Genomic DNA, 115,343 nt, shown 5'->3' with positions numbered 1-115,343 from the left:
GAGATTTTCGTGGTGCGCAATGTCGCCGCTCTTGTGCCGCCGTTCGAAACGACGCCCGGCCAGCACGGTGTTTCTGCCGCGCTCGAATTTGCCGTCCAGTTCCTCAAGGTCCGCGAAGTCGTCGTGATGGGTCACGGCATGTGCGGCGGCTGTCAGGCGGCGCTGACACAGAATCTGCATGGCAACCGCCTTGGCGAAGGCGGCTTCGTGGCCCACTGGATCGACATGCTGGACGACGTGCGTGAACCGATCGCGGCGGAAAAGGGTACCGTCGGACGCGACGCCGAGCGCGCGATGGAAATGGCTGCAGTCAAGGTGAGCCTTGCCAATCTGCGGACCTTCCCTTGCGTGCAGGAAAAGGAAGCGGACGGCAGCCTCAGACTGCGCGGAGCCTATTTCGCAATTTCCGATGGCGTGCTGCATCTGCTCGACGAGAAACGCGGGGAATTTCTCCCCGCCTCCTGACTTGCGCCCGGCACCGGGGGCGGCCATGTGTGCGCCATGTCAGATTCCGGCCTCAAGAACATCGCCCTGCTCATCGACGCGGACAACACCAGTCCCAAGGGTATCGATCCCGTCCTTACCGTCATGGCGGAACTCGGGCAGGTCAATATCAAGCGAGCCTATGGCAATTTTGCCAAGAACAACCTCGCCAACTGGGACAAGATTACCCACAAATACGGCATTCGCCCGCAGCAGCAGTTCGATCTGACAGCAGGCAAGAACGCCACTGATATGGCCATGACGATCGACGCGATCGACCTTCTCTATCAGGGCAAGGTCGATGGCTTCGGCATCATGAGCTCGGACAGCGACTTCACGCCGCTGGTTACCCGGCTCAGGCAGGACGGCCTGATCGTCTACGGTTTCGGCAGTACCAGCAAGACGCCCGCCGCATTCAAGAGCGCGTGCACTCGCTTCATCGACATCGATGCGTTGATCAAAAGCGCCTCGGACGAACCGGATGCGCCCAAGTCGGAGGCCGCTCCGGGCAAATCGGGGATTGACGATGAACTCGTCGAGCTTCTCGGGACCGCATGGAAAGCCGCGAAGCGCGACGAGAACGGCTTCGCGTCGCTTAGCGAGGTCGGCAATATCGCCGGCAACCGATCCAGCTTCGATGTTCGCAACTATGGGTTCAAGCGGCTATCGGACCTCTTCCAGTCCATCGACCAGTTCCAAGTCGAACGGCGCGAGAACAATCATCTCTATGTGAAACGGCTCCGCTGACGAAAAAGGGCGCGAACCGGAGTTCGCGCCCTCTCTTAATCTGCTGGATTGGAGTGTTACGCTCCGCCGCTTGCCTTCTGGCTTGCATAAGCAGCCCAAAGATCGGCGATCGGCTTGCGCGTTCCATTGACCGACTTGAAGGTCGTTTCGGCCTCGGCAAACTTGCCTTGGTCGAACTGCGCGATACCTAGGCGGGTCGAAACCATGCCCTTGTCAGCACTGGGCATGGACAGAGCCTTGGTATACATCGCTTCCGCATCGGCCGGACGCTTGAGGCCGAGCATGGTGTCGCCAGCAGCCATGACCGTCGAAAGCGTGGCACCGGATTTGTTCGCATCCGCGATCAGCTTGTCCGCATCGGCACGGTCGGCTTCTGCACGGCTAGCAGCCTGCTCGCGCGTGTCGGTGATGTACGGATCGGTCTTGTCGAGCGAGCCCTTGGCATAGCCTTCATCAATCACGGCAACCACTTCGGCAGGGAGACGACGATAGTCTGCCGCATCGACATATTCGCGGTACACATTGCCATCACGCAGGGCCCCCGCGCGCTGACCGAGGCGCAGCAGATCGAGCGTTTCCGGCTGCTGGTAGCCACCAGTGTTCAACTGGATTGCCACCGCATCGCCCCAGCTTTCGCTGCTCGGATACTGGCTGACATACCAGGTCGAATACTTGTTGGCCTCTTCCTTGAGGTTGTTGTTGTAAGCCTGTGCAAGCCCGCGCTTCAGCCACGCTTCATCGACCGGCTCACCAGCAGCAACCTTGCTTTCAATGATCTGGCTCAGATAGTTCAGACCCTGCTGGGCCTGATCTTCGGCAAAGTAGCTTTCCGCCACGAAGATCAACGGATCACGTTCCGTGTAACCTGCTTCGGCTGCCGCCTCGAAATAGGGGCGCGCCTTGGCGTAATCATTCGCCGCATAGGCGAGCTGGCCAGCCACGAAGTTGTACTGGCCAAGATTTTCAGCCGGAACGTTGCCGCTCTGCAGCATCATTTCCATGCCCTGCAGCGCGGTTGGCTGATCTTCCGCCTTCACGGCCGTTGCATAGATGAAGCTACCTGCGGCGAAGCGATCGTCGTTGTTTTCAGCCGCCGCTACCAGGCCCGGAACAGCCGCCTTGATCGATGCATAATCCACCGGTTCGGCCGATGCCATCGTTTCAAGCGGCTTGTACGCTTCGATGAATGCCTTCGAATATTTCGGCTGGCTCTTCTTTTCCTTCTGGGCAAACGCCGGCGCTTCGAATGCGCTGGCTGCGACCATGCCGCCCGCGGCGATCGAAACTGCCAGGGCCAAGGTCGAGGCCGCGTTGTTCTTGCGGGCAAGACGAGTGAAAATCATATGATAAACTCCCAAGAGTGGATAGGGGGCTGAGCGCCTCTGCGCCTGTTCAGATTTGGCTTGGCGGCACATGCCGCGTGTGGGCTCTCATTGCAAATTCTTCTACGGAAAGTGGGCTGAATGGGTATTGAATGCCTGTCTGGCTCACCGTTCATGGTTACCATCCTCGCTTGCAGTACCCATATGTGGAAAAAGCGCTCGAAACCGGGCTTTGGTTCCCGGCGCGAGTGGCGCTCCCCAACCCTTTCCCCTAGGCTCTGCACACCTAGAACATAAAGCCTTTGGCAGTACGGAAATACGTTTTGTCCGACGATATTGAAATTCTGGATACCCCCGCCCCCGGCGGTGAAGAATACGCCCGCATCGACATCGTCGATGAAATGAAGACCAGCTATCTCGATTACGCGATGAGCGTGATCGTCAGCCGCGCCTTGCCAGATGTGCGCGACGGTCTGAAACCTGTTCACCGGCGCATCCTTTTCGCCAGCAACGAGGGCGGCTTCGTTGCCGGCCGCCCCTACCGCAAGAGCGCCAAGATCGTCGGCGACGTCATGGGTAACTATCACCCTCACGGCGATGCGGCGATTTACGATGCCCTCGCCCGTATGACTCAGGACTGGTCGCTACGCGTGCCGCTGATCGATGGTCAGGGTAACTTCGGCTCGATGGACCCGGATCCGCCGGCATCCATGCGTTACACCGAAGCGCGGCTTGCACGTGTCGCCAATGCCCTGCTCGACGATCTCGACAAGGATACGGTCGACTTCACCGACAACTACGACGGGTCGCGCCGCGAACCGACCGTGCTTCCGGCCCGTTTCCCCAACCTGCTGGTCAACGGCGCAGGCGGTATCGCGGTCGGCATGGCGACCAACATTCCGCCGCACAACCTTGGCGAAGTGATCGACGGCTGCTTCGCGTTCATGGACAACCCGGCGATCACGTCGGAAGAACTGTTCGAAATCATTCCCGGTCCGGATTTCCCGACCGCACCGCTCATCCTCGGCAAATCCGGGGCACGCGCGGCCTATACGGTGGGTCGCGGCTCGATTCTCATGCGCGCGCGCCACGAGGTCGAGACGAAGGGCAATCGCCAGTCGATCGTCCTGTCTTCCATTCCCTATCAGGTCGGCAAGAGCGGGCTGGTCGAAAAGATCGCGGAAGCCGCAAAAGAAAAACGGATCGAAGGCGTCTCCGACATCCGCGATGAATCATCGCGTGAAGGTGTGCGCGTCGTCGTCGATCTCAAGCGTGATGCCTCACCGGAAGTCGTACTCAACCAGATCTGGCGTTATACGCCGGCACAGGCCAGCTTCCCGGCCAATATGCTGGCGATCCGCGGCGGCCGCCCCGAAGTGCTCACCCTGCGTGACTTCATCCAGGCCTTCATCGGTTTCCGCGAAGAAGTCATCACGCGGCGGACAAAGTTCGAACTGAACAAGGCGCGTGAGCGCGCTCATATCTTGCTCGGCCTCGTGGTCGCCGTCTCGAACCTCGACGAAGTCGTGGCGATGATCCGGGGCTCGTCCAATCCTGCTGCCGCGCGCGCAAAACTGCTCGCCAAGGAATGGGCGATTGGCGACATTGCGCAATATATCGCGCTGGTCGAAGCGATCGAACCGACCGACGAACAGACGGGCGGCACCTATCGCCTGTCCGAACGTCAGGTGAAGGCGATTCTCGAACTCCGCCTGCACCGCCTCACGGCTCTCGGGCGCGACGAAATCGGCGACGAGCTTAAAGAACTCAGCCTCGCGATCGAGGAATATCTCTCGATCCTGGCAGATCGCGTGAAGCTCTATCGCGTCATGCGCGAAGAGCTTGAGGAAATCCGCAATACCTATGCCACGCCGCGCATCAGCGAAATCGCGCCGGCCTGGGATGGTATCGAAGACGAAGACCTCATCGAACGCGAAGAGATGGTCGTTACGGTCACCCATGGCGGCTATATCAAGCGCACCCCGCTCGATGCCTTCCGCGCCCAGGCACGCGGCGGCAAGGGCCGCAGCGGCATGGCGACGAAGGATGAAGACGCAGTCGTCGAAATGTTCGTCACCTCGACGCATAATCCCGTGCTGTTCTTCACCAATACCGGCCGCGTCTATCGCATGAAGGTCTGGAAGCTGCCCGAAGGTGGCCCGCAGACCAAGGGACGCCCGATGGTCAACCTCCTTCCGCTGGGCGATGATGAGCGTGTTACCAACGTCCTGCCTCTGCCAGAGGATGAAGGCGAATGGTCCAAGCTCAACATCGTGTTCGCCACGGAACAGGGCATGGTCCGCCGCAATTCCATGGATGCCTTCACTAACGTGCCCAGCAACGGCAAATACGCCATGGGCTTTGTCGAAGGCAGTGGCGACCGTCTGATCGGCGTGCGCCTACTCAGCGAAGGGCAGGAAATTTTCCTCGCTTCGGATAGCGGCAAGGCAATCCGTTTCGCTGCCAGCGATGCCCGCGAAACGAAAAGCCGCACCGGTATCGGCGTTCGCGGCATGAAGCTTCGGGACGATCAGAAGGTCGTGTCCATGGCTGTTCTTGACGCTGGGGAGCGCGATACGGAAGTGCGCGACCAGTATCTTCGGGCCGCCGAATGGAAGAACAACGATAACGAACCGACGCTCGATGCCGAAAAGGTCGCCGAACTGGCCGAAGCGGAAGAGTTCATACTCACGCTCACAGCCAATGGGTATGGCAAGATCTCGTCGGCATACGAATATCGGACCACCGGCCGCGGCGGTCAGGGCCTCACCAATATCGGCGAACCGTCCAGCAATCCGAACCGCAACGGCCATGTCGTCGCCAGCTTCCCGGTACGGCACGGCATGCAGCTCATGCTGGTCACCGATCAGGCCAAGCTTATCCGTATGCCACTGCAGTTCCGTCATCTGATTGATGGCGGGTTCGACAGCCACACCGGCTTCTCGATCTCCGGTCGCGGATCGTCGGGCGTGCGCATCTTCAATGTCGCCAAGGGCGAACAGATCGTCAAAGCGGCAAGGATCGACGAAACCGAAGAACCCGAAAACTCCGCAGAAGAAGCTGTGGCTGACGAGATTGCCGATCGCGGTGGCCTTGATCGCACAACGCCGCACACCACCTTCCACTCGGACGACAATATCGAAGGCGAGCCCGACAGCGACTGACGCTTCGCGCCCGGATTGATTTTCCTACATGAACCGGAGGGGCTAAGGCTCCTTCGGTTCTTTCACATCGTCGCCAGCCCAAACCGATCGCACCGAAGCCCGTTCTCTCCGCTTTCAAAGATATTTGAAAGGTGACACGTCAGCGCGTCGCCTCGCCCGTGCTCGATATCATACACCGCTAATATGGTTAGACTTTTCTAACTGCCAGCCCCTCTCCAGAGAGGACGAGCAGTTTAGAAAACACCGCTGGTTTGCGTCAACCTCGCTGCGTGAAGCTCTTGCCCCGCAACGTCTGGACGACCCCGGTCGCGATCAGGAACTGCCCGCCGAAATAAAGCGGCCAGATCAGCCAGCTCGTTATCGATTCGGGCAAGACACCGGCTTCGCGGGAAAAAATAAACAGGTCGCTCACCACGAATAGCACGGCGCCCAGGCCGACCCGGTAACGCGGAAACCGGCTCAGCCATGCTGCCGCCGCCATGGCGCCGACAACTGCGGAATAAGCCGCCGCAAGCATCCAGTTATCCAACGGAAACGTCATCAGCGCTGTGATCAGCGGCGTCAGAATCAGCAGGGCAAGTGCCGCCATAAGTTGGCTCGAACTGGTCCTCTCTCGGCGATTCCGAAGGTAAAGCGCTATGGCTATCAAGTGTCCCACGGCAAACAGACTGCCGCCAACCACATAGCTGATCTCCAAGGCAACATCACCCAGTGCCCCGAACAGCATGACCGCGGCGATCAGCAGGCCATCGGTCCCTCGTCCTCGAAATGCGGCATAGATCGCAAGGAAGGCGACGCCTGCCCCTTTCCACAGCATCAGCCAGACTCCGCCGATGGGATCGTCGGCTACGAAGAAGTAGCTGACGCCTGCAATCAGGCTGGCGAGCAGCCAGGGGCGATGTTCGGAAAGGGCGCGGCGCGACATTCGGCGACGCTAGGCCTTGCCGGAAGCCACTGGCAAGCATTAGGGCGCGCTCGATGACCCATGATATCCACATAATCGGCGGCGGCCTCGCCGGAAGCGAAGCCGCCTGGCAACTTGCCAGGCGAGGCTTCAAGGTGCGCCTGTCGGAAATGCGCGGCAGCGGCGAAATGACGCCGGCCCATCAGACGGACGGCCTGGCCGAACTCGTCTGCTCGAACAGCTTCCGCTCGGATGACGACACGAAAAATGCGGTCGGGCTGCTCCATCATGAAATGCGCCGCCTCGACAGCCTGATCATGCGCGCAGGCGAAGTCGCGCGCGTGCCTGCCGGTTCAGCAATGGCAGTCGATCGCGACGTGTTTTCTGCGGAAGTTCAGCGCATCCTCGCCGAACATCCCAATGTCACCGTCATTCGCGAACGGGTCGATGCCCTTCCCACCTCCGGTGCGACCATCGTTGCCACCGGGCCACTGACGGCCCAGTCGTTGGCCGAAAGTATCGTGGGGGCGACCGGGCAGGACCGCCTCGCTTTCTTCGATGCGATTGCACCTATCGTCCATCACGACAGCATCGACATGTCCAAATGCTGGATACAGAGCCGGTGGAACAAACGCACCGAAGCATCGAACGAAGATGGCGATTATATCAACTGCCCGATGACGAAGGAGCAATATCTCGCCTTCCACCAAGGCTTGATGGACGGAGAAAAGACCGAATTTCGCGAATGGGAAGCCGACACCCCTTATTTCGACGGCTGTATGCCGATCGAGGTCATGGCTGCGCGCGGCGTCGAAACGCTTCGCTATGGTCCGATGAAGGGGGTCGGGCTCGATAATCCCTTCGATACGTCGGAAGAGTTTCCGCAGGGCCGCTGGCCGTATGCGGTCGTCCAGCTCCGTCAGGATAACAAGCTCGGTACCTTGTGGAACATGGTCGGTTTCCAGACCAAGCTCAAATATGGTGCGCAGATCGAACTCTTCCGGACGATACCCGGGCTCGAGAATGCGGAATTCGCCCGCCTCGGCGGACTGCACCGCAATACCTTCATCAACTCGCCCCTCGTTCTCGACCGCCAGCTTCGTTTGAAGGGCGGCGATCACATCCGGTTCGCAGGACAGATTACCGGCTGCGAGGGATATGTCGAAAGTTCGGCAGTGGGTTTATTGGCCGGGCTCATGACGGCCGCTCAGCTTGCCGGGCGCGAATGGGCGCCGCCGCCGCGTACTACCGCTTTCGGCGCGCTTCTGTCGCACATCACCGGCGATGCCGAAGCGTCCACCTTTCAGCCCATGAACGTCAATTTCGGGCTATTCCCGCCCCTGCACGATGTCGGAAAGAAGGTGCGGAAAGAGGCCTATACCAATCGCGCGAAGGCCGATTTCGGAGAATGGCTCGCAGGCATGGAAGCGGTTCCCGCCTAGCAGGCGCAGCGCGGTTTCTTCTTCGGTTTGGGTGCCGTGGTCGCGAACTCGGCGGGGGTCAGCTCGTTGTCGCCATTCGCATCTGCAGATTCGAATTTTTCCACCGTGGCAACCGCCCATTCTTCGAAATCGAGCAGATTGTTGCCGTCCTTGTCGAGCTTGCGAAACGCCTCCGTTCGACTGGACAGCATTTCCGTACGCGTGATGCGCCAGTCGCGATTACGGTCATAACGGAAGAAGCGGCGCTGCTCCTTGGTAAGCTCGGTCGCCTCGGGTGGCGCGGGTCCCACCATGTCGCCCGGGTCGGAAGCCGGAATTTCCGGAAGGTTGGCCGAGGCTTCTGCAGGCTGCGGTGGCGGCGCTCCGCGTTCCACTTCCGCCCTGCCCTGCCACCAGAACAGCCCCAATCCAGTGAGCGCGAGTGCGATCAAGGCCCCCAACACGATCCGGTTCATTCAATGCCCCCCTTGAACCCTGCGCGAGCCTAGCGTCCAATCAGGCTCAACCGCAAGGCAATCAAGGGGCTGGCGCGATCGCCCAGCATCGGTCGTCCACGGAAATGCAGGGACCGCCGCGCCAGTCCGGCAATCACAGCGAGCGGCCGCATGTCGCGCGAAAGCCGCAGCCCATTCGCACCCTCTGCGGCTCCCAGTTTCACCGCTCTCGACAGTTCGGCTTCGTCGCGGGCGTTGATGGCAAGGTCAGCCAGCGCCCATAGCGTTCCGGCGCGGCGTACGTCGCGCTCGTGGTCCATCGTTCCAACCAGATTCGCCAAGCCCAGCGACAGGCTTACTCTACCGGCTACGAACTCCAGAATCGCCGTTTCTGCCAGCGGTCGCGGGGAGAGCAATGCTTCCCACCCATCGATCAAATCGACTAAAGCGGCCTCGTTCCAGTTCCAGTTTGTCCCGATCAGGTCGAGCAAATGGTCGCCCCGCGGCCGATCGTAGACCGGCTTGCCAAGCTGATCGCGCCACCATGCGACCCGCATCTGCCCGAGCATCGGCTCGCTTGCGCCAAGAACCATCCGACCGACGCGGCCATCGAGGGCAAAGGCGGCCAGCCAAATGTCCCGATGTGCCCTCGCGCTCGACAGAGCGACACGCAACACTTCGGGACATTCGTCGAGCAGGTCGGCACTCTCCATGAAAGCGCCCTCCCCGTCAGTCGCGATAACAGACCTTCTTGACGGCCTCGATGATCCGCGGCGTGTCGATCAGCGCAAGCTTCTCGAGGTTCGCAGCATAGGGCAGCGGAACGTCCTCATTGCAAACGCGGGTGACCGGCGCGTCGAGATGGTCGAAGCCTTCTTCCATGCAGATCGCCACAATTTCCGAGGCAATCGAACAGGTCGGCCAGTTTTCTTCGGCGATGACCAGTCGGTTGGTCTTGGCAAGCGAGGTAAGTACCGTTTCCTTGTCGAGCGGGCGCAAGGTACGCAGATCGATGACTTCCGCTTCGATGCCTTCGTTCGAAAGCTCTTCCGCTGCCTCGAGTGCAAGCCCCACAGCGATCGAATAAGAAACGATCGTCACATCCGAACCCTCGCGCATGATCCGCGCCTTGCCGATCGGAAGCACGTAGTCATCCAGATCGGGAACCTCGAAGCTTCGCCCGTAAACAAGCTCGTTCTCGAGGAATACGACGGGATCTTCGCTGCGTATGGCGGCCTTGAGCAGGCCCTTGGCATCTGCAGCATCGTATGGTGCGATAACTACCAAACCAGGTACGCTTGCGTACCATGCTCCGTAATTCTGGCTATGCTGTGCGCCTACGCGGCTTGCTGCACCGTTGGGGCCGCGAAACACGACCGGACAGCGCATCTGACCACCGGACATGTAGTTGGTCTTTGCCGCGGAATTTACGATATGATCGATCGCCTGCATGGCAAAGTTGAAGGTCATGAATTCAACGATCGGGCGCAGACCACCCATTGCGGCGCCGGTGCCGATGCCTGCAAATCCATATTCCGTAATCGGAGTATCGATGACCCGCTTGGCCCCGAATTCATCCAGCAGGCCTTGCGTGACCTTGTACGCACCCTGATACTGGGCCACTTCCTCGCCCATGACGAAGACGCGTTCGTCCTTGCGCATTTCTTCGGCCATGGCATCGCGCAAAGCTTCGCGGACGGAAACCGATGTGAAGCTGGTGCCTTCGGGAACCTCCGGATCCTTCACGTCGATCTTGCGCGGCGTCTTCATCAGCTGCGCTTCGCTGGCATCGGTAGATTTCTCTTTGCCGCCGCTCTTGTCTGATTCCGGCGATTCCTTTTCAGCGGGCGCCTCGATATCGGAAGCATCTTCGTCCTCGCCAGCCAGCATGGCGATCACAGTCCCGACCTTCACGCCTTCGGTACCTTCGTCGATGAGGATTTTCCCGAGGGTCCCTTCATCGACTGCCTCGAATTCCATCGTAGCCTTGTCGGTTTCGATTTCGGCTATAATGTCGCCCGCAACGATCTCGTCACCTTCGGACTTCAGCCACTTGGCCAATGTGCCCTCTTCCATAGTGGGCGACAGCGCGGGCATTTTCAGTTCGATAGCCATGGCTCAATACTCCTCCACCAGTACGTCGGTGTAGAGTTCGCTCGCTTCCGGCTCTGGCGAGTTCTCGGCAAAATCCGCAGCTTCGGTGACGGTCTTGCGAATATCCTTGTCGATCGCTTTCAATTCTTCCTCGGTCGAGCCGTTTTCGAGTAGCAGCTTCTTGATCCCTTCGATCGGATCCTTGTGATCGCGAATATCCTGGACCTCTTCGCGCGTACGGTACTTTGCCGGATCGGACATCGAATGCCCGCGATAACGATAGGTATTGCATTCCATCAGGACCGGACCCTTGCCATCGCGAACATGCTTGAAAGCGATCTCGGCAGCCTGCCTGACTTCCAGAACGTCCATGCCGTTCACGTCCATTCCTGGAATACGGAAGGCTGTGCCGCGGCGGTGGAATTCTGTTTCAGCAGAGCTGCGACCGACGGCGGTTCCCATGGCGTACTGGTTGTTTTCGACCACGAAGACGATCGGCAAATTCCAGAGCGCCGCCATGTTCATCGTTTCATATACCTGGCCCTGGTTGGCGGCACCGTCGCCGAAGTAGGCAAGACAGAAACCGCCATCGTCGTTGTACTGGTGAGCCAGCGCGAGGCCCCCGCCCAATGAAACCTGGGCTCCTACGATTCCGTGACCGCCATAAAATTTATGTTCGGTCGAGAACATGTGCATCGACCCGCCCTTGCCCTTCGAGATGCCGGCTTCCCTGCCGGTCAGTTCGGCCATTATGACTTTGGGATCGATGCCGTAGGCGAGCATGTGACCATGGTCGCGGTATCCGGTGATGACGCTGTCCTTGTCACCATCGAGCGCGGACTGGAGGCCGATCGCAACAGCTTCCTGTCCGATGTAAAGGTGACAGAAACCGCCGATCAGGCCGAGACCATACAGCTGGCCCGCGCGCTCTTCGAAGCGACGGATGAGCAGCATCTGCTCGTAAAAATGGAGCATCTGCTCCTTGCTGGCATCGTAGTGGCGATTCTCTTCCAACGCCTCTTGCAGGGAGTGGAGAGCGAAGTCGGGATCTTCCGCAGGCGATTTGGTGGGCTGCTTCTTGCTCCGGGGGGCTTTGGCCAAGACTTGTGTCCTTGTTCTTCCGGGGAGGATGTCAGTTGCGCCTATAGGCACAGGCTTGCGACCCGCGCAACGGCAGAGCGCATGTGCATACGAAAACCCTTACGGCAAGCGATGGTTTCGCTCCGTTCAGTCTTCCAGTTTTATGACGACTTCGTTCGGATGCACGACATTGAGCTGACTACGCAGCAGCTCGCCGACCATATCGGGATCAGCGGCGTTGGGATCGAGTAAGGCGACCCGGTTCTCCAGCGCATGCCTTTCGGCCTGCAGCTTCGCCAGCTGGGCCTCTCGCTGATCGAGCAGCCGCAAATTCTCACTCCAGGCAAGCAGTCCGGATGGACCTGCAATCGCCAATCCGCCCATGACCAGGAGCGCAGCAAGAGCGGCGTGCTGCGAGGTCCTGACTCGGCGGATGGAAGCTAGGGAATTTGTGCGGCGCATGAGGCGACAGAATCACAGTTAACCGGTTCGCGCAAGTACAATTCATCGTCGACATCCGTTTGACGCATGAAAGGAACTGGCCACCATGCACGGCCGTTGAAAACTTGACAGCTTACGAGCGACTGTGATTAGTTACTTTTGAAACCACCTAGCAAATCCCAGAGGATTGAAATGACCGATCTCTTCGAAAATCCAATCGGACTCGACGGATTCGAGTTCGTCGAATTCTGCGCTCCCGAAAAAGGCGTCGTCGAACCGGTCTTTAAAGCGATGGGATTTACCCATGTGGGCACGCACCGATCGAAGGACGTGGATCTCTGGCGTCAGGGTCAGATCAACCTCATCCTCAACTACGAACCGCGAAGCGCCGCATGGTTTTTTGCGCGCGAGCACGGCCCCTCGGCATGCGGCATGGGTTTCAGGGTTCGCGATGCGAAGAAGGCCTATGAAGAACTTCTCGATAAAGGTGCAGAACCCGTCGCGGTGGAAACCGGCCCGATGGAGCTGCGCATCCCTGCCATCCGTGGCATCGGCGGTGCTATCGTTTATCTCATTGACCGTTATGCAGATGCAGAAGGCGACGGCCTCTCCATCTACGATATCGATTTCGAATATCTCGATGGTGTCGAAAAGTGGCCTATTGGAGCCGGCTTCAACGTGATCGATCACTTGACGCACAATGTTTATAACGGACGCATGAAATACTGGGCGGATTATTACGAGACGCTCTTCAACTTCCGCGAAATCCGCTTTTTCGACATCAAGGGTGAGTATACCGGCCTGACATCCAAAGCATTGACCGCGCCTGATGGCAAAATTCGCATTCCGCTCAACGAGGAAGGTGAAGGCGGTAAGGGCCAGATCGAAGAGTTCCTCAAGGAATTCAACGGAGAGGGTATCCAGCACATTGCCTTGATCTGCGACGATCTTGTGCAGGCCTGGGACAATCTGAAGAACCTTGGCGTTCCCTTCATGACCGCCCCGCCCGAAACCTATTACGAAATGCTGCCCGACCGCTTGCCCGATCACGGGGAGCCAGTGGATGAATTGAAAGCCCGCGGGATCCTGCTCGATGGTACGACAGAAGGCGGGCACCCGCGTCTGCTGCTGCAGATTTTTGCCGAAGCGCAGGTCGGTCCGGTGTTCTTCGAATTCATCCAGCGCAAGGGTGACGAAGGTTTCGGTGAAGGGAATTTCAAGGCGCTGTTCGAGAGCATGGAGCGCGACCAGATTAAGCGCGGCGCCCTCAGCGTTGAGGACGCCAAGACAGTCGAGACGGAGCCCGCAGAATGAGCGAAGCACCTGTTCATCCCGTGAAACTGGCTGGCGTCCACCATGCGGCCTATCGCTGCAAGGATGCCAAGGAAACGGTCGAATGGTACGGCAAAGTACTCGGCATGGATTACACGACGGCCTTTGCAGAGGATCACGTGCCATCCACGGGCGATTACGACCCTTACATGCACGTTTTCCTCGATGCGGGTAATGGCAATATCCTAGCCTTCTTCGAACTGCCAAATCAGAAAGACATGGGCCGGGACGAAAATACCCCGGCTTGGGTCCAGCATCTCGCTTTCAAAGTTGGCAGCGAAGAAGAATTGCTCGCGGCTAAGACGCATGTCGAGAGCTTGGGCATCGAGGTTCTGGGTCCAACTCACCACGGCATTTTCAAATCGATCTACTTCTTTGATCCGAATGGTCATCGGGTAGAACTAGCCACGGATATCGGCACCGATGAACAGTACGCCGAATTGAAGCGTGTTGCCCCCATGATGCTGGACGAATGGAGCCAGACTAAGAAAGCTCCGAGGCACGCCGATTGGCTGCATGAAATCGCTCGCAAGGAACACGCCGGAAGCTAGCCTTTCTAAAGGCCATAGCCAGCAATTCGGAACCCTTTGTGCAACCCTCCCGTTGCCTCGCAAAGGGAGTTTTCTGCGACGTGAATTATATCGCAACGCTGCGCACGCAGTTGCAAACCATGGGCAAAGGCTTTGTAGAGGCGCTGCCCAGCCTTGCGATTGCATTCTTCATCATCCTTATGACGTGGATCGTTGCGCGATTTGCCGTGCGCATTTCCGACGCCGTCGTTGGGCGCACCGAGATACGCAGCAGCCTGAAGAACCTTATCGATACGCTCGTCAGGCTCGGGATCTGGACCCTCGGCATCTTCATCGCGGCGGTGGTGGTCATCCCCGATCTCACGCCGGCCAGCCTGCTTGCCGGGCTCGGTATCGGAGCCGTGGCGATTGGTTTTGCCTTCCAAGACATCTTCGAGAATTTCCTGGCAGGCGTGCTCATCATGCTGCGGGAAAAAATGCGCATCGGCGACGTGATCGAATGCGAAGATATCACCGGCAAGGTCGAACACATCACATTACGCGAAACGCATGTGCGCAAACTGTCCGGCGAACTCACAGTCGTGCCGAACTCCATCCTTTTCAAGAACCCGGTTGAAATCTTTACCGATGTCGATCAGCGCCGGCATCAGGTTGTAGTCGGCGTGTCATACGACACGCAGCTCGATCATGCTGCCGCTATCATCCGCCGGGCGGTCGAAGATGTCGATGACGTACTCGCCAGCAAGGGCGTTGATATCTTTGCGCAGGAATTCAATTCCAGTTCCGTCGACTTTCTCATCCGATGGTGGGCCGGGTCGACGCCGCGTGCGGGTTGGGAAAGCAAGGACAAGGTTATCCGTGCGATCAAGGCCGCGCTGGATGACGCCGGGATCGAAATTCCTTTCCCCTATGTGACGCATACTTTCAAAGAAACGGTGCCCGTTAGTCAGTTGGGTGACACGACGCAAAAGACACCATAAAGGTCCGAACACAGGACCGGCTTTCGCGGTCAGATTCAGGGTAATATCGGTGACCCATGCACCAAGACGTTGGGCGTGAGCCAGCCTACGCGACTGACCGGCGCTCAGGAAACTTCACTGGCAATTGCTGCGGCAGTGGTCACTGCTAACGCCTACTACATCCATCCGATAATCGCCGAAGTGGCCGATTATTTCGGGGTCAGTCATTCCCGAATCGGTTTAGTCCCGGCACTCAACCAGATCGCTCTGGCCGTAGGCATTTTTCTGCTCCTTCCGCTTGGCGATCGTATTTCGAACCGCAGGCTGACGATTACCTTTGCTGCTGGTCAGACCGCTTCGATCGCGCTGATGGCCATCGCTCGAGGTTTCACGCTATTCGTCATCGGGTCCACGATGCTCGGCTTTTTCACCATAGCGCCCTATCTTTTGCCGGCCTACGCTTCGAAGCGTGTTGCGCCGGAACGACTGGGTCAGGTGACGGCGAAATTGGCTGCGGGCGTTATTCTCGGGATCCTCGTTGCACGGGTGGGTGCTGGTGTGGTTGCCGAGCATTTCGGATGGCGAATGATCTATTGGATCGCAGCGGCACTGATGTTGGCTGTCACACTCGCCTTGCCGCGACTAATGGAAGGTGGGGAGCGATCTGCACGAGACCGGCAGTCCTATCTGAATCTCTTAGTCTCAGTATTCCCATTGATAGGCAAGCATCGGGAGATACTGTTTTCGGGCGCGATCCAGGCGCTGAACTTCGGTCAGTTCATTGCCGTATGGCTCGGCCTTGCACTTTATTTGACCTCTCCCGAAATGGGGTATGGGACGGACACGGTCGGGTATCTTGCGGGCCTTGCTGCGATCTCCATTTTTTCCACGCCCCGGCTTGGGCGATGGGCCGACGAAGTCGGCGCCCGCAAGGCGCGGGCGATCTTCGCGTTCTGTCAACTCGCAGGCATCTTGCTCCTCTGGCCCCTCGGCGGCTCGCTCTGGACCCTCATAATCCCGCTCATGATCACGAATTTCGTGGGCCCGGGTGTCGATGTAACCGGTCGAATGACTTTCCTCGCACTCGATCCGGGTGTGCGAACGCGGTTGACCACGGTTTACGTTGTCATGATGTTCATCGGTGGCGGCATCGGCAGCTATGCTGGCACGGCCGTTTACGACGCGTTCGGATGGGCAGGAACCTGTGGCCTACTTGCTCTGTGCTCGCTTGCACTAGCTTCTCTCGCGACCGCAGCCAGACGGTTCGGCCGATAAATGGCCACGGTGCCTCTTGATCTCGCATCCCATCACGTACACCCGGACCCGTCCCACTCAATGAGCACCCACGTTCTGACCTGACCATACTTTTAAGTATAATGGTGCGGTTCTGCAGTAGCGCGCTCTTAACATGCTGCAGGTTAAGCTCCGACGATCTCATTTAAACTAGGAACGTCAGTGGTCGCAGAATCGATAGAAGAGAGGCGTTTGGCAGCGCCCGCTTCCAAAGAAAAGTTCGGGGCGGGATCGGAACCCGCCTATGACGCGATCACCAAATTCGCTTCGAACGTGTTTGACGTTCCCATAAGTATTCTTTCGCTTGTTTTAGAAGATGAGCATGGGTTCAAGTCTGGCCATGGCCTCGACATGTACAACGTTGAGAGGGCGCGCGCTTTGTGCGCGCATGTACTCGGTACGCTCGAGCCGTTAATAGTCCTGGACGCCCGCTTCGATCAACACGTCCCCGGCGCTCCAGCCTTTGACGGCGAGGAGGAACTACGTTTTTTTGCCGGGGTTCCGCTCCTCAATTCGAGTGGTCACCCCCTGGGTGTGTTATGCATCGGCGACACCCGCCCGCGCGAAAGCTTTGATGCCAACACATGTGAGAAGCTTAAAGATCTTGCCGCCCTAGCCACTGCCTTGGTGGAGGAAAGCCGCACCAGTCTGCCAGATCGTGCGATCAGCAGTTTTGCGAAAGTTATGGGGCTGGCGTTGATAACGTCGAACGCAGCTGGGAAAATCACTTACTGGAACCCCGCCGCAGAGGATATCTTCGGATATTCGGCATCGGAAGCTATCGGTAAACCCATCGAAATCATCATCCCAGCAAGGTTCCGTGACCATCATGTCGCGGGAATGAAGCGTGTTTCCACGACCGGTGTGTCCAATTTGTCGGGCAAAACGATTGAGCTCGTCGCTGTTCGCAAGAACGGAAGTGAGTTTCCTGTCGAAATGAGACTTGCGAGCTGGCTTGGTCCCGATGGTATCGAAATCGGCGCGCAAATCCACGACATCACCGACCGTCGGGAGCGCGAACTTCGGCTGGAACACCTTGCCCATCACGATGCGCTTACCGGTCTAGCCAATCGCAATGGCTTCTCCAAAAAGCTGGAAGCGGTGATCGCTCGCGGGCACGCTACGGTATTCGCCATCGATCTTGATCGCTTCAAGGAGGTCAATGACACGTTCGGTCATGCGGTTGGCGACACTTTGCTCCAAGGCGTCGCCGTCCGCCTCGTTGGCCTACTCGAACCTAGCGCAATAGTTGCACGTCTGGGGGGAGACGAATTCGCAATACTGCTTCCGGGGAATGGAGCACAAAGCAGTGCGACGGCAACAGCTCAGCGACTGAATGACGCCTTTAAAGAGCCCTTCGTGCTGTCCGGGCACCGCATGCAAATCGGACTGAGCATTGGAATTGGCCTCGCGCCGCTTCATGCCGAAGATGCCGAAGAACTATTGCTGAGGGCCGATCTTGCCCCTCTCGAAGCGAAGAAGACCGGCCAGGACAACATCCGCGTCTTCGACCCTCCGATTGCCAACCAATTGACCGCGCGGCGAGCGTTCAAAGACGAGCTGCGCCTAGCGACCGAGCGCGGGGAATGGGAACTCACGTATCAGCCTCAGGTCCGGCTGTCCGATCAGGAGCTTATCGGTGTGGAAGCGCTGTTGCGTTGGAAGCACCCGGAACGCGGGCTGCTTTTCCCAGCGGACTTTTTGAACACCCTCGAAACGCATCTCGTCGCTCATGAGGCGGCGAGTGGGTCATAGATGAAGCGTGCCGACAAATGGCGGTCTGGCGAATGCTGGGCCTGGATGTGCAACGCATGGCATTGAACCTGTTCGCGGCCCAATTCACTAACGGCAATTTGGGAAAGACTATTGGTCAGGCATTGGAGAAACACGCTCTCTCGCCAGCGGACATCGAAATAGAAATCACGGAAACGATCGCGCTGCGCTCGGACGATCAAATTTTGACAGCGTTAAGTGAGCTACGGGATTGCGGAATCAACATAGCTTTTGATGACTTCGGGACCGGCTTTGCATCGCTTTCCACACTGGCACGTCTCCCTGTTACAAGGCTGAAAATCGACCGTTCCTTCGTTCAGGATCTTTGCAACAGGCCTCAAGGCGCAGCGATTGTATCTGCCGTGATTTCTCTCGGGCGGAGCCTCAACTTGGAGGTAACTGCCGAAGGGATCGAAACCGACGAGCAAAGAATTCGCCTGCTGGCTCTCGGTTGCCGGGAAGGACAGGGTTATCTATTCGGTAAACCCGTTACGGCGAGCGATGATTGCTGGCTTGATCGTAAGTGGCTCCCAGCAAAAAGAGCTTCGAACGCGTAGTTTTAGTTCGAGATTGAATTGCCGGTTCACCGGTTTGCGCCTGAATCGAAAAATCCAAGAATACTGCCAGTTTTCGAAAAATGGTGCGCCCGACAGGATTCGAACCTGTGGCCCCCAGATTAGGAATCTGATGCTCTATCCTACTGAGCTACGGGCGCGCCGGTGCCTCGTATAGCGGCTCGAACCGCCGAGGCAATCAGTTGAGTTCTTCTGGTGGTGCTACCGGTACGAGAAGAGGTGCGACAGAGATTCCTTCGGCCATCATGTCCTCCGCCTCGTCTCTGGTGGCGCGACCGTGAATCGGGGCCTCATCGGCTTCGCCGTAATGCATTTCGCGAGCCTTCTCGGCGAATTTGTCGCCAACCCATGTGCTGCTCTCCAGCGCTTTCGCCTGAGCTTTCGCCAGCTTTTCCAACGCTTTTTTCACCTCGGCTGGCATTTCGCCTTTGACTACCTGAGTGGTTTCGGCGGGCGCATGCGATCGGGTATTGCTCTTGGCTGGCACTGACGGGGCCATTGGCGCCTTGCCGATTTCCTCGCTGCCGCACTGCGGGCAGACGAGCAAGCCGCCTGCTTTCTGGTCAGCATAATCATCCGACGAGCCGAACCAGCCCTCAAACCGATGGCCTTCGCTACAGGAGAGATCGAACACTATCATGTGGCGGCCTATTTCGCTATTTCTCGTCTATTGGCAAGGCTTGGCACCTGCGCGCGAACTTCAGCAATTCTGGCAAGATCGATATCGCAGTAAGCAAGCGCCGCGTCGTCGCCCTCCATTTCAAGCAAGACGTCGCCCCAGGGGTCCACAACCATGCTATGGCCATAGGTCCGACGCCCGTCGGCGTGTTCACCCACCTGCGCCGCGGCAACGACGAAAGCGCTCGCTTCAATCGCCCGGGCCCTTTGGAGAACATTCCAATGAGCCCTACCAGTCGGTACGGTGAAGGCTGCAGGAATGGAGATGCAATCGCACTGCGCCCTACCCAACTGCTCGTACAGTGCTGGAAAACGAATATCGTAGCAAACCGACAGGCCCAGTCGCCCAACCGGAGTTCCGGGGACCGTGACCACCTCTTGCCCTGGCTCGTAAGCGTTCGATTCTCGCCAGCTTTCCCCACTGTCGAGATCGACGTCGAACATATGTATCTTGTCGTAGCGGCCCGCGATGTTTCCGTTTGGATCAATCACGAAAGCGCGATTTGCCCATCTGTCATTTGGAGACTTTACGGCAAGCGATCCGAGCGAAACCCAAATGCCCGCCCGATGTGCAGCATCCCGTGCCCTGGCAAGCGCAGGCGTGTCGCTTTCCAAGACTATCGACTTCGCAGCCCGTTTTCGATCGCGATCGAGCAGGCCCGACATTTCCGGCGTGAATATCATGGCAGCGCCATTGTCCGCCGCAGAAACAATGGCGTCTTCAATGGCTGTGGCGTTTTCTTCGGGATCGATACCCGAAGTCATCTGCAAGATGGCAATGCGGGGCATTCAACCCGTCAGCATAGCGTCGAGTTTTCCATCCCGCTCGAGCGCCGAGAGGTCGTCCGATCCACCCACATGGGTATCTCCGATAAATATCTGCGGCACGGTCGTGGCCTGCGGCGCCCGAGCCAGCATTTCGTCACGCTTTGACCCGCCCATGGTGATGTCGAATTCGTTATACTCGACCCCTTTTTCATCGAGCAGGCGCTTGGCGCGAAAACAGAATCCGCAACCAAACTTGGTGTAGATATCGACTTGCGGCTGACTCATGAAATTCCTCTATCTTTCCAACGCCCGAAATAGCGTGCGCCTGGTCTACTTGAAAGCCCGATCCGTGAACCTATTTCGGAATCGTTGCCATGCCTCGCATGGCGACGACGGGGTGCCGAATGCGGGCCTCGTCTGGTTAAAATCGCTCACAAGAGGATTTGTTTCGATGAACCGTATGGACCTTACACCTTTCCGCCGCTCCACCGTAGGTTTCGATCGTGTATTCGACCTGATGGAACGACAGGCGCGCAACGCCGGCGGAGATAACTACCCCCCCTTCAATATCGAGCGCCGCGGCGATGACGATTATCGCATCACGCTGGCAGTTGCAGGATTCCGCTCGGGTGATCTCGACATCGTCGCGCAGCAAAATCTGCTGGTCGTAACCGGCAAGAAGCGTGACGAATTCAACGAAGGCGAAATGCTGCATATCGGCATTGCCAACCGCGGATTCGAACGCCGGTTCGAACTGGCGGATTACGTGCGGGTGGACAATGCGGACCTTGCTGATGGGCTGCTTGTCATCGACCTCGTTCGCGAAGTCCCCGATGCGATGAAGCCGAAGAAGATCGCTATCGGCGGACAGCAACCGCTCGAAGTGGTCAAGACTGACAAGGAAGACGGCACCAAGGCCGCCTGATCATCTGGTCAATCTGGTGAAAATGTAGGGGGCGGAACAAAAGTTCCGCCCCCGCGACGCTTTACGCCGCCCAGCCCCGAAATCGGCCGTCCGGGTCGCAGAAGACGACCGTCATCGGGGCAAGCCCCACCGCATGTTGGCGAAGCGCATCTCTCTACCCTCTGTCCTCTGATGCGGATCTGACAGGATTTTGCACCAGATGTATCAAAAGATAAAGCGTCGACGGCTGGGCGCGATGATTTTGTCGCCTCGTTACAAGCGACCGAAAATCATTGATCTGCGATTTCAGTGAGTTGCCGTATCGGCTGCTTTTTACCCCGTCAGACCAGCCTGGCCTGTTCGAGCGCAGCGCCAACAAAACCGGCGAACAGCGGGTGCGGATCGAACGGCTTGGACTTCAGTTCCGGATGGAACTGTACCCCTATGAACCATGGGTGATCCGGCCGTTCTACGATTTCGGGAAGCAACCCGTCCGGCGACATTCCCGAGAACACGAGACCCTGACTTTCCAGGGAATCGATATAGGCGCTGTTGACCTCGTACCGATGACGATGGCGTTCGGAAATCATCGTATTGCCACCGTAAATTTGCGACACGTGGCTGTTCGCGGAAAGCTTGGCATCATACGCGCCCAAGCGCATCGTTCCGCCCAGATCGCCGCCTGCCTCACGCGTTTGCAGGCCTTCTTCCGTCATCCATTCGGTAATGATGCCGACGACCGGCTCGGCCGTTTCGCCGAACTCGGTCGAGCTGGCGCTGGCATAGCCTGCGGAACGTGCCGCTTCGATGCAGGCCATTTGCATACCCAGACAAATGCCGAGAAACGGCACCTTGCGTTCGCGTGCGAAACGGACCGCGGCGATCTTGCCTTCGCTACCACGCTCGCCAAAGCCACCGGGCACCAGGATAGCGTGCATTGGCTCCAGCTTCGCGGCAATATCGGCGTCGTCGCCTTCAAATATTTCCGCATCGATCCACTTTGTGTTGACCTTCACCCGGTGCGCCATACCGCCGTGAACCAACGCTTCATTGAGCGACTTGTACGCGTCCTGCAGGCCGACATACTTTCCGACCACGCCGATCGTGACTTCGCCTTCCGGATTGGAATGGCGGTCCACTACATCGTACCAGCGCGACAGATCGGGGTCTGGCGCATCGGTAATGCCAAAGGCGCGTAGCACTTCGGCGTCCAGCCCTTCACCGTGATATTGCAACGGCACGGAATAGATCGAGGGTGCGTCCAGTGCCGGAATCACGGCCTCCTGTCGCACGTTACAGAACTGCGCGATCTTGCGCCGTTCGCTGTCGGGGATTGGGTGTTCCGCCCGGCAAAGCAGGACATCGGGCTTGATTCCGAGGCTCGCCAGTTCGCGTACTGAATGCTGGGTCGGCTTCGTCTTCAACTCACCCGCCGCAGCAATATAGGGCACGAGGGTGACATGCACGCTCAGCGTCTGCCATGGCTCCAGCTCATTTCGAAGCTGGCGGATTGCTTCCATGAACGGCAGCCCTTCGATATCGCCAACCGTGCCGCCGATCTCACACAGGATGAAATCGTGATCGTCCTGACCGGCAAGCGCGAAGGCCTTGATCTCGTCCGTGACGTGCGGAACCACCTGCACCGTCGCGCCGAGATAATCCCCCCGCCGCTCTTTGGCGATGATGTCCTGATAGATACGACCGGATGTAATGTTGTCGCCCTGATGCGCCGACACCCCGGTAAAGCGTTCGTAATGGCCCAGATCCAGGTCCGTTTCCGCCCCATCGTCCGTCACATAGACTTCGCCATGCTGATACGGGGACATCGTCCCTGGATCGACATTGAGATAGGGGTCGAACTTTCGAATACGGACCTTGTAGCCACGCGCCTGGAGGAGAGCAGCAAGCGATGCTGCCATGAGACCTTTGCCGAGCGAGGAGACCACGCCGCCGGTGATAAATATATACCGCGCCATGGGAGTCGGGCCTTAAGCTTAGTGTTTGAGTCGGGGCAAGCGCAAACAGCTGCAAATCGCGCCGAGCATGCGGCGCAATCCACAAGCCTGCGATGTTCTGAAGATTATTCGGCTGGGGTTGCTAGCGGATCGGGATTCGCGGGCGCTTCCTGTCCGGTGGCGGCAGGCTGGTTAGTGGTTGCCGGGCCGAGCGGGTCTGCGGGCGCGGCCGGAGCGACCGTACGATCAAGTGTCGATTCGATTGCATCGCCGCCAGTCGTCTCGACCGCAACTGCAGCAAGACCGATCGACAGGACCACAAAAAGAATGGCAAGCCACTTGGTGGACCGGGTCAGAAAGTCCGCGGCACCGCGGGCACTCAGCATGCCGGACGGGCTGCCGCCCACTCCGAGGCCGCCGCCTTCCGAACGTTGCATCAGGATGACGCCGACTAGCGCGGCTGCGACGATCGCCTGAACGACGGTAAGGAAGAGGAACATGCGAGTACTCTTGGAATGTGATTGGCTGGGCTCACGCGCATTTAGGCGCGCGAGCGGAAAACGGCAAGGCGGGCCTGCTTATACCTCTTCGGCTTCCGAGGCGCCCACAACGATGCCGAGGAAGTTTTCGGCCGAAAGGCTGGCACCGCCGACAAGCGCGCCACCCACTTCCGGCACCGCAAGAATCTCGCGCGCGTTATCCGGCTTCACCGAACCGCCATAAAGAATGCGAACCTTGGCAGAAACATCTTCGCCAAAGGTCTCATCCAGTAGAGCGCGTATAGCGCGGTGCATGGCGGCAATGTCTTCGGCCGTCGCGGTACGGCCCGTGCCGATGGCCCAGATCGGCTCATACGCGATCGTGAGCCGGTCTGCCGGATCCTGAAAAATCGGCAACGCTGCGCGTAGCTGACCCAGAACGAAGCTTTCCGCCTCTCCCGCATCGCGGGTTTCCAGCGATTCGCCACAGCACAGTATCACGCGAAGGCCGGCTTCGAGCGCCGATTCGATCTTCGCGTTGATCAATTCGTTGGTTTCGGCATGGTCCTGGCGCCGTTCGCTGTGTCCCAGTATGACGAACTTCGCGCCGGCGTCGGCCACCATCGATGCATTGATATCACCCGTGTGCGCGCCTTCGGCGCCGGAATGGCAATCCTGTGCACCGATCCCGATCTGTTCGGCTTCCTTATGAACCGCGTGAATCAGAGTGTAAGGTGGCGCCACGGCAACCTCGACCTTCATGTAGCGCTGGGCCGCACGATCGATGGCGCGCGCTTCCGAAAGCATGGCGCGCGTGCCGTTCATTTTCCAGTTTCCAACGATGTAGGGCCGTTCGGCCATGGGTACGTCCTGCAAATTGTCTGAGTGAGGGCCCCGCTATATGGGGCAAGAGTTGCGCTCCGCTAGACAAGGTTTCTTCCCGCGTCAAAACCCTTTGCAGCCTGTTGCTCATGGGTCGCAGGGCGGATAAAGCGCCCCAACCCGTTCCGGCCCCGCCAGAACGACAGCAGCAACCCGATGGGATCGCCCGCAGATCATGTTCCAGTTCTTCCGCAACTTCTTCAAGACCAAACTCGGCCTTGCCATTTCTCTGGCATTTCTTGGACTTATAGCCCTCGCCTTTGCCAGCGCAGACGTTTCCAGCACCGGCACATTCGGTGGAATCGCAGGCGGTGATCGCGTCGCCGTGGTCGGCGATGAAAAGATCGGCACTGCCGACCTGGTAGTGGCTGCGAATAGTGGCCTCGACCGTCTTCGGCAGGAAGATCCCACGCTTTCCATGCCGGAATTCGTCGGCAGCGGTCAGCTGGAACTGGTTCTGGAAGCTCTGATCGATCGTAACGCGATCCAGGGATACGCCAGAAAATATGGGTTTCGTGCCGGAGAGAATCTGCTGAACAGCGAAATTCGCATGATCCCCGCCTTTCGCGGCGCGGACGGCAATTTCGACGAACAGACGTATCGCCAGGCGCTGGCCATGCAACGGATCAGCGACGCTCAGGTCCGCAGCGATCTCGGTGTCGGCCTGCTTTCGCAGCAATTGCTGATTCCGGCCAGTTTCGGGGCGTCGGTGCCGAACAAGCTGGCCTACCGCTATGCACAGTTGTTCAAAGAACGCCGCCAGGGTTCAATCGCCCTTCTGCCCGCTGCAACGTACGCCCCGTCGGGCGCCGCCGATCCTGAAGTTCTACGTGCTTATTACAACGCCAACCGGGAAGCTTTCGTCCGCCCCGAGCGCCGCGTGATCCGCTACGCTACGTTCGATTCTGATGCCTTGGGCGACCGGATCGAACCGACCGAAGCCGAGATCGCAGCCCGCTACAAGCGCGACGCCGAACAATATGCCGCAAGCGAAACGCGGAACTTCACGCAATTGATCGTACCCACCGAAGCTGCGGCAAAGTCGATTCGCGACCGCGTTGCTGGCGGCGCCTCCTTCGAACAGGTCGCACGGGAAGCGGGTCTGCGCGCGTCGCCGGTGGTGGACGTCACACGCAGTGCCTTGGCCGCGCAATCCTCTCCCGCCGTTGCCGCAGCATATTTCGCCGCGGCAGATGGCGCGATGACAACGCCCGCCCGCAGTTCACTTGGCTGGCACGTCGCACGCATCGATTCGGTGGAGGCCACCCCGGCCCGCACCCTTGCCGATGTTCGCGGAGAAATCTCCGACACGCTTCGCGAAGAAAAGCGCGTTCGCGGCCTCGCCGATCTCGCTACCGAGATTGAGGAGCAGTTGCGTGACGGTGCTACGCTCGCCGAAGTTGCCGACGATCTGGATCTTCAGCTGTCGAACGTCGGACCGACGCTCGCCGACGGCCGCATGTTCGAAAATCCGGAACAGTCCGTGCCCGACGTCCTGCGCCCCGCACTTGCCACGGCTTTTCAGATGGAAGTGGAAGAGCCCGAGATCGCACCTGTCGATGGCGGACAGACTTATCTCGTTTATGAAGTCGGCGACATCACCGGCGCCGCTGTCGCCCCCTACCAGGAAATCGAACAGCTCGTCGAAGCGCGCTGGCGTGCAACGGAGGGCATGAAGGCTGCACAGGCCGCTGCCGATCGGGTGATGGCCCGGGTGCGTAAAGGCAGCACGATGCAGGCGGCCCTTGCTGCAGAAGACCGCCGCGTGCCCCCGGCTCAATCGGTTGATATGACGCGCGAGGATCTCGCTCGCCAGCGCGAGCAGCGCGTACCGCCGCCTCTCGCCCTCCTGTTCAGCATGGCGGAGGGCACCACGAAAAAGCTCGATGCCGGCGGCAACACCGGGTTCTTCGTGGTCAAGGTCAACGACATTACCATGGACGACATCGCCAAGGACGACCCGCTGATCGAACAGGCGACCCGTCAGATGGGCCCCCTGATCGGCGAAGAATATGCCGAACAGCTCCGCCTCGCCATGCGTGAAGAGCTGGGTGTATCGCGCAATCCGTCGGCTATCGATGCTGTTCGCAAGCAGCTGATCGGCAACTGAGGCGCATTTGAGCACAAGTCTCAAAGGCGTCGACCAGGCGCGTGAAGCGCTGGCTGACGGCAGGCCTGCGCTGGTCTGGCGGCAGGTGGTCGCAGATACCGAAACGCCTGTCGGGGCGGCGCTCAAGCTATTTTGCGAAGGCCGCGGCGATTTCCTGCTCGAGTCGGTGGAAGGCGGCGACGTGCGCGGCCGTTACAGTCTCATGGGTCTCGATCCGGATCTCGTGTTCAGGGCGACCGGCGATCGGGCGGAGATCAATCGCGACTGGCAGAACGATCACCATGCCTTTCACGCTTGTGAAGGTGGCACCCTAGAAAATCTTCGCGCATTGGTGGAATCCTGCCGCTGCGATGTGCCCAGTGAATTGCCGCCAGCCCTTGCCTGCCTTGTCGGCCATTTCGGCTACGAAACGATCGGGCTCGTGGAGAAGCTGCCCCGCCCTCCACATGGCGAACTCGATCTGCCGGACATGCTGTTTGTCCGGCCCACTGTCCTGCTTGTTTTCGACCGGCTGAGCGACGCGCTGTTCTGCGTCGCACCCGTCTGGGACGAATTGGCGATGGAGCTTGCTGGCGAACGGATCGACGACGTTCTGCGCAAACTTGCTCAGCAATTACCACCATCCGCGAACGCCGTGACGGACCATCCCGAACCTTCCCTGGCCCCGACCATGTCCGCCGCGGATTACGAAGCGATGGTTCTCAAGGCTCAGGACTACATTTCGGCTGGCGACATTTTTCAGGTCGTCCTCTCTCAGCGCTTCACTTCGCCTTTCACACTCCCGCCGATGGACCTCTATCGTGCGTTGCGGCGCGTGAACCCATCGCCTTTTCTTTATTTTCTCGACATGCCCGGCTTTGCCATTGTCGGCTCAAGTCCGGAAATCCTCGTGCGCGTGCGCGATGGCGAGGTCACCATTCGGCCGATTGCCGGCACACGGCCGCGCGGCGCCAATTCTGCGGCAGATCGGCTTGCCGAACAGGACCTGCTCGCCGATCCCAAGGAACGCGCCGAACACCTGATGCTGCTCGATCTCGGACGCAACGATGTCGGCCGCGTCGCCGCATCCGGGACTGTTACCGTGACGGAAAGCTTCACTGTCGAACGCTACAGCCACGTCATGCATATCGTCAGCAACGTCACCGGGCGGCTCGATCCCTCGAAAGATGCGATCGATGCGATGTTCGCCGGCTTCCCTGCGGGCACCGTCAGCGGGGCGCCCAAGGTGCGCGCCTGCGAGATCATCGCCGAACTCGAGCCGGCGACGCGCGGCCCCTACGCTGGGGGCGTCGGCTATTTCGCCCCTGACGGTTCGGTGGACAGCTGCATCGTACTGCGCACAGCCGTGGTGCAGGATGGCATGATGCATGTGCAGGCTGGCGCAGGTATAGTCGCCGACAGCGATCCCGCCTATGAACAGAAAGAATGCGAAGCGAAGGCGAGCGCCCTGCTCGCTGCGGCCAAGGAAGCCGTACGCCTCGCGAGGGAGCCCGGATTCGGTCAATGAGAATTACTATCGCCGCCCTCGCCCTCCTGGCTTTGACTGCTTGCGAAGCGCAGCCCGAAGGCGAACCCGTCGCCCGCGCGCGCATCGATGGCCAAGCGCAGGTGGATCCCACGCCCGATCCGACCCCGACCGAAACGCTCGCAAGCCAGGTCGAAAGCGCCTGCCGTTCGATCATTTTCGAAGATACGCCGGTCACGCATTGCCTTGCCGTCCCGGCGCGTCACAGCATCAGCATGGCACTTGGGCGTGACGGTAAGTTCTATCGCAGCCTGACCGACTTCGCGGCGGCCACCGATGCGCAGACCGTCGCCTTTGCCATGAATGCAGGCATGTTCGACGATGACGGCGAACCGATCGGGTATTTCGTGGAAGATTCGGAACGGCTGCATCCGCTCAATACCGCCGATGGCGAAGGCAACTTCCACATGAACCCCAACGGCGTTTTCTACGGCACCGATGGCGAATGGGCCGTGCGCGCCACGGATTGGTTTCTGGAAAATGTGACGGAGCGTCCTCAATTCGGGACGCAATCCGGCCCCATGCTGGTTGTCGATGGCAAGATTCACCCGGAAATCACGCGCGACGGACCGTCTAAATTCGTGCGCAACGCCGTGGGCGTGGACGATGAAGGTCGCGCGCATTTCGTGATCTCGAATGCGCCGATTTCCTTCGGCAAGCTCGCCCGTTTCTACAAAGACGAGCTCCACGTGAAGAACGCGCTGTATCTGGATGGGAATGTTTCCCAGCTCTGGAACCCCGCCACGGAACGGCTCGATACCGGGGCCCCGATCGGCCCCATCGTCGTGGTTAGAAAGAAAGCTTCCGAATGACCGATACGCGCTGCGCCCTCTATCCCGAGATCGAACCCTATCAAACCGGGATGCTCGATGTCGGCGAAGGCCATTCGCTCTATTGGGAACGTGTCGGCACCAAGGGGGCGAAACCGGCCGTCTTCCTTCACGGCGGTCCGGGTGGCGGGATGTCGCCTGCCCATCGCCGCCAATGGGACCCCGAACTTTACGACGTGCTTCTGTTCGACCAGCGCGGCTGCGGCAAATCGCTTCCTTTCGCTGAAATCGAAAACAACGATACCTGGCGCATAGTCGAAGATATCGAACGTCTGCGCGAAATGTGCGGGCATGAAAAATGGCAGGCTTTCGGCGGTAGCTGGGGCTCCACCCTTGCCCTCGCCTACGCCCAGAAATATCCCGAGCGGGTAAGCGAGCTCGTATTGCGCGGCGTGTTCCTCGGCCGACAAAAGGAAAAGGACTGGCTCTATTCCTACGGCGCCAGCGAAATAATGGCCGAACAGTGGGACGACTTCACCGGCCTCATTCCAGAAGCCGAACGCGGCGACCTCGTGAAGGCCTATCACAAGCGTCTGACCAGCGATGACGAAGACACGCGCCTTGCCGCGGCAAGGGAATGGTCATTGTGGGAAGGAACCGTCGCCACACTTCTTCCCGATCCCGCCCTGCTCGACAGTTTTGCCGATCCTTCCAAGGCCGTTCCCTTTGCCCGCATCTGCGCCAAGTTCTTCCTCGAGGATTTCTTCCTCGAAGAGGCGCAGTTGCTGAAGAACGTCGACAGGCTCGCCGGCATTCCCGGTATCATCGTCCAGGGCCGCCACGACATCTGCACTCCGCCTGTCTCCGCGTGGGAGTTGAAAAAGGCCTGGCCCGAAGCCGACCTTTGGATTGTTCACGATGCGGGGCACAGCGCAGGAGAAACCGGGATCGTCGACGGTTTGGTTAAGGCGACGGACAAGCTGGCAGGCAAGAAAGCCTGACGTCACGCCGACGTTTCGCATCCCGCAGCTTTCCTTGCTTGAAAGCCGCGCATCGCGCCTCCATTGACGCCACGAATGACCGACCGCCGATCAATCCTCGTAATCGACAATTACGACAGCTTTACCTTCAACCTAGTCCATTACCTGATGGAACTGGGGGCTGAGGTCGAAGTCGTGCGTAACGATGCCGTCACTGCCGATGAAGCTCTGTTGGCAGGTCACGCAGGTTATCTCATATCGCCGGGCCCCTGCACGCCCAATGAAGCCGGCGTCAGCCTTGATCTGGTGGCAGCATGTGCGGACGCCGGAAAGCCGCTGCTCGGTGTATGCCTCGGCCATCAATCCATCGGCCAGTTTTTCGGCGGACGCGTGGTCCGCGGGGGGCTGATGCACGGCAAGACGTCACCCGTCACGCACGATGCCACTGGCGTATTTGCCGGACTGCCGTCTCCGTTCAGGGCAACGCGCTATCATTCGCTCGTAGTCGAAGACATTCCCGCCTGCCTGGACGTGAATGCCACCAGCGAAACACCGGGCCTCGACGGCAGCAGCGTCATGGGGTTCCGACACCGCGATCTGCCCATACACGGGGTCCAGTTCCACCCGGAAAGCATCGCGACCGAACATGGTCACGCCCTGCTCGCCAACTTCCTCGAAATCTGCGGCATTGCCGCCAGGGTCCCGGCATGAAAACGCTTCCCGACGCAAAGCAACATCTTGGGGAAGCGGAAGCAGAAGAGGTTTTCGGCTGGATCCTCGACGGTGAAACCGATGACGATGCGATCGCACGGTTTCTGGTCGATATGTCCGCGAGGAGCGAGACATCTGACGAGATCGCCGGCGCTGCGCGCGCGCTGCGGCAAAGGCTCATTCCCGTCGACGCGCCCGACGGCACGGTTGATTGCTGCGGAACCGGGGGTGACGGACACCACACGCTCAACGTCTCGACTGCTGTCAGCCTCGTCGTCGCAGCTTGCGGCGTGCCCGTCGCCAAACACGGCAATCGGGCCGCCAGCAGCAAATCCGGCGCGGCCGATACGCTCGAGGTACTCGGCCTCGACATGGAAGCTGCAGGAAAAAGTGCCGAGAAGACGTTGGCGGAACTCGGAATCTGCTTCCTTTTTGCCAAGAACCACCACCCGGCCATGGGACGGATCCAGCCCATTCGCCAGAAGCTTGGCGTTCGTACGATCTTCAATCTGATGGGTCCGCTTTCGAATCCGGCCGGCGTGAAGCGGCAGCTTATCGGTATCGCGCGCCCGGCCTATGTCCCCATCTATGCCGCAGCCAAGGCAAAGCTAGGCACCGACCGCACTTTCATCGCCTCGGGCGACGAAGGGCTGGACGAACTAAGCCTTGCCGGCGGCAACGAACTGGCAGACGTTCAGGGCAACGATTTCGAGATGCGCCGAGTGCTCGCGGTACATGCCAATCTGCCCCACGCACCGGTCGAGGCTATTCGCGGTGGCGATCCCCGTCACAATGCCCGCGCGCTGGAAGCCCTGCTTGCGGGCACACCCGGACCTTATCGCGACGCGGTACTTTTCAACGCCGCGGCCACTCTGATCGTAGCCGACCGTACGGACGACTGGACGGAAGGCGCCGAAATCGCCGCCGAAGCACTGGATTCCGGCAAAGCCAGGACCTTGCTCGAAAGCTGGATCGCAATGGCCGCCTGATATGAACAAGCTAGAACAAATCTGCGCCACCAAACGGGAAGAAGTGGCCGCACGCAAGCGTATGCGGTCGCTGGCCGATCTCGACGCTTCCGCTCGCGAACAGACCGCCCCGCGTGGTTTCCGTTCAGCGCTCGAACGTGCGGAACGGTCCGGCTTCGGCCTCATCGCCGAAATCAAGAAGGCTTCACCGTCGAAGGGCTTGATCCGGGAAGATTTCCATCCCGCTGCCCATGCCCGCGCCTATGCTGCAGGGGGCGCTGCGTGCCTTTCGGTTCTCACCGACGCCCCGTATTTTCAGGGTCACGAAGATTATCTGGTCGAAGCGCGATCAGCTTGTGAATTGCCCGTCCTGCGCAAGGATTTCATGGTCGATCCCTGGCAAGTGGCCGAAGCGCGCGCACTCGGCGCTGATGCGATCCTGATTATAGTCGCCGCACTCGAAGATGGTGCGATGGTGGAGATCGAACGGGCCACGGTGGAATATGGCATGGACGTATTGGTAGAAGTCCATGATCGCGCAGAGATGGAACGTGCAGCACTGCTTCAGTCGCGCCTCATTGGCGTGAACAACCGGGACCTGCGGACCTTCTCGACCGATCTCGCCACGACCGAAGCCTTGGCGCCTCTGGCACCTGAGGGTTCGCTTCTGGTCGGCGAAAGCGGCATTTCTCGGTTCGAAGACTGCCAGCGCTTGTCACACGCCGGGGTGAACAGCTTCCTGGTCGGCGAAAGCCTGATGCGCCAACGCGATGTCGAAGCGGCAACTCGTACCCTGCTCGGCAACTGATCTGTCCTACACGCTGCTGACCGGCTATGGGTGTCGGCTGCAAACGAAACCTCCTGCGTTCAAGCGCGATTTCGGCCTCGGTGCGGGGGGACTTTTTATCCCCCTGGACAGTGGTCCATGTGGTCCATGTCTCCCCTGCGCGCCCAAAAAGCTTAACGACAGCGGTTTCTCAGCGCGCTGATCCGGATCGAACCATGAACGGTTGTTCCGCAAGGAACGGCTGAATTGCTTGACTTTGCAATTTTGGTTGCTTAATTGTTCCGCATTCGTTCACGCCTTTTGTGAACACGCGATACGGAGTTCGCACAATGCTGACCGCCAAGCAGCACGAATTGATCCGGTTCATCCAGCAGCGTCTGGAAGACACCGGCATTTCCCCCAGCTTCGAAGAAATGAAGGAAGCGCTCGATCTGAAGAGCAAGTCGGGCGTACACCGCCTGATCTCGGCGCTTGAAGAACGCGGCTTCATCCGGCGCCTCCCCAATCGGGCGCGCGCGCTGGAGGTGGTCAAGCTTCCTGAAAATGCCGTGATGGGGTCGCCCGCTCCGGTGGCGGCAAACGACGCCGTATCGGCTGCGATCCCGGCAAAGGCGGTGGCGCCCGAACCGGCAAACGACATCATCGATGTTCCGCTTCATGGGCGGATTGCCGCCGGCGCCCCGATCGAAGCGATCGAAGGTCAGTCCAGCATGCCTGTGCCGGCCGCGCTGCTCGGTCCGGGCGAACATTATGCCTTGGAAGTTTCCGGAGATTCCATGATCGAAGCCGGGATCTTCGATGGCGACTTCGCTCTGGTAAAACGCACGGACACGGCTCGCGATGGCGAGATCGTCGTGGCGCTGGTCGATAATGAAGAAGCGACCCTGAAATACCTTCGCAAGGATGCAGGCCGCGTCGTGCTCGATCCGGCCAATGGCGCATACGAAGCGCAAGTTTATGAACCACACCGGGTTCAGGTTCAGGGAAAACTGGCGGGCCTGCTCCGCCGCTACCACTGATTTGCTGGCGCGCGCCTACTCACGCGGCGCGCGCCACCATCCATGCTCGCCCTGATCCTGGGCAACCGTATCGATCCTTTGGTCTGCCAGATAGATCGAAGCGCCCCCTTCCCGGTCGAGAAATCTTCTGTCCGCTTTGAGCCAGCGCGGCTGACAACTGTACGGCAGATACCGGTCGGCAATGACGATGTCGGCCCGCATGCAAGCCGCGGCCAGCGCCCGCTCTTCCACGAGATCTCTATTACGGGCGACGAGGACCGACCAGGGCCGCCCACCCCGTTCTAGGGCGAAGACGCAAAACTGGTCGCTGCACCGGCTGCGCGGCCAGTCGGCAATCGCGATAGGGCTCAGATCCGTACCGGCCAGTTCAAGCAGATTGTCCTGAGCATATCCGCCTTCGCGATCGTGCAGAACCAGCAACCGCTCGGCCTCGTTGGCAATGCCTATGTCGCGCCCGTCACGCGTAATGAGGATATCGGGTATCGGGGCGGTGATCATCAGCACGGCAGAGGCGAGAATTGGCGCGAAACCCAGCAGGCGCGCCCTGCCTTGCCATAACGCCAGCCAGAGCGCCCCGCCCACGTATAATCCCATCGCTCCCATACCGATCCGCGGCGCAAGTTTGACCGACCCCGGCTGCTCAGCGAAGAAATGGGCAATGGCCAGCAGCAGGTCGAGCGACTTGCCCACCAGCCACCAAGCCGGCGCGCCCGCTCCAATCAGATCGAGCGCCAAAGCAAGCGCCACCAGCGGCATCGATATGAATGTGACCAGCGGAATGGCGATCAGATTGGCCGCCGCTCCATAAATACCGGCGCGATGGAAATGGAATAAGACGATTGGCATCAAGGCCAGCTCGATGACCAGTCCGGTCAGGAACAGCATTGCCGCCCGTCTCGACATGCGACGCAGCCAGCTCTCCTGTCGCGGTGCGAGAAAGTCCCGTACCGCACGCACATTGTGGAGCGATACGATGGCGATGACTGCCGCAAAACTCATCTGGAAACTCGGCCCGACGAGCGATTCCGGCCACAACGCGAGCACGACTCCCGCCGCGATAGCGATCATCCGCATGGACAGTGGTTCTCGTCCTACAGCCAAAGCGACGAGTACGAGCAGAGCTCCGATACAGCTACGCACGGTCGGCACTTCGGCGCCGGTAAGTAATGTATAGGCGATACCGGCGATCGCCGATGCCCCGGCGGCCACCAGCGGCAGCCGGATGCGCAGCGTCAGCCAAGGCCAGAACGCGAGCAGCTTCAGAACCAGGAAATAGGTCGCAGCTATGATCGCGCTCACGTGCAGGCCGCTGATAGACAGCAAATGGGTCAGCCCGGAATCGCGCATCGCCTCCTCGTCTGTTTCGGGAATCGCTCCGCGGTCGCCGCTCGCCAGGGTGGCTGCGATGGCACCGGACGTTCCTTCGAGATTGGCGCGAACGTGTCGCGAGAGCTGTCTCTGAGCGGATGCTATGGACAGTCGGGATGCGCCAGGCGGCTCGATGATCTCTACATCGCCGACAGCCGATCCAGTTGCGGCAAGCCCATCGAACCAGGCTCGTCTGGCGAAGTTGTACGCACCGGGAACGATCGGCGGTGACGGAGGCATGAGACGTGCCGACAGCCTGACCCTGGCACCTTCTCGCAATTCCGGGTTGTCCGCAGACAGCAGCACATTGACCCGATATGCGTGCGCTTTTCCCGTCTCGCCGTCGCGCGCGGCCAGGACCAACCTAACCCTGTCTTCAGCCGGCTGCTCTTCCCGGCTCAGGACCCGCCCATCGATCCGCTCAAAACGTGGATAGGCAATCGGTTCTGCGCCCACGATCGCCGATCGGACCCACACGACCGACACGCCTGCAGTAACCGCCAGAGACAATGAAATAACTGCGGCAAGAGTGAATGCGCGACCGGGCTGATGGCGCCAACCCGCCCACGAGAGAACAGCCATTCCCAAGAATGCTGAAATCATCGCGACCCACTGCCACGGTGCGGCAAGATAGAACCACAGTCCGATCCCGCACCCGAACGCAACGGTAAGCCAAGGCCCGCGGTCGAACTCGGCGGCCTCCAGAAACGCTTCAAACTTGTGCGCGGAACTGGACAAGACACCGTGCGTACGCCAAGTGCGCGGCACTGTCTCGTGGGCCGTATCGCCCGCATCCCCCATAGGTATTGAAGGCGTCCCCTGCCTCGCCATGCAAGTGTTTGAAAGGAAATGAGAGAAAATGGCAAGCGATAGTGACCGCAAGGATTCCCCGGTCGTCACCCGCTTCGCTCCCTCTCCTACCGGTTATTTGCATATCGGAGGTGCGCGGACGGCACTGTTCAACTGGCTCTATGCGCGCCATCACGGCGGCCGCACGCTTCTGCGGATCGAGGATACCGACCAGAAACGCAGTACCCAAGACGCTATCGACAAGATTATCGAGGGTCTAGACTGGTTGGGTCTCGACTTCGACGATGCCCCTGTATTCCAGTCCGATCGGGCCGAACGCCATGCCGAAGTTGCCCACAAGCTGCTGGAAGCCGGCCACGCCTATAAGTGCTTCGCCACTTCCGAAGAGCTGGAGCAAATGCGAGCCGAACAGCGGGCAAACAAGCAGCCCATGCGGTATGATCGCCGCTGGCGCGACCGCAGCGAAAGCGAGGCCCCGGACGGCGTGCCGTTCGTAATTCGCCTCAAGGTTCCGACCGACGGGGAAACCACGATCCACGACGCGGTTCAGGGCGAGGTTACGGTCAAGAATGGCGAAATCGACGATTATGTCCTGCTGCGTGCAGACGGGACCCCGACCTATATGCTCGCCGTTGTGGTGGATGATCACGACATGGGTGTAACCCATGTGATCCGCGGCGACGATCATCTCAATAACGCATTCCGCCAGTTGCCGATCATCCGCGCCATGGATGAAATCGAGGGCGGTTGGCCCGATCCGGTCTATGGCCATGTTCCGCTGATCCACGGGCCCGACGGTGCGAAGATGTCCAAGCGCCACGGCGCTGTCGGCGTCGAAGGCTATCGGGACGAAGAAGGTGTCCTTCCCGAAGCGCTGTTCAATTATCTCCTTCGCCTCGGCTGGGGACATGGCGACCGTGAAGAAATCACCAAGTCGGAAGCGATAGAACTCTTCGATCTCGACGGCGTGGGCAAAGGCCCGGCGCGCTTCGACATCAAGAAGCTGCAGAACCTCAACGGCCATTATATCCGTGAGGCGGACGACGCGCGTCTCGCTAAAATCGTGGCTGCGCGAATGGACAGACAGGCCGATCTCGATCTTCTGACCCAGGCCATGCCGGTCCTCAAGACGCGTGCGAAATCGATCAACGAACTGGTTGAGGGCGCGGCGTTTCTGTTTGCGGAACGGCCATTGGAAATGACCGACAAAGCCGCTGGCCTGCTGGACGATGAAGCGCGCCAGCGCCTCGCCGGATTGTCGGAAATGCTGCATGTGCAAAATGACTGGACAAGCGAGGCTCTGGAAGCCACTACGAAATCGTATGCTGAGAAGCTCGAACTGGGCCTTGGCAAGCTCGCGCAGCCCATGCGCGCAGCGCTGACGGGGACTACCACGTCCCCCGGCATTTTCGATGTGCTGGTCCTGTTGGGCAAGGAAGAGTCGCTGCTTCGCATAGACGCGCAGGCCTCGCCCACAGGCACCGAAGAGAACGACTGAGGAGACACGCGTGGCCGATAAGCAGGCAACTCTTGATCTGGGTGGACAGACCCAGGAATTTCCCGTGCTGCAGGGCAGTGTTGGCCCGGATGTGGTCGATATCCGCAAGCTTTACGGAACGACGGGCAAGTTCACTTACGATCCAGGCTACAAGTCGACGGCAAGCTGCGAAAGCGCGCTGACCTATATCGACGGCGAAGAAGGGGTCCTGCTCCATCGCGGCTATCCGATCGGTCAGCTAGCCGAAAATTCCAGCTTCATGGAAGTCAGCTACCTCCTGCTCAACGGCGAACTGCCGTCGCAGGACGAGCTCGACGATTTCACCTACACGATCACGCGCCACACCATGGTGCACGATCAGCTGCGTCAGTTTTACCAGGGTTTCCGCCGCGACGCGCACCCCATGGCCATCATGTGCGGTGTGGTCGGCGCGCTGTCGGCGTTCTACCATGACAGCACCGACATTTCGGACCCCGAACAGCGCAAGATCGCAAGCCACCGCCTCATCGCGAAAATGCCGACGATTGCGGCAATGGCCTACAAATATTCGGTCGGCCAGCCCTTCATGCAGCCGAAGAATTCGCTGAGCTACACCGGCAACTTCCTGCGCATGACCTTCGGCGTTCCGGCTGAAGAATACGAAATCCATCCTGCGATCGAGCGCGCGATGGACCGGATTTTCATCCTTCACGCCGACCACGAGCAGAACGCGTCGACATCGACCGTACGTCTTGCCGGCTCGTCGGGTGCAAATCCCTTCGCCTGTATCGCGGCCGGCATTGCCTGCCTGTGGGGCCCAGCGCATGGCGGCGCGAACGAAGCCGCGCTCAACATGCTGCAGGAAATCGGCTCGCCGGACAAGATCCCGCATTATATCGAACGCGCCAAGGACAAGAACGACCCGTTCCGTCTCATGGGCTTCGGTCACCGCGTCTACAAAAACTACGATCCGCGTGCGACGGTCATGCAGAAAACGCTTCGCGAAGTGTTCGAAGCGCTCAACGTCAGCGATCCGGTTTTCGAGACCGCGCTCCGGCTCGAAGAGCTCGCGCTCAACGACGATTACTTCAAGGAAAAGAAGCTCTTCCCCAATGTGGACTTCTATTCCGGCATCATCCTGAACTCGATCGGCTTCCCGACCACCATGTTCACGGCCCTCTTCGCCCTTGCTCGCACGGTCGGCTGGGTCGCGCAGTGGAACGAGATGATTTCGGATCCCGCACAGGTTATCGGCCGTCCGCGCCAGCTTTATACCGGTCCGACCCAACGCGACTATGTCGCCATCGGCGATCGTTAAGATGCGCTTCGTCCTCATGGTCTTCGGAGTAGCTCTCATGCTCTCCGGAGGCCTGTGGGCACTTCAGGGCCTCGGGATTGTCATGTGGCCTGCAGAAAGTTTCATGCTCGCCGAGCGGCAATGGGCCATCTACGGCAGCATCACCTTCCTGATCGGGTTGTTCTTGTTCTGGCGGGCGTCTGCCCGGCGTTGATCAGCGCGGTATTTCCCGCATTTCATCAGCCGCAGGTACCGACAGGGTAAAACGCGCACCAAGACCCGGCGCGCTTTCTACCGTCAGGTCGCCATCCATCGCGCGCGCGATCCGGCGTGAGATATACAGCCCCAGACCGGAGCCCCCATCCCCGCTGCGGCCAAGGCGTTCGAATTTCTCGAAAACCTGCTCCTTCTGCGCATCTTCAAGACCGTGCCCCTGATCGGCCACGGTGATCAGCGCGCGGTTTCCAATCCGATCGAGCCTGATCCAGACCTGACTTTCCTCCGGCGAATACCGGATCGCATTGCCGACAAGGTTCAGCAGAATCTGCAGCACGCGGCGGAATTCGGCGATCGCCAGCTGGCTTTCGCCTTCCGGAGGCGCCACCAGCGTGATCCCTTTCTCGCGCGCCCTCACCCCCAATATGCCGCAGGCTCTGCGAGCGACATCGGCCAGTTCGATCCTGTCCGGTGCCGTGGCAAAATCGTCCGATTCGACGACTTCGAGATCGGACAGGTCGTCGATCAACGCCAGCAGGTGTTGGGCCGCTGTCGCGATGTCGGCAGCGTAGGAACTGTATTCGTCGGCCAGCGGTCCCGCCAGCTTCGTCCGGATGGTCTCCGCATTGGCGATGATCCGGTTGATCGGTTGGCGCAGGACGGGTGTCAGATCTCGGCCGAAGGAGGGTCCGTCGGGACCTGTCGCCTCTTCGTTCGTCAGGCCTGCCGACAACGGGCTGTCGGCCGTCAGGTATAAAACGAAACCCGCGCTGCCCGGTTGTGGCTGCCCCAGGGGCTCGAGGTGCGCCGTCCAGCTACGGCTCGATCCCTCGACAGTGCACTTCGTACCGTCGAGCAGACGCCAATGAAGCGGCTGCTGATGGCTGTTGCCCGGTAAACTGACCAGATCCGTCCAGGGCCTGCCGACATTGGCTAGGGCCGCATCGGCAAATTCGGCGAGATCGGGGGCCTGCGTATCGATGGAGAGCAGCCGCTGGCTGGAATCGAGCCTTGCGGTACAATCGGCAAGATGGCGGTTTATTTCGACACGCCTGCGCGCAGCCTCGATGTCGTTTTCCGGCGGAAGACCCTCGCTATGCCAGCTTACCACATCGATGGTGCTGCCGGAGTCTGCATCCTCGTCACTCGACTGTGGCGCTATTTCCACCCACGCCGTGACCCGATTTTCGCCGTCCACCGCCTCGAACTGACGGGCGAGGCGCAGACCATATCTCTGGGCCTTTTCGACAAGGGCGAGAAGCTCCGGAATGGCGATCCGGGAACCGATCGTCCCGCCACAGGCTTGCTGCAGCCGCGCCAGCACCTCGTCGGCTTCGATCAACCTTCCTTCGGCGTCGGCCTTGGCAGTCGCGATATATCGGCTTTCGACAGAGGCCATGATCACACGACTCCAGCGCTTGCAGATTCGGACAGGATCTGTCGGGCGGCTTCAGGGGGCATTTCGGCGATCTCGCGAGCGGGCACCGCCTTCGGATCTATCCGGAGGACCTGCCGCTCCACTTCTGCGCTGTCGAGACCGGCGCCGCGCAGTCCCAGCGCCAGACGCGCAGTCTGCTCGTGATTTGTCGAAAGCACGGCCGCCACCCTCGATTGTCCGGTTCGCGTTGCCAATGCTGTAAGATAGAAGGCTGCCCCGCCATGATCGATATCGAGCGCCCGCCTGCCCTCGCCGCCCATGCTGGCAATCACCCGGGACATCAGTGCGATCCTTCCGGCCCCTTCATCGAAGGCGTTGCGTAACTTCGCTTCGGCCCGGATCATGGCATCGGAACGAAGCTGCCCGCTATAGGCACGCCAGTTCATCAGCAAATCGTGAAAGATGTCCCCCGGTAGTTCCGCCAGCGGTAATTCCATTCGGCGCTGCGCCTGGGCGAAACGGGCCTGCGCCGTGAGCGAAGCCATTGCCGAACTGGCCAGCCCGCTGTCTTCGGATGCGATCAGCTCCTGCACCAGCGGCGACAGTACAGGATCGATGCCGTATTGCGTCTCGAGCCGTTCCGTCAGCTGCCATTCCAGCGCCAGGGCGTGGCAATGCGCCAGCAGACCCGGAGTGGCGAGCATATGCTCCGCCAACGCCGCGCCATGTCGTTCGGCAAAAGCCTCGCGGCCTGCCTGACCTGCCGCCTCGGCTTGCGCTCGCAGGACCTGCCACGCGAGGTGGTGACACATTCCCCGGATACGGGCTATGATTTCGTCACTGAAAAGGGAGTGGTCCGGCGTCGCCATCAGGTGGGCAAGGATGGGACCGATACGCGCAAGCGTCGCATTCCCGCGAACGAGGGCATCGCGCAGGCTTTCGTGGTCGGCGGCGACCGGGGTGGATGCATCAGGCATCGGCATGGTTCGTCGGTAAAGCTAACATGGTTAAATCCGCGTTAGTCGCGCGGACCGGAAGTTAGAAAAAGTGTTACCAGAATGGCGAGGGAAAGAACCGCCACCACCGGTTGTGTCACACCCAAGATCACCGCGGGAAGCAACATCACCGTCAAAAGAACCCTGTCGGCATAACTGCGCCGCCAGCGCGGTACGCTGATCCGGTCGCCAAGATGCAGCAGTCCGAACAGTATCGCTGGCACGAAAAGCCGCAGCCAACCGGTGTCTTCAGGTGAAGCCAGAGCTATCAATATGACCAGCAACGGATCGAACAGGATCGTGATCGCCTGAATTAACGGCGGCACGCGGGGTTTGACCTGCCCTGCATTGGATACGCGTCTCACCACTTCTTCCATCGCGAAAAGCAAGGCCGCCAGGATCGCCAGGCCGAAGGCAGGCAGCAGCCAGCCCCCGATCGCCGACGACAGCGCGAGAAGCCCGGAGAGCGCGGCACTTAGCGCGAGAATTCTCGGCAAGCGCCCACCGATCGTGTCCTGCGCAAGCCGTACTCCCATGCGCTCGGCAATGGCGAGGCCGGGTGCGGTAAACGCAGCAACATCCGCATGGCCCGAAACCCAGCTCTTTTCGCGGAAGGCGAGCTCTTCGGGAGAGGGATCCCGCAACCAGATATGTTCTTCCAGAAGCCGCGTTTCCAGCGGGACGGTCCTCATTCCGCTCTGCAACGCTATCCGCAAAAGAGCCGAAGGCGCATCGATGTCGCCGGGAAGCTGTGCGAGGGTTTCAACCGCATTGCCCTTCGTCAGCAATGCACCTGCCCAGGCGAAATGCGCATCGATCCGTTCGTAGCCTCGGTTGATTGCCGGGTCTTCTGGAAAAGCGAGAATACACGGCTTAGCCAGGTGGCGCAGAATGACCTCGTCATCGGGCAGGATACCGGGCGCGATAACGAGCAACTCGTCGCTCGCAGTCACCAGCCCGGACAGTTTCCGCGGTTCGCGAATTGCTATGAACCGCGCGCCGGCGGCCTCTGCGCGGTGCTGCAGGTCCATCACCTCCCGGCCGACCACATTCACGAGGCACGCGATGCTTTCGCATCCGGCAGCCAGCGCGATGTCGAGCTGTCGTTCGACTAACCGCGCGCCTGCCAGCCTGCGGAAAGGGGCTGGCACTTTGCGCGGATCGGATTGGCCATCGAGCACAGACAGCAGGGCGATGCGCAACATTAACTCCGGACAGGTTCTGAACGACGAAAGCCGCTTCTAGGGGCGGTAATGGGTGGTCGCCAACCCAGTCATTACATTTTCTGTGAGAGCAAGCGACAGATAGTCTTGCGAGGGTAAGTGATACGTCGCGGTCACACTCCCCGGCAAAGAGGTTAATTAGAGTTTAAGGCTGTGCGGATTGGTGATAGATTTCACCTCGATGACAAAGCACCCATTGATACAGGCAGTCGATCACCCGGCTGAAGTAGATGCTCCGGAAATGGCTAATTCCCAGGGTGTTATTGATGAAACCTTAGTCGAAGACGAACCTCTCTTTGAAGAAGATTGGGCGGAAGACGAGCCCGGCCAGGCGAGACGGTGGGTTGCACCTGCCTTGGCGATTTTCGCCGTGCTTGGCTGGACTGCCTTCTTCCTCTGGGCACGTCAGGCCGAAATCATGGCCGGCACCGACCCCGCCGCCTGGACCGCGCTCGTATCGCAATGGGCCGGGCCGGTATTGCTCGTAGTTGCGCTGTGGCTTGTCGCCATGAGGAACTCGACCCGGGAAGCGCGACGGTTTTCACAAGTTGCTTATTCCCTGTCGACCCAATCGGCAGAGCTTGAAGCTCGACTGGCCGTCATCAACCGGGAATTGAGCCTCGCGCGGGAATTCCTCACGAGCCAGACGCGGGACCTCGATTACCTCGGCCGCACTGCGACGGACCGTCTTTCGGAACATGCCGATCGCCTGCAAGCTCTGATCGTCGAAAACGGCGACCGGGTGGAAACGATCGCCACTGTCAGTGCCAACGCTTTGGACAATATGGACAAGTTGCGGAACAACCTGCCCGTCATAGCGAATTCGGCAAAGGATGTGTCCAACCAGATCGGCGGCGCCGGTCGTCAGGCGAGCGGACATCTCGAGGACCTGATCGAAGGTTTCCAGCGGCTCAACGAATTCGGCGTGGCCAGCGAAAGGCAGGTCGCGTCACTGCGCAAACGTGTCGATGCGTCTCTCGAAGCATTCGCGGCGCAGGCCGATCAGCTTGCCGATATTACGGAACAGCGGTTTAGCGAACTGCGTGAAAACAGTGAGATCTTCCGCGGCGAACTGGACAGCAGGGAAGTCGACGCACTGGCGTCGATCCGCAGCCGCTTCGAAAGCCTGCGGCATGAAATGGCCGATACGGAAGCCGCATCGGCTGCCGAACGTGACGCGGCGATGGATGAACTCAACCACCGTCTGGAGAAGATTCGGCGCGAAAGCAGCGAATTTGCCGATGAAGTGCGCGATGGCGAGGCTGCTGCTCTTTCGGCTTGGGCAAGTCAAATCGAAGCCATGCAGAAGCGCCTGAGCGAAGCGGTTGCTGCCGTTGCCCGTATCGACCAGGAAGCGCTCGATTCTGCCAATTCCAAATTGCAGGAATTGTTCAGCGAAGCAGAAGCCGTCGACGGCAGGATTGCCGAGCGGAACCGGCTCTTCGCAGAAGAAACGGGTAAACGCCAAGCCGCATTCCGAGAGGCGGAAGAAGCTGCGCATGCCAGCCTGACCGACCATTTCGCCCGGCTCGACGAAGCGATCTCGGATCGTCGCGCCCAGCAGGCAGAACAGCTTTCGCTGCTGGCAGCGGAAGGCGAAGAGCTCGGCGACAGAATTGCAGCCCTCAGCACGACGTTCGAACGGGTTTCGTCGCACGGACGTGAAGCACGCGTCGAACTCTCCGAAGGGATCGAAGCGCTCAATGCGAAACTGGCCGAAAGCCGCGATGCGCTGGACGGAACGGACATGGCTGTTTCGTCGCTGACCGATGCCAGCGTGCGCCTGCTCGAACTGATCCAGGCGAGCGCCAAGCATAGCCGCGAAGACCTTCCTGTCGCCATGGAAGCCAGCGAAACGCGCTTGGCCAACATCGAACACCGCGCCGACGAGGTGCGCAACCTGCTCGATCAGGCAAAAGCCTCTGGCGAGATGTTGACGTCCAGCATGGCAGCTGCCGAAGCCCGCAGCCGCGATGCGATGAACGGTGTCGATGAATTCCAGGCTCGCTTTGGCGAAACTGCCGCCGCTCAGGTCGATGGGATCGAGCGTTTACGCGCAAGTGTTGCAGCTCTCAGCGACGAGAGTCGGGAACTCTCAGCCCATGCGCAGGGCGAACTGCGCGACGCGATCGCCTCACTGGAAAGCAGCGCGCGCAACGCGCTGACCGCGATCGAGGCCGAACAGGCTGAGCGGATCGCACGGATCGCGGAAAAGGTTGGCGAGCAGAGCGCCGAGGCCATCGACAGGTCCCTGCAGGAACACACCGAACAGGCCATCGCTTCGCTCGATGCCGCGACCGAACGGTCGGCAGAAACCGGGCGCGAGGTCATGCGTCAGCTCCGCGATCAGCTGGCCAAGGTCAACGAACTCACGGGCAATCTGGAAAGCCGCATAGCGCATGCCCGCGAACGGGCGACCGAGGATGTCGGCAACGACTTCTCGCGCCGCGTCGCGCTCATCAGCGAAAGTCTGAATTCGAACGCGATCGATATCGCCAAGGCGCTCTCCACCGAGATCACCGACACCGCCTGGGCCAGCTATCTGCGGGGCGATCGCGGGATATTCACCCGCCGGGCCGTGCGCCTCCTCGACAATGCCGAGGCACGCGAGATCGCCGATCTGTACGACAGCGACCACGACTTCCGCGAACACGTCAGTCGCTACATTCACGACTTCGAAGCCATGCTCCGCACCATGCTCTCCACCCGCGACGGCAACGCCGTCAGCGTGACGCTGCTCAGCAGCGATATGGGTAAGTTATACGTAGTTCTCGCCCAGGCGCTGGAGCGCTTGCGGTAGAGGTCAGTCCGCCCACGGCCCCCAGAACATGATGTCGTTCACGGTGATCCAACCGTAGATGTAATTCAGCACATAGGCCGTCGTCACGAATGCCGCGAGAACCGCTGCGCGCAGCAGCAGGCGTCCTCCGCGGAATTCAGCCGGCGCGCTGTCAGCCTGCCCTGGCACCATCTCGAGCCCCGCCTCGTCATGCGTCCGCACGCCGAAGGGCAGCAGGATGAACGCGCTGAACACGAAGAACAGGAAATAAATGGCGAGGACGCTCGTCCACTGCATCGCCTTGGCTCCTATAGATTGGGGACAATCACGCGGACTTGGGGCCGCTTGCCCGACCACCGTTGCGCAGCCCGCCGTGCTGCAAGCCGTGCGGCTTCGTGCACGCTCTGTTCGTTGCGTCGATCCGCACCGCGCAATTTGCCGATGGCGCTTCTGATATCTGACGTCGCTTCGGTGACGAAGTCGGCATAATCTTCGTCGAGCGGCAATCCGAGACTGTCGATTCTGGGATTGAGGTCGCCGTCAAGCGCGACGATCACGACACCTTCGCGCATGATGCGCCGCCGCATGGCAATCGCCTCTCCATCGGCCGGCACGATTATATCGCCGTCGAGGACGAGGCGGCCGGTGCGGACATCCCCGATTTTTCCGGGTGCGCCGGGAGCTAATCGAACCATATCGCCATTTTGCTGGACGACCTGATCGGGGATGCCGCTGGCCTTCCCCAACCTACCCTGCTCCTGCATGTGCCGCATTTCGCCGTGAACGGGCACGAGGATATCGGGCCGAAGCCACCCATACAGGGCTTCGAGTTCCGGACGTCCGGGATGGCCGGAAACGTGTATCATGCTCTGGCGATCGGTCACCATGGTGATGCCTCGTTCGGCCAGCTTGTTCTGCACCGCACCGATGGAAATCTCGTTGCCCGGAATCTGACGACTGGAAAATAGCACCACGTCGCCGCTGACAAGTTCGAGTGGGTGATTTTCATCGGCAATGCGGGCCAGGGCTGCGCGCGGTTCGCCCTGCCCGCCAGTGGCCAGTATCAACACTTCACCACGCGGAAGGCTCATGGCGCTGTCGAAATCGATAAGCTCAGGCAGATCTTCGAGATAGCCGTTGTCCTGCGCCACTTCGATAATTCGGTCGAGCGACCGCCCGGCAACGCATAGCTGACGGCCAGTCTCGCGCGCTACATCGCCCAGCGTCTGGAGGCGGGCGACATTGCTGGCAAACGTAGTGACCAGAACGCGCTTCCCGCTGTGGCGTTGCACCTCTTCCAGCAGACCCTTGTGCACCGCGCCTTCAGATCCGCTCGGGGAAGGATTGAAAACGTTGGTGCTATCGCAAACCAGCGCAAGAACGCCTTTGTCTCCGATTGCGGCCAGTTCTTCTTCAGTGGTCGGCTCGCCGATGATCGGATCTTCGTCGAGCTTCCAGTCGCCCGTATGGAAGACGCGGCCGTGCGGTGTGTCGATCAGCAAGGCGTTGCCTTCGGCAATAGAGTGCGCCAGCGGAATATACGTTATTTCAAAAGGGCCGACTGTGAAGCTGCCATGATCGGCGTCGATCACCCGCAGTTCCACCCTGTCCACCAATCCAGCTTCTTCAAGCTTTCGCCGCACAAGGTCAGCCGTGAACGGCGTGGCGTAGATAGGCACGTTCAGTTCGGCAGCGAAATACGGTACCGCGCCGATATGATCTTCGTGTGCATGGGTCAGGACGATCGCATCAAGCTTGTCGGCACGATCCTCGATGAATTCCAGATCTGCAAAGACCAGATCCACACCGGGGTATTGATCTCCCGAGAAGGTCATGCCCAGATCGACCATCAACCATCGGCCCTGACAACCATAGAGATTGACGTTCATTCCGATTTCGCCCGACCCGCCCAGAGCGAGGAAAAGCAGTTCGTCTTCGGGGGTGAAATCCTTCTTCAAGCCGCTCGCTCCGCTAATATGGCCAAACCTTCCAACGTAAGGTCGGCATCGACTGCATCGAACAAGTCGGTATGCTCGTCGAACAGAATGGCCAGACCGCCTGTTGCAACTACTCTTGCAGGACGACCGATTTCTTTCTTCATTCGGGCAATCAGTCCCTCGATCAAGGCGACATAACCCCAGAAGACACCGATAAGCATCTGGCTTTCGGTGTTGCGTCCAATGACGCTGTCATTGGCGGGCTTTTCGATCGCAATGCGTGGAAGCTTAGCCGTGTTGCCAACCAAGGCATCGAGCGAGAGATTGATGCCGGGTGCGATGATGCCCCCCTTGTACGCACCGTTGAAATCGATGACATCAAACGTCGTCGCAGTACCGAAATCGACGAGTATCAGGTCACCATCGTACTTCGCATGAGCAGCCAGCGTATTTAGCGCCCGATCGGCGCCCAGCGAACTGGGTTGTTCGATGTCCAGCTCAAAGCCCCATTGCGCCCCGTCCTGCCCAGCAATAAGCGGCGTTATGCCGAGATACTTCTCGGATAGGACAGTAAGATTGTGGATCGCGCGGGGGACGACCGAACCAATGATGACCTGCGTGATGTCGCTCTTGTCGAAGCCCTGAAATTCGGCGAGCTGCAACAACCACACAGCATACTCGTCACCCGTACGGCGCGGGTCGGTTGCTATACGCCAGCGCGACTTTATCTCGCGCCCTTCGATCAGCGCGAAGACAACATTCGTATTTCCGACATCGGCAGCGAGCAACATCGCTCAGTTCCCTTCATCCGCGAGCATTACGTCACCTGCGTGAATGGCACGCGTCGATCCATCCTCCAAGCGCAGTAGCAGGGTGCCCTCTGCTGTAAGACCGTCGAATGTCCCTTCGATCCGCTGCTCGCCCGGTACATTAACCGTGAGCGATGCTCCTCTTGGGTGGGCGACACTCTCCCAGCGCCGAATGAGAGGTTCGAGCCCGTAGGTCCGCCAACGGTCAAGCTCCTGATCGAACGCATAGGATAAAGAACGTGCGAAGATTTCACGGTCCGGAGGCGGCCCGAAGTTTGTCAACGCAATCGTTCTGCGATCGGGTAAATCCGGAGCGGCGACGAGATTGATCCCCATACCGACGATCACGGCATTCCGTTCCCGCTCGAGGAGGATGCCGGCGAGCTTTGCATTCCGTAGAAGAAGGTCGTTTGGCCACTTGAGCTTCAATAAGCTCGGATCGGCAAGTACGCCCGAGACAGCTTCATATGCGGCGACGCCAGCAACAAGGGCAAGCGTTGCCGGATTGGGATCACGGGGTGACAGATGCACCACGGTCGAGCCCATGAAGTTGCCGTAACCATCGAACCAGGCACGCCCCTGGCGCCCGCGGCCCGACACCTGTCGGTCGGCTACCAACCACTCGCCTTCGGGCACTGCCATGCCCGCACGCAGTTCGCTAGCAAGGTCCGTATTGGTAGAACCGGTTTCGGTGACGAAGCGGATCACATCGCCGCGACGAAAGAGGCTGCAGCCTGCGCCGTCCAGTCACCAAGCGGCAAGGTAAGGAGGTAACCGAGCGGCGAGATGATTGCGACACAGATCGCCAGCACTGCCCAATGCGACGCTGGGCTCTCCGTTTCAATCTCGCGCAGCGGCTCATCGAAGAACATGACCTTGATGAACTTCAAATAATAGAAAGCGCCGATCACGCTCGCGGCTATGCCGATTGCAGCCAGAGCGACAAGATCAGCCTGTACCGCGGCCTGGAAGACGACAAATTTGCCCCAGAAGCCGAACAGGGGCGGTATACCGGCAAGGCTGAACATCAGCGCGAGCAAGGCCCAAGCCAGGGCCGGTCGCTTGGTCGAAAGACCGGATATGTCGGTAAACGTCTCGAGATTGTTGCCGGCGGGATCGCGCAGCATCAACAGGGCAGTGAAGCTTCCGAGAACCATCGCAACGTAGATAGCCAAATAGGTAAGCGATGCAGCCACGCCTGCGGGGGTCGCAGCCGCAAGACCGATGAGAATGAAGCCAACGTTATTGATCGATGAATAGGCAAGCAGGCGCTTGAGGTTCTGCTGGCCAATTGCGCCCAGGGCACCGACCACGATCGAAGCGAGTGCTGCGAAAATGACGATCTGACGCCAACTGTCCACTTCGCCGCCAAACGGATCCATGGCCATGCGCAAAAGCATTGCCATGGCAGCTACCTTTGGCGCGGTAGCGAAGAAAGCCGTGACTGGCGTGGGCGCGCCTTCGTAGACGTCCGGCGTCCACATGTGGAACGGCACGGCGCTAACCTTGAAGGCCAGGCCGGCGAGCACGAAAACCACACCGAACAATGCGCCGGTTGAAAAACCTGCATCGAATGCGGCGCGGATACCTTCGTAATTCGTCGATCCGGTGAAGCCATAGACCAGGCTCACACCATAAAGAATAATGCCGGATGCAAGGGCACCAAGAACGAAATACTTCAGACCGGCTTCACTGGATCGGCTGTCTTCCTTGAGGAAGCTGGCGAGAACGTAACTCGACAGGCTAGACATCTCGAGACCGATATACAGGGTCATCAAATCGGTGGCGGACACCATCATGCCCATGCCGACAGCATTGAACAGCATCAGCACCGGATATTCGGCCCGGTAGCTCGCCCGTTGTGTGAAGAAACGCGGTGTAACTACAAGAATGGCCGCAGCGGCTAAATATATCAGGATCTTTGCAAAGCTGCCGAAAGCGTCAGCGCGATAGAGATCGCCATAGGCGCGGCCAGCGACTTCACCTGCCGCCCGGTCAAACAAACCCATACTGAAGATCGCAGCACCGACCAGTGCCGCAACACTGAGGATGGTCACGATCCTGGCCGATTTCGTTCCAGTCCATGCCGCTACCAGCAGCAAAGCGAGCGCCGCGAGCGACAGGCCGATTTCCGCGCCCGTGAGGTAAAAAGACGTCGCGTAAGACATCAGTGCGCCCCCTCTTCGCCATGCGCAGCAGCGACGTAGTTCGCGTTATGCTCGCGCGGGGTGCCGATCACATTATCGGCGTCGAAGTGGGGTGCGGCGCGCGCGATACGCGCTTCTAGAGCGGCAATGTCCTGACGCATGGGGGCAAGAAAGCTTTCGGGGTAAACGCCCATCCACAGCACGGCGGCCGCGATTGGGGCTAACATGGCCCATTCGCGGGCATTGAGGTCGGGCATCCGCGCGGCATCTTCGTTGACTTGTTCGCCAAAAGCCACGCGGCGGTAAAGATAGAGCATGTAGGCAGCACCGAGAATGATGCCGGTGGTGCAAACGAGCGTCACCAGTGTCGAAACCTTGTAAAGGCCTGCCAGTGCAAGGAACTCGCCAACGAAGTTGCTTGTGCCCGGCAGTCCGACGGATGCCATCGTGAACAGCATGAAGAACAGCGCATATTTAGGCATGTTGATGGCAAGCCCGCCATACCGTGCAATCTCGCGAGTATGCAGCCGATCGTAGATTACACCCACGCACAGGAAGAGCGCGCCCGATACGAGACCGTGGCCGAGCATGACCATCATCGCACCTTCAAGCCCCTGCGCATTGAAGGCGAACAGACCGGCGGTCACGATCGCCATATGGGCGACCGAGGAATAGGCGATCAGCTTCTTCATGTCGTTCTGCACGAGAGCGACGAGCGAAGTGTAAATCACGGCAATCATCGACAGGATGAAAACCAGCCAGGTAAACTGAGCGCTGGCTTCCGGGAACATCGGCAGACTGAACCGGATAAACCCGTATCCACCGAGCTTCAGCAAAACGCCCGCCAGAATCACGGAACCGGCGGTCGGTGCCTGGACGTGTGCGTCAGGCAACCACGTGTGCACCGGCCACATCGGCATTTTCACGGCGAAACTGGCGAAAAAGGCAAGCCAGAGCCAAGTTTGCGCTTGTGGATCAAAATCGTAGTTCAGTAGCGTGGGAATGTCGGTCGTGCCTGCTTCATTCACCATCCACATCATCGCGATCAGCATCAGCACCGACCCGAGAAGCGTATAGAGGAAGAATTTGTACGACGCGTAGATACGGTTATCGCCGCCCCAGACGCCGATGATAAGGTACATCGGAATGAGGCCTGCTTCGAAAAAGATGTAGAACAGGAACATGTCCTGAGCGGCAAAGACGCCGATCATCAGGACTTCCATCAGCAGGAAGGCGCTCATGTATTCGCCCACGCGCTTGGTGATCGAATCCCAGCTCGCCAGGATGCAGATCGGCATGAGGAATACACTCAGCATGATCAGCATCAGTGCGATACCATCAATGCCCAAAGCGTAGCTGAACCCGGCGAATATCTCGGCCCGTTCGACGAACTGCCACTGCGCGCCGCCAATGTCGTAGTTGAGCCACAGCACGACGCCCAGCGCGAGGTTCGCGAGCGTAGCGACCAGAGCCACCATGCGCGCACTCTGCGCACCGAGGAACAGGCAAGCAATGGCGCCGACGAGCGGAACCGCGAGCATCAGAGAGAGGATGGGAAACTCCATCAGAACAGCACCCAGGTGATCGCCGCGACAAGTCCGAGGAGCATCACTAGCGCATAACTATAAAGATAACCGGTCTGGAACCTCTTGGCACCAACGGCGCCCTTCTCGACCACCCAGGCAACGCCGTTCGGGCCGAACCGGTCGATCGTGCCGACATCGCCGAGCTTCCAGAACTGGCGGCCAAGCCAGAAGGCCGGCACAACGAAAAGGTAGTGATATAGCTCGTCGAAATACCATTTGTTGTAGAGGAAACGGTAAACCGGGCCGAGCTGTTCGGCAGCTTTCGCCGGCACCGACGTATCCTTGATGTAGGCATACCACGCGACAAGCAGTCCAAGTAGCATCACGATAAAGGCCGCATACTTCACGAGATACGGCACACCATGCATCGCATGGATCAGCGGTTCGTTATAGAAGATCGAGCTACCCCAGAACGCTGCATCGTCGAGGAATGTCGGTGCAAAAACCTGTCCGGCCAGCACTGCTCCCACCGAAAGGATGACGAGCGGGATGAGCATCGTCAGCGGGCTTTCGTGCGGATGATAGCCGGCCGTGCCTGCTTCGTAATCTTTGGAAGGCACTGGATGATGTGCATCATGCCCGGCGTCTTCCTGGGATGCAGGATTGTGTTCGTCCGATGCATCGTGGCCATGGTGGACGGCGTGCTGAATATGCTCACTCTCTGCCCAGCGCGGCTTGCCCCAGAACGTCAGGAACATGAGCCGCCAGCTGTAGAAACTGGTCAGCAGAGCTGCGAACGTACCCATCCAGAAAGCGAAGTTACCGAGCTCGGTGCCGCGCCCGTAGGCGACCTCGAGGATGGCATCCTTCGACCAGAAACCGGCAAAGCCTGCGCCGAGATGATAGATGCCAACACCGGTGATAGCGAGCGTACCTGCCATCATCGCCCAGAATGTGAGTGGGATGTGCTTACGAAGCGCTCCGTAATAGCGCATATCCTGCTCGTGGTGCATCGCGTGGATGACGGAACCGGCACCCAAGAACAGCAGCGCCTTGAAAAAAGCGTGTGTGAAAAGGTGGAACATTGCCGCGCCATAAGCGCCGACGCCCGCAGCGAAGAACATGTAGCCGAGCTGCGAACAGGTCGAGTACGCGATCACCCGCTTGATGTCCCACTGCGTCGTGCCAACGGTCGCTGCGAAAATGCAAGTAGCCGCACCGACAAAGGTGACCATGCCGAGCGCCACTGGCGCCGCTTCGAACATCGGGGACAGACGACACACCATGAATACGCCTGCCGTCACCATGGTGGCGGCGTGGATCAGTGCCGATACAGGCGTTGGGCCCTCCATCGCGTCGGGAAGCCACGTGTGCAGGCCAAGCTGCGCAGACTTGCCCATCGCGCCAATGAAAAGGAGGATGCACAGAACATCCATTGTTTGAACGGTGTATCCCAGGAAGCCGATAGTCGCTCCGCTCATGCCCGGCGCAGCGGCAAGGATTTCACTGATCGATACGGTGTCGAACACCAGGTAAGTGCCGAATATCCCGAGCATGAAGCCAAGGTCGCCCACGCGGTTGACGACGAAAGCCTTGATAGCAGCCGCGCCAGCGCTCGGTTTTCGGAACCAGAACCCGATCAGCAGATAGGACGCGAGGCCAACGCCTTCCCAACCGAAGAACATCTGAACCAGATTGTCTGCCGTCACCAACATCAGCATGGCGAAAGTAAACAGCGAGAGATAGGCGAAGAAGCGCGGCTGGTCCGGGTCTTCGTCCATATAGCCCCAGCTATATAGATGGACGAGAGCCGATACAGTGTTGATCACCACCAGCATGATCGCGGTCAGCGTGTCGACCCGAAGTGCCCAGTCGAACGTCAACGTGCCGGACTGAACCCATTTGAGCACGGGTACGACAGTAGGCTCATACGTACCACCCACGAAGCCCAGGAAAATGGGCCAGCTCAGCGCAGCACCGATGAAGAGCGCGCCAGTCGTGATCGCTTTTGCGAACACGCTCGGCGCAGACTTGTTGGTGAACCCTGCAACGATCGCCGCGATCAGTGGCAGAAAAACAATGATGAGTATCGAATGCACCGTGGCTTACCCCTTGAGCCGGTCGACATCGTCTACCGCGATGGTGCCGCGGCCACGGAAATAGATCACCAGAATGGCGAGCCCGATTGCGGCTTCAGCCGCCGCGACGGTCAGGACGAACATCGCAAATACCTGTCCGACCAGATCGCCAAGAAACGCGCTGAAGGCAACGAGTTGAATGTTAACGCTGAGCAGGATGAGTTCGATCGCCATCAGGATTACGATGATGTTCTTCCGATTGAGGAAGATGCCAAGCACGCCAAGTACGAAGAGCATCGCACTCACTACGATATAATGCTCGATACCGATCACAGCTCGACCCCCTCGCCCACGATGGGCTGCTTCATGACGGTTGCCTCGTTCGGATTGCGACGAACCTGCTTGGTAATGTTCTGCTGTCCGCGCCCACCGGGGCGCTTGCGGTGCGTCAATACGATCGCGCCGATCATGGCAATAAGTAGCACAAGCCCGGCCGCTTCAAACAGGAAGAGATAGTCGCTGAACAGGACCGCACCTATGCTGGCGGTGTTCGAAGCATCGAGGATCGGCGACGTCGCACCACTCGCAACACCGAGTTCGATCCGTCCGGCCTGGTAGGCGCCGATGCCAAAAATCAGCTCCGCCGCCAGGATAAGCGCAATGATGATGCCGAGCGGGAAGTTCTTTACGAACCCGGCGCGCAGTTCGGCGAAATCGATGTCGAGCATCATCACCACGAAGAGAAACAGCACGGCTACCGCGCCGACATAAACGATGACCAGGAGTGCGGCTATGAACTCCGCACCGACCAGAACCATCAGGCCGGCCGCGTTGAAGAACGCGAGGATCAGCCAAAGCACCGAGTGCACCGGGTTGCGCGCCATGATGACCATGACGGCACTGGCGATGACGAGCGCAGCGAAAAGATAAAAGGCGAGCGTCTGGATCACGATGTCATATCCCTTGGCGCGGGCCCCTAACGGTACGGCGCATCGGCTTCAAGGTTCGCGGCAATGGCCCGCTCCCACTTGTCCCCGTTCGCCAACAGTTTCGCCTTGTCATAAAGAAGTTCTTCACGCGTTTCGGTGGCGTATTCGAAGTTCGGCCCTTCGACGACTGCATCGACCGGGCACGCTTCCTGACAGAAACCGCAATAGATGCACTTGGTCATGTCGATGTCGTAGCGCGTGGTGCGACGGCTGCCGTCCTCACGCGGTTCACTCTCGATGGTTATTGCCTGCGCGGGGCAGACAGCTTCGCACAGTTTGCAGGCGATGCAGCGCTCTTCGCCATTGGGGTAGCGACGCAGCGCGTGCTCACCCCGGAATCGCGGACTGATCGGGTTCTTCTCGAACGGATAGTTGATCGTCACCTTGGGCTTGAAGAAGTACTTCAGCGTGAGGGCATGCGCCTTCACGAACTCCCACAAGGTAAATGCTTTGATGGTTTGCGCGATACTCATCCGAAATGTCCCGTGGCCATCAGATAGCCCGAAATGACAACAACAAAACCGAGGCTGATAGGAAGGAACACCTTCCAGCCCAGGCGCATCAGCTGGTCGTAACGATAGCGCGGAACTGTCGCCATGACCCAGCTGAACATGAAGAAGAAGAAGAAAGTCTTGAGCAGAAGCCAGACAATGCCGGGCACGTAATACAGTGGTGCCCAGTCGATCGGCGGCAGCCAGCCACCCCAGAACAGCAGGGCATTGAGAATGCACATCAACAGGATGTTGGCATATTCACCCAACCAGAAGAGCGCGAAGCTCATCGAGGAATATTCGGTCTGATAACCGGCAACGAGTTCGCTTTCGGCTTCGGTAAGATCGAAGGGAACGCGCTGCGTCTCGGCGAGCGAGCTAATGAAGAACATTACCCACATCGGAAACAGCAACGGATGAATGACATAGGCATTCACGATGCCGAGGCCAAACCCTTGCTGAGAGCGGACGATATCATTCAAATTGAATGTACCTGCGAACAGCACCACACAAACCAGGATAAACCCGATCGAGACTTCGTACGAAATCATCTGAGCCGCGGCGCGCATGGCGGAAAAGAATGGGTATTTGGAGTTACTGGCCCATCCGCTCATCACCACGCCGTACACCGACAGTGAACTGATCGCGAGAATGTACAGCAGCCCGATATTGATATCGGCGAGTACTGCCGTGGCACTGAAAGGAACGACGGCCCATGCAGCAAGCGCCACTGTAAAGGTAAGGATAGGCGCAAGCAGGAATATGCCCTTGTTCGCCGCGCTCGGAATAATGGTTTCCTGCAGGAAGACCTTCAGACCGTCGGCAAAACTTTGCAACAGGCCGAAGGGACCGACCACGTTCGGCCCGCGGCGCAGGTTGATCGCCGCCCAGACTTTGCGGTCGACATAGATGATCATCGCCACCGACAGCATCAGCGGCAGAGCAATCAACAGGATGCCGGCAATGGTGGCAACGAACCACGCCCATTCGTAGTTCATGCCGAGGGATTGGAAGAATTCGGTCATTTGTGCTTCCTGCCCTTCCCTGCTTTCTCGCGCGTGGAATAGGCTTCGTTGCGCCAGCCATTGGCGGCGCTGGATTTGTTGCTGTTATCGCTGCGGAAGCCGCGCCAGACGGCAAGGCTGCTGGCACCGATGATGGCGAGTGGGATGATCGGGAATGCCATTATTCCGCTGCCTCCGCCAGTTCACCGCCGCCAAGTAGTTCAGCCGAACATTGCTGCATTACTGCGCTTGCTCGCGCAATCGCATTGGTCAGGTAGAAGTCCTTGATCGGATAAGCCGAGATGGTGCCTTCCGCCCTAGCCTTGGCGGATGCCTTGGGCATAGCACCGAAATCGGCAAGGCCTTCTTCGCCAAGCGCGGGAACTTCGGCGATCATTGCCGCCTGAAGCTCGGCAAAACTGTTGAACACGACCGAAACGCCCAGAGCGTCGGCAAGGGCGCGGAGAATTGTCCAGTCCTCGCGAGCATCACCTGGTGCGAACACGGCCTTCTCGGCGAACTGCACGCGACCTTCCGTATTGACGTAGGTTCCATCCTTCTCGGCGTAGCTAGCGCCAGGCAGGATGATATCAGCCGCATGCGCGCCCTTGTCGCCATGATGGCCGACATAGACTTTCAGCGCATCGGCGAAGGGTTCGAAGTCCATTTCGTCTGCGCCGAGGCTGATGACTACCTTGGGCTTGGCCGTGACGATGTCCTTCATCCCGCCTTTCTGCGCAAAGCCGAGCATCAGCCCGCCCATCCGCGCAGCACTGAAATGCAGAACGTTGAAGCCGTTCCAGCCCTCGCGGACGAGATTGAACTGCTCAGCAAAAGCAAGACCAGCGCCCAACGCGCCGTGGGCCAGAGCCGCTCCCCCCATGATGATGGCGGGCCGTTCGGCCGAACTGAAAATTTCACCCACTGCTTCGGGCAGCTCGCCGAGCGACGACAACTCGTCGCCGAGGAATACCGCCGGATACGTCGTGTCCCAGAACGCCCCGATCACGAAAACCTTGGCGCCGCGCTTCACTGCCTTGCGAATGCGCACATTCACCAAGGGTGCTTCCCAGCGAATGTGGCTCCCCACGATCAGGATTGCGTCTGCAGTTTCAATACCAGCCAGCGTCGAATTGAAATTCACTGCGGCGAGGTTGGAAACGTCGTAATCCATTCCCGTCTGGCGACCTTCGAGCAGGGATGAACCACTGGCTTTCAACAGAGACTTTGCTGCGAACATCGTTTCGCAATCGACCATGTCGCCCGCAATTGCGGCAATGTCCTTGCCTGGCTTGGCCTTGGCAATCGCTTTGAAGGCCTCGTCCCAGGTCGCGGGCTTTAGGCCGCCCTTCGTGCGCATGAACACTTTGTCGAGCCGACGCCTCGACAGGCCATCGACCTGATAACGTGCCTTGTCGGAAATCCATTCTTCATTGACGTCATCGTTGATGCGCGGAAGCGCACGCATGACTTCCCGACCACGACTGTCGAGCCGAATGTTGGCACCGATCGCATCGGACACGTCGATGCTCAGCGTCTTCTTGAGCTCCCATGGACGCGCTTCGAACGCGTAAGGGCGCGACGTGAGTGCACCGACAGGACACAGATCGATCACATTGGCCGACAGCTCATGCTCAGCCGCCTGCTCGAGATAGGTGGTGATCTGCATGTCCTCGCCGCGACCGACTGCGCCGATCTCGTCGACCCCCGCGATCTCCTCGCTGAAACGCACGCAGCGGGTGCAGTGAATGCAGCGGGTCATGACCGTCTTGATCAGTGGCCCCATATACTTCTCGGTTACCGCGCGCTTGTTTTCTTCATAGCGCGAACCACCACGGCCATAAGCAACCGACTGATCCTGAAGGTCGCACTCGCCGCCCTGATCGCAAATTGGGCAATCAAGCGGGTGATTGATCAGCAGGAATTCCATCACGCCTTCACGCGCGGTCTTCACCATCGGCGTATCGGTGCGGATCTCCTGACCCTCGGTTGCTGGCAACGCGCAGCTTGCCTGCGGTTTCGGCGGTCCAGGCTTCACCTCTACCAGACACATGCGGCAGTTTCCAGCGATACTCAGCCGTTCGTGATAGCAGAAGCGCGGAATTTCCTTCCCGGCAAGCTCGCAGGCCTGCAGGACGGTCGCGCCGTCAGGAGCGTCAATTTCCTGTCCGTCTACGGTGACTTTGGGCATTATTCAGCTGCCTCGGCAAACTTGGCGTTGTGTTCTTCGATCCGGCGTTCAAGCTCGGGGCGGAAGTGGCGGATCAACCCTTGGATCGGCCACGCTGCCGCATCGCCCAATGCACAAATGGTGTGACCTTCAACCTGCTTGGTGACTTGCTGCAGCATGTCGATTTCCTCGATCGCAGCATCGCCTGTGCGCAGACGCTCCATCATGCGCCACATCCATCCCGTGCCTTCACGGCAAGGTGTACACTGACCGCAGCTTTCGTGCTTGTAGAAATAGCTGATCCGGGAAATTGCGCGGACGATATCCGTCGATTTGTCCATCACGATGATGCCCGCCGTACCGAGCCCCGACCCCAGATCCTTGAGCCCGTCGAAATCCATCGGCGCGTCCCAGATCTGATCGGCCGGAACGAGCGGAACTGATGATCCACCCGGAATCACAGCGAGCAAATTGTCCTTGCCACCGATGATGCCGCCACAATGCTTTTCGATCAATTCGCTGAACGGGATGCTTAGCGCTTCTTCGACCACGCAGGGCTTGTTTACATGCCCGCTGATCTGGAACAGCTTGGTACCCTTGTTGTTCTCGCGACCGAAAGAGCTGAACCAGCTCGCTCCTCGACGCAAAATGGTCGGCACGACCGCAATGGATTCGACATTGTTGACTGTCGTCGGACAGCCATAAAGGCCCGCACCTGCAGGGAACGGCGGCTTGAGGCGCGGTTGGCCCTTCTTGCCTTCCAAACTCTCGATCATCGCGGTTTCCTCACCGCAGATGTAGGCGCCTGCGCCGCGGTGCAGGAACACATCGAAATCGTAACCCGACTTGCTCGCGTTTTTCCCGATCAGACCAGCATCATACGCTTCGTCGATCGCAGCCTGCAGGGTTTCCGCTTCGCGGATATATTCGCCGCGGATGTAAATGTATGCCGCCCTTGCTCGCATGGCATAACCAGCGACTAGCGCGCCCTCGATCAGCTTGTGCGGATCGTGGCGGATTATCTCGCGGTCCTTGCAGGATCCGGGTTCGGATTCGTCGGCGTTGATGACGAGAAAGCTAGGACGTCCGTCTTTGCTCTCTTTTGGCATGAAAGACCATTTGAGGCCGGTCGGGAAGCCAGCACCACCACGACCACGAAGACCGGAAGCCTTCATTTCCTCGATGATATCGTCATGCCCGCGCGCGATCAGCGACTTGGTGTCATCCCAGTCGCCACGCTGCTGCGCCGCTTTCAGGCCCCAGTCCTGAAAGCCATACAAATTGGTGAAGATGCGGTCCTTATCGGCAAGCATCAGAATGCGCCCCCTTGCGAGAGGAGATAGATTGCGGCGACTGCAATAATCGCGAGTGCGCCAAATTTAACGATACCGACGAGAACCTTCCACGCGATCCACGCGAGTACCAATGCAACGAGGATGGTGACGACTTCCATTACCATTCCCCCCGGTAATCGTGGTTTGCGCCGACCATGTCCTTCAATGTGGTGGGACCACCTTCAGGTTCGCTAGTGCGCTTGCCTTCGATCTGGGTGCCGGTCTTGGGCTGATTGCCCGCGGCCAGTTCATCGAGAATGGCGTCGAGCCGTTCGGGCGTAAGATCCTCGTAATTGTCGTCGTTGATCTGGACCATGGGCGCGGTAGCGCAATTGCCCATGCATTCGACCTCGGTGAGGGTCCACAGGCCATCGTCAGATACGTGGCCCTTGCTCATGCCACGCTTCTTACAGGTTTCGAACAAGCCGTCCGAACCGCGCAGCATACACGGTGTCGTTCCGCAAACCTGCACGTGGTACTTACCGACGGGCTTCATATTATACATGAAATAGAAGCTGGCGACTTCGAGTACGCGGATGACCGGCATGTCTAGATAGTCGGCGACATATTCGATCACCGGCAATGGCAGCCAGCCCTGCGTGTTGGTCTGTTCTCCGACCTGCCGCTGGGCAAGGTCGAGCAGCGGCATCACCGCCGAGCGCTGGCGCCCCTCGGGATAGCGTGCAATCGCTTTGTCCGCGCGCTCACGGTAGCTTTCGGTAAACTCGAAAGCACCCCAGCGCTCACGCAGTTCGGGAGTGTCGGGTGCGGGGTTACGGTCGGCCATCAGCGATCACACTCCCCAAAGACGACGTCGATGGCGCCGAGAATGGCAGTGGCGTCGGGCAGCATGTGACCTTTGCTCATAAAATCCATTGCCTGGAGGTGGCTGAAAGCCGTCGGACGTATCTTGCAGCGGTAAGGTTTGTTCGAGCCATCGCTGACGAGATAGACGCCAAATTCACCCTTTGGGCTTTCTGTCGCCACGTAGACCTCACCGGCTGGCACGTGGAAGCCCTCTGTATACAGCTTGAAGTGGTGGATCAGCGCTTCCATCGACTGCTTCATTTCCGCGCGCTTGGGCGGCGAAACCTTGCGATCGTCAGAGCAGATCGGGCCGCCCGGCATTTGTGCCAGGCACTGCTTCATGATCTTGGCGCTTTCGTACACTTCCTTCACGCGGACCACGAAGCGGTCGTAACAATCCGAATTGGTGCCGACGGGAATGTCGAACTCCATACGGTCGTACACATCGTATGGCTGACTTTTACGCAGATCCCATGGAATGCCCGCTGCGCGGATCATCGGGCCGGAGAAGCCCCAAGCCACCGCATCGTCCTTGCTCACCACGGCGATATCGACGTTCCGCTGCTTGAAAATGCGATTGTCGAGAACGAGGCTCATGGCATCACCGAACAGTTCGGGCAGCCGCGTGTCGATCCAGTTGCCGATATCGACAAGCAGTTTCTCAGGTACATCCTGATGGACGCCGCCTGGGCGGAACCACGCGCTGTGCATACGCGCTCCAGAAGCCCGCTCGAAGAAATTCAGACAGTCTTCGCGCAGTTCGAAAACCCAAAGGTTGGGCGTCATGGCGCCAACGTCCATGACGTGCGCACCGATGTTGAGCATGTGATTGCAGATGCGGGTCAATTCGGCGAACAGTACGCGCAGATATTGAGCGCGCTCAGGCACCTGGACGTTGAGCAGCTTCTCAATCGCAAGAACGTAGCTGTATTCCTGCGCGAGCGGGCTGCAGTAATCGAGCCGATCAAAATAGGGCAGCGCCTGCAGATACGTCTTGTGCTCGATCAGCTTCTCGGTGCCGCGATGCAGCAGGCCGACATGCGGATCGACCCTCTCGATGATCTCACCGTCAAGTTCCATCACCATACGAAGAACTCCGTGCGCCGCAGGGTGCTGCGGTCCGAAATTGATCGTGTAGTTGGTGATCACCTCGTCGCCGGTAGTCGGCGACTCTTCTAAATGCATGGCGTGGCTCATCCGCAGATCCAATTGCCGCTGTAGCTTTGTGATTTGCCGGCTGCATCCCGTACGAGGACATTGGCAGGACGGCGCTGCTGATCACCCTCTGCCGGGGAAACAGTAACGGTAAAACCTTCACCCTCGAAGGTCGTGCCACTCTTGACCGCATCAAGACCACCGACCGATGCATCGACAGTCGTCAGGCTATCGCCGATCCTTACAACCGCTTTGCCAGGTATCGCACGGTCGTTGACGCCGCCTGCTATGATCATCTCATCCTTGCCAATCATCAACGTGCAACCGCCTTCGCGTGTACCAAGATTGACGCCGCCGATATCGCCCAGCTTCTGAAGCTGAGTAAGATCGGCACCCTGGGGCGGTTGTGCATTGGCGGTATTGGGCTTGTCCGGATTGGCCATCCCGTCAACTGCCGCCGATTCATTCTGCCCGATACGATTGGCAAAATCATCGGCACCCTCCTGCTGCGAAGGTTCTGAAGAACAGGCCGCAAGAGCCAATGGTAGCGCGACGAAAAGAAGCCTACTCATTACTTCGGATCCTTCTTGGCCGCAGCAGGCTTACGCTTCGCCGGGGCACGCTTCTTTTTCGGCTCGGTCGCTTCGGCAGTATCGCTTGTTTTACCCTTGCGTTTTGGGCGCGCGGGTTGATCCTCGGTCGGCTTGGGCGCGGGAGCCTCTTCACCACCATCTTTCTCGGCGGGTGCTCCCGCAGTGACCTTTTCAGACGCCTGCTTATCAGTCTTGGCCCCTGCACCGGTATCGGATGGCTTCTCGGTCGTCTTGGGCTCATCTACCGGAGACGTATCTGCCTTTTCATCGCCGGGAAGAACGTAATCCGCCCCTTCCCATGGACTCATGAAATCGAACTGTCGAAGATCCTGTGCAAGTTCGACAGGCTCATAGACAACGCGCTTTTCATCTTCCGAGTAGCGCAGTTCATGATAGCCCGTAAGCGGGAAGTCCTTGCGGAAGGGATGGCCTTCGAACCCATAATCGGTGAGGATGCGGCGAAGGTCCGAGTTGCCGGCGAAAAGCACCCCGTACATATCGAATACTTCGCGCTCCAACCATCCCGCATTCGGCCACAGCGTCGTGACAGTAGGAACCGGAGTATCTTCCGAAGCCGAACACTTCACCATGATCCGGCTATTCGTCGTCAAAGAAAGCAGCATGTAGACCACTTCGAACCGTTCGGCACGGCTCGGGTAATCAACACCTGCGATCTCCATCAACTGCTGATACTTGTGCTCGTCGCGCAACATGCGAAGCACGTCTTCAACACTGTCACGCTTTACGGTAAGCAACAGCTCACCATGCTCCGCATGGGCGCCGAGCAGATGATCGCCCAACGCCTCGCTGAGCGCACTCTTCAGCCCGTCGATCATGGTAAAGCGGGGCGCGGAATGTAACGTTGCCATTCGGCCTTACCTTTCGATCGTTCCCGAGCGGCGAATCTTCCGCTGCAACTGCATGACACCGTACAAAAGCGCCTCTGCTGTCGGTGGGCACCCCGGGACGTAAATGTCGACCGGTACGATCCGGTCGCACCCACGCACGACGGAATAGCTGTAATGGTAGTAGCCACCCCCATTGGCGCAGCTTCCCATCGAGATGACGTATTTCGGCTCCGACATCTGGTCATAGACCTTGCGAAGGGCAGGCGCCATCTTGTTGCACAGCGTACCGGCAACGATCATCACGTCCGACTGGCGGGGTGAGGCACGTGGGGCGACACCAAAACGCTCCATGTCATAACGCGGCATGTTCACATGAATCATCTCGACCGCACAGCAGGCAAGGCCGAACGTCATCCACCATAGCGAACCGGTGCGCGCCCACTGGAACAGATCTTCGGTGCTGGTGACGAGGAATCCCTTGTCGTTCACCTCTGTTTGAAGCGCATTGAAATAGTCCGCTTCGGGCTGACGAACCTCGCCACCCTGGGCGGCAGGAACAGCGTTGGGCGGAGTGATAATGGTTGAATTGTTCATGGCGTTATTCCCAATCCAGGGCGCCCATCTTCCACTCGTAGGCGAGGCCTACGGCGAGGATGCCGAGAAAGATCATCATACCGATCCAGCCTTCCCACCCTGTGAACTGCAGACTGACTGCCCACGGGAAGAGAAAGGACGCTTCGAGGTCGAACAGCAGGAAGCTGATCGCAACGAGATAGAATTTAACATCGAACTGGCTGCGCGAATCTTCGAATGCGGGAAATCCGCATTCATACTCGCTGTTTTTCTCAGCATTGGGCTTGTGAGCCCCAGTTAGCCGCGAAACGCCCATCGGGAGGAATACGAACAATGCCGAAAGACCAACGGCAATGAACAGGAAAATCAGGATGGGCAGGTATTGTTCGAGGTCGACCACGAATGATTCCTAGGCACGGGAGCTTGTTTTCGCGCCCGCCTCTAGGCCCCTCACCCAGATGGTGCAAGGGTGGAGAAATGCGAACTATTCGCAATAAATCCGCGACATGCGCCGCGCTCCACACCCGGCCCGCTATTTCATCATGGTTTTGACAGCTTTTTCTGTGGCCGCTCCGTATGGCGGCTTGAAGCCGCCCAGTTTGGCAACGTCGATTTTTGGCTGTGTATAGATGCTGCGAGCATGGCTGAATTCGCGAAATCCCTCGACCCCATGATAGCTGCCCATGCCAGACGGCCCCACTCCACCGAACGGTAGATCATCCATCGAAACGTGGAACAGAACATCGTTCACGGTCACGCCGCCACTGATGGTTTTGCTCAACACCTTCTCGCGCTCGCTGCTATCCTGTCCGAAATAGTACAGCCCCAGCGGACGGTCGTGCTGGTTCACGTAGTCAATAGCGTCATCGATATCGGCATAGGTCTTCACCGGCAGGACCGGTCCGAAGATTTCTTCCTGCATCGCCTTCATGTCTTCGCTGACATTCTTCAGGATCGTCAGCGGCATCTTGCGCGCATTGGTGTTGGAGAAATCCTCGTTGGCGGGATTGACCTCGATCACCTCCGCACCCTTGTCGCGCGCATCTGCTACGATCGCCTGCAGGCGATCAAAATGCCTGTCTGTAACGATGCTGGCATAATCCTCGTTGTCGAGCAGTGAGGGGTACATGTCGGCAGTCCCCTCCCATACACCGTGGATCGCCTCATCCACTTTGCTTTCGGGCACGTATAGATAATCCGGAGCAAGACATATCTGGCCTGCATTCATCATCTTGCCCAGGGCCACGCGTTCCCCAGCCTTCGCGAAATCGGCGCTTTCGCCCATGAATACGGGGGATTTTCCGCCTAATTCGAGCGTCACGGGTACGAGATTTTTGGACGCCGCCTCCATGACCTTGCGCCCTGTTGCGGTCGATCCCGTAAAAACCAGGTGATCGAATGCAAGTTCACTGAAAGCAGCGGCAACCTCCGGCCCCCCGGTGAAGACAGCACATTCGTCTGGCGTGAAATATTCCTCGATAAGTTCCTTGGTGAGCAAACTGGTCTTTTCAGTAAACTCGCTCGGCTTGATCATCGCACGATTACCGGCGGCAAATACCTGCATGAGGGGGCCGAAGCTGAGGTTCACCGGGAAATTCCAGGGTGACAATATCCCGACGACGCCCTTGGGCTCGTAGCGAACCTCTGCCTTTGCCCCGAGCAGGCCCAAGGGAAACTGGACGTGGCGCTTTTCTGCCCGCGCCCACTTGTCCATGTTCTTGAGGCAATATTTTCCGAAATTCGCCGTTCCCGCAATGTCGGTAATCATCGACTGAAGCGGCGAACGGTTTCCGAAATCGGCAGCCATCACCTTGCACAGATCATCGCCGTGCTTTTTCAACAAGGTTATAGCGCGTTCGATGCGATCCCTGCGCAGGTTCATGGGCTCTGGACGCATCTGATGGTGGGCGGAGCGCTGCTTCCTAAGCACGGCTTCCATTGCCGCTCTGCGATCTTCAACCATCCTAAACTCCCTCGGTCCATGTTGCGTCGCAGCGACGCACATCCTATCTCGGCAGCGAGATATTCCAGAACACAAGGACCAGCACAAGCATGCCCAAGTTCAGCGCATCCGATCCCGTCGTCATTCTGTCTTATGCCCGAACCCCAATGGGGGGAATGCAGGGCGCGCTTGCGGATGTTTCGGCAACCGATCTTGGCGCGACAGCGGTTAAAGCAGCGGTCGAACGGTCGGGTGTTTCCGCCGATAAGTTTGATCGCACCTACATGGGCTGCGTTCTTCCTGCAGGTCTCGGTCAGGCCCCCGCCCGGCAAGCGTCCATCAAGGCCGGCCTCCCGAAGTCGGTTCAGGCAACCACAGTCAACAAAGTCTGCGGCAGTGGCATGCAGACTGTTATCATGGGCGCAGAAGCGCTGGCGAGCGGCACCATCGATTACGTTGTGGCCGGTGGCATGGAAAGCATGACCAATGCGCCGTATCTGCTGAAAAAGCACCGTAGCGGTGCGCGCCTCGGACATGACACGGCTTACGATCACATGTTCCTCGATGGGCTAGAAGATGCGTACGAAGAAGGCCGTGCGATGGGCACTTTCGCCCAGGACACGGCAAACGATTACCAGCTCACCCGCGAAGAAATGGACGCTTATTCGATTGAATCGCTCCGACGTGCAAATGCGGCCATCGAAAACGGCGCATTCGCTGGGGAAGTTGTGCCGGTCACCTTCTCCACCCGCGCCGGCGAAGTAACTGTCGAACACGACGAGCAGCCCGGAAAGGGCAAGCCCGACAAGATTCCTACGCTACGTCCGGCTTTCGCCAAGGATGGGACGATTACGGCTGCGACTTCGTCCTCGATTTCGGACGGCGCCGCCGCCGTTGTGCTGACCCGTGAGAGTGTTGCGGAGAAAAATGGACAGACCCCCGTCGCCCGGATTGTTGCCATGGCAGCCCATGCCCAGGCACCATCCGAATTCACGGTTGCTCCGGTCGGCGCTATAAACAAGGTTCTCGAAAATGCCGGATGGTCGGCTGACGACGTCGACTTGTGGGAAGTGAACGAGGCCTTTGCCTGCGTCGCGATGTTCGCCATGCGTGACATCGGCATCCCTCACGACAAGATCAACGTGAATGGCGGTGGCACGGCGCTTGGACACCCTATCGGGGCGAGCGGTACGCGGATTATCGTCACCCTTCTCAACGCACTTAAGGAACAGGGGAAGAAGCGCGGAATCGCGTCCCTCTGCATCGGTGGCGGTGAAGCGACGGCGGTGGCGGTCGAACTCGTCTGATTTTCGGGACCCTCCCCCTTTCGCGCGCGTTGTGCCCGCGAAAGGGGAGAACCGATGAAAAAGCTTATGGTCTTCGCCGCTTGCGCTGCGCTCGCCGCATGCGGTTCGAAAGAGGAAAAAACGCCGGAATCCACCAACACCGCGGCTGCAACCGCTAGCGGGACTGCTACGGGTGACGTAACCGGCACTTACGAAATCAAATTAGCCGATGGCAGTGTAACGCTGCAAACCATCAACTCGGACGGAACATACGTCGAGACTACGCCAGACGGTGATCGAACCGGTGGCGGCAAATGGCGAACCGGTGATGACGGTGCGATGTGCTTCGATCCGGAAGGTAACGAAAGCGAAGAATGCTACACCGGCGCAGCCCCCGGAGAAGACGGCAGCTTTGCAATGCAGGATGAGGATGGCAACACGACTACGGTGCGCAAGGTCAATGGCGGCGCTACACCCACAAGTACTCCGGGCACCTAGATGGCCAGCAGATCGGGGCGTTTGCCATCGCGCTTTTCGACGGCCTTTACCCTGACGCTGGCGGGCCTGCTCGTGACGGGTTGCGGTCAAGAAACAGAAGCCCCCTACGCATACGACACCACCGAAAACGATGAAAAAGCTCCCTCGCCAGATGCCTATGTCTTGGCACCCGGAGTATACTCGATCGAGAGTAGCGACGGCAGTCTCTACTTCCAGATGGTGATAGAACAGGATGGTACCTATTCGACACGCGATCCGGATGGGGAAACAATCGTAACAGGCAGATGGCGCGACGACCGCGGAAGAGCGTGCTTCGATCCGTCCGGTGCGGGAGAAGACAAGCAAGAACGCTGCTGGATCAATTCGTCCCTCTCCGAAGATGGAACGTTCACCACAACGGGTGCGGATGGCAGCGATAGCTACACCGTTCGTCCCGTAGCGAGCTGAGGGTTACGGAGGCCCCGCCCCCCAGAGGCGGGACGCAAGAATATATCCCCGCCGTTCCCCGATGGAAAATTCACACCAGCCATCGTCGCAATCGCCAAGTACGCCCACGACGCCAGGTTCAACGCGCCATTTGATGTCCGACCCTGAAGACGCACCATCACGCAATTCGGTCGACGCGTCTCCTATCACGATGGCGCCCCGATCTGGACTCAACAGGCGGGCGACGACCCAGCCCCGCGCGCCGTCCGGATCTTCGATCAGACGCCAGCCCTCCATCAGCCTCACAACCTTCACTGGCAGGCCCGGACGATGGTAGACCCAATCAATACGATAGTCCGCGCTCGGCCCTACTCGCATGTTAAGCTCGCTAGCCCTTATGGTGGCCCAATAGGGCACGTCGCGGTCCTGAGCCTGCACTGTGCTGGCCAAACCGAGAAGAACAAGAAAGGGAAGAAAAAGTCGCATGACCATGCAGCCACGAATTGAAGAAATTTGGCGAACAGTCAACGCGATTGGCAACAGCTTCCCCGCCCAAATCCTTGACCATCGACCCGGCGCCGTCCTAGCGATGCAATACGATGGCAAGCACGAACTCTACGCACTCCAAACGTCTCGAACGTAAACCCCGGGTATTCGTCACGCGGCATCTCATGCCAAGCGTGGAAGACCGCATGGTCGACCTGTTCGATGTCGTGCTCAATGCGGACGACAACCCGCTGACACGTGATGATCTGACCGCAGCTATGAGGGATTGCGATGTGCTGGTCCCGACAGTGACGGACCGGATCGACACCGATATGATAGCCGCCGCCGGAAAGGACCTCGGTCTGATCGCCAATTTCGGCGCGGGAACGGAGCATATCGACCTTGAAGCCGCAGCGGAGCGCCATATTCTCGTCACCAATACGCCAGGCGTATTCACTGACGATACTGCTGATCTTGCCATGGCAGGGATCATTGGCGTGCCGCGCCGTATCCGCGAAGGTGTCGAGCTCATCAGGAGCGGTGAATGGTCCGGCTGGACGCCAACTGCCCTGCTTGGCGCAAAGCTCGCTGGGAAGGTTCTGGGCATCGTCGGTATGGGCCGCATAGGCCAGGCTGTCGCGCATCGTGCCCGCGCTTTCGGATTGGAAATCGCTTACCACAATCGCAAACGGCTGCCCGAAGCCGTTGAGCGTATGTTCAGCGCCCGCTGGGTGGACAGCCTCGATGGACTGATGTCGGAGGCCGACATCCTGACGCTGCATTGTCCAGCAGGTCCGGATACGCATCACATGATTGACGCACCAAGGATCGGCCTGATGAAAGATGGGGCAAGCCTAGTCAACACGGCGCGCGGCGACCTCGTCGATCAGGAAGCGCTCATCGCGGCTTTAGAGGCCGGGAAACTTGCGGGAGCAGGTCTCGATGTCTATCCGGACGAGCCGCATGTCGATGCCCGCCTGATCCGGCATCCGAATGTGATGACCCTTCCCCATATTGGAAGTGCCACCCTCGAAGGGCGCGAAGAAAGCGGCATGAAGGTTATCGCCAACATTCGTATGTGGGCAGATGGCCACCGACCGCCCGATCAGGTCCTGACCGGGCTGGCCTGAACAGTCAGAGACGTTTTTCGTAGAAGACGTTGAATTCCGTTTCGACATAATTGCCGAAGGCGCTTCGCCGAGCGAAGCCATTTCGCAGGTAGAGGCGGTTTGCCGGTTCGAAGACAGGTCCCGTTCCGGTTTCCAACACCAGGAGTTTCAAAGACCTGTCTCGGGCGGCAAACGTGATCGCGTCCAGCAATGCCTGCCCCACACCGCGGCGAAGTGCCAGTTTCTTTGTACGCATGGACTTGATCTCGCCCATTGCCGACGAAAGCTGCATGAGCGCTCCAATGCCAAGCAACTCGCCGTCCTGCCTTGCATCGAAGACTGTCACATCGGGTCGTTCGAGACCGCTGAGATCTAGGGCGAACGACGTTCCTGGCGGCGATGCATTATACATTTGCCGCTGATGCAGAGCGATTAGATCGCGAACATCGGTGTCGGCGAGGTTGGCAACGCCGACTTCCAAATCAGTCACCTGTCAGGATACGGTCGACCAGTTCCTTCACCGTCGGCGTGAAATTATTGGAATAGAACGGGTCCAGTTTGAAGCGATAGGCAGCATGCCCCGCAAAGGCGAGATTCTCGTCCGGATCGCCCCCATGGGCGATATCCTGGAGGGTCTTTTGAATACAGAAGCTTCGCGGATCGGCGAGCCGGCCGGTCGTGTGATTATCGTGATCTTTCCAGCTGCTGAACTGGCAGTGCGACAGACAGCCCATACAGGCTTGCTGGTCTTCGCGAATTTGCTCAGCGCTTTCCGGGGTCACGAAGACCACTGTATCGTCGGGAGTTTTCAGCGGCTCGGAAAATCCTTCATGCATCCACGACAGCGCTTTGCGCTGGTCGCCCGGATGAACCCAGAAATACTTGGCTTTACCGTGATCCGACAGTGGAACGGTGCCATCTTCCTCATCGCGCTTGAAAATCGGAATTTGCCGATCCGACCGATGCATCAGGTCGTAGAGGAAGGGGGTCTTTACCGCACTGGAATAAAAGCCTGTCGGGCTGAATTTGTGCAGCAGCACATCACCCGGTTCCACCGTGCGAAGCATGTCCTTCCAGATCTGCGGGATCGGGCTCTCATGCGTCAGCAACGGACGAGTTCCAAACTGGAACATGATCTTGCCGATTTCGGGATTGTCGATCCAGTCGTTCCATTCGCGCAGGAACCACACGCCGCCCGCCATGACGATGGCGGTATCTTCCGACACGCCTTCCTTGCGCATAGTCTCGCGCAGCGCAGCGACACGAGGGTATGGATCTTCAGGCTTGGTCGGATCTTCGGCGTTGGACAGGCCGTTATGTCCGCCGGCCAACCAGGGATCTTCATAGACCACGGCTGCCATGAGATCGGGAACCTTGGAGTAGCTGCGCTTCCACAATGCCCGAAAGGCACGGGCCGAGGAAACGATGGGCAGATAGTGGACGTTGTAACGCGCCGCGATTTCCGCAAGTTTATACGGCATACCTGCGCCGCAAGTCACGCCGGTGACCAATCCCGGGCAGTTTTCGAGCACACCTTCCAGAACCTGCTGCGCACCACCCATTTCCCACAGCACGTTGATATTGATGGCGCCCTTGCCACCGGAAATTTCATGGGCGCGCTTCACCTGTTCGGTCGCGCCGTCTATGGCATAACGAACCAGTTGCTCGAACCGCTCCTTACGCGTCGCCTGCGGGTAAACTTGGGGGATCGGATTGCCATCGTCGTCGTAGCTGTCAGCATTGACTGCGCTGACAGTTCCAATGCCGCCAGCGGCTGCCCATGCGCCGGAGCTCAGATGGTTGGTTGCGGAAACGCCCTTGCCACCTTCGACCAGTGGCCAGACTTCCTTGCCGCCATAGCTTATCGGCTCCAGACCCTTGAAACTCATTGAATTACGCTTTCTTTTCTTTGCGGGCGCCCTGCGCCTCGTTGCCCAGCGCGGCACGTTCGCCGCGGCATGGCTGTATCTCTCCGGGTTCCGGCCTCGTAGCGGCTGCCTTGAACTGTGCATAGTACCCGGCCAGTTCAGGCGAATCCTTGAAGGTGACAAGTTCGTACCCTGCGGCTTTGAACTCGCAGCTTAACAGCAAGGGATCGATCCCGTGCTTGTCCGTCGCACGATCGATGTCGACCACGATCACCTGTCCACCTTTTCTCAAGGCAGGCCACATGCGCCACAGGAATTCGTAAGGTTGTGCGATCTCGTGATACATGTGCACCATGAAGATGCGGTCGAAACTGTTTTCCGGCAGCTTGGGATCAGCCAGTTCGCCCTGCCGGATCGATACGTTTTCAAGCCTTTGCCGTTCAATCCGCCGGCCTAAATGGTTGAGAGCATCCCGATCGATATCCTGCGCCAACACCCGCCCATCCGCGCCAACCCGTTCCGCAAGTCGGACGGTGTAATAGCCGTTTCCAGCGCCAATATCGGCCACCGTCATTCCGTCTTCTATTTCGGCGAGATCCATCACCGTCTTCGCTTCGCCGCGACTGTCTCGCTGGTCTTCAGTCGAAAACTGGTTCGAACCCAAGTCGGACACAGCCCTGTCTGGCTCAGGAAAGCGCGGCTCGTCGTCATCGACGAGAACCTGCCCCTTGCACGCGCCAAGCATGGCAAGCGGAAGGATCAAGGCCGCAACGGGCTTCAATCCTCATCCTCCACATCGACCATCTCGCCAGTTACACGCTGCGCCAAGGCAGCCGAAATGAACTGATCAAGCGCACCATCCAACACGTCATCCGGCGTCGGAGACTGCACACCGGTGCGCAGATCTTTCACCATCTGATACGGCTGGAGAACATAGGACCGGATCTGATGCCCCCACCCAATCTCGCTCTTTTCCTGATATTCCCCCGAAGCTGCGGCCTCGCGCTCTGCCATCTCGCGTTCGAAAAGGCGCGCTTTTAGCATGTTCATGGCCGTCGCACGGTTTTTGTGCTGGCTGCGATCGTTCTGGCTCGCGACGACGATACCAGTGGGTTGGTGCGTGATTCGTACAGCTGAGTCGGTCGTGTTAACGTGCTGCCCGCCCGCTCCGGACGCGCGATAGGTATCGATCTTCAGATCCGATGGATTGATCTCGATGTCGATGTCGTCGTCGATCACGGGATATACCCATACCGAACTGAAGCTGGTGTGGCGCCGCGCGGAGCTGTCGTATGGGCTTATGCGAACGAGGCGGTGAACACCGCTCTCGGTCTTGGCATAACCATAGGCGTTCTCGCCCTTGATCAGCAGAGTCGCACTCTTGATCCCGGCCTGTTCGCCGGCCGCATATTCAACAGTTTCCACTTTAAAACCACGACGTTCGGCCCAGCGCGCATACATGCGCAGGAGCATATCCGCCCAATCCTGGCTTTCGGTACCACCCGCGCCCGCGTTGATCTGGAGATAGGTATCGTTCCCGTCAGCCTCGCCTGAAAGCAAAGCCTGCACCTTGTCGCGATCGGCACGTTCGCCCAGACTCGCCAAAGTATCGAGCCCTTCGCGCTCCACTTCGGCATCGCCTTCGGCTTCGCCCATTTCGACGAACTCCATGGCATCTGCCATCTCGGCCTCGATCTCGCGGACAGTATTGATCGCCGTTTCGAGGCGCTTCTGTTCTTGCGTGACAGCCTGTGCCTGCTTTGGATCGTCCCACAGATTGGGGTCCTGAACGCGCGCATCGAGCTCGTCGAGACGGCGCAACGCCCGCTCCCAGTCGAGCGACTGGCGGACCAGTGCCAATGCGGCTTCGATCCTTTCGATATGGGCCTGCCCTTCGGCACGCATGGAACTCTCCTGGCAAAAGATGTGCGGGCGCGCCGCCTAGCGCAGACGCGCGGCGCGGGGAAGATGCTGCAGGCGGCCTACTTGCGCGCGAGCGAACGCACCGCCGCGAGGCTGCGTGCCACATGTTCCTGTGGCTTCAGGTTGGAATAGGAAAAAGCCACCTTGCCATCGCGATCGATGACATAAGTCGTTCGGTCGCTCCATCCGGCCTTGTCTGCCCCAAGGCCCAGCGAAACGTCATAGCGCTCGATCAGGTCCTTAGACGCGGTAGCAACGGGAAACTGGCCTGCGCAATGCTTGGCAGAGAATTCGCGCAACTGATTGGTATTGCCACCGGTCATGCCGATCACGGTGGCCCCTGCCTTGCGGAAGTCATCCATTGCCTCAGCGAAAGCCTGGGCCTCCAGATTGCAGCCCGATGTGAAAGCTGCCGGAAAGAAGTAGAGGACGACCGGGCCCTTTTTGAGCGAAGTGGCCAGATCGACCCGGATCGGCTTGCCTGCCATCGCGCCCTGCGCGGTAAACCGCGGTGCCTCCGCGCCTTTATCCAAAGCCGCGAGAGCGGGCGAAGCGGAAAGGCCGAGGGCGGCCGCAACGATGACTGTGCGCAGTATCTTCATGGCACCTATAATGGACCTTCGAAGCGCCCCTGCCAAGCCGCGATCAATATATTCCGCCCTGCTCCTCGACAAAGTCGTCGGCACGGACGCCATCCTGGTTGGCCTGTGCACGCTGCGCACCCTGCCTCGCCAGACGAATGAGTTCGAGAATCTCATTACGCTTGGCTGCAATCTCGTCCGACCGTGTGGCGCGCGGTGGCTCCGTATCGGGCTTGAAAGCTTCCCAGATAATCGACGCTGTCGGCTCGTCCGAAGGCGTTCCTTCGAACACGCGCTTGCCGCTGCGACGATCAATCTTGACCATGCGGACGCCCGGCGGTGCAACGAAGTCCTCGGCCTGCCAGCGATCCTTTGTCGCCTCGATAAAGCGCTTCATGATCGTCGCAGCCGTATTGCCGCCCTGCACCCATCCCCCAAGATTGCGGGGCTGATCGAAACCGACGTACATGCCTGCGATGATATCGGGCGAGCCCCCGACGAACCATGCGTTGGTAGGTCCGTTAGTGGTGCCCGTCTTGCCGAAAAGCGGCAGGTCGAGGCTGCGCAGACGCACGGCCGTCCCGCGGGTTACGACGCCCTGCAGCATGTGAACCATCTGGAATGCAGTCCGCGGATCGAGCACCTGCCTGCCTGAAACTTCGAAACGCGGCATCGGCTGTCCATCCCATTCAGCCATGTTGCAGCCGGTGCAATTCCTACGATCGGTCCGATAGATTACCTTGCCGTCGCGATCCTGGACGTAGTCTATGACAGAACCATCATTCTGGCGCCCCCAATTGGCCAGTGCGGCATAGGCATTCACCATTCGCGCAACGGTCGTATCGCCGGCACCCAGGGCGAAGGAATAATACGGTTCGTATTTGCCGATCCCCATGCGGTCGATCGTCTTGATCACATTGTCCATGCCGGTGTCGTCCGCGATATGGACCGTCATGAGGTTGCGGCTCTGTTCGAGACCCCACCTCAAAGTGTGGACACCGCCGCCCCCGCCACCGAAGTTGCGGAAGCATTTATCGCCAAGATTGGCGCCCTGCCACACGCAAAAGGTCTGGTCCGGGACCTGCGTGGCCGGCGTCATGCCGTGATCGAGCGCGGAAGCATAGACGAACGGCTTGATGGTCGAACCGGGCTGTCGAAGCGCCTGGGTCGCGCGATTAAAGCTGCCAAGTCGGCTATCGAAGCCGCCCTGCATGGCGAGAATGCGTCCGGTTTGTGGGGCTTCTGCCAGAAATGCGCCCGATACTTCGGGCACGCCGCGGATCGCATAACCGCTACCGGATTTGACCGCAGCAACAACATCGCCGACGGCCAGCGACGAAGGCCCACCCGACAAGGCAAACTCCTCGCCATCGGAAAAGCCAATTCGCCCGGGGGCAGTCACCACGCCCACACGCCAGTCTTCGTAATTGATCGAAATGTTCGATGACGCCAACTGCGACGTCAGATCGCCATTGTCGGGATTGAGTGTCGCGATAGGCTTCGTAAAGCCGCGATTGCCATGATAGCTGATCAGCTGCTTGCGCAACGCGTCACGTGCCGCAAGCTGAAGCTCGGTATCCAGCGAAGTGCGCACCCATAGCCCACCGGCATAAACGCTGTTGCGTCCATCGTCTGCCGTCTCGCCGAACTTATCGATCAGTTGGCGGCGGACTTCTTCGAGAAAATAGCCGGCATCGGCAGAACGCTCGCTCCGCTGCTGGACGAGGCCCAGATCCTGACGTTTCGCTGCAGCCGCTTCTTGGGCCGTGACGAAATTGTTGGCGACCATCTGGTCGAGCACGAAGTTGCGGCGGGTAATAGCAAGGTCGTGATACCGGGCGCGGCCGTAACGTTCGGGTGCCTTGGGCAGGATGGCCAGAAACGCCATCTCGTTCAAATCGAGATCACCGACATCCTTGTCGAAGTAAGCGCGAGCGGCAGCCTGCACACCGAAGCTGCGTCGCCCAAGCGGGATTTCGTTCAAATACAGCTCGAGGATTTCCTGCTTGGTCAGAACGCTTTCGATACGTGTGGCGAGGACCATTTCCTTCAGCTTGCGGGTAACCGAATATTCGTCGCCCAGCAGCAGGTTTTTGGCGACCTGCTGGGTAATGGTCGAGCCACCCACCGCGCGCTGGCCGGAACCAAACTTTGTGGCATAGTCGATTACCGCGTTCGCCGTTCCGGTAATATCCACCCCGCCGTGGCTGAAAAAGGTCTTGTCCTCGGCAGAAAGGAACGCGTCGATCAGTTTCTCCGGAAAATCCACATACTGGAGCTGGACGCGCCGTTCGCGGGCATAAGTGTTGACGATTTCGCCATCGATGCCGCGCACTACTGTGGGCAGCGGCGTTTCATATTCCAGCAGCGATTCGGCGTCCGGGAGATTGCGACCGAGCGTCGCCCATGCGAGCAGGAGCATGACGATGGCGAACCCGCCAAGGTAACATGCGAAGCGCAGCCTGCGGCTATGCGCCCAATTGTCATTGAACCAATCGATCAGGCGCTTGGGATCGCGCATGATGCGATAGCGATAGTATTGAAGGGCTGACTGCTCGGACATGGTATGGGATCGGCCTCTAGCACGCCAATTCTGTAATTCGCCAGAACGAAGAGTGTTAGCCGGTCAGCTTTCTTGCTGTCGCGCGAAATAAATGCGGATAGCCCGCGCCATGACTTCGGCGAACCGTGATCTACCTTCGGGAGAAGCAAGACGCTGCGCATCCTCTTCGTTAGTTATGAAGCCGCTTTCGAAAAGGATCGATGGTACGTCTGGCGCGCGTAAAACCTTCAGTGCTGCTGATCGGCGCGCCTGCGGATGAAAATCGATGACCCCGTCAGCCTCGCGAAGGATCAGCCGAGCCAGCTCGTCCGACTTTTCCTGCGTCCTGCGTTGCGATAATTCGACCAGTATGGTGCTTACAGCGTCGCTCTCACCGCCGACATCGACACCGTTCAATCGGTCGGATGCATTCTCCCGTTCAGCGAAACGAGCAGCCGCCTGGCTGGAAGCCTGGTTAGACAGCGTATAGATGCTGGCCCCCGTTACATCGGCAGCGTCTCCGGCACTATCAGCATGGATCGATATGAACAGATCGGCACCGAGCTTGCGAGCGATATCGACCCGCTCGGCGTGAACAAGATAGCGATCCTCGTCTCGCGTCAGTGCGACGCGCACCCCACCCCCTTTTTCGAGCTCGTCGCGCAGTGCCCTCGCCAGATCGAGCACGATAGTCTTTTCTCGATAGCCTTGACCCGCTGCCCCGGGATCATGTCCGCCGTGGCCGGCATCTATCACTACCAGCGGTGCGCTGTTCGCCCCCGCCACGTCTGGAAGCGATCCTGGCGTATCCGCAACGGGAAGTTCGATATGAACGACGTAGCCCCGGCCTATCTCAGGCACGGGAACACGCACGGCTGTCATGGCGAGTACAGCCAGCACTGCGAGCGGCAGCAACGTCAGCAAAAGGATTTGCGCGCGCATCGTCATTACGGGCACGGTTACCGCCTTGTTATCCAATGACGCAATATGGTTGCCGTGCGAAACCCACGGTGCTAGCGATAGCTCATCGGTTACGAGGTGCCTCCGATCGGCGCGAATATTGCGCGACGAAGAGGGTCACCGAAAAAAGCCGTTCTTTTTCAGGCTACAACGGCTTCGGTCGTGAAGGCCCAAATTAATACAGGTTGATGCCGGACATGGCCCGTTTCTCCCCGATAACAGCAGCGCAGGCGATTGCCTTTGCCGCTATTTCGGGCCGGACAGCGCTGCAGATGCGCAAGGCAAGCACGGCACTCACAAATACCCGGCCCCATGCAATTGCTGGAACTGGCCGGTTCACAAACACCGCGAAGCCCGGATCGGGCCGCGGACTTTCCAACATAATACGCCGCGCAGATTCAGGTTCACACCTGTCCCGTCGCGGCTGGAGACATATCAATGGCAACGCGCATGCTAATCGATGCGCGCCACCAGGAAGAAACCCGGGTGGCGGTGCTCAAAGGCAACCGGATTGAGGAATTCGATTTCGAATCTGCCGATCACAAGCAGATCAAAGGAAACATCTATCTAGCTAAAGTAACCCGGGTCGAACCGTCGCTTCAGGCAGCGTTCGTAGATTTTGGCGGCAACCGTCACGGTTTCCTGGCTTTCAGCGAAATCCATCCCGATTATTACCAGATACCCAAGGAAGACCGCGAAGCCCTGCTCGCTGCGGAAGCCGAAGCTGCAGAAGAAGAGCAACGACTGCGCGATGAGGAAGAGCAACGCGGTGAAATGCCGGGCGACGAGTACGACGCGGATGATGAAAGCTCCGAAGCGCTCGCCGAAGACCTTGCCGAAGATGGCCTCGAAGAAGTCGACACGTCCGACAAAGACGATGTCGCTACGATCGAAGAAGGCCACATGGAAAATGGCGACGATGACGATGACGATTCGTCGGATGAGGATTCCGACGAAGACGGTCGATCGCGAGATCGTGACCGCAACCGCCGCGGCCGTGGACGGCGTCAGGGCAAAGGTGGCCGTAGCCGTGCCAAGGAAGTCGACGAAGCCCGCGCCAAGCGCATGGCGCTGCGCCGTCGCTACAAGATCCAGGACGTCATCCAGCGCCGCCAGGTTCTGCTCGTCCAGGTCGTCAAGGAAGAGCGCGGCAACAAGGGTGCCGCATTAACGACATATCTCAGCCTGGCTGGGCGTTACACGGTGCTCATGCCGAACAGCAGTCATGGTGGCGGTATTTCCCGCAAGATCTCGTCGGCATCTGACCGCAAGCGGCTCAAGCAGGTTGTCTCCGATCTGAGCTTGCCCAAATCGATGGGCCTTATCGTCCGGACGGCTGGGCTCAGCCGCACCAAAACGGAAATCAAGCGCGACTTCGATTACCTCGCCCGCCTTTGGGATGAAATTCGCGAACGTACCTTGTCCTCCAGCGCGCCGGCACTGATCCATTCGGACAGCGACCTTATCAAGCGTGCAATCCGCGACATCTACAATCGCGACATCGAAGAAGTCGTGGTCGAAGGTGAACCCGGTTACAAATCGGCCAAGGAATTCATGAAGCTGCTGATGCCCAGCCACGCACGGCGGGTTAAACAGTATTCTGATCCGGTGCCTCTGTTCCAGCGCTACGGTGCGGAAGACGAACTGAAGGCCATGTACGATCCGGTCGTACAACTTAAGTCGGGCGGATATCTCGTAATCAATCCGACCGAAGCGCTGGTGTCGATCGACATCAACTCCGGACGCTCGACCAAAGAGCACAATATCGAGCAGACGGCACTTCATACCAATCTCGAGGCAGCGCGCGAAATCGCTCGCCAGCTGCGTCTGCGCGATATGGCTGGCCTGGTCGTCATCGATTTCATCGATCAGGAGCATCATTCGAACACCCGCAAGGTCGAAAAGGCGATGAAAGAAGCGCTCAAGAACGACCGTGCCCGTATTCAGGTCGGTCGTATCTCCAGCTTCGGCCTGATGGAAATGAGCCGGCAGCGTCTGCGCACCGGCGTGCTCGAAGCGACCACCCGTGATTGTCCACACTGCGATGGTACCGGCCTCGTCCGCACTGCATCTTCTGCAGGCCTGTCCGCCCTTCGCCTGATCGAAGACGAAGCGGCCAAGGGCAAGGGATCGATCATCCGGCTCGCCGCCAGCACCGAAGCGGCGATCTATCTCCTCAACGAAAAGCGCGCCGACCTCATGGAGATCGAACAGCGCTATGGCGTAACGGTCGAAGTCGTGCCCGAGGGTGAGGAAGAAGGCGCGAAGATGACCGTGTCGAGCCACGGGCCGAAGCCGAAAGATGCACCGCGCTTCGAACCTATCGTTCAGGAAGACGACGACGAAGAAGAAGACCTGCCCGAGCAGGATGAGGAAACCGACGAGGACGAGAACGATGATGATCGTCCCCGCAAGAAGCGCCGCCGCCGGCGCGGTGGCCGTGGTCGCAACAAGAACCGTCAGCGCGACGATGAAGACGGCGATGATGATGACGATGGCGACGAAACTTCGCACGAGACGCGCGACGAAAGCGATGATGAAGACGGTGACGACAAGCCGAAGAAGCGCCGTCGCCGCAGTGGCCGTCGCCGTGGCGGACGTGGTCGCGGAAAGAAGTCTGACGATATGACTTCGGAAGACACCGATGAACTCGGTGAAGTTTCCGAAGCGGTCGTAGAAGACATGGCTGTTGTCGCTGGCCCCGAAGACTCACCGGAAACGGCCGAGGCTGCTGCCGATACGGAAGCCGAAGAAAAACCGAAGCCGAAAAAGCGCGCGCTCCGCAAGAAGAAGGTCGAACCCGAAGCGGCAGCGGAACCCGAAGCGGCAGCGGAACCGGAAGAGGCCGAAAAGCCCAAGCCGAAGAAGCGCGCACCGCGCAAGAAAAAGGCCGACGCCGAAGCACCTGCTGTCGAAGCTGCGCCCGAGCAGCCTGAAACAGCTATCGAAGAAGAAAAACCGAAGCGGACACGCCGGAAGGCTCCTGCCAAGAAGACGGCTGCCAAGGCCGAGGCTGAACCTGCGAGCGAAGCTTCGCAAGCGCAGCCTGAAGCCGATCTGCCGGCAGCGCCGGACGCAGCCCCTGAACAGCCGAAAGAGGCCCCCGCGCCGAAGCGCGGCTGGTGGCAGCGGACTTTCGGAGACGACTAGGCCATTAGAAGGATCGGCGGGCCGATGGCTCGTCGATCCTTACGCCTTGCGCGCTACACCCCATTCCATCCACCCCATCACCTTGGGCGCCTTTTTAAGATAGGCCTGGCCGAGGGGTTCCACAGCGAAGCCTGCCGCTCGCAGGGCAGAGCCGATCGGGCGGGTCAGATGACAGCCGCCCGCCAATGGCTTCCACACCGGTTCGATCCGCTCCTGCCAGCGCGCGACAGCTGCGTCGGGCGCACGCCCATGTTCCAGGAACAGAAGCCTTCCATTTTGGGCTAGTATCCGTCGCAATTCGGATAGCACACGCGTGGGATCATCGACCGAACACAGCGTGTAAGTGCATACTACGGTATCGAAAGATCCGTCCGGAAAAGGGATGTCCTCCCCTACACCTTGGCGAATATCGACGCTCCAACCCTTCGCGCGGGCGCGGTTACGAGCGCCGTCTAAAAGTTTTGCATGGGGGTCTATGCCCGAGAACGATGTGACCGCGTCGGCGTCGTAAAGTGCCTGATTGAGCCCGCCACCACAGCCGATCTCGAAAACCCGGCCTCGGGCGAGTGGCACGATCTGGCGCCGCCGCTTCTCGATCCTTTCTTGCCCGCATGCAGCCGTGATCACTCGCGGCATCACGTGGTCATCGTACCAGGCCTTCATCCCCACAGCGCAATATCCTCCGGTTGCGCGACAAATCGAAGGCTACGCTGTTTCTCGACGGCGACAAGTCGTTTCTTCTTGTCCGTAAAGGGTTGGCGGGCTGACGAGGGAACGGTGTGATCGCTTGCTTAGCCAGTGATATTCACCCTGCCCTCAGGCAGGAATTTCCGCTCCCTGCCAATCGAACAACTTCCCGCTGTCGCCCGGTTCGAGACTATCGATCACAGCGAGCAGGTTGGTTGCGGCTTGCGCAGGAGGGACCACCTGACCATCCGGCAAGTTGGATTGGAACGGCGCAGAAAGATCCGTATCGACAGTCCCGGGATGCAGGCCGACCACGACCGCACTCTTGTGCGTTCGTTTCATCTCGATCGCGAAATTCTTGAGGAGCATGTTGAGCGCCACCTTGCTGGCGCGGTAGCTGTGCCATCCACCCAGTCCATTGTCGGAAATGGATGCGACCCTGGCCGACAACGCGCCAAAGAACGCGTACCTATCGCGCGCCAGCAGCGGCAGCATATGTTTGGCGATAAGCGCAGGACCGATCGTGTTGATGCGAAACGCTTCCTCCATGGCCTCTGCGCGGAGCTTGCGGAACGATCGCTCGGGCCCGGTCCCGTCGGCAAGCGTCAGAACACCGGTTGCGACCAGTACCATGTCGGGCGGATTTTCGGCCATTTGCTCCGCCACAGCAGCAATCGAGTTCTCGTCAGTCAGATCGAAACGGAACCCCCGAAACCGACTGTCAACCGCCCGGCCCGAGCGACTGCCCGCCCAGACATCCGCGCCGCGATCTGCCAGAGCCGTCGCAAGTGCGTTGCCGATGCCACCACTCGCGCCAAAGATCGCGGCCCGGCGCACTGTCTTTTCTGTCGCCATGATATCTGTTCAGACCATTGCCCGGCCAAGCGGTTCCCGGCGTCTCTGTACGGCAATTGCCGGGCCAGCTTGTCGAATTGTGCATGCGCACGCCCTTGCACCGCGCGCCACAAGCGCTAATGGGTTTCACCAAGCAACAGGACCGATACTGCACATGGCGACCTTCACCCTTCCCAAGAATTCGAAGATCACCGGCAAGAGCCGCGACCACAAGGCCGAGGGCGGCGCACGCATCCGCAAGTTCAAGATCTATCGATACGATCCCGACAGCGGCGAAAACCCGCGTTACGATACGTTCGAGATCGATCTGGACGATTGCGGTCCGATGGTTCTCGACGCCCTGTTCAAGATCAAGAACGAAATCGATCCGACGCTGACCTTCCGCCGGTCCTGCCGCGAAGGTATCTGCGGATCGTGTTCGATGAACATGAACGGGAAAAACGGTCTCGCCTGCACTACCGCTATCGAAGATCTGAAAGGTGAAGTGCGGATCACGCCGCTTCCCAGCATGGACGTGATCAAGGACCTCGTTCCCGACTTCACGCATTTCTATGCCCAGTATGCCAGCATCCGCCCCTGGCTGCAGACGGTATCGACGACCCCATCGGGCAAGGAACGCCTGCAGACGCCGGAACAGCGTGAAAAGCTGGACGGGCTCTACGAATGCATCCTGTGCGCCTGCTGCTCGACCGCATGCCCGAGCTACTGGTGGAATTCCGACAAATTCCTCGGCCCGGCAATCCTTCTGCAGGCCTATCGCTGGTTGGCGGACAGCCGGGACGAGATGACCGGCGAACGTCTCGACCAGCTCGAAGACCCGTTCCGCCTGTATCGTTGCCACACGATCATGAACTGCGCGAACGTCTGTCCCAAGGGGCTAAGCCCGGCCAAGGCGATTGCCGAAACCAAGAAGATGATCGCCGAACGCGCGATCTGATCCCTTGGCACTACCCGACCACGTTTTCGAACACGGTCCAGATCCGGAAAATCCCGGCTGGCGGCATTGGAACCTGAAAGATCGGACGCTGTTCAACGGCGCGGTGATGGGCAAGCTCATCACCCGTGTGGACGATGACGGGAAAGCGCGCCTGCGCATGTTTCCTGAGCGGCGCCATGAAAACCTGCAGGGCATCGTTCATGGTGCGGTGACGCTGTCGCTGATCGACATCAGCCTGTTTACCACCATGCACACGATCGGATCCGGCAATGCCGGCCCGTCGGTGACAGTGGAACTTTCCACCCAGTTCGTCGGCGGCGGGAAACCCGATCGCCCGCTCGATGCGGTGTGCGAAATCGTTCGGGAGACCGGCAGCATGGTATTCGTGCGCGGTATCGTGGAACAGGAAAATCATACCGTTGCCAGCTTCTCCGGTATCGTAAAGAAGATGAAGCGTCGCCCTGCCTCATGACCGGTATGCTCACCCGCTACGAGCGGCTGGTCGCCGCTGGCGAATTGCGTTCCGATCCCGACCAGCGCCGCGCTGCCGAACGGCTGAACCGGCTGCAGAAGGATCTGGAGGCGGAAAGTTCAGGCGGTCTGCTTTCGCAATTGTTCCGCGCCAGAAAGGCTAACCCGCAGGGCGTCTACATGTGGGGCGGCGTCGGTCGCGGCAAATCCATGCTCATGGACCTCTTCGTCGAAACTCTGGGCATCGATGAAAAGCGACGCGTGCATTTCCACGAATTCATGCTGGAGGTCGATCGCCGCATTCGCGAGCGCCGTGAATCCGATCCAGGCGATCCGACTGGCAAGGTCGCTCGCGATATCGCGGAGGATGTACGCTGCCTCGCATTCGACGAAATGGTCGTTAACAATACGGCCGATGCCGCGATCATGGCGCGCCTCTTCACGGCTCTTATCCGCGATCAGGGTGTTACGATCGTCACCACCAGCAACCGGCCTCCCCGCGATCTTTACAAAGACGGTCTGAACCGCTCCCTCTTCCTGCCCTTCATCGACCTGATAGAGACAGATCTCGATGTCGTTTCGCTCAACGGGCCTACCGACTACCGAATGGACCGGCTGGGGGACATCGCAACCTGGCATTCCCCGCTCGGGGATGATGCCACTGCGCAGGTGCGCGAAGCCTTCTTCCGCCTGACCGATTACAAGCCGGAAGATGCCGCCAACGTGCCCAGCGCCAATCTCGATCTCGGTGGCGGGCGGACCTTGCACGTCCCCAAAAGCCTCAAGGGCGTGGGTGTTTTCAGCTTCAAGCGGTTATGCGGCGAAAATCGCGGGGCGGCAGACTATCTCGCCATCGCACATGCCTACCATACCGTGATCGTTGTCGGAATTCCCGCCATGTCGCCCGACAACCGGAACGAGGCCATCCGGTTCACCAAGCTGGTCGATGCGCTCTACGAAAACAATGTAAAGCTGTTTGCCACGGCGGCCGCCGAACCGGAAAACCTGTATACCGCTGGCGATGGTGCGTTCGAATTCGAACGCACCGTAAGTCGCTTTAAGGAAATGCAGAGCAGCGACTACATGGCTCGCGGTCACGGCGTCGCCTAAGCCGCCGGGGCAGTTACAGCGGTGTTTCTTGACGGCTCTCTCGTCGGTCCCACATCAGGCGCATACCGGCGTTAACACCCCGCCGATGTGAGACTTTGACCATGATCGATATTCGTCCTTTCGCTTCCCTTGGGCACGCCAATCACGGCTGGCTCGATGCGCGTCATCATTTCAGCTTTGCCAATTATCATGATCCCGACCGTATGGGGTGGGGCAACATCCGGGTCTGGAACGATGACACGATCCAGGGTCAATCCGGATTCCCCCCGCATCCACACCGCGACATGGAGATTGTCACTTTCGTGCGCACCGGAGCGATCACTCACCGTGACAGCCTGGGTAACGAAGGCCGCACCGCCGCCGGCGATGTTCAGGTGATGAGCGCAGGCACTGGTATCACCCATGCCGAATACAATCTGGAAAGCGAAGACACCACGCTGTTCCAGATCTGGATCATCCCTGATCGTACGGGCGAAAAGCCGGGCTGGGGTCAGCGCGAATTTCCGAAGGCAACGCGCGAAGGCGGGTTTGCCGTTCTTGCGAGCGGCACGCCCGAAACCGACGATGCCCTCCCCATTCGTACCGATGCCAAGGTTGCCGCAACGACACTCGCTGCTGGACAGACCGCCACATGGACCACGTCGGGCGAACGCCACCAGTATCTCGTCGCCCCCACGGGACGGGTAAAGGTTAACGGGATCGAGGCTAAACCGCGTGATGGCATCGCCGTGACCGGCGAGACGGAAATCGTTGTCGAAGCGCTCGAAGACGCCGAGATCGTGCTGGTCGACGCGCGCTAAGCGCTCGGCTTGAGATGACGGAGTGAGCGCTCCAGCATCAGCAATTGCCATAAGACGCGTCCATGATCGGACCGCCCCGAAATATGTTCGTCCGCAAGCCGTGCAAGCGCCTTGCGGGCGAACAGTCCGTTGCCCGTGAGCAGTTCGCTGGATGCGATCGCCCTCGCCTCGCTTGCCAGCGGTCCACGAAACCATTCCGCCAGCGGCGTGACGAAACCCTGCTTCTGCCGATACAATATATCGTCGGGCAGATAGCGCTCCATCGTGCGCTTCATGAGCCATTTACCGCTCGTACCGCGCAGACGCTCACGGTGCGGCAGACGCGCACCGAATTCGATCAGGCGATGATCCAGCAGCGGCTCGCGCGCCTCCAGTCCTACTGCCATACTCGTCCGGTCGGTCTTGGTCAGGATGTCTCCGGGCAGCCAGAACTTGAGATCGGCATATTGCGCCCGGTCGAGACCGCTTCGCGCTGGCGCATCTCGCATCAGCTTTTCCAGCGGTTGCTCCGCCCGATAATCGCCACGTTCGCGCAGGAACGCCGCATCATAAAGCAATTCGCGCTGCTCGGGCGAAAGGATCGCCAGGGCCCGTGCATAGCCAGCTTCACCGCTGCCCCCGAGAGACAGCAGGGTAGTTTTCGCGCGCAGCGGGCGCGGTGCCCAGTCCGCTTTCGGCCACAGACGTCCGAGCGTTCCGAATACCGGTTCGCGCAGCCCACTCGGTAGAACAGATCGCACCTGCTCTTCGCGTGCATGGAATGCCTGACGTCGATATCCGGCGAACGCTTCATCGGCCCCATCGCCCGACAATGCCACAGTCACATGTTCGCGCGCCAATTCGCATACCCGTAAGGTCGGCAGCGCGCTCGCATCCGCGAATGGCTCGTCGAAGATCGCCGCGATCCGGTCGATATCGCCGAACTGGTCGGAGGATACGATCCGTTCGTGGTGGTCGGTGGCGAACAGTTTGGCGACCTGTCGCGCGTAAGCCGTCTCATCGACACTTTCGACATCGAACCCGATGGAACAGCTGGTGACAGGCGCGGCGCTGCTCTCGCTCATCAGCGCGACGACGGATGAACTGTCGACGCCTCCGGACAGAAACGCGCCCAGAGGAACGTCGGAAACCATTCTGCTCGTCACGCCTTCGCGCATCAGGTGGAGAAGCTGCGCGGAGAGGTCTTCGGTTCGCCCGGTCTCACGCCTGGTAAAATCCATGTCCCACCATTGCTGGGGCGGGCCAGGCGCGCGGCCATGATCCAGTAGCAGGAAATGTCCTGCCGGAAGCTTCTCAACCCCTTTCAGGATGGCGCGATGATCGGGCACATAGCCCCACGTCATGTAATCTTCGATCGCCAGCGGATCGATCACTCGGCGCATCAGCGGATTGGCCAGAAGGCCCTTCATTTCGCTGGCGAAGGCGAGCGCGCCGCCCTCCAGTTGCGCCAGATAAAGCGGCTTCACCCCGAAACGGTCGCGGGCGAGGAAAAGCTGCCGCCGGTCGATGTCGTAGAGCGCAAATGCGAACATCCCATCGAGCCGGGACAGGCAATCCACTCCCCATTTCTGCCAGGCGGCAAGAATGGTCTCGGTATCGCCATCGGTCCGGAAATGTGCTCCGCCGCGCTCCAGTTCGCGGCGCAGTTCGCGATAATTGTATATCTCGCCGTTGAACGCGATCACGGCGCGCCCGTCCGCCGAACGCATGGGCTGTGGGGATCCGTCGAGATCGATGATCGAAAGGCGTCTGTGACCAAGTCCGACGCCCGGTGCAGTCCAGACGCCGCTACCGTCGGGACCGCGGTGCGCCAACGCGTCGGTCATCCGTTCGACCCGCTTGGGATCGACCGGTTTTACCGTCTCGTAATGGAAAATCCCGGCGATCCCGCACATATGCGAGCGGGCCTAGCCGAGCCGCGGCATTACGGCAAAGACCAAAGCGGCAGTAAGTGTCGCGCCAAGGACAAGCGCGGGACTGGCACCGTTCCTCTCCAGCCGTTGCAACATTGGCAGGGCCGAAACCTGCTGCGCGCTCCAGCCTGCCTCTTCCGGCTCGCGCTCGAACCAGCGCCACGCCACTCCCAGAACCAGGGCGATGACAATACCGAAGAAGAACCAGCCGTAGACGATATGGTCGAAACTGCCGGCGGCTTCCGCGCCGACATACTGAGCAATGAAAATCGTTGCCCATGCCCGAATGCCGTTGGCCACGATCGGCACGATCACGCAGGCCAGCAGGAACAGGATGCGGCGTTTCCAGCTCGCAAAGCAGCTGTATGCAACCAGCACCCCAAGCGCGACCATGGCAACGAGGAACTTCACGCCCGAACATTCCTCCGCCACGATAAACAGTCCGGCAGGCGTGTCGATATGGATGCCATCTGCCACCGTTTCGACACCGCTGAACCGTGTGAGTGCGGTCGCCATTTCTGCGGTGACATACTGCAAAGGCGGAATGATCTCGTCTCCGAACGGAACGAGGAAGAACATGTAGGCCAGAGGAAAGGCGAGGATGAGCCCAACTCGGAAGCCGACTATCCCGAAAGTCGCACCCTGGAATGCCACGATCACGCCCAGTTGCGCGATCAGATTGATATCAGCCGACCGACCGACGAAGCAGATGGCGAGTCCAAGCAGGCACCAAAGAAAGCCCGGCCACCAGCCCCGGGCCTCGACCAGTGCCACTTCATCCCGGCGGATCCAGACGAGCCATGCCAGTATGGGCAGGATCAGGAGGATATGGCTATAGGTGTCGATGTTCCACCATTGATGGGCCATCGCCGACCATTCCCTTAGCGTAGCTGCGAACAGCCCCGCCCAACCAAAAGCAAGCAGCGCCGCGCTGCGGCCGCGGCCCGCAATCGATTGTCCGGGAATGGCAAGGTCAGGCTGCATCGCGTCCAGTGTCGCCGCTCACGAGCAAACGCTCAAGTTCAATGTAAACGCTGTTCCAGCTCATGTTCGCCAGCACAAAATCCCGGGCCGCCCTGCCCATCCCGACGCGCTTGCCTTCATCCGCCAGCAGCGTCGCGATCCGCCGCAGCATTTCAGGCGCTTCGGGCCGTGCCACCGCAAAGTGCACATCGTCCTTAGCTTCTATTCCGGTGGCTGCACCCGGCGTCAGCACAATCGCCTTCGCCATGGCCATGGCCTCCAGAACCTTGTTCTGCACCCCGCGTGCTATCAGCAGCGGCGCCACGACGAGATCGGCAGATGTCAGGAAAGGCCGGACGTCCGGCACCTCACCCCACACGCGCACGCCGTTTTCACCATGCCGGTTCCTGAGGCTCGCCACAGGTGCCCGTCCCACGATATGAAAACGCGCATGGTCGTGCATCTTGCGCAGTTCGGGCATGACATTCTCTATCATCCATTCCGCCGCAGCCACATTGGGGGGATAATCCATCTGACCCGTAAACAGCAGCTGGGGCCCCTCGCCCTCTTCCAGATCAGGCTGCACCGGCACATGTGCCGGATCGAAGAATTCGGCATCGATCCCATTGCCCAGCGCCCGAACATTGATCTCTTCCGATCCATCTAGGCGTGACCGGAAAAGCGCGGCCTCGCTATCGGTGATCAGCAAGGTGGTATCCGCACGGTTGGCCAACCGCATCTCTTCTGTCGCAAGCAGACGCCCCTCGCGGCGATTGATCCATCTGCGCTGGCCGGCGTCGGCGTAGGCTTCGAACTTGGCGCTATCCACATCGCACAGATCGATCACGACCCTACCCGCGAAGTCGTCCGGAATGTACTGCCCCATCTGGCTCGAAAAGACGAAAATCGTGTCGATCCGGTGGTTGCCCAAAGTCTTGGCAACATAGCGGCGCATGGCAGCGTGATCGAAGGCGGCGAGGCTGACCGGCTTACCCTTCAACACCGCTTCGATACCCGCCTGCGGCAGTGGCTTGGTGCGTTCGATCAGCGCATGTGTTTTGGCAACCAACGCAAGCGCGCTCTTCTGCGCCATATCATGCGATGTTTCGCCAAAGGTGCCCACATGCACCGGCCCCAGCTTCGCCAACCCCTTGAGCAAGTGATGCGAGCGGATCTTGTCGCCGCGATCCGGCGGAAAGGGGACGCGGTGCGCAAGGAACAGGATCTCTCCCATGTCAGCCCAGCCCACGCGCAATCCAGGGACCCAGCCGGTTCGCGATCGGCAAAGGCAACCGCTTCCAAAGAGCGATCTTGGCGGAATAGCCCTCATCCGTCGGATCGACATTTCGCGCTGCTGTGCCCGGTGCCGACCAGGTGAAATAGGTCAAGGGCTGCGGTTCGAACCCCCAGTTCTTCTTGAACGCGAACGGCCCGCTTCCGACTTTCGAGCGCCCGAAATCGAAACGAACGCATCCCCTCCGGCGGGCGTGACACATCAGTTCGTAATACATCCGCTCATTGGCGCGCAGGTGGCGCGCCGCCCAGGTTCCGCCGCCCCAGAACGGCATGACCGTTTCGTCATGATAGAGAGACAATACACTTGCCACTGGAACGCCTTGCTGACGGACCGTCAGAATGTCCGCATCATCTCCGAAGATATCCAGAACAGCATCGAAAAGACTGCGCGGGAATACCGGCGTCCCGAGATTGCGCACGCTTTCGGCGTAAACGGCGTAATGGGCGGATCGCTCCTGCCCGTCACTTCCGATGCTCACCGAAAGGTCATTCGCCAACCCCTTGCGAACTTCAGCGCGTGCTTTCCGCAGAATGGCGAGCAATTGCGCATCGTCGTCTTCCGCCAGATCCGCAGCGAAGTTTGCATGCTTGCCATCGATAACCAGCCAATCGGGTGAAGCGGTTCCGCCGCGCAATTCAACTGTTGAGGCGGAACGACGCAGCGCAATTTCCTGCGCCGCACGGCACAATTTCTCCGCATCTTCGGTGCGCGTGGATAATACCCCGCCTCCTACACCGAAACCGCTCGATACCAAGGCGCGCCCGAAGAGCGCCGAATGAATCTCGGTTAGCGGCAACCAGCCTTCGAGGCCGCCGCCGCGCTCCAGCATCAGCCCTACCGCTGAATTGCCGGTGCCCCGCTCGACCGCTTGCAGCCATGTCGGACGGTGAAACACGCTGCCACAGCGGTCCGCGACATAGCTTTCGATCCGTGCCAACTCGGCCTTGTCGCCAAAGTCTGCCTGCCGAATGGTCGCGATGTGACTGATCGGCGCGTTCATGCGGCCCACTTCACGCTGCGCGATCTTTCCTTTGCCGCGAGTTCGTCCATCCTACCCCAAGCGAAATCGCCGAGCAGGTCGGACAATTTGCCAGCCATTCTGGATAGATTGGTGTAATGTCTCAATCGCGATCGCACCGAAGCGTTGGACACGCGCGGTTGGTCGGGATCGACCTCCCATGGATGGAAATAGAATACCGCGGGTCGGTGATCGGAATTGACCTGCCTGATCGCCCAGCGGGTGAAGCTATAGGGGAGCACGCGAAAGAAGCCGCCGCCGCCTGCTGCAAGGCGGCGTTTACCCAACAGCGCAGTTGTGACCGGAATTTCGACGAGATCACTGCCCGGCACCGGGTCGAATGCGAAACGCGGCGCTTCGCGCCAACCATAGTGATCGTGGACTACCGGAGCGACCGATGACGAATAGGCATAGCCATGCTCTGCCAGGACTTCATGTGCCCATGGATTGCGTGCATCGATAGAAAAGCTTGGCGCACGATACCCGGTAACGGCTTTTCCGCTGGCATCTTCCAGAATGGCGCGCGCCTTGGCGATGTCGGCAGAAAACTGGTTGCGCGTGAGAGTAAAGACCCGTGTGTGATCGTAACCGTGGCTCGCCAGTTCGTGGCCCCGGTTGACGATCGACTGCATCGCTGCACGGTTACGCTCTGCCACCCAGCCCAGTGTGAAGAAGGTCGCTTTCACCCCGGCTTCGTCGAACAGGTCGAGAATGCGTGCGACGTTGTCCCCTACACGCAGTTCCAGCCCATCCCAATCTGCACGCGAGATGGTGTTTTCGAACGCGCCGACCTGAAACCAGTCTTCCACATCGACCGAGAGGCCGTTGACGATCATATTGTCGCTCAACGCTCGCTCCTCGCCATCTCAGGCCGCTGCGCGCGAACCCTGCGTTTCGAAATAGTCGATCATCATGGTGAGGACATGGCGCAAGGACCGCTCCTGCTCGTCGAGCCTGGCCTCGATAGCGACAAGACGCTGGCCAAGATCGTCCGGCACTTCACCCGACGACTTGCTCTGTCCCAATTTCTCCACTTCGCGGCGCAAGGCCATCATATGCTTGTCACGGTGCGCGAAGGCCGCTTCGATCGCTTCGATCTGATGGTCGAGCAAGCCCTTGTTGCGGGTTTCCACATCACCCTGTGCCTCGGCGGTCGGACGCCGCGCTTCGTCCTTAACCTTGGCGATCGCGTCCGCGGCGGGAAGATCCCGGTCGGGACGCGGTTTCGCAGCTGCATCTTCGGCAGCCGCAGCGGCATCACCAGTCATCTCTTCGACGACTGCGTCGAGCATGTCCGTGTCCAGCACGGATTTCTCTTCGACGGCTCCGAGCAGAAGGAGGCGCGTCATGACCTGGTTTACCTTGCGCGGTATCCCACCCGTCGTCTTGTGCAGCCTTACCCAGATGCTGCCATCGAATTCCGGGGAACCCGTCCAGTCCACATGCTGAAGGCGATGCATCACATAAGGTTCGATTTCGCCGGGCTGCATCGGCTCGAGATGATGTGAGGCGATGACCCGCTGGCGTAGCTGCTCCAGTTCATCCGACTGGGCCAGAAGCTGTTTGAACTCTGGCTGCCCCAGCAGCAATGTCTGAAGCAACGGGTGGGAGCCCAGCTGAAAATTCGACAGCATGCGCAGCTCTTCGAGGGCGCCGATCGAGAGATTCTGGGCCTCGTCAACGATCAGCAGTACGCGGCGGCCATTACGTGCTTCTTCGTGAAGGAACAATTCGATCGCCGCCAGCGCAGCCGCCTTGTCACCGCCGGCAATGTCGAGGCCGAAACTTCGCGCTGCAACGTGGATCATTTCGTCATCGTCCAGCGCGCTGGTCACGACTTCGCCAACGGTCATCCGTTCGGCATCGAGCTTCTGCTTCAGATGCGCGACGAGCGTAGACTTGCCCGAACCCACCTCTCCGGTGATGACGACGAAACCCTCACCTTGATTGAGGCCGTAGCCAAGATAGCTCAGCGCTTTCTTGTGCGTGAGGCTCTCGAAATAGAAAGCCGGATCGGGCGTGAGCTGGAAGGGGCGCTCGCTGAAACCGTAGAACTCTTCGTACATGGCGCGCTGTCCTATCAGAAATCGTAACGCAGGCCGAGAAGGGCCGATGCAGTTGTGAAGTTATCGGGTGCAAGATCGCTGTCGAGCATCGAGATGGCGACGGCGGCACGTGCCGAAAGGTTGCGATATATCTCTTCGGTATAGCTTCCCGAGGCGCCGATGGCGCGCACGCTATCCGTTCCCAACGCACCGCTATCGAACCAGCTGGCGAAGGTGTTGATGGCAAAGGAAGCTCGCGAACCCACTGGCCCGGACACACCTGCAGTCACGTAATAGCTTTCGTCGACTACGCCATCCGCAAGCTCGAGCACGGTTCCCGGCGCACCGATAAACCTGCGGCGGTCGTATCCGGCCCCGATGCCGGCGGTCATCCGGCCGATTTGTCTGCTGTAACTTGCGACTACACCGCGTCCGCGAAAGACCGATGATCTCAGCGATCCGAACAGACCGTCAATGCAGCCGTTACCGTCGACCGTGTTAACGCAGCCGGTCAGCTCGCCCGTGATCGGATCGCGGATCACACTGAAATCGGTCGGTAAGGCTGCGATCGCGTTGTTGAGACGTCCACCGAAGCCCTGAATACCGTCATATACGGCAATCTGCAGATTGCTACGGCGGTTCGGCTGCCAGCTAAAGCTGCCGTAGAATGTTTCACTGTCGTACCGATGCCCGAAATGCGCCTCGAGCTGGGTCCTGCTGCTGGGGCTCCAGACGACGCCTACGTCCCAGATCAGCCCGCTTGCATCGTAAGCGATGACACGCGGGGCGGCGGGATCCGTGACGAAGCGTCCGTTTGTGTCGATCACCGGATTGCCATCCGCATCACGCAGGGCATCCCGGCTCGACACCTCCACATCTTCGACACCGACCCCCGCCACGAAGGCCAGCGTCGGTGTGATCGGAACGGTCACATCGCCGCGTACATAAGCGTCGCGCACCCGCTGATCGAGGTTGGAAACGTCTTCCTGATAGAAGCCGGCACCCACGCCGACGCCGACCGGAAAGGGACGGTATGGGCGCGTTCCGGCCCTCACCGTTGCACTGTGGGTGATGCTGTCGTCGAACAAATCCGCAGGCGTTCCGCCTGCCGTCACGAAATCGGGACCATCCACGCGGGTATAGCCAATGCGGTAATTCGCGTTGATATCGACATCGCCGGCGCGTGTCTGAAGGTTGGGCCCGGCATAAACCGAATAGGTCTGGGTCGACAGATTGTCGTCCACGATCGGGTTGAACACCGAGCGCCCCTGCGCATCGACGCGCGTGCTGCTTGCCAGCGCACCTGCCTCTACGGTCAGCACCCGCGGAATGATCGAGGCGTAACCCCGGGCCAGACCCGTAATCGTATCCGAATCCGCACCGTCGGACTGATGGGCGAAATTGCGCTCGTAACGCAGTGAAACGCTGCCGCCGTTGTTGCGGCCGTTAATCGTTGCATCAACGCCGGCAGCAAGCTGCGTATAGGTCACCACGTCGCTCACGGGCGAAATCTGCCAAGCGGCGATATTGTTGAATTCGATGTACGGATCGATGGCCATGCGTCCGCGGCCATTCGAGGGGGCTTCGCTCTCGTTCGCGGTCGTATCTTCGCCCGAATAAGTCTGCGCTTGCAACGGCGCCGCAACCATCATCCCAAGGAGCATCAGTCCACGTGCAAGCCAGGGCACTTTTCCGTTACACGGCATGGAGTTATTCCCCATATCCATAGTAACTTCCGAACTTTCGTCCGCTCGGGCTGAATGTCGCATCATTGAGCACCAGCTTGATGTCTGGACATGCCGACAGGAGATCGATGGCATCCTCCAGCGCAGCGCGGCTGCTCATGTCCGCGCGCGCGACGAGCAGCGCCTGGCCGACGTGCTTGGCAAGTTCGGCGGCAGGTGTGGCTGCCAACGTAGGCGGGCTGTCAAACACGATGATCCTGTTTGGGGCGCCGCGTGTCAGCCTGTTGAGGACAGACCAGGTGCGTTCGCTAGCAAGATATTCGCTATCACGGCCTGTGCGCTGGCCGGCAGGCAACACCCAGAGCCCAGGAATATCGGTGCCGACGACGAAATCTTCGATATGAGCCGCCGGATTGGCAAGAACGTCCATGAAGCCCTTGCCGGCATCCAGCCCCAGCTTGCCCATGATCGACGGCTTGCCGAAATCGGCGTCGACGAGAAGCACTTCCAGATCGCGCTCGCCCGCCAGAGCGATGGCGAGGTTGAGCGCACAAAAGGTCTTCCCCTCGTTAGGATGTGGCGAACACACGAGCACCCGGCGGGCCTGAGGGCTTCCCTCCGCTTTCGCAGCCGACAGAACCTGACGCTTAACGATACGAAATTCTTCGAGCAGCGTCGATGCGCCGCCGTCGGGATCGATCAGGCCGTTCTCCCGCAGCAGCGACCGCACCACTTCGTGTTTGGGACCGGTGAACTTTACGGCCGGAGTTTCCGGCTCTGCAGGCGCTACCACCGCCGGCGCAGCAACATCCACCGACTGCGCGGGCTCACCGATCCAGTCGGATGCGCGCCGCTTGGGCGTCTCTGCAACAGGCTTGGAGGCCGGCTCCGGCTTGCGTTTTGGTGCAAACTTCTTCGCCTGCTCCCCGTCAAGCTCGCTAGGCACGGCTGCCGGAGTGAGAGCATCCAGACCGAATGCACCACTGGCGCGTTCGAACAGCGACGCGCTTTTCTCCTTACCCGCGTCTTCCTTGGGCGGTACGATATTCGTTGGCTTGTTCACTGACACGATCCCCTCAGGCCACCGATCCGACCTGGATCATCTCGACTGCCAGCAGCAGGAAGCAGACTGCCCCCAGCCCGCCCGCGCCCGCCAGAAACTGTTTCAACCGCAATTTTTCGTGTCGCCGTGCGGCGTCGGTCATCGATCGGGAAATGGTCCCGATGACCGGCAGGTCCAGCGTGCGCTGCAATTTATCGGATGTAGTGAAGCTCGACGTGAGCTGCCCCATGACAAAGGCGACGGCCGAACCGGCTCCGATGCCGAGGATCAGGACTACGAACAAGAGCAGCGGGCGGTTGGGTGCCGCTGGCCTGCGCGGAGCTGTCGGCTGGTCGATGACTTCGAACTTGAACGCACTACGCTCGGTTTCAACCTGACCACGCAGGCGCATTTCCTCACGGTTTCTCAGCAGCTCGTCGTACTTGTCCTTGAGCACCTGATAATCGCGGCTGATGCGGTTTGCCTCGGCGGCAACGGCGGGCTCATCCGCCTGCGCCGCGATCAGCGCCGAAATATCCGATTGCAAGGCCGCCTTGCGTGCCTCCAGCGCCTGGACATTGGCTTGCCGTTCCGCGCGAATGGACTGAAGCGACGTGTAGGCCGGGTTGGGCGAACCGCCGGTTCCGGCAGGTTCGTTTGCGGCCTGCTCACGCAGCGCTTCCACCTGACGCTTTTGCGACTGAATATCGGGATGACTGTCCGTGAGGCCGCGCGCGCGCATGGTGGCAAGTTGCGACTGCGCCTGAGCCAGCGCGTTACGGGCACCGCCACTATCGGCCGTCATGATGCTGCGCGGCGTGCTGGCAAGCTGCCCATTGATGGCGGCAAGCGCGCTTTGCGCAGCAGCGATATCGGCATCCACCCCTCGCATTTCGGTGCGCATGCCCTGCAGACGCCCCGCGACCGTTGCCGTGCCGCCCACCAGATCGGGATTCTGCGCCTCGAACGTCAGCCGGCGCTGCTCCGCCGATTCCAGTTCGGCCTTGCGATCATTCAACTGCTCGTCGAGGAATGCGATCGTGCTCGCCACTTCACCGCGATTGCCGGCTACGTTCGATTCCCGAAAAATGTCGATGAGGCTCTGAACCACGTCCTTGGCGAGCGCGGCATTTTCGGCATCGCTCAGGTTCGATTTGCCAATGGTGGCGGTAATTTCGAACAGATTGTCCTGCTCGCTTTTGACGACGATGCTTTCCGTCAGGCTTTTGACCGCGGCCTGCATCTCCGCATCCGTCACCACTTTCTCGCCCAGCTTCGTGGTGCGGATCACCCGTTCCAGATTGACCCCGCTTACCAGGGTCTGGCGAACCTTGGTGATGGCCTGCTTGCCATCGCCGGATATGTCGAGCTGTTCGGACAGGACATCTTCCAGTTCGACGTAGATCCGCGCCCTGCTTTCATAGCTGTTGGGGATGAATGCGATCGCCAGCCAGCCAAGGACGCAAATGACCCAAGCCACGCCGAGCGCGACCCAGCGGCGGTTCCAAACCGTATGCAGCGCGCTGCGGATCTCGTCGAAGACTTCCTGCATGCCCCGGCTGATCCTTAGAAGGTGCTTTCGGGAATGATGATCACATCACCCGGCTGGAGGAGAACATTGGCCTTGCTGTCGCCGCGCTTCAAAAGATCGGTCAGGCGCAGCGCATATTCGCGCTGGTTTCCAACCTGCTTGTCGAAGCGGATCAGTTTCGCACGATTGCCGGCAGCGAATTCCGAAAGGCCGCCCACCGCAATCATTGCGTCGAGCACGGTCATGTTCGCCCGGTACGGCAGCGAAGCCGGTTTCTCCGTCGCGCCGACGATGCGGATCTGCTGGCTGAATGTACCGGCGAATTCATTGACGATAACCGAGACCAGCGGATCTTCGATGTACTGGCTAAGCTGCAGGCGGATATCCTCCTCCAGCATGGACGGGGTCTTGCCCACTGCCGGCATGTCTTTCACAAGCGGAATGGTAATTCGGCCGTCGGGGCGCACCTGAATTTTTTCGGCACCCAGTTCCGGATTGCGCCAGACGTGAATGGTCAACTCATCGAGCGGACCGATCACATATTCCTCGCCCGGACCTTCCTGCATGGCGACGAAGGTTGCCGGAGGAAGCTCGGTTTCAGGCCCGCTCGCGCAGCCGCCCAGAACAAGCGTAGCGGCAACGCATCCGGCTGTAAGCGAAGCAATTCGGGTTAAGCGCATTAATCATTTCCCTGGCATCGTCCTGGAAAGCATCGAACGAGTTGCGCGCCCGATACTCCCCGTTATGGAACAGCTAATGCCCGAAATAGGTGAACAGACTGTTAGCCATAGGCCGTCGAAACCGCAGATTTCACGGCGATTTTGCATTAGTCGGTTTTGATCAGACCAGCATCTCTATTGCAGGACCCTGTCCCAAAAAGGCACTGGGTGATGCACTGGCACCGTATGCGCCCGCGCAGAAGACCGCGATCAGATCTCCAACCTCGGCCCGTGGCAGGTGCGCCTTGTCCGCCAGACGGTCCAGCGGGGTGCACAGACACCCCACGACATTGGCTTCTTCCTCCGGCTGCACGTCGAACCGGCTGGCGATGGCTACCGGATAGTTTCGTCGTACCACCGTGCCGAAATTGCCGGAGGCTGCCAGCTGGTGATGAAGGCCCCCATCGGTCACGAGATAGGTTTCGCCGTAACTCACCTTGCGGTCGACAATGCGTGTGAGATAAACTCCTGCTTCGCCAACAAGATAGCGACCGAGTTCAATAAAAAGTTCAGCATCGGCGAAAGTGTCGGGCAATGCGGCAAACTGCGCCTCGAGCGCCTGCCCCACAGCGTGGATGTCGAGCGGTTCGTCACCTGGAAAATACGGAATGCCGAAACCGCCACCCATGTTGAGCTTGGGCAATGGAACGTCTGCTTCCCGCGCAAGGCGATCCGCGCAATCGAGGACTTTGGCCTGCATGTCTATTACCGCCTCGGCGGAAAGGGCCTGACTTCCGGTGAAGATATGCAGTCCGCGAAAATTGCAGCCCGTTTCTACAATCTTCTCGATCAGCGATGGAACCCGCTCCGCATCTATGCCGAACGGTTTCGCCCCGCCCCCCATCTTCATGCCCGAACCTTTAAGTTCGAAATCGGGGTTCACCCGAACCGCTAGCGATGGGGTCAAGCCCAGGCGTTCGGCGATGGCAATTGCGCGATCGGCTTCCGCCTCGCTTTCCAGATTTAATGTCACGCCGGCCGTAATAGCGGATTCCAGTTCGACATCGCGCTTGCCGGGACCGGCGAAACTCACACGAGAGAGATCGAGACCCGTCGCCCGAACCATTTCCAGTTCACCACCAGAGGCGATATCCAGTCCATCGGCCAGGTTCGACACGAATGAAAGCAACGGCGCAAAGCTATTTGCTTTTATGGCATAATTGATCTTCAATCGATCTGGCATCGCTTCGCGAAGATCGGCGAACCGCTGCTTTATTCGTGTCTGCGAATACACAAACAGCGGGGTTCTGCCGGCTTGCTCTGCCCAATGGCTCACCGGCTTTCCGCCAATGGCCAGTTCACCGTCGATCGCCTGGAAACCAGGCGGAATGGGCCCTAGCGGCTTCATGCGCCGATCTCCGCAGCCAAGGCTGTCCGGTCGATCTTACCATTCGGGTTTACCGGCATCACGTCGCGCCAGTGAATGACATGCGGTTGCATGAAGTTGGGCAGTTCCTTTTTAAGCTCTTTCACGAGCGCTTCCTCGCTGTCGAGCGCAGTCGGCGTCGGCCTAACGATCAGATGGATGGCGTGCCCTAGCCGCTCGTCCCTGACTCCCAGGGCCACGGCTTCTGCGACCAATCCGGTCGCCAGCGCAGCACTTTCCAGCTCTTGCGGACTGATACGATTTCCCGAACTCTTGATCATGGCGTCACGCCGCCCGACGAAATAGAGAAATCCGTCCTCATCCCGCCGGACACGGTCGCCAGACCATACGGCCGTTCCGCCATATCTTGAGCCCGCGGGCGCGGGTTTGAAGCGTTCCTCAGTCCGCGCCGCGTCTTGCCAATATCCTTGCGCCACCAGCGGCCCACAGTGCACCAGCTCGCCTTCCTCGTTAGCCGCGCAAATTTTGCCTTCGTCATCGACCACAAGGATTTCCGCGAAGGGTATCGCCTTGCCCATCGAGGTTGGGTGCGTGTCCACCAGTTCTGGATCGAGATAGGTCGAGCGAAAAGCCTCGGTCAGGCCGTACATTGGAAACAGGCGTGCCTCCGGGAAGAGTGCGCGTAGTTGACGTACCAATTCGCGCGTCAGGGCCCCTCCGGTATTGGTCAGCCTCCGGATGCCGGCTATTGCCTCGGCAGGCCATTCGATCTCGGTCAGTTGGACCCACAGTGGTGGGACAGCGGCAAGCGTCGTGACGCCATATTTAGCGCAGGCCTTGGCCACATCTCGAGGGAAGAGATAGTCGAGCGGAACCGCGCAAGCTCCGGCATACCATGTCGAAAGCAACTGGTTCTGGCCATAATCGAAGCTCAACGGAAGGACTGCCAGCACGACGTCATCCGCTGCAAGGTCAAGATAGTTCGCCACACTGACGGCACCCAGCCACATATTCGCGTGGCTCAGCATCACGCCCTTGGGCTTGCCGGTGGAACCGCTTGTGTAAAGGATGGCCGCCAGTTCGTCGGGATCGTGGCGCGACGGGGGCAACTCGGCACCTTCAGCCTCTGCCAACCCGAATATTTCGCTTTCATCAAGGGCCTCGCAGCCCACCGGTAGATCTTCATCTTCCAGAGACGTCAGGCGCGCCTTCGTGGCCATCAACATGATCGAGCCGCTATCGGCCAGAATGTGCGCAACCTGGGCCCGCTTGAGCAGTGGGTTGATCGGCACATGCACCAGCCCCGCCCGCGCCACCGCCAATGGCAGCAGACAAGTCAGCTCGCCTTTTGCTGCCCAGCTTGCCACTCTATCGCCCTTGGCCGCACGACTTGCCAACCATCCGGCCAGAAGCGAGACACGTTTCCTCAACTCCTCAAAGGTAAGAGTGCGATCGCGCAGCACCAGCGCAGGTGCCTGTGCACTCCCGCGCTCGGCCAGTTGATCGAGCGGATAGGGCGTGGGATCAGGCATTAACGCTCCGAGAGAAAGCCGTTGGACATCGCAGTCAGCTATCACGACACGGGTACCAAACTGCAAGGGCTTGATCTGCCGGCCAGCAGCCCTTTCGACAGGCTCGAATGGTACGCCCTGCTTGAGCAACCCCTGTTCGCTTTGGCGGAACGGAGCGACGACCGGATGGTGGTTCCGCTCCAACGGCACCCAAATGGTCTTTCGTCGCTGACGAATTGGTTTAGCTTTACGTGGCGACCTATTGGAACGTCTCAAGAATTAATTCGCAAATTAGCACGCGATCTGCGGTCGCGAACGCATCGAGTCACATTCTCCCCTCTTCCTAATGAGGACGGCACGACCGAACAATTAGAGCAAGCTTTCCGGGATGCGGGTTGGTTTGTGCTGCGTGATCAATGCGATGAAAATCACGTTCTGCCCGTAGCTGGCCGAACATTTGCCGAATATTGGGCCGGACGCCCTGGCAAAATGCGCACCACGCTCAAACGCAAGGCGAAGAAGGTCGACGTCGATATACTCACACATTTCGACGAAACGGCCTGGGCCGCTTATAAGGCGATCTATTCGGAAAGCTGGAAACCGGAAGAAGAGCGGGCCGATATTCTCGAAGCTTTCGCAGCGGCCGAAGGCGCAGCCGGTCGCATCCGGCTGGGCATCGCGCGCGCGGACGGCGAGCCCGTCGCCGCGCAGTTCTGGACGGTCGAAAACGGCACTGCCTATATTCACAAGCTCGCGCACATTGAAGCCGCGACACCTTTATCGGCCGGCACGACGCTCAGTGCCGCTCTATTCGAATATGTCATCGATACCGACGGGGTCGAACTGGTCGATTTCGGGACGGGCAGCGATGCCTACAAACGCGACTGGATGGAACAGGTGCGACCCCGCTTCAGGCTCACCTGCCTCGACTGGCGCCAACCGCGAGCCTGGCCTGCCATCGCCAAGGCGTTCTTGCGCCACCTTGCACCGCACAATCGCCCCAGCTAAGGCCTTCGCCTCGAGTGGAAGGCCAACGACAGGGAACGCCGAAGCAATGATTGCCGAAACCGCACAAGCCGAGCCTACCGGGCCGAGCCGCAGCGATATCGACCAGACGCTCCGCGCGATCCTGCGCGATGTTCTCGGGCTCGATCAGGATCAGGTAGACAGCTTCACTGGAGACACGGGCCTGTTCGGTCATCTGCCGGAGCTCGATTCTATGGCGGTGGCCGGATTGCTGACCGAAATGGAAGACCGGCTCGACATCGTTATCGAGGATGACGATGTCGACGGAGAGATGCTGGAAAACTTCGGCGGCCTCCTTGCCTTCGCCGAAGCGAAGGTGATCGAGGGCTGACCTCCGCCATGTATTCAGTCTGGCCTTGCCCATTGCCCGATGGCGGCATGGGTGAGGAAATGGTGCTTGGTTTCGACGAAGCGCGCGAAAAACGGATACTGGTTATCCCTCCCCTATTCGAAGAAGCGAACAGATTGCGCCACCAAATCGTTGAAACAATGCGAAAACTCCATTCGCGCGGCGTAGACTGCTTCCTACCGGACCTGCCGGGATGGAACGAGAGTCTGGCCGGCTTCGACAACCAATCGCTCGCCCATTGGCGGGTCGGCATTGCCGCTGCGGTGGAGACTTTCTCCACGACCGCTATTCTCGCCGTCCGGTCTGGCTGCTGGCTGGTGCCGGAGGACAGTAGAGGCTGGCTCTATGCCCCACCGAAACCTCAGCAGATCCTGCGCAACATGCTCCGGGCACGCATCCTGAGCGCGCGGGAAGCCGGGCGGGAAGAGATTACGGAAGAGCTCCGGAAAACCGGCCGGGAACGCGGTGTCACGCTTGGCGGGTGGCCGCTCGGCCCTGAATTGTTTGCAGAACTCGAAACCGAAGATTTCGCTGCTCCGCCGGGCTATTCGACCGTCGAACAAACGGTTTTGGGCGGAACGCCGCTCTGGCTGCGCGCCGAAAACGATTTCGATCTCGCACAGGCCACAGCGCTTGCCTCCATCGTCGCAACGTCGGGCCCGGGCGCATGAACCGGCTCGCGTTCTCCTTCGAGTGCCAGGACGCGCGCTGCGGCGCGACACTCGACAGCGCGCCCGGAACGACCGGGCTGCTCCTCGTCAGCGGCGGCAATGAAGTTCGTGCAGGGGCGTTCAATTCTCAAGCTCGCCTTGCCGCCGGCATCGCCCGTGCGGGTTTTCCAGTCTTCCGCTTCGACCGGCGAGGGATTGGAGACAGCGAAGGTCAAAACCGCGGATTTCGCAATTCACGCAAAGACATGGAAGCCGCTCTTCTAGCATTTCGTGCACTGGCACCGCAGGTCGAACGCGTCGTCGGTTTCGGAAATTGCGACGCGGCAAGCGCACTCATGCTAAATGCCGGCGCCGAATGCGACGCCCTCGTGCTCAGCAATCCGTGGACGATCGAGAACGACGTCGACAACATACCGCCGCCTGCTGCAGTGCGTTCGCGCTATGTCGAAAAGCTGAAAAACCCCAAGGAACTGCTGCGCCTGGCGTCTGGCCAGGTCGATCTGAAGAAACTCGCGCGCGGATTGCGCCAGGCTTCGAAGAAACAATCCGCGCCCTCTTCGCTTGCCGATCAGATGCGCGCCGCCATAGCGGGCTTCACGGGCCCCGTTCGTATCCTCCTGGCCGAGACCGATAGGACGGCCCAGTTGTTCGGTGAACGATGGGACGCTGCGGACACGCGAATCAGGCGCTGCAAAGGTGCGGACCATGCCTATTCGACGCCGCAGGCAAGCGAGTGGCTGCGCGCGCAAATCCTCGAGGTTCTGCGCCGCTAGCGCCTGAAGTAACTGGTCAGTTCGACATGAGTCGACCAGCGGAATTGCCCGACTGGCCGCAGCTTCTCGAGCCGGAAGCCCGCATCAACCAGTACTCTGGCATCGCGCGACCAACTGACAGGGTTGCAACTGATGTATGCCACGCGCGTCGCCTCGCTCGCCACAATCTGAACCACCTGCTCCCGCGCACCCGCCCGGGGTGGATCGAGAACCAATGCTCCGAACCGGCTCGCCTCATCTGCCTGCAGCGGATTGCGAAACAAGTCGCGATGAAGCGTGTGCACCGGTATCTGCCGCCCATTCGCAGCCGCCTTGCAGGCGAGATGCGCATCGCGCGCAGCCTCCACTGCCAGCACCTTCCGCGGCCCCGCCAAAGCAAAGGCGAACGTGCCGAGGCCTGAAAAAAGATCAGCCACGGTCGTTGCGCCATCGAGAAAGTCCAACGCATCGGCGACCAGTGCACGCTCGCCATCGACTGTGGGCTGGAGGAAGCTACCGTGAGGAAAGGGCACCGCAATGTCGCCCAGCCCAACGGTAAGCGGCTCGGGCTCCCAACTTGTCTCCGGACCAAACCCGCGGTCCACAGAAAGGCGAGCCAGGGAATTCTCACGCGCAAAGTCCAGCAGAGCTTCCGTCGCGGCCAGCCCATCGGCCTCGATACCCTTCAGCGTACAATCGACGCCCTGATCGACCAGCGTCAATTCCACGTCGACCGCTTGGCGGCCGCCATAACGACCGATCAGTTTTCTCAGCGGCTCGACCAGGGCGAAAAGCTCGGGCACGAGGATATGGCATTCCTGCATGTTCACAATTCGGTGCGATCCGCTTTCGCGGAAACCCAGCACGGCGCCCTGCGCGGTCTTCAGCGCATGCAAGGTGGCGCGTCGGCGCGACCGTGGCGGTGACAGCTGCGTCGCAAGCACTTCACCAACGTTGAGATCCTGCGCCCTGGCAGCACCGACGACGCGGTCTGTCACGAACTGCCGTAGCGCCTCTTCATCGACATGCTGTAACTGGCACCCACCGCAGACCGGGAAATGTCGGCACGGCGGGTCGGCGTGATGCGGGCCTGTCGTCAGTGTGCCATCTTCGCCCACGGTGTCGCCCGGAACGCCGCCGGAGATGTGCCTCCCCGACGCGGTGACGCCATCGCCGCGCGCAGCAATGCGGATGATTTCTTCGGTTTCGCTCACAGGAAGGACGCCATGGCCGGTTTTACCGCGTGAGCAAGTTCCCCTGCAGAAAATGCCGGGGATGCAAGGCGCGCCGCTTCGTGATGCAGCCATACGCTCTCTTCGGCTGCACGCCGCGGATTACTATGGGTTGCGAGCCGCGAACCCAGGATCCCCGCCAGTACATCGCCGGACCCTGCCACGGATAGCCAGCTTGAGCCTCTAGGGAAAAATGACGTCATGCCGTCATGCACAAGAACGGTGTCGGGCCCCTTGGCCAGCACCGTCAGGCCGGTGACATCCGCCAATGCGCGAGCCCGATCGAGTTTGCTTTCCGCCGTGACGCCAAACGTCTCGCAGAGTTTTGCCAGCTCTCCTTCGTGAGGCGTCACGCACAAGGTCTTGGCGTCGGTCATCGCGAGAAGTTCCGGGTCGAGAAGATGCAGCGCATCCGCATCCAGCACTGGCGGCTTTCCGCTTTCCAGTACCTTGGCCAGCCTTCCACGAGCCGCGTCGTCGCGGCCTAGTCCCGGTCCAATCAGCAAAGCCGAAATCCGCTCGTCGGAAAGCACATCGGCGAGGCTGCCCTGCTCGATCACGAGTTCGGCCGGCGCATCGGGATGAGAATGATCGCTGAACAGTTTCACATAGCCCGCCCCCGCGCGCATGGCTGCCTCCGCGGCAAGCAGTGGCGCGCCGGGCATTGCCCCTGCTACGATGGCCAGCAGCCCGCGATTGTATTTATGGGCATCGGATTTGGGCGAAGTTATCTTGGGCGCGGCGGAAACCGTCGATGAAACATCTTCGAACTCCAGCCCGATGGTAACCAGTCGCTTTTCGCCCAGCGCTGCCATAGCCGGCATGAGAAAATGGGCCTGCTTCCACGCGCCGAGAGCCAGTGTCAGGTCATATCGAGGAAGCGGGCCAAGCACGCGCGCAGCGTCACTCTGCACTGCACTCGGGACATCGATAGCTATTTTATAACAGGGTGATGCTACGAGTTTCTCCAGTATTTTCGAGAACGGCTCCTCGACCTTTCGATCCAGGCCGTACCCGAACAGACAATCGACCACCACGCCTGTGCGCAGAGCGCCATCAAGAGTGACCTTGCCCTGAAAGGCGGACCGCGCCCTGCGAGCGGTCTCGCTCTTCGGCTCTATGGGCGCAATCACGTCCACTTCGTACCCTGCCCGGCTCAACACGTCCGCGATCACGTAACCGTCACCGCCATTGTTGCCGGGTCCGCAAAGCATCGTGACCTGCCGCCCTGCAGCCATACGCATGACCCACTGCGCTGCATTGGTCCCTGCACGCTGCATCAGCTCCCACTCGCTGGTCCCGCGATCCATTGCGGTTTTCTCCGCCTCGCGCATCTCGGCGACGGTGAGCACAGGCTCAGTCACGTACGGGCTGGCCCCAGCGATAGCGATCCTCTCCGATCGCGAGCACGACCGCGTCCCCTTCGCGCCAGCTTTCCGCCTCCTGCGCGCCGTCGAACTCGGCCAGGCCGGACACCGTTTCAGCGCGTGCGAGCCTGCGGAAACCGCCATCCGGGTGCCGCATGATGAGGTAGTTCGCACTGCCATCGCCTACTTCGACGAGACGGCATTCGCCGGTGAAGTCGGTTGCCCCACCCAGAGCGCAGGAAATCGTTGACCCGCCCTCGCTCGCTATCTCGGGCGAAACCTCGCACGCTCCAAGACCGAGCGATGCAACCAGAAGAACCCAGAGGGATCGTTGCGGAAAAGTCATGCGTAGCCGCTGCCACGCACGGCGCTCGGGGGCAAGTCTCAGCGCGTTTTCAACTGGCTAACATCTCGGATTGCGCCGCGCGCCGCAGAAGTCGTCATCGCAGCATAGGCTTCGAGCGCTGGCGAGACCCGCCGGTCTCGCGGTTGGGCAGGAAGCCAGCCCTTCTTTTCCATGACGGCGCGCCGTTCCGCCAGAACTTCGTCGGACACGGCAAGATTGATCGTGCGTTCGGGAATGGAAATTTCGATCATGTCCCCCTCCTCGACCAAAGCGATGGCGCCGCCTTCCGCGGCTTCGGGCGACACGTGGCCGATCGACAGGCCTGACGTTCCTCCCGAAAACCTGCCGTCGGTCAGCAGGGCGCAGGCTGCGCCCAGCCCCTTCGATTTCAGATAGCTCGTCGGATAAAGCATTTCCTGCATGCCGGGTCCGCCTCGCGGCCCTTCGTACCGGATGACGACGACATCGCCTTCGACGACCTGCCCCGTCAGGATCGCCGTCACCGCGTCGTCCTGGCTCTCGTAAACCTTGGCTGGGCCCGAGAAGTTCAGAATGCTCTCATCGACCCCCGCGGTCTTAACGATGCAGCCATCGCGCGCGATATTGCCATAGAGCACGGCCAGCCCGCCATCCTTGCTGAACGCGTGTTCAGCGCTCCGGATAACTCCGTTTTCGCGGTCCGTATCGAGCTCTTCCCACCTGCGCGACTGGCTGAAAGCGGTCTGCGTCGGCACCCCGCCCGGCGCCGCCGCGAAAAATTCGCGGACCTTGTTGTTCTGCGTGCGGCCAATGTCCCAGTCATCCAGCGCATCGGCCATGGTCGGGCTGTGTACGGTCGGCAACGCGGTGTGAAGCAGGCCTGCCTTTTCCAGCTCGCCGAGGATCGCCATGATTCCGCCTGCCCGGTGGACATCCTCCATATGGACATCGCTTTTCGCCGGTGCGACCTTTGACAGGCAGGGGACCTGACGGCTCAACCGGTCGATATCCTTCATGGTGAAATCGACCCCCGCCTCATGCGCGGCAGCAAGCAGGTGCAGCACGGTATTCGTCGAGCCGCCCATCGCGATATCGAGGCTCATCGCGTTCTCGAACGCTTCGAAACTGGCGATGGAACGTGGCAGGACGCTCTCGTCATCTTCCTCGTAATATCGCTTCGCCAGCGTCACCACCAGCCGCCCTGCCCGTTCGAACAGACCCTTGCGGTCGGCATGCGTGGCGAGCTGCGAACCATTGCCGGGAAGCGAGAGACCGAGCGCCTCGGTCAGGCAATTCATCGAATTGGCCGTGAACATGCCGCTGCAGCTGCCGCAGGTCGGGCACGCATTCTGCTCGATGGCCGTAACTTCCTCGTCCGAATAGGCTTCGTCCGCGGCAGCGACCATGGCATCCACCAGATCGAGGGCGACCTCCTTGCCTTTCACCACAACCTTGCCTGCCTCCATCGGACCGCCGCTGACGAACACGGCGGGAATGTTCAGGCGCATCGCGGCCATCAACATGCCCGGCGTAATCTTGTCGCAGTTCGAAATGCACACCATCGCATCGGCGCAGTGGGCGTTGACCATATATTCGACGCTGTCGGCAATCAGGTCGCGGCTCGGCAACGAATAGAGCATGCCGTCGTGCCCCATGGCGATCCCGTCATCGACCGCGATGGTGTTGAATTCTTTGGCCACGCCGCCCGCGGCCTCGATTTCGCGTGCGACCAGCTGCCCCAGATCCTTGAGATGCACGTGCCCCGGCACGAACTGGGTAAAGCTGTTGACCACCGCGATGATCGGTTTGCCGAAATCACCGTCTTTCATGCCCGTCGCGCGCCACAATCCGCGCGCGCCGGCCATGTTGCGGCCGTGGGTGGTGGTGCGGGAACGATAGGCGGGCATGGCAGGTCTCTCTTGGCTTCAAGGCGAAGCCTAGCAGACAGCGAAGCCTACGCTAACGGAAGAATGCCCGTGGTCCGGCCAAGCTCGGCTTTACACCTCCAGCGCGACACGACCCATGATGTCTGCCAGCATTACCGCCCAGCGCGCCTGCCCTGCGGCCGTATCGATCTGATCCTGTCGTATCTCGACCGTGCAATAGGGAATGCCATTCGCCTCGGCATGGCGATCCATCGTGGCGTTGAGCTGTTTGCCCGAATAGGGCTGGTTGTCGCCCACTGTCAGGCCCTGTTCGCGAAACAGCCGAATGGCATGTTGCGCCGCTCTCTCATCCTGATTGTACAGCAGGGCGACTTCCCAGGGTCGCTCTTCATCGCTGGTTGCCAGGCTAGGCGTGAAGCTGTGAACTGCCACCAGCATACGCGGCCGGGCGCGTTCGATCAGCGCCGCCAAAGCGTCGTGATATGGTCGATGATAACGTGCGAGCCGCATTTCCACATCTGCGCCGATATTACCCGGGATCAGGTGCCCGTCGCTGGTCGTCGGAACAACGGCTGGTTCGTTCTCCTTGCGGTGAAAATCGCAAACGAGACGGCTCACGGTGGCGATGTGCACAGGTAGATCGTGGCGGCGGGCAAGACGATCCGCCACGCCTTCCACCCCGATATCGATCGCAATATGATCGTTCATCAGCTTGGGATCGATCCCCAGCTCGATGCCCGCTGGAACATGGTTCGATGCGTGATCGGCCACTACCAGCAATCCGCCGGGTCGAATGTCGTCCACATTCACCTGGCGATAGGGCCGACCGTCGATCATCTGAGCTTTCCTCGCATCTGCCACCAGCCGGGATGGTCGGCGGCCATGCGATCCGCCGCCTCGTCCCGCGCTGCCTTGTCATCGAACAGCGCGAAACAGGTCGCGCCCGAACCCGACATACGGGCGAGAAACGGCGAAGTTCCGCGCAAAGCGGCAAGTACCCCGCCGATCTGCGGGCACAGCGAAAGGGCGGGTGCGTCGAGATCGTTTCGCCCTTCGAGAGTGATCGTGCGGGCATCGCCATCGGGCAAGGTGCCGCGATCCTTCTCGTCCCAATGCCTGAACACCGGCCCAGTGGACAGCGGGACGCGCGGGTTTACCAGCAGAACGGGTGTGCCCGCCAGACTGTCATCTGCCGGTTCGAGTTCGGTGCCGGTGCCGCGCCCGATACAGGTACGACTTTCGACACAAGCGGGTACATCCGCGCCCAGTGCAGTTGCGCGCTCGTGCCAGTCGTCCGGCAAACCATGAAGCTCTTTCACGATGCGAAAAACGGCCCCGGCATCCGCCGAGCCCCCACCGAGCCCCGCTGCAACAGGGAGGTTTTTCTCCAGCGTGATCCTGAGCCCGTCGGCGCGCGGGACCTTGCCCAGCGCTTTTGCCACCAGATTGTCGAACGGATTGTCGAGACCGCCCGCGAACTCGCCCATGACCGTCACGGCGTCCTGCGCAGCGCTGGTTGCTGTCAGCACGTCCCCCGCATCGACGAAGGCAAACAGCGTCTCAAGCTCATGATAGCCATCATCCCGCCGCCTGCGGACATGGAGCGCGAGGTTGATCTTGGCGTAGGCGGTTTCGCGCACGATTTTCGTCCTACTCGTCCTTATCCGCTTCGCCATTCCTGATGGCAGCGACCTGTCGCATTGCGGCAAGGTAAACTCGCCAGCTCCAGATCGTGAAGAGAATGACCATCGGCACGACTACAACGACCAATTCTACAAGACCGGGCTTGTCATCCGGATGCACGATGAGCGAGAAAATGATTACCAAGGTGACTGGCACGAACGCGACCAAAGAGGACCAGCCATTCATTGAAGGCCAGCCAGTCCCTAAATCCCTATCAATCCAAGCGATATAAGCCCGCCACATTACGCGGAATCACATATTCGGATAGTTCGGCCCGCCGCCGCCTTCGGGTGTAACCCAGGTGATATTCTGGTTCGGATCCTTGATGTCGCACGTCTTGCAGTGGATGCAGTTCTGCGAATTGATCTGGAACTTGGGCTCCGCGCCTTCTTCCAGGATCCATTCGTACACGCCCGCCGGGCAGTACCGTGCAGACGGTCCTGCGAAGATCTCCAACTCGCTCTCGCGCTGCAGTTCCATGTCCGCGACCTTGAGGTGACACGGCTGATCTTCGGCATGGTTGGTGTAGCTGAAGCTGACATTGGTAAGCCGGTCGAAGCTCAGTACACCGTCGGGCTTGGGATAGGCGATCGGCTTGAAGTTGTCGGCGCGCTCCAGCATCTCGTAATCGCGGTGATGCTTCATCGTGATCGGCAGTCCGATCTTCAGGGTGCGCATCCACATGTCGATGCCCGCAATGACCGTACCCAGATCCTCGCCCCACTTGGCGACGGCGGGCTGCGCGTTCTTCACCTTCTTGAGCTCGTCTGCGATCCAGCTGTCGCGCACGGCGGCATCGTAATCCATCAGCTCGGTATGCTCGCTACCGGCGGCGATCGCCGCAGCGATGCTCTCCGCGGCCAGCATCCCGCTCTTCATCGCGGTGTGGCTGCCCTTGATGCGCGGGACGTTCACGAACCCGGCCGAGCAACCGATCAGCGCGCCGCCGGGAAAGGCGAGCTTGGGCACGGATTGCCAGCCGCCTTCGTTGATCACGCGCCCGCCATAGGACACGCGCTTGCCACCTTCGAGGATCGCGGCAATGTCCGGATGGTGCTTCCAGCGCTGGAATTCCTGATAGGGCGACACATAGGGATTGGCGTAATCGAGCGCGGTCACGAAGCCGAGCGCCACCTGACCGTTGGCCTGGTGATAGAGGAAGCCCCCGCCCCAGGTGCCGGTTTCGCTCAGCGGCCAGCCTTGCGTATGGATCACGCGGCCGGGCTCGTGCTTGGCCGGATCGATGTCCCACAATTCCTTGACGCCGAGACCGTAGACCTGCGGTTCGCAATCGGCCTCGAGGTCGAATTTCGCCTTCATCTGCTTGGTCAGATTGCCACGCGCCCCTTCAGCGAAAAGGGTGTATTTCGCATGGATTTCCATGCCCGGCTGGTAATCGGCCTTGTGGCTGCCATCCTCGGCGATGCCCATGTCCTGCGTGACGATACCGGTCACCGCACCCTTGTCGTCGAACAGCACTTCTGCGGCGGGAAAGCCGGGGAATACCATCACGCCCAGAGCTTCGGCCTGCTCGGCCAGCCAGCGACACATATTGCCCAGCGATCCGGTATAATTGCCGTGATTGCTCATGAATGGCGGCAGCAACATCTCGGGAAGGTCGGATTTTCCGCTTTCGGACAGCACCCAGTGGTGGTTCTCCGTCACGGGGGTTTCCGCCATCGGGCAGCCCTGGTCGCGCCATTCGGGCAGCAGTTCGTCCAGCGCACGCGGATCCACCACAGCGCCCGACAGGATATGCGCGCCGATTTCGCTGCCCTTTTCGAGCACCACGACTTCGAGTTCCGCGTTCACTTGCTTCAGCCGGATCGCCGCGGCGAGGCCTGCCGGGCCTCCGCCGATGATCACGACATCGCAGGGCATGGATTCGCGTTCGCTCATGTCTCTCTCTTTTCGTCGCTTTACTGTTGCGAATGCCTTGATTGGTGGCGCTTTAGAGGTCAAGACCCGCGCCCAAGTAATGATGCATGCCGATCCCCCGAATTCGCGCGATGTCACGGCGCTCGAAAGCCTGGAAGGCGCGCTCGACTGGTGGCGCGAGGCTGGCGTCGATGCCGATTTTCTGGACGAGCCGAGTGGCTGGCTGATCGAGCCGGAGGCCGACGATGCCGTAACGGCTCCTCCTCCGCCCGCACCGCCCCCGGTACAGCGCAAGACCCCGCTGCAACGCGCGCTCGAACAGGGCGAAGGTGCGGCCACACAGATCGATCGCTCCGCCCTTCCCGACACGCTCGAAAAATTTCGCGAATGGTGGATGTCGGAAGCTTCGCTGGCGGATGGCGCGCTCGATCGGCGCGTTCCCCCGCGGGGCGTGGCAGGCGCGAAGCTGATGCTGCTGCTGCCCCAGCCCTTCGATGACGATGCCGAAGGACTGCTGACGGGCGGCGCCGCCAAATTCGTCGATGCCATGCTCGCGGCAATGGGAATAGCCCAGCACGAAGCCTACATCGCCAGCGCCCTTCCGACCCCAATGGCCCTGCCCGATTGGGGTCAGCTCGCAGGTGCCGGTCTGGGCGAAATCGTCAGGGCCCATATCGCGCTCGCCGCCCCGCAGCGCGTGATCCTGTTCGGACGCGCGCAACTCGCGCTTTTCGGCAAGACGCCCGAAGATGCGCGCGACCCCCTTTCGCTGGACTGTGACGGCAAGATCTACCCCCTGCTCGCCGCCCCCGACCTGCGCAACCTTGCCCGCTCGGCCGCCCGGCGGGAAACTTTCTGGAACCGATGGCTGGACTGGACTTGATGACCCTTCGCATTTTCGCCGCCGCCGCTTTGGCCGCCACCACCTCCCTCCACGCGGCCCCGGCCCTTGCGCAGGGCAGCGTGGAATATTTCACCCGGTCGCACGCAGCTTCCCTCCCGCAGCTCCTCTCGCAGGACGACCGCGCCTATTACGGCTCGCTGTTCGAAGCGATCGACAGCCAGAACTGGGACAGGGTCGAGGTCATGCTGGCCAGTCGCGATGACGGCCCGCTCCACGGCGCGGCACTGGCGACCTATTACCTCCATCCGCAAAGTCCGCGCATCGAACTGCCGCGCATCGAAAGCTGGCTGTCACGCTATTCCGCGCTGCCACAGGCGGAATCGATCGTCCGCCTTGGCCAGACGCGCGGGCTCGTGAACCCGCCCTATCTGCGCCCGGCGCGCGATCTCGTCCGCCAGCCCGGGTCGACCAAGCGTATCCGGCCCAGTTCGGTCAACGACGGGACGATGCCCGAAAGCGTGAAGGCCGCGATCCTCGAACGCATCACCAATGACGATCCGAATGGTGCCCGCCTGCTGCTGGACGGCGTGGATGCCACACTGTCGCGCCATGCGCGGGCGGAATGGCGCTACCGCGTCGCTTTCAGCTACTACATCGAAAATCAGGACGCGCAGGCCTGGGCCATGGCGGATACGACCCGCGATGGCGGCAGTGGTGCCTGGGTCGCCGAAGGCGATTGGGTCGCCGGGCTCGCCGCATGGCGGCTGGGCGATTGCGACAAGGCCGCAGAAGCCTTCCAGCGCAGCGCGTCCGGCTCCGCCAATCCCGAACTGACCGCAGCGGCGCATTACTGGGCCAGCCGGTCTTTCATCCGCTGCCGCTTCCCTGAAAAGGCGGCCGAACAACTGCGCGGCGCTGCGCGCTTCCCGGAAACCCTCTACGGCATGCTGGCCCACGAACAGATGGGCCGTGACCTGCCGCGCACCCACGCCTTGCCCGATCTGACACAGGCCGATTGGGAACATCTGCGCAAGGAAGATGCAGTCCGGCAGGCCGTCATGCTGGCGGAAGTCGGGCGGCGCGATGCGGCGGCGGACGATCTCGTCTGGCTGGTCCGCACGGGCGACCCGAAGGATTACGGCGCATTGTCGCGGCTCTCGCGTGCGCTAGGCCTCACGGGTGCGCAGACCTTCATGGCCTATAATGCTCCGCGCGGCGAAGGGGCACATCCCAGCCTGCGCTATCCGGTCACCTTCCGCGCACCGGTCGGTGGATGGCGCGTGGACCCTGCCCTCGCCTTCGCCCATGCCTTGCAGGAATCGAACTTTCGCGAAACCGTGGTCAGCCCGGCCGGTGCCATCGGGCTGATGCAGATCATGCCGATCACGCAGCGGGAATATGCCGCATCGATCAACATGAGCTCGGGCGCGGATCTGAAGGACCCGGCCGTCAATCTCGCGTTCGGCCAGCGCACGCTGGAATCCCTCAATTCGTCCAATTTTACGCAGGGCAAGCTGCCCAAGGTCATGGCGGCTTACAATGCCGGACCCACGCCCGTTTCGCGCTGGGAAAGTGAAATCCGCGATCAGGGCGATCCGCTGCTCTACATGGAAAGCATCCCCTATTGGGAAACGCGCGGCTACGTCGCCATCGTGATGCGCAATTACTGGATGTATCTGCGCCAGGCGGATGCCGATGCGCCAAGCAGGGTCGATCTGGCCGAAAACGACTGGCCCATGTTTCCGCGGGCCAGGTAAGGAACACGCTTATGCCAATCGACGAAAGCCGCACCTTCAAGCCAGTGCGTATCGCGCTGCTGACCGTATCCGACACGCGCACCTCGGCCGATGACACGTCGGGCGATATTCTGGCCCGGCGCATCGCAGATGCTGGCCACGAACTCGCCGATCGCGATATCAGCCGCGACGATGTGAACCAGCTCGCCGCGCACCTTCATCGCTGGATCGACGACGAACAGATCGATTGCGTCATCACAACCGGTGGCACCGGCCTCACCGGCCGCGACGTGACGCCCGAAGCGCTCGACAAGGTCAAAAGCAAGGACATTCCCGGTTTCGGCGAACTCTTCCGCTGGATCAGTTACGAAACCATCGGCACCAGCACCGTCCAGAGCCGCGCCTGCGCCGTGCTCGCCCGCGGCACCTATATCTTCGCCCTGCCCGGCTCGAACGGCGCAGTGAAAGACGGCTGGGACCGCATCCTTGCGCACCAGCTCGACAGCCGCCACCGTCCCTGCAACTTCGTCGAACTGATGCCCCGCCTCCGGGAAAGATAGCCTCCGCCTTTATTGCTAGCAGCCGGAGGCGACCCGGCAACCCATGCTGCCGCCACCGATCGGCAAGCCGAACCCCTGCAAGAATTCATTTTCCTACTCGGCCCCGCCTGCATAACAGACCTGATTCGCTTCCATTCCCGACAGGAGACGCGGATCATGACCGACATTACCGAACCCTTTGCCCATGCCCCGGCGCGCGGCTGGACGCCCGAACTGAAGGCGCGCTTTCTCGACCGGCTGGCGGCTCACGGGAATGCCCGCGCCGCCTGCCGCGCGGTCGATCTGTCCGCCGAAGCGGCCTATCGCCTGCGTCGCCGCGATCCGTTCTTCGCTCGTGGCTGGGCCGCTGCGCTGGTCTTGGCGCGGGAAAACGGGGTCCAGGCTCTGGCAGAGCGCGCCATCGAAGGGGTGGAAGAACAGATCTATTATCGGGGGGAGCTCGTCGGCACGCGCCGGCGCTACGATGCGCGGCTTTTGCTGGCACATCTGGCACGCCTCGACGCGATGGTCGGTGACAATGCCGCCTGCGCCGATGCCGGTCGCTTCGACGAACTGCTGAACTGCGTTGCCACCGGCGAACTGGCCCTGCCGCCCGTGCGCAAGGATGCTGTCGCCGCGGCAGGCGATGAAGCTCGCCGCAATCATCGCGAGAAAGAGCTCGAGGTGTTCTACGGCGCGGCGGAGGACGACGATCAGGACGAAGACGACAGCAGTTAGACCGTCAGCGAAAGCAGCGCCGAATTCCTGGGTGGTCTCGATGACGAATGCGAAGAAGTGGCTGCACAGGGCAGGGAAGACGCGGGGCACGAATGGGATCGCCGGCTTGTCGACACCTTCGACGCTGTCGATGCCCTGTGTGGATGGCCCGCATCGCCCACCGCTCCCGGACTGCCCACAAAGGTCCGGCAACCACGCGTCGATCCTTCCGCGCTTGCGCAGGTGATGACGCTGGCATGCCAGACGGTCGATCGACCCGCTAGCGAACCCCTGGCCTCGGCACTCCCCAGGACCCTGTCAACTGTGTCAACCTGTGCCGTCTCGCGAATGCTTGTGCGCAGCCCGTCGCACCGAGCCGCATCGCACCCCCGCTCACCCTTCGGAGCGCCGCGGACAGATGCGCGGCGATAGCTGCCAAGGCTTGCGAAAACGGGCTGGCAAAGCTTTTTTGTTCGCTGTATGTTCCGCTTCATGGAACGTCGTCTTGAACCAGCGATTCCCGGACGCGGCGCACAGGGCGCC

The 115,343-nt window shown here is 59.9% G+C and carries 110 protein-coding genes and 1 tRNA gene (2 of these 111 running past the window's edge); 41 read left to right on the top strand and 70 right to left on the bottom strand.

Annotated elements, in window-relative coordinates; all coding sequences use genetic code 11:
* Both KYK83_RS09990 and KYK83_RS09985 read left to right on the top strand, forming a co-directional pair.
* Window positions 1–465: the 3' portion of a carbonic anhydrase gene (locus KYK83_RS09990; protein ID WP_196846110.1), read on the top strand. 174 nt of this gene lie to the left of the window's left edge; the window shows 465 of its 639 coding nt (coding positions 175–639); the start codon falls outside the window, past its left edge; its stop codon occupies window positions 463–465.
* A 36-nt stretch (window positions 466–501) separates the two neighbouring features.
* Window positions 502–1,230 (top strand): NYN domain-containing protein, encoded by a 729-nt coding sequence (locus KYK83_RS09985; RefSeq protein WP_103025061.1) that lies wholly within the window; start codon window positions 502–504, stop codon window positions 1,228–1,230.
* 56 nt (window positions 1,231–1,286) lie between these two features.
* Here KYK83_RS09985 and KYK83_RS09980 read toward each other — a convergent pair whose 3' ends face one another.
* On the bottom strand, window positions 1,287–2,573 hold the full coding sequence (locus KYK83_RS09980; protein ID WP_222828109.1) for a hypothetical protein: 1,287 nt from the start codon (window positions 2,571–2,573) through the stop codon (window positions 1,287–1,289).
* 302 nt (window positions 2,574–2,875) lie between these two features.
* On the opposite strand from KYK83_RS09980, the gene gyrA reads away from it, so the two are divergent.
* Window positions 2,876–5,716: a DNA gyrase subunit A gene (gene gyrA, locus KYK83_RS09975; protein WP_103025063.1), complete on the top strand. Its 2,841-nt coding sequence runs from the start codon at window positions 2,876–2,878 to the stop codon at window positions 5,714–5,716.
* Between the two features lie 256 nt (window positions 5,717–5,972).
* Here the strand turns inward: gyrA and KYK83_RS09970 are convergent, their stop codons facing one another.
* The gene (locus KYK83_RS09970; RefSeq protein ID WP_222828108.1) at window positions 5,973–6,641 is read right to left on the bottom strand and encodes a lysoplasmalogenase family protein; all 669 of its coding nucleotides are present in this window, start codon (window positions 6,639–6,641) and stop codon (window positions 5,973–5,975) included.
* Between the two features lie 53 nt (window positions 6,642–6,694).
* Here KYK83_RS09970 and trmFO point away from each other — a divergent pair, with 53 nt between their 5' ends.
* A complete protein-coding gene (gene trmFO, locus KYK83_RS09965) occupies window positions 6,695–8,062 on the top strand; it encodes a methylenetetrahydrofolate--tRNA-(uracil(54)-C(5))-methyltransferase (FADH(2)-oxidizing) TrmFO (protein ID WP_222828107.1) in 1,368 nt (455 codons plus the stop codon).
* Here trmFO and KYK83_RS09960 read toward each other — a convergent pair.
* The 5 genes from KYK83_RS09960 to KYK83_RS09940 form a co-directional block, all read right to left on the bottom strand.
* Window positions 8,059–8,517 (bottom strand): EF-hand domain-containing protein, encoded by a 459-nt coding sequence (locus KYK83_RS09960; RefSeq protein WP_196846107.1) that lies wholly within the window; start codon window positions 8,515–8,517, stop codon window positions 8,059–8,061. The genes trmFO and KYK83_RS09960 overlap by 4 nt on opposite strands.
* Before the next feature lie 29 nt (window positions 8,518–8,546).
* Window positions 8,547–9,209, bottom strand: coding sequence for a hypothetical protein (locus KYK83_RS09955; protein ID WP_222828106.1), 663 nt, complete (start codon window positions 9,207–9,209; stop codon window positions 8,547–8,549).
* Between the two features lie 16 nt (window positions 9,210–9,225).
* Window positions 9,226–10,611, bottom strand: coding sequence for a pyruvate dehydrogenase complex E1 component subunit beta (locus KYK83_RS09950; RefSeq protein WP_222828105.1), 1,386 nt, complete (start codon window positions 10,609–10,611; stop codon window positions 9,226–9,228).
* A 3-nt stretch (window positions 10,612–10,614) separates the two neighbouring features.
* Window positions 10,615–11,691, bottom strand: coding sequence for a pyruvate dehydrogenase (acetyl-transferring) E1 component subunit alpha (gene pdhA, locus KYK83_RS09945; protein ID WP_222828104.1), 1,077 nt, complete (start codon window positions 11,689–11,691; stop codon window positions 10,615–10,617).
* Between the two features lie 126 nt (window positions 11,692–11,817).
* Window positions 11,818–12,054, bottom strand: coding sequence for an FtsB family cell division protein (locus KYK83_RS09940; RefSeq protein WP_346729454.1), 237 nt, complete (start codon window positions 12,052–12,054; stop codon window positions 11,818–11,820).
* A 249-nt stretch (window positions 12,055–12,303) separates the two neighbouring features.
* Between KYK83_RS09940 and hppD the strand changes: the two genes are divergently transcribed.
* From hppD to KYK83_RS17430, 6 genes are all read left to right on the top strand, one after another.
* Window positions 12,304–13,425 carry a 4-hydroxyphenylpyruvate dioxygenase gene (gene hppD, locus KYK83_RS09935; protein ID WP_222828103.1) on the top strand — a complete coding sequence of 374 codons (1,122 nt, stop codon included), beginning with the start codon at window positions 12,304–12,306 and terminating at the stop codon, window positions 13,423–13,425.
* Window positions 13,422–13,994: a VOC family protein gene (locus KYK83_RS09930; RefSeq protein WP_222828102.1), complete on the top strand. Its 573-nt coding sequence runs from the start codon at window positions 13,422–13,424 to the stop codon at window positions 13,992–13,994. Before hppD ends, KYK83_RS09930 begins: the two co-directional genes overlap by 4 nt.
* Window positions 13,995–14,074: 80 nt before the next feature.
* A complete protein-coding gene (locus tag KYK83_RS09925; protein WP_346729453.1) occupies window positions 14,075–14,953 on the top strand; it encodes a mechanosensitive ion channel family protein in 879 nt (292 codons plus the stop codon).
* A 75-nt stretch (window positions 14,954–15,028) separates the two neighbouring features.
* A complete protein-coding gene (locus KYK83_RS09920) occupies window positions 15,029–16,207 on the top strand; it encodes an MFS transporter (protein WP_222828101.1) in 1,179 nt (392 codons plus the stop codon).
* Window positions 16,208–16,417: 210 nt separating this feature from the next.
* A complete protein-coding gene (locus KYK83_RS09915) occupies window positions 16,418–17,980 on the top strand; it encodes a sensor domain-containing phosphodiesterase (protein WP_222828100.1) in 1,563 nt (520 codons plus the stop codon).
* Between the two features lie 17 nt (window positions 17,981–17,997).
* The gene (locus KYK83_RS17430) at window positions 17,998–18,555 is read left to right on the top strand and encodes an EAL domain-containing protein (RefSeq protein ID WP_222828099.1); all 558 of its coding nucleotides are present in this window, start codon (window positions 17,998–18,000) and stop codon (window positions 18,553–18,555) included.
* An 81-nt stretch (window positions 18,556–18,636) separates the two neighbouring features.
* Here the strand turns inward: KYK83_RS17430 and KYK83_RS09905 are convergent.
* The 4 genes from KYK83_RS09905 to grxC all read right to left on the bottom strand — a co-directional run bounded on the left by KYK83_RS09905 (window position 18,637) and on the right by grxC (window position 20,304).
* Window positions 18,637–18,713, bottom strand: a tRNA-Arg gene (locus KYK83_RS09905).
* Between the two features lie 38 nt (window positions 18,714–18,751).
* Window positions 18,752–19,213 (bottom strand): DUF1178 family protein, encoded by a 462-nt coding sequence (locus tag KYK83_RS09900; protein ID WP_222828098.1) that lies wholly within the window; start codon window positions 19,211–19,213, stop codon window positions 18,752–18,754.
* 8 nt (window positions 19,214–19,221) lie between these two features.
* A complete protein-coding gene (locus KYK83_RS09895; protein ID WP_222828097.1) occupies window positions 19,222–20,040 on the bottom strand; it encodes a carbon-nitrogen hydrolase family protein in 819 nt (272 codons plus the stop codon).
* Window positions 20,041–20,304, bottom strand: a complete 264-nt coding sequence (gene grxC / locus KYK83_RS09890) for a glutaredoxin 3 (RefSeq protein ID WP_222828096.1) — start codon at window positions 20,302–20,304, stop codon at window positions 20,041–20,043. It abuts the gene before it with no gap.
* 166 nt (window positions 20,305–20,470) lie between these two features.
* On the opposite strand from grxC, the gene KYK83_RS09885 reads away from it, so the two are divergent.
* On the top strand, window positions 20,471–20,944 hold the full coding sequence (locus KYK83_RS09885) for an Hsp20 family protein (RefSeq protein WP_103023841.1): 474 nt from the start codon (window positions 20,471–20,473) through the stop codon (window positions 20,942–20,944).
* A 320-nt stretch (window positions 20,945–21,264) separates the two neighbouring features.
* Here KYK83_RS09885 and pyrG read toward each other — a convergent pair whose 3' ends face one another.
* From pyrG to tpiA, 3 genes are all read right to left on the bottom strand, one after another.
* A complete protein-coding gene (pyrG, locus tag KYK83_RS09880) occupies window positions 21,265–22,899 on the bottom strand; it encodes a CTP synthase (protein ID WP_222828095.1) in 1,635 nt (544 codons plus the stop codon).
* 104 nt (window positions 22,900–23,003) lie between these two features.
* Window positions 23,004–23,378 carry a preprotein translocase subunit SecG gene (gene secG, locus KYK83_RS09875; protein WP_103023788.1) on the bottom strand — a complete coding sequence of 125 codons (375 nt, stop codon included), beginning with the start codon at window positions 23,376–23,378 and terminating at the stop codon, window positions 23,004–23,006.
* Between the two features lie 78 nt (window positions 23,379–23,456).
* Complete coding sequence (gene tpiA, locus KYK83_RS09870; protein WP_103023787.1) at window positions 23,457–24,218, bottom strand: triose-phosphate isomerase; 762 nt, start codon at window positions 24,216–24,218, stop codon at window positions 23,457–23,459.
* A 196-nt stretch (window positions 24,219–24,414) separates the two neighbouring features.
* On the opposite strand from tpiA, the gene KYK83_RS09865 reads away from it, so the two are divergent.
* The 8 genes from KYK83_RS09865 (at window position 24,415) to lexA (ending at window position 33,109) form a co-directional block, all read left to right on the top strand.
* Window positions 24,415–26,349: a peptidylprolyl isomerase gene (locus tag KYK83_RS09865; RefSeq protein ID WP_222828094.1), complete on the top strand. Its 1,935-nt coding sequence runs from the start codon at window positions 24,415–24,417 to the stop codon at window positions 26,347–26,349.
* A 7-nt stretch (window positions 26,350–26,356) separates the two neighbouring features.
* A complete protein-coding gene (gene trpE, locus KYK83_RS09860; protein ID WP_222828093.1) occupies window positions 26,357–27,856 on the top strand; it encodes an anthranilate synthase component I in 1,500 nt (499 codons plus the stop codon).
* A complete protein-coding gene (locus tag KYK83_RS09855) occupies window positions 27,853–28,686 on the top strand; it encodes a phosphodiester glycosidase family protein (protein WP_222828092.1) in 834 nt (277 codons plus the stop codon). The genes trpE and KYK83_RS09855 overlap by 4 nt, the downstream gene beginning before the upstream one ends.
* Window positions 28,683–29,645, top strand: a complete 963-nt coding sequence (gene pip, locus KYK83_RS09850; RefSeq protein ID WP_222828091.1) for a prolyl aminopeptidase — start codon at window positions 28,683–28,685, stop codon at window positions 29,643–29,645. The genes KYK83_RS09855 and pip overlap by 4 nt, the downstream gene beginning before the upstream one ends.
* 75 nt (window positions 29,646–29,720) lie before the next feature.
* Window positions 29,721–30,335 carry an anthranilate synthase component II gene (locus KYK83_RS09845; protein ID WP_222828090.1) on the top strand — a complete coding sequence of 205 codons (615 nt, stop codon included), beginning with the start codon at window positions 29,721–29,723 and terminating at the stop codon, window positions 30,333–30,335.
* Window positions 30,332–31,324, top strand: coding sequence for an anthranilate phosphoribosyltransferase (gene trpD / locus KYK83_RS09840; RefSeq protein ID WP_222828089.1), 993 nt, complete (start codon window positions 30,332–30,334; stop codon window positions 31,322–31,324). The genes KYK83_RS09845 and trpD overlap by 4 nt, the downstream gene beginning before the upstream one ends.
* Window position 31,325: 1 nt before the next feature.
* The gene (gene trpC / locus KYK83_RS09835) at window positions 31,326–32,111 is read left to right on the top strand and encodes an indole-3-glycerol phosphate synthase TrpC (RefSeq protein WP_222828088.1); all 786 of its coding nucleotides are present in this window, start codon (window positions 31,326–31,328) and stop codon (window positions 32,109–32,111) included.
* Between the two features lie 308 nt (window positions 32,112–32,419).
* The gene (gene lexA / locus KYK83_RS09830; RefSeq protein ID WP_103023779.1) at window positions 32,420–33,109 is read left to right on the top strand and encodes a transcriptional repressor LexA; all 690 of its coding nucleotides are present in this window, start codon (window positions 32,420–32,422) and stop codon (window positions 33,107–33,109) included.
* Between the two features lie 15 nt (window positions 33,110–33,124).
* Here the strand turns inward: lexA and KYK83_RS09825 are convergent, their stop codons facing one another.
* Window positions 33,125–35,215 (bottom strand): ComEC/Rec2 family competence protein, encoded by a 2,091-nt coding sequence (locus KYK83_RS09825; protein WP_346729452.1) that lies wholly within the window; start codon window positions 35,213–35,215, stop codon window positions 33,125–33,127.
* A 121-nt stretch (window positions 35,216–35,336) separates the two neighbouring features.
* Between KYK83_RS09825 and gltX the strand changes: the two genes are divergently transcribed.
* From gltX to KYK83_RS09810, 3 genes are read left to right on the top strand one after another with little or no spacing between them, the layout of a single operon-like run.
* Window positions 35,337–36,785 carry a glutamate--tRNA ligase gene (gene gltX / locus KYK83_RS09820; protein ID WP_222828086.1) on the top strand — a complete coding sequence of 483 codons (1,449 nt, stop codon included), beginning with the start codon at window positions 35,337–35,339 and terminating at the stop codon, window positions 36,783–36,785.
* A gap of 10 nt (window positions 36,786–36,795) precedes the next feature.
* The gene (locus KYK83_RS09815; RefSeq protein ID WP_103023776.1) at window positions 36,796–38,082 is read left to right on the top strand and encodes a citrate synthase; all 1,287 of its coding nucleotides are present in this window, start codon (window positions 36,796–36,798) and stop codon (window positions 38,080–38,082) included.
* Window position 38,083: 1 nt separating this feature from the next.
* The gene (locus tag KYK83_RS09810; protein ID WP_103023775.1) at window positions 38,084–38,275 is read left to right on the top strand and encodes a hypothetical protein; all 192 of its coding nucleotides are present in this window, start codon (window positions 38,084–38,086) and stop codon (window positions 38,273–38,275) included.
* Here KYK83_RS09810 and KYK83_RS09805 read toward each other — a convergent pair whose 3' ends face one another.
* Genes KYK83_RS09805 through KYK83_RS09795 form a run of 3 tightly spaced genes read right to left on the bottom strand, consistent with a single transcriptional unit; the run spans window position 38,276 to window position 41,855 of the window.
* Window positions 38,276–39,676 carry a sensor histidine kinase gene (locus KYK83_RS09805; protein WP_222828085.1) on the bottom strand — a complete coding sequence of 467 codons (1,401 nt, stop codon included), beginning with the start codon at window positions 39,674–39,676 and terminating at the stop codon, window positions 38,276–38,278.
* Between the two features lie 2 nt (window positions 39,677–39,678).
* Window positions 39,679–40,632: a hypothetical protein gene (locus tag KYK83_RS09800; RefSeq protein ID WP_222828084.1), complete on the bottom strand. Its 954-nt coding sequence runs from the start codon at window positions 40,630–40,632 to the stop codon at window positions 39,679–39,681.
* Window positions 40,633–40,673: 41 nt separating this feature from the next.
* A complete protein-coding gene (locus KYK83_RS09795) occupies window positions 40,674–41,855 on the bottom strand; it encodes a hypothetical protein (protein WP_196846081.1) in 1,182 nt (393 codons plus the stop codon).
* A gap of 259 nt (window positions 41,856–42,114) precedes the next feature.
* Here KYK83_RS09795 and KYK83_RS09790 point away from each other — a divergent pair, with 259 nt between their 5' ends.
* The gene (locus KYK83_RS09790) at window positions 42,115–44,673 is read left to right on the top strand and encodes a coiled-coil domain-containing protein (RefSeq protein ID WP_222828083.1); all 2,559 of its coding nucleotides are present in this window, start codon (window positions 42,115–42,117) and stop codon (window positions 44,671–44,673) included.
* A gap of 3 nt (window positions 44,674–44,676) precedes the next feature.
* Here the strand turns inward: KYK83_RS09790 and KYK83_RS09785 are convergent, their stop codons facing one another.
* The 22 genes from KYK83_RS09785 to KYK83_RS09680 all read right to left on the bottom strand — a co-directional run bounded on the left by KYK83_RS09785 (window position 44,677) and on the right by KYK83_RS09680 (window position 65,076).
* Complete coding sequence (locus tag KYK83_RS09785) at window positions 44,677–44,949, bottom strand: DUF1467 family protein (RefSeq protein WP_103023770.1); 273 nt, start codon at window positions 44,947–44,949, stop codon at window positions 44,677–44,679.
* An 11-nt stretch (window positions 44,950–44,960) separates the two neighbouring features.
* Window positions 44,961–46,610: a ribonuclease J gene (locus KYK83_RS09780; protein WP_222828082.1), complete on the bottom strand. Its 1,650-nt coding sequence runs from the start codon at window positions 46,608–46,610 to the stop codon at window positions 44,961–44,963.
* Window positions 46,607–47,380, bottom strand: coding sequence for a type III pantothenate kinase (locus KYK83_RS09775; protein ID WP_103023769.1), 774 nt, complete (start codon window positions 47,378–47,380; stop codon window positions 46,607–46,609). The genes KYK83_RS09780 and KYK83_RS09775 overlap by 4 nt, the downstream gene beginning before the upstream one ends.
* 3 nt (window positions 47,381–47,383) lie before the next feature.
* Window positions 47,384–48,106: a biotin--[acetyl-CoA-carboxylase] ligase gene (locus tag KYK83_RS09770; RefSeq protein ID WP_222828081.1), complete on the bottom strand. Its 723-nt coding sequence runs from the start codon at window positions 48,104–48,106 to the stop codon at window positions 47,384–47,386.
* On the bottom strand, window positions 48,103–49,566 hold the full coding sequence (gene nuoN / locus KYK83_RS09765) for an NADH-quinone oxidoreductase subunit NuoN (RefSeq protein WP_222828080.1): 1,464 nt from the start codon (window positions 49,564–49,566) through the stop codon (window positions 48,103–48,105). The genes KYK83_RS09770 and nuoN overlap by 4 nt, the downstream gene beginning before the upstream one ends.
* The gene (locus KYK83_RS09760; protein ID WP_222828079.1) at window positions 49,566–51,110 is read right to left on the bottom strand and encodes an NADH-quinone oxidoreductase subunit M; all 1,545 of its coding nucleotides are present in this window, start codon (window positions 51,108–51,110) and stop codon (window positions 49,566–49,568) included. Before KYK83_RS09760 ends, nuoN begins: the two co-directional genes overlap by 1 nt.
* Window positions 51,110–53,170: an NADH-quinone oxidoreductase subunit L gene (gene nuoL / locus KYK83_RS09755; RefSeq protein ID WP_103023765.1), complete on the bottom strand. Its 2,061-nt coding sequence runs from the start codon at window positions 53,168–53,170 to the stop codon at window positions 51,110–51,112. The genes KYK83_RS09760 and nuoL overlap by 1 nt, the downstream gene beginning before the upstream one ends.
* Window positions 53,171–53,176: 6 nt before the next feature.
* Window positions 53,177–53,482, bottom strand: coding sequence for an NADH-quinone oxidoreductase subunit NuoK (gene nuoK, locus KYK83_RS09750; protein WP_103023764.1), 306 nt, complete (start codon window positions 53,480–53,482; stop codon window positions 53,177–53,179).
* Complete coding sequence (locus KYK83_RS09745; RefSeq protein ID WP_222828078.1) at window positions 53,479–54,099, bottom strand: NADH-quinone oxidoreductase subunit J; 621 nt, start codon at window positions 54,097–54,099, stop codon at window positions 53,479–53,481. The genes nuoK and KYK83_RS09745 overlap by 4 nt, the downstream gene beginning before the upstream one ends.
* A gap of 26 nt (window positions 54,100–54,125) precedes the next feature.
* On the bottom strand, window positions 54,126–54,611 hold the full coding sequence (nuoI, locus tag KYK83_RS09740; protein WP_050601230.1) for an NADH-quinone oxidoreductase subunit NuoI: 486 nt from the start codon (window positions 54,609–54,611) through the stop codon (window positions 54,126–54,128).
* Window positions 54,608–55,654 (bottom strand): NADH-quinone oxidoreductase subunit NuoH, encoded by a 1,047-nt coding sequence (nuoH, locus tag KYK83_RS09735; protein WP_103023762.1) that lies wholly within the window; start codon window positions 55,652–55,654, stop codon window positions 54,608–54,610. The genes nuoI and nuoH overlap by 4 nt, the downstream gene beginning before the upstream one ends.
* Window positions 55,651–55,815, bottom strand: coding sequence for a hypothetical protein (locus KYK83_RS09730; RefSeq protein ID WP_158246629.1), 165 nt, complete (start codon window positions 55,813–55,815; stop codon window positions 55,651–55,653). The genes nuoH and KYK83_RS09730 overlap by 4 nt, the downstream gene beginning before the upstream one ends.
* Window positions 55,815–57,824: an NADH-quinone oxidoreductase subunit NuoG gene (nuoG, locus tag KYK83_RS09725; RefSeq protein WP_222828077.1), complete on the bottom strand. Its 2,010-nt coding sequence runs from the start codon at window positions 57,822–57,824 to the stop codon at window positions 55,815–55,817. Before nuoG ends, KYK83_RS09730 begins: the two co-directional genes overlap by 1 nt.
* Window positions 57,824–59,116 carry an NADH-quinone oxidoreductase subunit NuoF gene (nuoF, locus tag KYK83_RS09720; RefSeq protein ID WP_196846070.1) on the bottom strand — a complete coding sequence of 431 codons (1,293 nt, stop codon included), beginning with the start codon at window positions 59,114–59,116 and terminating at the stop codon, window positions 57,824–57,826. Before nuoF ends, nuoG begins: the two co-directional genes overlap by 1 nt.
* A complete protein-coding gene (locus KYK83_RS09715; protein ID WP_158246628.1) occupies window positions 59,116–59,256 on the bottom strand; it encodes a hypothetical protein in 141 nt (46 codons plus the stop codon). Before KYK83_RS09715 ends, nuoF begins: the two co-directional genes overlap by 1 nt.
* A complete protein-coding gene (gene nuoE, locus KYK83_RS09710) occupies window positions 59,256–59,924 on the bottom strand; it encodes an NADH-quinone oxidoreductase subunit NuoE (protein ID WP_222828076.1) in 669 nt (222 codons plus the stop codon). The genes KYK83_RS09715 and nuoE overlap by 1 nt, the downstream gene beginning before the upstream one ends.
* Window positions 59,924–61,129, bottom strand: a complete 1,206-nt coding sequence (locus KYK83_RS09705) for an NADH-quinone oxidoreductase subunit D (protein WP_369828427.1) — start codon at window positions 61,127–61,129, stop codon at window positions 59,924–59,926. The genes nuoE and KYK83_RS09705 overlap by 1 nt, the downstream gene beginning before the upstream one ends.
* A gap of 8 nt (window positions 61,130–61,137) precedes the next feature.
* On the bottom strand, window positions 61,138–61,671 hold the full coding sequence (locus tag KYK83_RS09700) for a hypothetical protein (RefSeq protein ID WP_222828075.1): 534 nt from the start codon (window positions 61,669–61,671) through the stop codon (window positions 61,138–61,140).
* Window positions 61,671–62,561 (bottom strand): NADH-quinone oxidoreductase subunit C, encoded by an 891-nt coding sequence (locus KYK83_RS09695; protein WP_222828074.1) that lies wholly within the window; start codon window positions 62,559–62,561, stop codon window positions 61,671–61,673. The genes KYK83_RS09700 and KYK83_RS09695 overlap by 1 nt, the downstream gene beginning before the upstream one ends.
* A 6-nt stretch (window positions 62,562–62,567) precedes the next feature.
* Complete coding sequence (locus KYK83_RS09690) at window positions 62,568–63,134, bottom strand: NuoB/complex I 20 kDa subunit family protein (RefSeq protein WP_173830024.1); 567 nt, start codon at window positions 63,132–63,134, stop codon at window positions 62,568–62,570.
* Between the two features lie 4 nt (window positions 63,135–63,138).
* On the bottom strand, window positions 63,139–63,513 hold the full coding sequence (gene ndhC / locus KYK83_RS09685; RefSeq protein WP_103023755.1) for an NADH-quinone oxidoreductase subunit A: 375 nt from the start codon (window positions 63,511–63,513) through the stop codon (window positions 63,139–63,141).
* Window positions 63,514–63,645: 132 nt separating this feature from the next.
* Window positions 63,646–65,076: a coniferyl aldehyde dehydrogenase gene (locus tag KYK83_RS09680; RefSeq protein WP_222828073.1), complete on the bottom strand. Its 1,431-nt coding sequence runs from the start codon at window positions 65,074–65,076 to the stop codon at window positions 63,646–63,648.
* 89 nt (window positions 65,077–65,165) lie between these two features.
* Between KYK83_RS09680 and KYK83_RS09675 the strand changes: the two genes are divergently transcribed.
* Genes KYK83_RS09675 through KYK83_RS09665 form a run of 3 tightly spaced genes read left to right on the top strand, consistent with a single transcriptional unit; the run spans window position 65,166 to window position 67,286 of the window.
* Window positions 65,166–66,362, top strand: coding sequence for a thiolase family protein (locus tag KYK83_RS09675; RefSeq protein WP_222828072.1), 1,197 nt, complete (start codon window positions 65,166–65,168; stop codon window positions 66,360–66,362).
* Window positions 66,363–66,416: 54 nt separating this feature from the next.
* Window positions 66,417–66,839, top strand: coding sequence for a hypothetical protein (locus KYK83_RS09670; protein ID WP_221598351.1), 423 nt, complete (start codon window positions 66,417–66,419; stop codon window positions 66,837–66,839).
* The gene (locus KYK83_RS09665; RefSeq protein ID WP_222828071.1) at window positions 66,840–67,286 is read left to right on the top strand and encodes a hypothetical protein; all 447 of its coding nucleotides are present in this window, start codon (window positions 66,840–66,842) and stop codon (window positions 67,284–67,286) included.
* A gap of 3 nt (window positions 67,287–67,289) precedes the next feature.
* Here KYK83_RS09665 and KYK83_RS09660 read toward each other — a convergent pair whose 3' ends face one another.
* Window positions 67,290–67,751 carry an SH3 domain-containing protein gene (locus KYK83_RS09660; RefSeq protein ID WP_248284378.1) on the bottom strand — a complete coding sequence of 154 codons (462 nt, stop codon included), beginning with the start codon at window positions 67,749–67,751 and terminating at the stop codon, window positions 67,290–67,292.
* Window positions 67,752–67,864: 113 nt separating this feature from the next.
* Here KYK83_RS09660 and KYK83_RS09655 point away from each other — a divergent pair, with 113 nt between their 5' ends.
* On the top strand, window positions 67,865–68,881 hold the full coding sequence (locus KYK83_RS09655; RefSeq protein ID WP_222828069.1) for a 2-hydroxyacid dehydrogenase: 1,017 nt from the start codon (window positions 67,865–67,867) through the stop codon (window positions 68,879–68,881).
* 4 nt (window positions 68,882–68,885) lie between these two features.
* Here the strand turns inward: KYK83_RS09655 and KYK83_RS09650 are convergent, their stop codons facing one another.
* From KYK83_RS09650 to KYK83_RS09620, 7 genes are all read right to left on the bottom strand, one after another.
* Window positions 68,886–69,350, bottom strand: a complete 465-nt coding sequence (locus tag KYK83_RS09650; protein ID WP_346729451.1) for a GNAT family N-acetyltransferase — start codon at window positions 69,348–69,350, stop codon at window positions 68,886–68,888.
* Entirely contained in the window at window positions 69,343–70,749 is a 1,407-nt protein-coding gene (locus tag KYK83_RS09645) for an NAD(P)H-dependent flavin oxidoreductase (RefSeq protein WP_103023748.1), read from the bottom strand. The genes KYK83_RS09650 and KYK83_RS09645 overlap by 8 nt, the downstream gene beginning before the upstream one ends.
* 4 nt (window positions 70,750–70,753) lie before the next feature.
* On the bottom strand, window positions 70,754–71,473 hold the full coding sequence (locus tag KYK83_RS09640; protein WP_222828224.1) for a class I SAM-dependent methyltransferase: 720 nt from the start codon (window positions 71,471–71,473) through the stop codon (window positions 70,754–70,756).
* A gap of 32 nt (window positions 71,474–71,505) precedes the next feature.
* Window positions 71,506–72,633: a peptide chain release factor 2 gene (prfB, locus tag KYK83_RS09635; RefSeq protein WP_222828068.1), complete on the bottom strand. Its 1,128-nt coding sequence runs from the start codon at window positions 72,631–72,633 to the stop codon at window positions 71,506–71,508.
* Window positions 72,634–72,710: 77 nt separating this feature from the next.
* Window positions 72,711–73,253, bottom strand: coding sequence for a peroxiredoxin (locus tag KYK83_RS09630; RefSeq protein WP_103023746.1), 543 nt, complete (start codon window positions 73,251–73,253; stop codon window positions 72,711–72,713).
* A gap of 43 nt (window positions 73,254–73,296) precedes the next feature.
* Window positions 73,297–75,795, bottom strand: a complete 2,499-nt coding sequence (locus KYK83_RS09625; RefSeq protein ID WP_222828067.1) for a penicillin-binding protein 1A — start codon at window positions 75,793–75,795, stop codon at window positions 73,297–73,299.
* Window positions 75,796–75,858: 63 nt separating this feature from the next.
* Window positions 75,859–76,722, bottom strand: coding sequence for an N-acetylmuramoyl-L-alanine amidase family protein (locus tag KYK83_RS09620; RefSeq protein WP_222828223.1), 864 nt, complete (start codon window positions 76,720–76,722; stop codon window positions 75,859–75,861).
* A 450-nt stretch (window positions 76,723–77,172) separates the two neighbouring features.
* Here KYK83_RS09620 and KYK83_RS09615 point away from each other — a divergent pair, with 450 nt between their 5' ends.
* The gene (locus tag KYK83_RS09615; RefSeq protein ID WP_222828066.1) at window positions 77,173–79,884 is read left to right on the top strand and encodes an Rne/Rng family ribonuclease; all 2,712 of its coding nucleotides are present in this window, start codon (window positions 77,173–77,175) and stop codon (window positions 79,882–79,884) included.
* 39 nt (window positions 79,885–79,923) lie between these two features.
* Here the strand turns inward: KYK83_RS09615 and KYK83_RS09610 are convergent, their stop codons facing one another.
* Entirely contained in the window at window positions 79,924–80,547 is a 624-nt protein-coding gene (locus KYK83_RS09610; protein WP_248284377.1) for a class I SAM-dependent methyltransferase, read from the bottom strand.
* A gap of 153 nt (window positions 80,548–80,700) precedes the next feature.
* A complete protein-coding gene (locus KYK83_RS09605) occupies window positions 80,701–81,426 on the bottom strand; it encodes an SDR family NAD(P)-dependent oxidoreductase (protein ID WP_222828065.1) in 726 nt (241 codons plus the stop codon).
* 154 nt (window positions 81,427–81,580) lie between these two features.
* Between KYK83_RS09605 and KYK83_RS09600 the strand changes: the two genes are divergently transcribed.
* The 4 genes from KYK83_RS09600 (at window position 81,581) to KYK83_RS09585 (ending at window position 84,744) form a co-directional block, all read left to right on the top strand.
* Window positions 81,581–82,363, top strand: coding sequence for a succinate dehydrogenase iron-sulfur subunit (locus KYK83_RS09600; protein WP_103023741.1), 783 nt, complete (start codon window positions 81,581–81,583; stop codon window positions 82,361–82,363).
* Between the two features lie 4 nt (window positions 82,364–82,367).
* On the top strand, window positions 82,368–82,835 hold the full coding sequence (locus KYK83_RS09595) for a PaaI family thioesterase (RefSeq protein WP_222828064.1): 468 nt from the start codon (window positions 82,368–82,370) through the stop codon (window positions 82,833–82,835).
* Window positions 82,832–83,944, top strand: coding sequence for a cell division protein ZapE (gene zapE, locus KYK83_RS09590; RefSeq protein WP_222828063.1), 1,113 nt, complete (start codon window positions 82,832–82,834; stop codon window positions 83,942–83,944). Before KYK83_RS09595 ends, zapE begins: the two co-directional genes overlap by 4 nt.
* Window positions 83,945–84,045: 101 nt before the next feature.
* Window positions 84,046–84,744, top strand: coding sequence for a pirin family protein (locus KYK83_RS09585; RefSeq protein WP_222828062.1), 699 nt, complete (start codon window positions 84,046–84,048; stop codon window positions 84,742–84,744).
* Here KYK83_RS09585 and KYK83_RS09580 read toward each other — a convergent pair.
* The 12 genes from KYK83_RS09580 to KYK83_RS09525 form a co-directional block, all read right to left on the bottom strand.
* Window positions 84,741–86,639, bottom strand: a complete 1,899-nt coding sequence (locus KYK83_RS09580; RefSeq protein ID WP_222828061.1) for an XrtA/PEP-CTERM system amidotransferase — start codon at window positions 86,637–86,639, stop codon at window positions 84,741–84,743. The two genes, KYK83_RS09585 and KYK83_RS09580, sit on opposite strands and share 4 nt — an antisense overlap.
* A gap of 12 nt (window positions 86,640–86,651) precedes the next feature.
* Window positions 86,652–87,641: an exosortase A gene (gene xrtA, locus KYK83_RS09575; RefSeq protein ID WP_222828060.1), complete on the bottom strand. Its 990-nt coding sequence runs from the start codon at window positions 87,639–87,641 to the stop codon at window positions 86,652–86,654.
* Entirely contained in the window at window positions 87,631–88,869 is a 1,239-nt protein-coding gene (locus KYK83_RS09570; protein ID WP_346729450.1) for a TIGR03087 family PEP-CTERM/XrtA system glycosyltransferase, read from the bottom strand. Before KYK83_RS09570 ends, xrtA begins: the two co-directional genes overlap by 11 nt.
* A complete protein-coding gene (locus KYK83_RS09565) occupies window positions 88,856–89,917 on the bottom strand; it encodes a FemAB family XrtA/PEP-CTERM system-associated protein (RefSeq protein WP_222828059.1) in 1,062 nt (353 codons plus the stop codon). Before KYK83_RS09565 ends, KYK83_RS09570 begins: the two co-directional genes overlap by 14 nt.
* Window positions 89,914–90,771, bottom strand: coding sequence for an XrtA system polysaccharide deacetylase (locus tag KYK83_RS09560; RefSeq protein WP_222828220.1), 858 nt, complete (start codon window positions 90,769–90,771; stop codon window positions 89,914–89,916). Before KYK83_RS09560 ends, KYK83_RS09565 begins: the two co-directional genes overlap by 4 nt.
* Before the next feature lie 30 nt (window positions 90,772–90,801).
* On the bottom strand, window positions 90,802–92,001 hold the full coding sequence (locus tag KYK83_RS09555; protein ID WP_222828058.1) for an XrtA/PEP-CTERM system-associated ATPase: 1,200 nt from the start codon (window positions 91,999–92,001) through the stop codon (window positions 90,802–90,804).
* A 14-nt stretch (window positions 92,002–92,015) separates the two neighbouring features.
* Window positions 92,016–93,686, bottom strand: a complete 1,671-nt coding sequence (locus KYK83_RS09550) for a preprotein translocase subunit YajC (RefSeq protein ID WP_248284376.1) — start codon at window positions 93,684–93,686, stop codon at window positions 92,016–92,018.
* A gap of 4 nt (window positions 93,687–93,690) precedes the next feature.
* The gene (locus KYK83_RS09545) at window positions 93,691–94,728 is read right to left on the bottom strand and encodes a P-loop NTPase family protein (RefSeq protein WP_346729449.1); all 1,038 of its coding nucleotides are present in this window, start codon (window positions 94,726–94,728) and stop codon (window positions 93,691–93,693) included.
* Window positions 94,729–94,741: 13 nt separating this feature from the next.
* The gene (locus KYK83_RS09540) at window positions 94,742–96,259 is read right to left on the bottom strand and encodes an XrtA system polysaccharide chain length determinant (protein ID WP_222828056.1); all 1,518 of its coding nucleotides are present in this window, start codon (window positions 96,257–96,259) and stop codon (window positions 94,742–94,744) included.
* A 14-nt stretch (window positions 96,260–96,273) separates the two neighbouring features.
* Window positions 96,274–96,918, bottom strand: a complete 645-nt coding sequence (locus KYK83_RS09535; RefSeq protein WP_103023730.1) for an XrtA/PEP-CTERM system exopolysaccharide export protein — start codon at window positions 96,916–96,918, stop codon at window positions 96,274–96,276.
* Window positions 96,919–97,078: 160 nt separating this feature from the next.
* Window positions 97,079–98,305 (bottom strand): pyridoxal-dependent decarboxylase, exosortase A system-associated, encoded by a 1,227-nt coding sequence (locus KYK83_RS09530; protein WP_222828055.1) that lies wholly within the window; start codon window positions 98,303–98,305, stop codon window positions 97,079–97,081.
* Window positions 98,302–99,816, bottom strand: a complete 1,515-nt coding sequence (locus tag KYK83_RS09525) for an acyl-CoA ligase (AMP-forming), exosortase A system-associated (protein WP_222828054.1) — start codon at window positions 99,814–99,816, stop codon at window positions 98,302–98,304. The genes KYK83_RS09530 and KYK83_RS09525 overlap by 4 nt, the downstream gene beginning before the upstream one ends.
* A gap of 381 nt (window positions 99,817–100,197) precedes the next feature.
* Between KYK83_RS09525 and KYK83_RS09520 the strand changes: the two genes are divergently transcribed.
* The 4 genes from KYK83_RS09520 to KYK83_RS09505 are packed head-to-tail and all read left to right on the top strand — an operon-like array spanning window position 100,198 to window position 102,614.
* Window positions 100,198–100,803 (top strand): GNAT family N-acetyltransferase, encoded by a 606-nt coding sequence (locus KYK83_RS09520; RefSeq protein WP_346729448.1) that lies wholly within the window; start codon window positions 100,198–100,200, stop codon window positions 100,801–100,803.
* 46 nt (window positions 100,804–100,849) lie between these two features.
* On the top strand, window positions 100,850–101,152 hold the full coding sequence (locus KYK83_RS09515; protein ID WP_103023727.1) for an acyl carrier protein: 303 nt from the start codon (window positions 100,850–100,852) through the stop codon (window positions 101,150–101,152).
* Window positions 101,153–101,160: 8 nt separating this feature from the next.
* Window positions 101,161–101,841: a hypothetical protein gene (locus KYK83_RS09510; protein ID WP_222828053.1), complete on the top strand. Its 681-nt coding sequence runs from the start codon at window positions 101,161–101,163 to the stop codon at window positions 101,839–101,841.
* Window positions 101,838–102,614, top strand: a complete 777-nt coding sequence (locus tag KYK83_RS09505; protein ID WP_222828052.1) for a hydrolase 1, exosortase A system-associated — start codon at window positions 101,838–101,840, stop codon at window positions 102,612–102,614. Before KYK83_RS09510 ends, KYK83_RS09505 begins: the two co-directional genes overlap by 4 nt.
* Here KYK83_RS09505 and KYK83_RS09500 read toward each other — a convergent pair.
* The 8 genes from KYK83_RS09500 to KYK83_RS09465 all read right to left on the bottom strand — a co-directional run bounded on the left by KYK83_RS09500 (window position 102,611) and on the right by KYK83_RS09465 (window position 110,985).
* The gene (locus tag KYK83_RS09500; RefSeq protein ID WP_222828051.1) at window positions 102,611–103,807 is read right to left on the bottom strand and encodes a class I SAM-dependent RNA methyltransferase; all 1,197 of its coding nucleotides are present in this window, start codon (window positions 103,805–103,807) and stop codon (window positions 102,611–102,613) included. The genes KYK83_RS09505 and KYK83_RS09500 overlap by 4 nt on opposite strands.
* Window positions 103,804–105,189, bottom strand: coding sequence for an NAD(P)H-hydrate dehydratase (locus KYK83_RS09495; RefSeq protein ID WP_346729447.1), 1,386 nt, complete (start codon window positions 105,187–105,189; stop codon window positions 103,804–103,806). The genes KYK83_RS09500 and KYK83_RS09495 overlap by 4 nt, the downstream gene beginning before the upstream one ends.
* Window positions 105,182–105,538: a hypothetical protein gene (locus KYK83_RS09490; protein ID WP_222828050.1), complete on the bottom strand. Its 357-nt coding sequence runs from the start codon at window positions 105,536–105,538 to the stop codon at window positions 105,182–105,184. Before KYK83_RS09490 ends, KYK83_RS09495 begins: the two co-directional genes overlap by 8 nt.
* A gap of 38 nt (window positions 105,539–105,576) precedes the next feature.
* Complete coding sequence (ilvD, locus tag KYK83_RS09485; protein ID WP_222828049.1) at window positions 105,577–107,424, bottom strand: dihydroxy-acid dehydratase; 1,848 nt, start codon at window positions 107,422–107,424, stop codon at window positions 105,577–105,579.
* Window positions 107,425–107,514: 90 nt separating this feature from the next.
* A complete protein-coding gene (locus KYK83_RS09480) occupies window positions 107,515–108,240 on the bottom strand; it encodes an N-formylglutamate amidohydrolase (RefSeq protein WP_222828048.1) in 726 nt (241 codons plus the stop codon).
* A complete protein-coding gene (locus tag KYK83_RS09475) occupies window positions 108,237–109,079 on the bottom strand; it encodes a 4-(cytidine 5'-diphospho)-2-C-methyl-D-erythritol kinase (protein WP_222828047.1) in 843 nt (280 codons plus the stop codon). Before KYK83_RS09475 ends, KYK83_RS09480 begins: the two co-directional genes overlap by 4 nt.
* Window positions 109,054–109,272 (bottom strand): hypothetical protein, encoded by a 219-nt coding sequence (locus tag KYK83_RS09470; RefSeq protein WP_222828046.1) that lies wholly within the window; start codon window positions 109,270–109,272, stop codon window positions 109,054–109,056. Before KYK83_RS09470 ends, KYK83_RS09475 begins: the two co-directional genes overlap by 26 nt.
* 66 nt (window positions 109,273–109,338) lie before the next feature.
* Window positions 109,339–110,985, bottom strand: coding sequence for an electron transfer flavoprotein-ubiquinone oxidoreductase (locus tag KYK83_RS09465; protein WP_222828045.1), 1,647 nt, complete (start codon window positions 110,983–110,985; stop codon window positions 109,339–109,341).
* A gap of 79 nt (window positions 110,986–111,064) precedes the next feature.
* Between KYK83_RS09465 and KYK83_RS09460 the strand changes: the two genes are divergently transcribed.
* The 5 genes from KYK83_RS09460 to KYK83_RS09440 all read left to right on the top strand — a co-directional run.
* Window positions 111,065–111,847 carry a uracil-DNA glycosylase family protein gene (locus KYK83_RS09460; protein WP_222828044.1) on the top strand — a complete coding sequence of 261 codons (783 nt, stop codon included), beginning with the start codon at window positions 111,065–111,067 and terminating at the stop codon, window positions 111,845–111,847.
* Window positions 111,847–113,565 carry a lytic transglycosylase domain-containing protein gene (locus tag KYK83_RS09455; RefSeq protein WP_222828043.1) on the top strand — a complete coding sequence of 573 codons (1,719 nt, stop codon included), beginning with the start codon at window positions 111,847–111,849 and terminating at the stop codon, window positions 113,563–113,565. The genes KYK83_RS09460 and KYK83_RS09455 overlap by 1 nt, the downstream gene beginning before the upstream one ends.
* 11 nt (window positions 113,566–113,576) lie before the next feature.
* Entirely contained in the window at window positions 113,577–114,104 is a 528-nt protein-coding gene (gene moaB, locus KYK83_RS09450; RefSeq protein WP_222828042.1) for a molybdenum cofactor biosynthesis protein B, read from the top strand.
* Between the two features lie 156 nt (window positions 114,105–114,260).
* Window positions 114,261–114,821 (top strand): hypothetical protein, encoded by a 561-nt coding sequence (locus KYK83_RS09445; protein ID WP_222828041.1) that lies wholly within the window; start codon window positions 114,261–114,263, stop codon window positions 114,819–114,821.
* 471 nt (window positions 114,822–115,292) lie between these two features.
* Window positions 115,293–115,343, top strand: the 5' end (the start) of a protein-coding gene (locus tag KYK83_RS09440) for a PA0069 family radical SAM protein (protein WP_222828040.1). Its footprint extends 1,047 nt past the window's final position; only the first 51 of its 1,098 coding nucleotides appear in the window; the start codon lies at window positions 115,293–115,295; the stop codon falls past the right edge of the window.

Source organism: Qipengyuania pacifica, assembly GCF_019857205.1.
GTDB lineage: Bacteria > Pseudomonadota > Alphaproteobacteria > Sphingomonadales > Sphingomonadaceae > Qipengyuania > Qipengyuania pacifica.
The sequence above is the reverse complement of the archived record's forward strand: the minus strand, read 5'-3'. Positions and strand labels throughout refer to the sequence as shown.

Coding starts and splice junctions, on each gene's coding strand:
- KYK83_RS09610 (WP_248284377.1), bottom strand. CDS start 80,547: ATGAAGGCCTGGTACGATGACCACGTGATGCCGCGAGTGATCACGGCT.
- KYK83_RS09625 (WP_222828067.1), bottom strand. CDS start 75,795: ATGTCCGAGCAGTCAGCCCTTCAATACTATCGCTATCGCATCATGCGC.
- KYK83_RS09525 (WP_222828054.1), bottom strand. CDS start 99,816: ATGCCTGATCCCACGCCCTATCCGCTCGATCAACTGGCCGAGCGCGGG.
- KYK83_RS09540 (WP_222828056.1), bottom strand. CDS start 96,259: ATGCAGGAAGTCTTCGACGAGATCCGCAGCGCGCTGCATACGGTTTGG.
- KYK83_RS09515 (WP_103023727.1), top strand. CDS start 100,850: ATGATTGCCGAAACCGCACAAGCCGAGCCTACCGGGCCGAGCCGCAGC.
- KYK83_RS09620 (WP_222828223.1), bottom strand. CDS start 76,722: ATGACGATGCGCGCGCAAATCCTTTTGCTGACGTTGCTGCCGCTCGCA.
- KYK83_RS09950 (WP_222828105.1), bottom strand. CDS start 10,611: ATGGCTATCGAACTGAAAATGCCCGCGCTGTCGCCCACTATGGAAGAG.
- KYK83_RS09855 (WP_222828092.1), top strand. CDS start 27,853: ATGAGAATTACTATCGCCGCCCTCGCCCTCCTGGCTTTGACTGCTTGC.
- nuoH (WP_103023762.1), bottom strand. CDS start 55,654: ATGACCGAATTCTTCCAATCCCTCGGCATGAACTACGAATGGGCGTGG.
- KYK83_RS09505 (WP_222828052.1), top strand. CDS start 101,838: ATGAACCGGCTCGCGTTCTCCTTCGAGTGCCAGGACGCGCGCTGCGGC.
- nuoG (WP_222828077.1), bottom strand. CDS start 57,824: ATGCCCAAAGTCACCGTAGACGGACAGGAAATTGACGCTCCTGACGGC.
- KYK83_RS09655 (WP_222828069.1), top strand. CDS start 67,865: ATGGCAAGCACGAACTCTACGCACTCCAAACGTCTCGAACGTAAACCC.
- KYK83_RS09645 (WP_103023748.1), bottom strand. CDS start 70,749: ATGAGTTTCAAGGGTCTGGAGCCGATAAGCTATGGCGGCAAGGAAGTC.
- KYK83_RS09665 (WP_222828071.1), top strand. CDS start 66,840: ATGGCCAGCAGATCGGGGCGTTTGCCATCGCGCTTTTCGACGGCCTTT.
- secG (WP_103023788.1), bottom strand. CDS start 23,378: ATGTTCCTCTTCCTTACCGTCGTTCAGGCGATCGTCGCAGCCGCGCTA.
- KYK83_RS09580 (WP_222828061.1), bottom strand. CDS start 86,639: ATGTGCGGGATCGCCGGGATTTTCCATTACGAGACGGTAAAACCGGTC.
- KYK83_RS09640 (WP_222828224.1), bottom strand. CDS start 71,473: ATGCTTGGCGCGTGCAAGGGGCAGGTTCTCGTCGATGACGACGAGCCG.
- KYK83_RS09555 (WP_222828058.1), bottom strand. CDS start 92,001: ATGTACGAAGAGTTCTACGGTTTCAGCGAGCGCCCCTTCCAGCTCACG.
- hppD (WP_222828103.1), top strand. CDS start 12,304: ATGACCGATCTCTTCGAAAATCCAATCGGACTCGACGGATTCGAGTTC.
- KYK83_RS09810 (WP_103023775.1), top strand. CDS start 38,084: ATGCGCTTCGTCCTCATGGTCTTCGGAGTAGCTCTCATGCTCTCCGGA.
- KYK83_RS09895 (WP_222828097.1), bottom strand. CDS start 20,040: ATGCCCCGCATTGCCATCTTGCAGATGACTTCGGGTATCGATCCCGAA.
- KYK83_RS09795 (WP_196846081.1), bottom strand. CDS start 41,855: ATGTTGCGCATCGCCCTGCTGTCTGTGCTCGATGGCCAATCCGATCCG.
- KYK83_RS09900 (WP_222828098.1), bottom strand. CDS start 19,213: ATGATAGTGTTCGATCTCTCCTGTAGCGAAGGCCATCGGTTTGAGGGC.
- KYK83_RS09680 (WP_222828073.1), bottom strand. CDS start 65,076: ATGGTTGAAGATCGCAGAGCGGCAATGGAAGCCGTGCTTAGGAAGCAG.
- KYK83_RS09760 (WP_222828079.1), bottom strand. CDS start 51,110: ATGGAGTTTCCCATCCTCTCTCTGATGCTCGCGGTTCCGCTCGTCGGC.
- KYK83_RS09675 (WP_222828072.1), top strand. CDS start 65,166: ATGCCCAAGTTCAGCGCATCCGATCCCGTCGTCATTCTGTCTTATGCC.
- KYK83_RS09845 (WP_222828090.1), top strand. CDS start 29,721: ATGACCGACCGCCGATCAATCCTCGTAATCGACAATTACGACAGCTTT.
- KYK83_RS09660 (WP_248284378.1), bottom strand. CDS start 67,751: ATGCGACTTTTTCTTCCCTTTCTTGTTCTTCTCGGTTTGGCCAGCACA.
- nuoF (WP_196846070.1), bottom strand. CDS start 59,116: ATGCTTGCCGATAAGGACCGCATCTTCACCAATTTGTATGGCTTTCAG.
- moaB (WP_222828042.1), top strand. CDS start 113,577: ATGCCAATCGACGAAAGCCGCACCTTCAAGCCAGTGCGTATCGCGCTG.
- KYK83_RS09470 (WP_222828046.1), bottom strand. CDS start 109,272: ATGAATGGCTGGTCCTCTTTGGTCGCGTTCGTGCCAGTCACCTTGGTA.
- nuoI (WP_050601230.1), bottom strand. CDS start 54,611: ATGAGTATCGCGCAAACCATCAAAGCATTTACCTTGTGGGAGTTCGTG.
- grxC (WP_222828096.1), bottom strand. CDS start 20,304: ATGAGTCAGCCGCAAGTCGATATCTACACCAAGTTTGGTTGCGGATTC.
- trpC (WP_222828088.1), top strand. CDS start 31,326: ATGAACAAGCTAGAACAAATCTGCGCCACCAAACGGGAAGAAGTGGCC.
- KYK83_RS09560 (WP_222828220.1), bottom strand. CDS start 90,771: ATGATCGTCAACGGCCTCTCGGTCGATGTGGAAGACTGGTTTCAGGTC.
- KYK83_RS17430 (WP_222828099.1), top strand. CDS start 17,998: ATGGCGGTCTGGCGAATGCTGGGCCTGGATGTGCAACGCATGGCATTG.
- KYK83_RS09475 (WP_222828047.1), bottom strand. CDS start 109,079: ATGGCGAAGCGGATAAGGACGAGTAGGACGAAAATCGTGCGCGAAACC.
- KYK83_RS09630 (WP_103023746.1), bottom strand. CDS start 73,253: ATGAAGATACTGCGCACAGTCATCGTTGCGGCCGCCCTCGGCCTTTCC.
- KYK83_RS09690 (WP_173830024.1), bottom strand. CDS start 63,134: ATGAACAATTCAACCATTATCACTCCGCCCAACGCTGTTCCTGCCGCC.
- KYK83_RS09670 (WP_221598351.1), top strand. CDS start 66,417: ATGAAAAAGCTTATGGTCTTCGCCGCTTGCGCTGCGCTCGCCGCATGC.
- pyrG (WP_222828095.1), bottom strand. CDS start 22,899: ATGGCGCGGTATATATTTATCACCGGCGGCGTGGTCTCCTCGCTCGGC.
- KYK83_RS09985 (WP_103025061.1), top strand. CDS start 502: ATGTCAGATTCCGGCCTCAAGAACATCGCCCTGCTCATCGACGCGGAC.
- KYK83_RS09600 (WP_103023741.1), top strand. CDS start 81,581: ATGGCGACCTTCACCCTTCCCAAGAATTCGAAGATCACCGGCAAGAGC.
- ilvD (WP_222828049.1), bottom strand. CDS start 107,424: ATGCCCGCCTATCGTTCCCGCACCACCACCCACGGCCGCAACATGGCC.
- KYK83_RS09865 (WP_222828094.1), top strand. CDS start 24,415: ATGTTCCAGTTCTTCCGCAACTTCTTCAAGACCAAACTCGGCCTTGCC.
- KYK83_RS09550 (WP_248284376.1), bottom strand. CDS start 93,686: ATGCCGTGTAACGGAAAAGTGCCCTGGCTTGCACGTGGACTGATGCTC.
- KYK83_RS09465 (WP_222828045.1), bottom strand. CDS start 110,985: ATGAGCGAACGCGAATCCATGCCCTGCGATGTCGTGATCATCGGCGGA.
- lexA (WP_103023779.1), top strand. CDS start 32,420: ATGCTGACCGCCAAGCAGCACGAATTGATCCGGTTCATCCAGCAGCGT.
- KYK83_RS09480 (WP_222828048.1), bottom strand. CDS start 108,240: ATGATCGACGGTCGGCCCTATCGCCAGGTGAATGTGGACGACATTCGA.
- KYK83_RS09585 (WP_222828062.1), top strand. CDS start 84,046: ATGATCGATATTCGTCCTTTCGCTTCCCTTGGGCACGCCAATCACGGC.
- KYK83_RS09785 (WP_103023770.1), bottom strand. CDS start 44,949: ATGCAGTGGACGAGCGTCCTCGCCATTTATTTCCTGTTCTTCGTGTTC.
- prfB (WP_222828068.1), bottom strand. CDS start 72,633: ATGCGTGCCGAAGGGCAGGCCCATATCGAAAGGATCGAAGCCGCATTG.
- KYK83_RS09530 (WP_222828055.1), bottom strand. CDS start 98,305: ATGAAGCCGCTAGGGCCCATTCCGCCTGGTTTCCAGGCGATCGACGGT.
- KYK83_RS09940 (WP_346729454.1), bottom strand. CDS start 12,054: ATGGGCGGATTGGCGATTGCAGGTCCATCCGGACTGCTTGCCTGGAGT.
- KYK83_RS09885 (WP_103023841.1), top strand. CDS start 20,471: ATGAACCGTATGGACCTTACACCTTTCCGCCGCTCCACCGTAGGTTTC.
- KYK83_RS09960 (WP_196846107.1), bottom strand. CDS start 8,517: ATGAACCGGATCGTGTTGGGGGCCTTGATCGCACTCGCGCTCACTGGA.
- KYK83_RS09565 (WP_222828059.1), bottom strand. CDS start 89,917: ATGAACGCGCCGATCAGTCACATCGCGACCATTCGGCAGGCAGACTTT.
- KYK83_RS09535 (WP_103023730.1), bottom strand. CDS start 96,918: ATGCGCTTAACCCGAATTGCTTCGCTTACAGCCGGATGCGTTGCCGCT.
- nuoE (WP_222828076.1), bottom strand. CDS start 59,924: ATGGCCGACCGTAACCCCGCACCCGACACTCCCGAACTGCGTGAGCGC.
- KYK83_RS09695 (WP_222828074.1), bottom strand. CDS start 62,561: ATGGCAACGTTACATTCCGCGCCCCGCTTTACCATGATCGACGGGCTG.
- KYK83_RS09460 (WP_222828044.1), top strand. CDS start 111,065: ATGATGCATGCCGATCCCCCGAATTCGCGCGATGTCACGGCGCTCGAA.
- KYK83_RS09615 (WP_222828066.1), top strand. CDS start 77,173: ATGGCAACGCGCATGCTAATCGATGCGCGCCACCAGGAAGAAACCCGG.
- trpD (WP_222828089.1), top strand. CDS start 30,332: ATGAAAACGCTTCCCGACGCAAAGCAACATCTTGGGGAAGCGGAAGCA.
- pip (WP_222828091.1), top strand. CDS start 28,683: ATGACCGATACGCGCTGCGCCCTCTATCCCGAGATCGAACCCTATCAA.
- KYK83_RS09455 (WP_222828043.1), top strand. CDS start 111,847: ATGACCCTTCGCATTTTCGCCGCCGCCGCTTTGGCCGCCACCACCTCC.
- gltX (WP_222828086.1), top strand. CDS start 35,337: ATGGCAAGCGATAGTGACCGCAAGGATTCCCCGGTCGTCACCCGCTTC.
- nuoN (WP_222828080.1), bottom strand. CDS start 49,566: ATGTCTTACGCGACGTCTTTTTACCTCACGGGCGCGGAAATCGGCCTG.
- KYK83_RS09490 (WP_222828050.1), bottom strand. CDS start 105,538: ATGACTTTTCCGCAACGATCCCTCTGGGTTCTTCTGGTTGCATCGCTC.
- zapE (WP_222828063.1), top strand. CDS start 82,832: ATGACCGGTATGCTCACCCGCTACGAGCGGCTGGTCGCCGCTGGCGAA.
- KYK83_RS09800 (WP_222828084.1), bottom strand. CDS start 40,632: ATGCCTGATGCATCCACCCCGGTCGCCGCCGACCACGAAAGCCTGCGC.
- KYK83_RS09955 (WP_222828106.1), bottom strand. CDS start 9,209: ATGGAGAGTGCCGACCTGCTCGACGAATGTCCCGAAGTGTTGCGTGTC.
- xrtA (WP_222828060.1), bottom strand. CDS start 87,641: ATGCAGCCTGACCTTGCCATTCCCGGACAATCGATTGCGGGCCGCGGC.
- KYK83_RS09445 (WP_222828041.1), top strand. CDS start 114,261: ATGACCGACATTACCGAACCCTTTGCCCATGCCCCGGCGCGCGGCTGG.
- trmFO (WP_222828107.1), top strand. CDS start 6,695: ATGACCCATGATATCCACATAATCGGCGGCGGCCTCGCCGGAAGCGAA.
- KYK83_RS09980 (WP_222828109.1), bottom strand. CDS start 2,573: ATGATTTTCACTCGTCTTGCCCGCAAGAACAACGCGGCCTCGACCTTG.
- KYK83_RS09700 (WP_222828075.1), bottom strand. CDS start 61,671: ATGAGTAGGCTTCTTTTCGTCGCGCTACCATTGGCTCTTGCGGCCTGT.
- KYK83_RS09510 (WP_222828053.1), top strand. CDS start 101,161: ATGTATTCAGTCTGGCCTTGCCCATTGCCCGATGGCGGCATGGGTGAG.
- KYK83_RS09705 (WP_369828427.1), bottom strand. CDS start 61,129: ATGCATTTAGAAGAGTCGCCGACTACCGGCGACGAGGTGATCACCAAC.
- KYK83_RS09930 (WP_222828102.1), top strand. CDS start 13,422: ATGAGCGAAGCACCTGTTCATCCCGTGAAACTGGCTGGCGTCCACCAT.
- KYK83_RS09715 (WP_158246628.1), bottom strand. CDS start 59,256: ATGGAAGTCGTCACCATCCTCGTTGCATTGGTACTCGCGTGGATCGCG.
- KYK83_RS09775 (WP_103023769.1), bottom strand. CDS start 47,380: ATGTTGCTCGCTGCCGATGTCGGAAATACGAATGTTGTCTTCGCGCTG.
- KYK83_RS09605 (WP_222828065.1), bottom strand. CDS start 81,426: ATGGCGACAGAAAAGACAGTGCGCCGGGCCGCGATCTTTGGCGCGAGT.
- KYK83_RS09805 (WP_222828085.1), bottom strand. CDS start 39,676: ATGGCCTCTGTCGAAAGCCGATATATCGCGACTGCCAAGGCCGACGCC.
- KYK83_RS09790 (WP_222828083.1), top strand. CDS start 42,115: ATGGCTAATTCCCAGGGTGTTATTGATGAAACCTTAGTCGAAGACGAA.
- tpiA (WP_103023787.1), bottom strand. CDS start 24,218: ATGGCCGAACGGCCCTACATCGTTGGAAACTGGAAAATGAACGGCACG.
- KYK83_RS09970 (WP_222828108.1), bottom strand. CDS start 6,641: ATGTCGCGCCGCGCCCTTTCCGAACATCGCCCCTGGCTGCTCGCCAGC.
- KYK83_RS09730 (WP_158246629.1), bottom strand. CDS start 55,815: ATGGCATTCCCGATCATCCCACTCGCCATCATCGGTGCCAGCAGCCTT.